This is a genomic window from Streptomyces sp. NPDC107546, assembly GCF_055639175.1.
On record NZ_JBVKBA010000001.1, the window covers coordinates 1 to 114,790 of the forward strand.

The window sequence follows — 114,790 nt, forward strand, 5'->3', positions numbered from 1 at the left end:
GCAGGAACACACCCCCCCCTCCTTTCCTTCCTCTCCTCCCTGTTCTCTTCCGCCCCCCCCTCTCTCCCGGTTTGTGTCTCCCCCCAAAGCCCCGACGACGGCGAGCCGACCTCAGGGCGTGACCTACCGCTTCCGGCGCCCCGAACTACGGTTTCACCGACCGGTAGTACCGCCGCGCGCCATCGTGCAGTTCCAGCGGGTCCGTGTAGATCGCCGTGCGCAGATCCACCAGCTGTGCCGCGTGCACCTGCGCGCCGATCCGGTCGCGGCTGTCGATGACCACGCGGGTCAGCTCGTCGGTCAGGTCGGCGTTCATGTCCTGACGCGTGACCAGGAGGTTGGCGACGGCCACGGTCTGTACGGAGACGCCCTGCTGCGCCTCTGGATAGGCGTCGGCGGGCATCACCGCGGCCCGGTAGTAGCGGGACGCGCCGCCCTGCGCGTGCAGCTTCGCCACCAGGTCGCCGCCGATCGGCACCAGCCGGACCGGGAGGTGCTGCGACAGATCCGTGATCGCTCCGGTGGGCAGCCCGCCCGACCAGAAGAAAGCGTCGATCCGGTGCTGCCTCAGCAGCCCGGGCATCGTCCCGATGCCGTCGGACAGTGGCGTGATGTCCCTCTCGGGGTCCAGCCCGGCCGCCTTCAGCACATGCTCCGCGATCAGCCGCACCCCGGAGCCGCCCGGCCCGACGGCGACCGTGCGGCCCTTCAGGTCCGCCACCGACCGCACGGGGGACGACCGCGGCACCACCAGGTGCACATAGTCGTCGTACAGGCGGGCGCAGCCGCGCAGCCGGCCGGCGCCGGGCCCGTTCTGAAGCCGGTACGTCTCCACCGCGTCGGCCGCCGCGATCGTGAAGTCCACCTGCCCGGTGGCCACCCGGCGCACGTTCTCCTGCGACCCGTCGCTGTTCTGCAGCCGTACGTCCAGCCGCGGCATGTCCCGGGCGATCGTCTGCCGCAGCAGGGTGCCGTACTTCTCGTAGACGCCGCTGGGGGTACCCGTACTGAAGGTGACCGTGCCGCTCGGGGACTCCTCGCCGATCGGCAGCAGCCACCACAGCAGCAGCCCGAGGACCGCGCACGCGACCGCCGAGCCCAGCAGCGCGCGGCGTCTGCCGATACGGGGGAGTGCCTGAAGCATGCGCGCGATCCTGCCAGGCCGCGGCCCCTGTGACCAGGCCGGTACCGACAAGGGGAGGGCCGAGGACGGGTGCCGGCGAACGGTAGGGTCGGCGGATGCGTCCTTCCCCCGCCTCCCTCGTCCGTGAGTTCCACCTCGCCTTCGGTCTCGACGTGCGGTCCGAGCCGACGGAGGTCTCCGCGGAGCTGGCCGCGCACCGCGGTGAGCTGCTCGCCGAGGAGGCGGCGGAGGTCGCCGAGGTGTCCGTCACCGGCCCGCTCGACCGGCTGGCGCACGAGCTGGCCGACCTGGTGTACGTGGCGTACGGGACGGCCCTGGTGCACGGCATCGACCTCGATGCCGTCATCGCCGAGATCCACCGCGCCAACATGACGAAGATCGGCCCGGACGGCACGGTGTCGCGCCGGGCCGACGGCAAGGTCCTTAAGGGCGACCACTACCGCGCCCCTGACGTCTCGGCGGTCCTGCGCCGCCAGGGCTGGTCGCCTGCGGAGCGGTGGGGACAGCACCGCCCGGCGTCCGGCTCTGCGACCGTGGCCGACGACCCCGCCTAGACTGAACCACTGCAAGGACGAGATGACCCCGGTGTGAACAGGAGGCCCACGGTGACGGCAGTCGGCGGTGGTTTCGAGGATCCGTCCGCCGAGGTACTGTCCCAGGCGGCCGCCGCCTTCGGGCTGTTGGCCTCGCCCGCGCGGCTGCACATCGTGTGGGCGCTCGCTCAGGGCGAGAGCGATGTCACCGGACTCGCCGAGCGGGTCGGCGGCGCTCTGCCCGCTGTGAGCCAGCACCTGACGAAGCTCAAGCTCGCCGGACTCGTCGGCTCCCGCCGTGAGGGCCGCCGCCAGGTGTACTTCGTCGACGACGCGGACGTGGTGACCGTGGTGCGCCTCCTGGTCGGCCGGCTGACCGACCGTGCGGCCCCGGCCGATGTGCCGGCACCCCGGCTCCGTGGCCTCTGAGACCGCCGCGGCGCCGACACCCCCTCCCGGCCCGGACCACGGCGCCGGCGGCCCCACGTCCCTTCAGGAGCTGCGCCGCCTGGAGAGCAGTCTGCGCGGGCTCACCGAGGCGGAGGCGGAGGCCCGGCTCGGTGAGGCCGGGGAGAATCTGCTCCCCGAGGCCCGAACGGCCTCCTGGGCCCGGCGCTTCGTCCGCGGACTGCGCGACCCGTTCACAAGTGTGCTGCTCTGCCTGGGCCTGGTCTCGGCGAGCGTCACCGCCTGGGGCACCGCCTGTGTGATCCTCTCCCTCGTCGTGGTCAGCTGCGTCCTGCGCGCCACCGGGGAGCACCGGGCCGACCGCTCCATGGCGGCGCTGCGCGACCTGGTCGCCACCACCGCGACCGTGGTACGCCGACCGGAAGCGGACCGCCCGCCGCTCGAGCGCGAGCTACCGGCCGCCGAACTGGTGCCGGGCGACGTGATCCGGCTCGCGCCCGGCGACCTGGTCCCCGCCGACGTACGGCTGCTGCGCGCGAGCGGGCTGACCGTGCATCAGGGGGCGCTCACCGGCGAGTCGGCGCCGGTCGCCAAGAGCGCGCCCGACGTCCCCGGCGCCTTCGGCGGCGGACTCTTCGCCCAGCCCCATCTCTGCTTCCAGGGCAGCAGCGTGGCCTCCGGCAGCGGCACCGCGCTCGTCCTTCACACGGGCGCCAGGACCCGGTTCGCCCGGGCCCACGGCACGCCCGCCGCGCGCGGGGCGAGCGCCTTCGACCGGTCCGTGCACGGCATCTCCTGGGTGCTGATCCGGTTCATGCTGCTCACCCCGCCGCTGGTCCTCATGGCGGGGGCGGCGCTGCGCGGCCGGGGCCTGCAGACGCTGCCGTTCGCCGTCGCGGTCGCCGTCGGCCTCACTCCCGAGATGCTGCCGGTCATCGTCACCACCTGCCTCGCCCGCGGCGCCTCCCTGCTCGCCCGCAGCCAGGGAGTGATCGTCAAACGCCTGCCGGCACTGCACGACCTCGGCGCCGTCGACGTGCTGTGCCTGGACAAGACCGGCACCCTCACCCAGGACCGACCGGTGGTCGAACGCGCCCTGGACGGGGACGGCAAGGACGCGCCCGAGGTGCTGCGCTGGGCGGCCGTCAGCGCCTGGTGGACCCTCCAGCTCGCCGACCTGCCCGCCCCCGACGCCCTGGACGAGGCGATCCTGGACGCGGCCGACGGCGCCTGGGAGGACTGCGAGGGCGTGGCCGCTCTGCCGTTCGACCCGGACCGCCGGCGCGCCACCGCCGTGGTCCGCGGCGGCCTCGGCAGACACCTCCTCGTCGTCAAGGGCGCCGCCGAGGACGTACTGGAGCGCTGCGCGCTTCAGCCCGCCGAGCGTGAGCGCCTGCTGGCACGGGCCGCGCGCGAGGCCGGCGACGGCCTCAGGGTGCTCGCGGTCGCCACCGCCGACCGCCCCGCTCGCACCCGCCCCTACAGCGCCGCCGACGAACGCGGCCTCACCTTCCGCGGCTTCGTCACCTTCCGGGACGCCCTCGCCCCGACCGCCGCCCGCGCCCTGCGGGACCTCGCCGCCCGCGGCGTCAGCGTGCGGATCCTCACCGGCGACCACCCCGGCACCGCGGTCCGCGTCTGCCGTGACCTCGGCCTCGACCCCGGCCGGGTGCGGACCGCGGGCGCCCCGGACGACGCCGCGGCGACCGTCGTCGCCCGCTGCACCCCCGAGGACAAGGCCCGGATCGTCACCGATCTGCGCGCGGCCGGGCACACCGTCGGCTTCCTCGGCGACGGCGTCAACGACGTGCCCGCGCTGCACGCCGCCGACGTGGGCGTCGCCCCGCGCGACGCCGTCGACGTGGCCCGCGAGAGCGCGGACGTCGTCCTCGCCTACAAGGACCTCACCGCGATCGACCACGCCGTCGCCGCCGGCCGTCACGCCAGCGGCAACATCGCCTCGTATCTGCGCGTCACGCTCTCCTCGAACCTCGGCAACGTCGTCGCGATGCTCGCGGCGGGCCTGCTGCTGCCCTTCCTGCCGATGCTCCCGGCCCAGGTCCTCGCCCAGAACCTGTGCTTCGACGCGGCCCAGCTCGCCTTCGCCTACGACCGCCCCGCGGCTCGGGCACTCGCCCGGCCCACCGTGCTGAGGCCGCGTGACTTCCTTCGCTTCATCACCGGCTTCGGACTGCTCAACGCGGTCGCCGACCTCGCCACCTTCGGCGTCCTGGCGCTCGCGCTGCACGGGCCGGACGCGCTGGACGACGACGCGGTGTTCCACTCGGCGTGGTTCACGGAGAACCTGCTCACCCAGGCCCTGGTGATGCTGCTGCTGAGGTCCGGCCGGCGTGTCGCGGAGGGACGCGCACCGGGCCCGCTCGGACGGGCCGCGGCCGTTCTGGCCGCCGTGGGGCTCTTGCTGCCGCTGTCCCCGCTGGGCTCCGCGCTCGGCCTGACCGCGCTGCCGGTGGCGTACTACCTGCTGCTCGCCGCAGTCCTCGCCCTGTACGCGCTCGCCCTGTGGACGGTCAGAGCGCGCTACGAACGACGGTCCGTCGCGCGGCGCTGACCGGCCGGGCGGGTCCCGTCGGTTTCAGCACGATTCGTCTTCGGCTCGGTTTCGCCGCCGACCGTGGGTTGTACAGTTGCGCAACGTAGCAACCAACATGGCACGGACGAGCGGCGGCAGGCGTCCTCGGCCGAGGCGAGGAAGGGCGGGCGCGTCATGCTCCGTAACGGACTGGAACCCTGGCACCTGCTGATCGTGGCGATCGTCGTCATCGTGCTGTTCGGGTCGAGGAAGCTCCCGGACACCGCCCGGGCGCTGGGCAAGTCGATGCGCATCCTCAAGAGCGAGGCGAAGGCGATGAAGGACGAGAACGCGTCCGCGTCCGCCACGTCCGCGCCCACTCCGGTGGAGCCGACGGCCGTGCGGACCTCCGCGGAGACGGCCACGGAGCGGCCGCCGGCCGCCGCCGGCTGAGGGCGCGCCCGTCAGGGGCTGGCGCTGTCGTAGCCGTAGGCCAGCGGCTCGCTGTTCACTCCGAGCTGGCGCCGGTAGACGTACAGCGCATCCACGCGTACGCCGTCCGCCGGGGACTCGACCCGGCACGGGTACGTCACCTGCAGCACCGAGGGCCGACCGGCGACCTGCATGCGCAGGCCGTCGGCCGGCCCTCCGGCGAGCACCGCCGTCTCCCACTTCGTCGCGACATGAAGATCCATGTCTGAACTTTAGAGTTGCGCAACCGCTGAAGTGTTGTGAGGTGCGCCACTGGCCCGGCGTCGGGCGCTTCGGCGGCTCGCCTGCGATCAGCTGTTGGCGTTGAGAACGGGGTAGTAGCCGTTCGCGTGCCCCGTGGCGGTGGGGTGGTACGACTCCCAGCTCGGCGAGGCCACCAGGGAGTGCAGCCAGCCGTCGCCGGAGCACAGCTCATGGCCCTTGAAGGTGGTGCGCACATCCCCGAAGACGAAGCCGTGGGCGGCGGCCCGGTCGGCGATGACGCCGTCCAGGACGTCCGCGGCCTCGTCGATCTTGCGGTGCTTGGTGTCGCTGAGGCCGACGCAGAAGACGTCGAGGGTGTACATGTGCGGGTAACCCAGCACGACCACCTTGGCGTTGGGCGCCTTGGCGCGGATCGCGTCGTAGGTGGCGTCCAGGCGGGCGGGCAGCGTGTTCCGGGCGTAGCTCTCGGCCTGGTCGACGCGGTTGACGCAGTCGGCGTCCGAGCCGGCCACACAGGTGGTCATGACGTCCGAGAAGCCCGCGTCATTGCCGCCCACGGTGAGCGAGACGAGCCCGGTGCCGGAGTTCAGCGGGCCGAGCTGGCTGCCCGTCACGTCCGTCGTGGCCGCGCCCGAGCAGGAGGTGTCGGCGAACGAGGACGGCGCGTGGGCGTTCTTCCACAGGTAGGGGTAGGCGCTGAAGCTGCGGTGGCAGTCGGCGCTCGAACTGTCGTAGTTACCCGCGCCGTTGCCCGCCGAGTACGAGTCTCCCAGCGCGACGTACGCGGGTCCGGCGGCATGTGCCGGACCGGTGAGTACCAGGCTGAACATGATCGCGAGGCTCAGCGTGGCAAGGGCTGACAGCGACTTGATGCGTCTCACGAAACCTCCCAGAGCGGGAAAGCCGGCTCTCATGTGGTACAGCGGGCAACCACTCATGGGAAGTGTTCATGTCAAGAATTCTCCGTGCATAGGCGTCGCGTTCAGCGTTTGCCGGGGCGTGGGATGCGGGTGCCTGCGTTCTTCCTCTCACTCCTCCTCCACCGGAGCCCCCCGTTCCCGTTGCATACCGGGATCCGTCCGTCACCCGGTGTTCATGCGACGCCGTGCGGAACGTTGGGTTCCGGGAGAAGGCTCCTCGCGTGAGACGTATCGCAGGAATCGTCCTCGCGGTGCTGCTGATCGGCGGCGTCGTGGCAGCCGTCGTGGCGGGCCGTGAGGGACGGGACACGGGCACGGCAACGAAGACCGTGCGAGGCGTGATCGGATCGGAGAAGGCGGACTACTTCGCCGATCCCGCCGTGGTGAAGGCCCTTGCCGCCAAGGGCTACACCGTCAGGACCGAGACGTCCGGCTCCTGGGCCATGGAGGAGATGAACCTCAAGGGCTACGACTTCGCCTTCCCCTCCAGCCAGGCGCCGGCCGACGCGCTGGCCGTCAAGTACCACGCGCGGCAGCCCCTGCCGCGGCCCTTCTACTCGCCCCTGGTGGTCGTCGCGCACCGCAGCGCGGCTCAGGTGCTCGCCGAGAACGGGCTCGCCACCCTCGACCACGACCGCGGCACCCTCCACATGACCGCCTATCTCGACGTCGCGCGGCACGACCGCACCTGGCAGCAGCTCAAGGGTGCCCAGGCGCACGCCGAGCTGACCGGGACCCTCTACATCGCGACCACCGATCCGGAGACCTCCAACTCCGGCGCCCTCTACCTCGCCGCCGCCGGCTACGTGGCCGACGGCGGCCGGGTCGCGGCCGGTGACGCCGACGTCGAGCGCACCGCGCCCCTTCTGCGCAAGCTCATCAGCGTTCAGGGCGCCCAACAACCCAGCACGGACGCCGCGTTCCGCGACTTCGTCAGCGGCGTCGGCAACCCGCTCGTCCTGGTGTACGAGTCCCAGGTGGCGTCCCTGCTGCGCGAGGGCCACGGCGCGGACGACCTCAGCGTCCTGTACCCGGACACCACGGCCAACAGCGACCACACGGTCGTGCCGCTCACCCAGGCGGGACGCGACCTCGGAAAACTCCTCGGCGCCGACCCCGCGTTGCGCGAGCTCGCCGTCCGGCACGGGTTCCGCCCGCAGGGCGACGCCGCCGAGTTCACGGCGGCCACCGCCCCGTACACCTCGTACCTCAACCAGAAGCTGACCGGGATCCGACAGGCGCCCGTGCCGACCTCCGCGGTGCTGCACGAGATGGCGCGCCGGGCCCGGAACCAGGGGGGCCAGACATGACCGGCATCGACAACGACGGTTTCACCCTCACCCCGCCCGAGCCTGTCGCACCCGTGCCGCGCGAGAAGGCCGGCGGGCTCGTACCGCTCGACGACTCCGTCCGCGCGGAGATGGCCCAGAAGGCCGTCGCCTACGTGGACGGGCTCGCCGCCCTCGACGCCCGCTCGCCCGAGTTCGCCGGCAAGGTCGGGGAGATCACCGCTCTCGGCGCGAGCGACATGCGCACCGCCGCCGCCCAGTCCAACCGCATGCTGGAACGCACCCTGCGCAGCCTGCCCGGCAAGGGCGAGGACGCCCGGTCCAGGGTCGGCGGCTCGCTCGTCGAACTGCGGCGCGTGGTCGAGGACCTGGACCCGCGCGACCTGCCGGCGAGCAAGGGGCGGAAGTTCCTCTCCCGTCTCCCCGGCGGCAACAAGCTGTGCGACCACGTCGCCAAGTACGCCTCCGCACAGGGCACTCTGAACAAGATCGTGGGATCCCTGCGCGGCGGTCAGGACGAACTGCGCCGTGACAACGCCGCCCTGCAGACCGAACGCGTCCGCCTGTGGGAGACCATGGGCAAGCTCCAGGAGTACGTCGTGCTCACCGAGGCCCTGGACACGGCCGTCGAGCAGCACATCACCGGCGTCGAGGCGACCGACCCCGCACAGGCCGACACCCTCCGTGCCGACGTGCTCTTCCCCGTCCGCCAGAAGCACCAGGACCTGCTGACCCAGCTCGCGGTGTGCGCGCAGGGCTACCTCGCCATGGACGTCGTACGGCGCAACAACGACGAACTGATCAAGGGCGTCGACCGCGCCGCCACCACCACCGTCTCCGCCCTGCGCATCTCGGTGATGCTGGCCTCCGCCCTCGACAACCAGCGCAAGGTCGTCGACCAGGTGAACGCCCTGCGCGGCACGACGGAGGACCTGATCCGCGGCAACTCCGAGATGCTCGCCACCCAGAGCGGCGAGATCCAGCGCATCGCCGCCGATCCGGCGGTCGGCGCGGAAACGCTCCGCTCGGCCTTCCAGCAGATCTACCGCACCCTCGACGCCATCGACACCTACAAGGTCCAGGCCACCGAGACCATGGCGGCCACCGTGGAGTCGCTGACGGCGGAACTGCAGCAGGCGAGCGCGTATCTGAAGCGGAGCCGGTCGCAGGGGGCGCTGGAGGGAGGGCTCGCATGAGACGGAGACGGCGTACGGCAGTGCTCGCCGGCCTCGTCGTCCTGCTGACGGCGTGCACGGCGCAGAAGCACAGCGTTGAGGGCACCGTCGACGACGGCGCCCCGCAACCCGGCACCCTCCGCATCCTCGCCTCGAGCGAGCTCAGCGACATGACCCCGGTCCTCGACCAGGTCCGCACGTCCACCGGCATCACGGTCCGCCCCACCTACATGGGCACCCTCGACGCCGTCGACCTGCTCGCCAAGGGGAAGGTGGACGGGCGGTACGACGCGCTGTGGCTCTCCTCCGACGACTACCTCCGGCTGCGCCCCGACGCCGCGAAGAAGGTCGTCTCCGAGACGCCGGTCATGTCCAGTCCGGTCGCCATCGGGGTCAAGCCGCAGACGGTGGACGCCCTGCACTGGAAGCCCGACCAGGTGACGTGGTCGCAGATCGAGCAGGCCGTGCGGGACGGCAGGTTGACCTACGGCATGACGGACCCGGCCCGCTCCAACTCGGGCTTCTCCACGCTGATCTCCGTGGCCTCCGGGCTGTCCGGCGCCCAGTCCGCCCTCACCGACACGGACGTCGCCAGGGCCACCCCGCGGCTCAAGGAGTTCTTCAAGGGGCAGAAACTGACATCGGGCTCGTCCGGATGGCTGGCCTCCGCCTACGCCCGCCGAGACGACGTCGACGCCCTGCTCAACTACGAGTCCGTCCTCAAGGGCATCCCGGGCCTGACCGTGATCCGCCCCCGCGACGGCGTCGTCACCGCCGACTATCCGCTCTCCTCCCTGGCGTCGACGAGCCCGGGCACCCGCGAGGACGTCCGCCGCCTCGCCGACGCCCTGCGCACCCCGGCCGTGCAGCGGCTGATCACCGACCGTACGCACCGCCGCCCGGTGGTCGCGTCCGTGACGCCGGCCGCCGGTCTGGACACCGGCAGGCGGCGCGAAATGCCGTTCCCGGGCACCCGTTCCGTCGCCGACCACCTCCTCGACTCCTACGAGAACACGCTGCGCCGGCCTTCCCGGACTGTCTACGTCCTGGACACCTCCGGATCAATGGAGGGCGACCGCCTCACAAGGCTGAAGAAGGCCCTTCTCGGTCTCACCGGCGACTTCCGTGACCGCGAGGAGGTCACGCTGATGCCGTTCGGGTCGGACGTGAAGAACGTGACGACGCATGTCGTCGAGCCCACCGCCCCGCAGCAGGGCCTGGACGCCATCCGCGAGGACACCCGCGCTCTCGACGCCGGCGGCGGCACCGCGATCTACACCTCCCTGGAGAAGGCGTACCGGCAGCTCGGCGACGACCGTGACACCTTCACGTCGATCGTGCTGATGACGGACGGCGAGAACACCACCGGCGCCGAGGCCGGTGACTTCGGCACCTTCCACCGCCGACTGGACGGCCACCAGCGCGACATCCCGGTCTTCCCCATCCTCTTCGGCGACTCCGACCGGGCCGAGCTGCAACACATCGCCGAACTGACCGGCGGCCGCCTCTTCGACGCCCAGAAGGAGTCGCTCGACGGAGCCTTCGAGGAGATCCGTGGCTACCAATAGGCTCATGAGCTACGTCGAGTCCCGAAAGAACCTCACCGGGAGCGCCCTGGGACTCGTCGGCCTCGTCCTGACCTTCACGGGCGTCGCAGGCGCGTACTGGCCCGTCGTGGTCGCCGGTCTCTACGGGGCGGGCGCGCTGATCGCGCCCCCCGAACGCCCGGCGCCGCCCGACTTCCCCGACCCGTCCGCGCAACTGGGCGAACTGCGCGCCGACTTCCAGAAGCTGCGCGGCTACCTGACGGACGTCGAGCTGCCGCCCGCCGCCTCCGGGCGGTTGACCGAGCTCACCGAGCTGCTGGCCGCGCTGCTGGACCCCGGGTGGGCCGCCGAGGTGCTCGCCCAGGACCCCGAGGGCGTGCACACCCTGTCACGGGCCGTGCGGCAGGACGTGCCGGAAGCCGTCGACACGTTCGTGCGAACCCGCTGGTGGAGCCGGCTGGCGCCGGGACAGGAGCCCCCGGAGCGCCACCTGGAACGGCAGCTGGGCCTCCTCCACGACGAGGCGGCCCGGTTGGCCGTGGCCGTGCGCGAGGCCGAGGTGCGGCGGCAGGAGACCCACACCCGGTATCTGGAGGACCGCTCACAGTGAGCTCACGGCTGCCTCCCGGCCGGAAGGGCCGGGTCAGGCGCGTTCGGTGCGGCACCCGCCTCAGGTGCGTCCGCGTCTCAGGCCTGTCGGTGGAGGTGAACTCTGCATCCCGGGGCAAGCAGTGGTGCACTGCGCGGCAACCGGCGGCGCGGCGCCCGCCCTAGCGTGACCGGGTACCCAGCCATGCAACCCGATCCATCCGGAAACGAGGAAGCAACACATGCCGTACATCAACGTGGGCCAGGAGAACTCCACCGCCATCGACCTCTACTACGAGGACCACGGATCCGGACAGCCGGTCGTCCTCATCCACGGATTCCCGCTCGACGGCCACTCCTGGGAGCGGCAGAGCGCCGTGCTGCTCGACGCCGGCTACCGCGTGATCACCTACGACCGCCGCGGTTTCGGGCAGTCCAGCCAGCCGACGACCGGCTACGACTACGACACCTTCGCGGCCGACCTGAACACCGTGCTGGAGACGCTCGACGTGCGGGACGCCGTCCTCGTCGGGTTCTCGATGGGCACCGGTGAGGTCGCCCGGTACGTGTCCACCTACGGTTCCGCCCGGGTCGCCAAGGTCGCCTTCCTGGCCTCGCTGGAGCCCTGCCTGCTCAAGACCGACGACAACCCGGACGGTGTGGCCCCGAAGGAGTTCTTCGACGGCATCGTCGCGGCCGTCAAGGCGGACCGCTACGCCTACTACACGGACTTCTACAAGGACTTCTACAACCTCGACGAGAACCTCGGCACCAGGATCAGCGAGGAGGCCGTCCGCAACAGCTGGAACGTCGCCGCGGGCGGCGGCTTCTTCGCCGCGGCCGCCGCGCCGTCGACCTGGTACACCGACTTCCGGGCCGACATCCCGGCCATCGACGTGCCGGCTCTGATCCTGCACGGCACGGGCGACCGCATTCTGCCCATCGAGGGGACCGCGCGACCGTTCCACAAGGCGCTCCCGTCCGCCGACTACGTCGAGATCGAGGACGCTCCGCACGGCCTGCTGTGGACCCACGCCGAGGAGGTCAACCAGGCCCTCCTCGCCTTCCTGGCGAAGTGACCCGAGGGGAGCCGGGCCGCCGTGACGAGGGCGGCCCGGCTCCCGCATGTCTCCGGCCGGTGTCCGACGCCGCACCTGCGGGGTCGGACGGCGCGCGGCCCACCACGCCGGGCCGGGGAGAGGGCGCTGACGGGCAAGTTCCCCTGCACGCACAGGCACGACGACCGTCCGGCCGGTGCCTACATTTCCGGAACCCAGACAATTGCCGGAACGAAGAGGCCCCCATGCAGTTCGGAATTTTCTCGGTGGGGGACGTCACCCCCGATCCGACCAACGGCCGTACCCCGTCGGAGAACGAGCGCATCAAGGCGATCGTCGCCATCGCGCTGAAGGCGGAGGAGGTCGGTCTGGACGTCTTCGCGACGGGCGAGCACCACAACCCGCCGTTCGTGCCGTCGTCCCCGACCACGATGCTCGGCTACATAGCCGCGCGCACGGAGAAACTGATCCTCTCCACCGCCACGACACTGATCACCACCAACGACCCGGTGAAGATCGCCGAGGACTACGCGATGCTCCAGCACCTGGCCGACGGTCGGGTGGACCTGATGATGGGGCGCGGCAACACCGGCCCGGTGTATCCGTGGTTCGGGCAGGACATCCGGGAGGGCATCAACCTCGCCAAGGAGAACTACGCCCTGCTGCGCCGGCTGTGGCGCGAAGAGGTCGTGGACTGGGAGGGCAAGTTCCGCACGCCGCTGCAGGGCTTCACGTCCACGCCCCGGCCGCTGGACGGCGTACCGCCGTTCGTCTGGCACGGCTCCATCCGCTCCCCGGAGATCGCCGACCAGGCCGCCTTCTACGGCGACGGCTTCTTCCACAACAACATCTTCTGGCCCGCCGACCACACAAGGCGCATGGTCCAGCTCTACCGGCGGCGGTACGCCCACTACGGGCACGGTCGACCCGAGGAGGCCATCGTCGGTCTCGGCGGTCAGGTGTTCATGCGGAAGAACTCCCAGGACGCCGTACGGGAATTCCGCCCCTACTTCGACAACGCGCCGGTCTACGGGCACGGGCCGTCCCTCGAGGACTTCACCGAGCAGACCCCGCTGACGGTGGGCTCTCCCCAGCAGGTCATCGAACGGACGCTGTCCTTCCGTGAGACCGTCGGCGACTACCAGCGGCAGCTGTTCCTGATGGACCACGCGGGACTGCCGCTGAAGACGGTCCTGGAGCAGCTCGACATCCTCGGTGAAGAGGTGGTGCCCGTGCTGCGCAAGGAGTTCGCGATCGGCCGCCCGGCCGACGTGCCGGACGCTCCCACCCACGAGTCCCTGCGTTCCGTCCAGGAGGTGTCCGCCGCATGAAGCTCGTCGCCGTGTCCGCGGGGCTGAGCACCCCGTCGTCCACACGCCTGCTGGCCGACCGTCTCGCCGAGTCGGCCCGCGGGGAACTCGCCGCCCAGGGCCACGAGGTGGAGACGGAGGTGATCGAGCTGCGGGAACTGGCCGTCGCCGTCGCCAACCACCTCGTCACCGGCTTCCCGTCGCCCCAACTGGCCACCGCCGTCGACACGGTGGCGGGCGCCCACGGCCTGATCGCCGTGACCCCCGTGTTCACCGCCTCCTACAGCGGGCTGTTCAAGTCCTTCTTCGACCTGATCGACCCGGACGCCCTCACCGGGACACCGGTCCTGATCGGGGCGACGGGAGGCACGGCCCGCCACTCCCTGGTCCTGGAGCACGCCCTGCGCCCGCTCTTCGCCCATCTGCGCGCCACCGTCGTACCCACCGCGGTGTACGCGGCGTCGGAGGACTGGGGATCCGGCGGTGACGAGTACACCGAGGGTCTGCCCGCGCGGATACGGCGGGCGGCGGGGGAGCTGGCCGCCCTGATGGCCGCCCGCCCGGTAGAGGAGACACCCGAGGACGACATCACCGCGCTCGAACGGCAGCTCTCCGACCTGCGCTTCGACTGAGACCGGTCGGGATGCGGTCCGCGGACGCCGGCGTCCGGTGCTCATCGGTCCGACTGGAGCTTCCCCCGCAGCCGGCCACGGGAGGTTTGAAAGGCTTGAACCATGACGCCAGGCGCACCGCAAGCCGGCGAACAGGGCTTCGCCGGTCATGTGCTCACCACGGCCACGGTGCCTGCCCACCAACGACGGACCTACTGGCGCGAGGCCCTGTCCCGCACCTTCGGCGCCGTGGACATGTCGGTCCCCGACGAGGTGCACTCCGGGACGATCCGCACGGTGCCCCTGGGCCGGGTCCAGGTCACCACGGTGGAGGGCGATCCACTGGAGGTCGTGCGCACGCGGCGGCTCATCGCCCGGGGCGACGAGGACGAGTACGTGGTCGTGAAACAACTGACCAGAGGGGGCGGCCGACTCGAGCAGGACACCCGCGACGTGGCCCTGCGGGCCGGGGAGGTCTTCGTCTACGACATGGCACGCCCGGTCCGGCTCGTTCTCCCCGAGTGCTTCCAGACCAAGTCCCTCGTGGTGCCCCGGAAGGTCCTCGGCCTGAGCGAGTCGGAGCTGCGGCAGATCACGGCGTCTCCCCTCCGCTCCGACACGGCGCTGGGCGGACTGCTGTCCGTCCTGGTGTCCCGGCTCGCGGACACCGTGGGATCGTATCGACCCCACACCGGCGCGTTGCTCGCCCGCAACGTCGTGGACCTGCTGACGGTCCTGACCCACGAACAACTCGGCAGGACCTCGGAGGAGACGCCGAGCGGCGATGCGGCGATGCTGCTGCGGGTCCGGGCGTATATCGGCCGGCATCTCGCCGACCCGGACCTGACTCCCCGCACCATCGCCCGCGCCCATCACATTTCCGTGCGCTACCTGCACAAAATATTCGAGGGCCAGGACGGCACGGTCAGCCGTTGGATCCAGAGCCGCCGACTCGAGGCGTGCCTGCGAGATCTGGGCCACCGGGAGGCCACCGGTCTCACCATCGCCGCGGTGGCACACCGTTGGGGTTTCTCCAGTGCCGCTCACTTCAGCCGGGTGTTCCGGGCCGCTTATGGGATGTCCCCCAGCGAGTGGCGGGACGCTCACCGGCCGGTGTCGCGCGCCTGAGTTCGTGGGCGCCCATCAATCCGGCAAAGTCCGCGTTCGCTTCTTCTTTCTCGGACAACACCTCGTACGTTCTTCGACCAGGCGCACTCCTGGGGGGTTTTAGGTTGTCGCACAGAAACCTCCCCTGAGGAACCGATGATCGGGGTGCGAAATGAGCAAGCCGTTTACGCCGAGAACTGCCGGATGAGGTTCTTCCGTGTACCAATGGGTGCGGCAGCGCAGGCTCGACTCCTGCAGCCCGGCCAGTTCCTCCAGTTCGCCCGCAGCGGCGAGGCGGTGATCTGCGCGCGCTCGGCCGGACCGGTCGCACTTCAGGGCGGCGCGCGTCAGGAGGTGGCCGGACGACCGGGCCCGCATCTTCGGCACCTCTGCTCCGCACCCCGGATCTAGCGGATTCACGCGATGTGCCGACCGACGCCCGTCGGCAGGGTGTCCATAGAGCACACCGGCTGAAGGGCGCAGATCATGTCGACGGATCAATCGACACCGATACCCGTGAGGCAGGTCTCCGGCACCGCCTACAGCACCGATGCGGTGCCCGCCTGCCAAAGACTGGCGTACTGGCGCGCAGCGCTGTCCCAGACCTTCGCCCCGGTTGCCATCGCCGTCCCCGACGAGGTCTGCTCGGGAACCATCCGCACGTCCCGGCTGGGCCATCTGCGGGTCGCCACGGTGGACGGCGATCCCCTGTCGGCGCGGCGGACTCCGCAGCTGATCGCACCGGGCGAAGAGGAGCACCTGGTCGTCAAGCTCCTGGTCAGGGGTGTCGCCGAAGTCCAACAGGACGGCCGCGAGGCGCAGCTGCATCCCGGGCAGATCGTCCTCTGCGACACGGCACGGCCCCTACGGATGGAGTTCCCGCATCCGTTCCAGACGAAATCACTTGTCCTGCCGCGCCGGCTGCTGGGCCTGGAGGAGTCCGACCTGCGACGGCTCACCGCTTCACCCATCCGCCCCGACACGACGGCAGGCTCGCTGCTGGCACCCTTTCTGACCCAGCTCGTCGACAATGCGGCGACGTACCCGCCGGCCACCGGCGCGGCGCTGGCCCGCCACGTCGTCGACCTTCTCACCGTCCTGATCGAAGAGCGACTTCATCAGCAGGCGGGTGACACGCCGAGCGCGGCCCGGATGCTGCTGGCGCGCATCCAGGTGTTCATCGACCGGCACCTCGCCGATCCGGACCTGACGCCGGAGGCCATAGCCCGCGCCCACCAGATCTCCGTCCGCTACCTGCACAAGCTGTTCCAGACCGAGGACGTGACGGTCAGCCGGTGGATCCAGCGCCGCCGGCTGCAGGAGTGCCGACGTGACCTCGCCCGCCGGGACGCGGCGGGCCGGACCATCGCAGCGGTGGCCCGCGGCTGGGGTTTCACCAGCCCCGCCCACTTCAGCCGGGTGTTCCGGGACGTCTACGGGATGTCCCCCGTCGAGTGGCGGGACTCCGTGGCGTGGGCGCCCCGTGTGGTCGGCGTGCCCGCACCGTGATTGCGCCCGGCCCTGCCGGCGCGCTCGCCGACCGAGTGGCCGACGTCACTCGCCCCCTGTGCCGGATGCACTGAGCTGCCGTTTTTGCGATAGTGGGCATTCCGGCTCGTCGTCCGCGCCTGCCGGAGCCGTCGTGACGGAACCGGCAGCCGACGCCGAAGGTGCGGAGGTACCGGTCGGCGTGGAACGGGCCCGGCTTCGGTCGGCGGGTGCGGACTGGGAGGGGCGTGCGTGGCGGGGTCAGGCGGATCGCTGTCCCGAAGCGGTCTGCGCGGCCGAGAGGCAGAGCTCGAAGAGCTGCGGACACTGATCGCCTCGGTGACGCGCACCGGAAGCGGCGCGCTGACCCTGATCCAGGGGGAGCCGGGCATCGGCAAGACCACGCTGCTGCTCGAGGCGGTCGCCACGGCCAGGGCGGCGGGGTTCTCGGCCGGCCTCGGCAAGGCCGATGAACTGCATCACATCGTGCCACTCTCGTCGTTGGCCGCCTGCGTGCTGCACGGCGATGAGCCGCTGCTCTCCGGCGACACCTTCGCCGATCTCGCGCGCCATCATGACCGGCGGATCTGGCTGGTGGAGCGCCTCGCGGAGGCGATCGAGGCCAGAGCCGCCAGCGTGCCGGTGCTGATCGCGCTGGACGATGTGCAGTGGGCCGACCCGCTCAGCCTGTTCGCTCTGAAGCAGCTTCCGGCCCGCCTGCGGACTTCGCCGGTTCTGTGGATGCTGACCGGGCGACAGGTCCCTCCTGGTCCGGCGGAGGAGATCGTCGCCGCCGCGCGGGGCGAACTCCCCACAGTCACCGTGCCGTTGGGCCCGCTGTCCGGTGCGGCCATCGGCCAGCTGGCCGGCGACACACTGGGGGCAGCCGTCGACGAGCGGGTGCGGGAGTTGCTCGACGGAGCCGGCGGGAACCCGTTTCTGGCGGTCGAGATGCTCGCCGGGCTGCGGACCGCCGATGCCTCGGGTGAGTCCGTGCCCCCAGGGCTCGTGGTGGGTGTGCGCGGCAGACTCAGGTCCCTGCGGCCCGAAGCGCTGCGCTTCCTGCAGATGGGAGCGGTGCTGGGGCGCAGATTCGGCTTCGAGGACGCCGCAGCGCTCCACGGCCGACCGTCCGCCACGTTGATCGGGGCGCTCGAGGAGGTGGTGCGCGCCGGTCTCTTGGACGACGACGGCGAGCAACTGGTCTTCCGGCATGATCTGCTGCGCCAGGCGGTCTACGTGGACATCCCGCCGTCGGCCAGGAAGGCTCTGCACCGACAGGCCGCCCACCGCCTCGTCGCCACGGGCCACCAGCCCATCGACGCGGTGTCGCACATCCTCAGGAGCGCACAGCCCGGGGACGAGGAAGCGGTGGCGCTGTTGCGGCGGTCCGCTGACGACGTACTGCCCATCACGCCGGGCCTCGCGGCCGACCTGATGACGCGGGCCCTGGAGTTGGTGCCGGCCACACGGCCGCTGAGGTTCGACGTGGGGGAGCAGGCGATCATGTGCCTGACGCGGGCCGGCAGGAACCGTGCGGCGCTGGCGATCGGCGACCGGCTGCTGGCCGGCCGCCCGCCCCTGGAGGCCTTCGGCCGGCTGCAGGCGGCCCTCGGCGGGACGCTGTGGAACCTGGATCTCGCCGAGGAGCTGCGCCGCCGGGCCGAAACGGCCCTCGCCGTGGGGGGCGCCGCCCCGCAGGTGGAGGCCAGGCTGGCCGCCCTGCGTGCGCTGGCCCTGTCCCGGGGCCATGATCTCGGCGGAGCGCGTGAGGCCGGCGAGAACGCGCTGCGTGCGGCCATCGCGATCGGTGACCGGGACGCGCACGTCCTGTCCCTGTTCGGGCTCGGCGAGATCGCTCTCAACGCGGGTGAGAACGCCGTCGCACTGGAGCGCTTCACCGCGCTCAGAGCCGTGGACTCCGCGTTCCTTCCCGAGGAGATCGTGGCGTACCAGCACCTGGACGACTACGGCTGCGGTGAACGGCTGCTTCTGCGGGCCGCGGACGATGCCGGGTCGTCCCGTGAGGCCATGCTGCTGTGGGCGCAGGCCCAGCAGCATCTGGGCCTCGGCAGGCTCGACGACGCCGAGGCCGACTTCGTGACCATGGAGCGTCTGGAGGACGACGTACAGGTCCTCGTCCAGCAGGTGAACGCCCGCGTGATCCGCTCCCGGATCGCCCTGCTGCGCGGCGACCGGGACGCGGCGCGGCAGCACCTGGCGGCGGCGCGGGAAAGACTGGCGGTCAAGCCGAACCCGGGCAACACGGCCGCGGTGCGCTTCCTGGAAGCGGTCCTCGCCGATGACGACGGGGACGTGGGACTCGCCGTCGACAAGATCCGTCAGGTGCAGCAGGAAGGTCCCTTCATGCGCTGGCGGCTGCTGCGCACCTGGGTCGACTCCGCTGTACGCATGGCCCTGCGAGGCGCGGACCACGGGCTCGCCGAGGATCTGGCGGCTCAGGCCGAAGCCCACGCCGAGCGCAATCCGGCCGTGCCCACCGCCACGGGTGTCGCGGCGCAGGCCCTCGGGCTCCTGAAAAACGATCTCCCCCTGCTGGAACGTTCCGTCGACCTGCTCAAGGCAAGCCCTCGCCCGCTGGTGCGGGCCGCCGCCTGCGCCGACCTCGGAAAGGCACTGCTGGCAGCGGGCCGGAAACCGCAGGCAGTGGCCGTACTGACCCAGGCCCATGCCGCGTTCGCAGCGACGGGCGCGCATGCCGCGGCGGCACGCGTACAGCGCGATCTCACGGGTGCGGGGGCCCCAAGCCGCAGGGCGGCGAGCAGGCAGCGGCCTGTCCGGGGATGGGAGGCGCTGACGGCCTCGGAGAAGAAGGTCGCGCGCCTGATCGCCGAGGGCCACACCAACCGGTCGGCCGCCGACCTGCTCGTCGTCTCCCCGCACACGGTCAACACTCATCTGACGTCCGTCTTCCGGAAGCTGTCGGTCAACTCCCGGGTCCAACTCGCCAACATGGTGATGGCCTTGCGCGACGACTAGAGACGACCGGGCACGACTGGAGACGAGTGGAAGCGACGGGGCACGACCGGAGACGACCGGGCACGACCGGAGGCGCCCGGAGCGGGCCTGTTGGTACGTTCACGCGATGCCCGCGCCGTCCGAACGCGCTTGGCTGGGGCCAGACTCACTCGGAGGCCACCGACGTGCACGCACACCCTCCCGCACCGCCGACCGTCGTGCTCGTGCACGATGCGTTCACCGACGCCTCGTCCTGGGCGGGGGTCATCAGCCTCCTCCACGCCGCCGGACTGACCGTGCGCGCCCTGGCGAACCCGCTGCGCGGCCTGTCGGAGGACGCCGCGTACGTCCGGAGCGCGGTGCGCCACATCGAGGTGCCGGTCGTGCTCGTCGGCCACGGCTACGGTGGCGCGGTCATCACCGAGGCCGCCACCGACGCCGACAACACCGTCGCGTTGTGCTACGTCGCGGCGTTCGGGCTCGACGCCGGAGAGTGCCTCCTCGACATCACCGGCCGCTTCGACCCCATGCCGTCGAGGGACGCCACCTCGACCGCCGCTTTCCCCGCCCGGCTCGGCGCGGAGAGCGAGCTGTACATCCGCAGGGAACGGTTCCCGCAGGTGTACGCCGCGGACCTGCCGCCCCGCGTCACCCGCGTGCTGTCCGTGACGCAACGCCCGATCGCCCGCAGCGCCCTGACCGGCAGGTCGGGCCCGCCGGCATGGGCCTCCAAGCCGTCCTGGTACGCCATCGCGGCAGCCGACCGGATGCTCAACCCCACCGCTCAGCGCTTCATGGCACAGCGCATGGCGGCGACCGAATACTTACTGGACGCCTCGCACGCCGCGGTGCTCTCACAGCCCCGCGCCGTCGCGGCGATGATCCGGGAAGCCGCGGGACACAGCACTGATCGCGGCGACGGCTGAGAGCCTCGGCATACCTTCTGATCAGTTGAATGAGGTAATGTCCCTGCTCGAACGGGAAGTCGCCGGAATGGACCTTCTCCTCGGCGACGCGGCGGCCTGACTTTCGCCCGCACGCTCACGCCGGCCGAGTCGTCGGGGGTGCCTGGTTCCGCCTTCGCCTTCGAGACCGAAACTCCGGCGACCGCTGTCAGTCGGAAGGCACCACCATGGTTTCACCCGCCAGACCCTCGGCACGGCGGATCACCGCCCTTTTGGGAACTGTCGCTCTCGCTCTGGCTGCCACCGGGTGCACCGGCGGATCCGGATCCCGGTCCGCCACGGACAAGGTGACCTCCATCACCGCGCTCGACTATTACACCGACCCGACCGAGCACGCCCAATGGGGCGAGCGCCTCACCGCCTGTGGCAAGACGGCCGGCGTAGCGGTCGAGCACAGAAGCGTTCCGGGGGCCTCGCTCGTCCCGAACGTGCTGCGGCAGGCGTCGTCGCGGACCCTTCCCGACCTGTTGATGCTGGACAACCCCGACCTGCAGCAGATCGCGCAGACCGGCGCGCTGACACCCCTGGACCGGTACGGCATCGACTCCGGCGGCTTCGCCAAGGGCATCCTCTCGGCGGGCACCTACGAGGGGAAGGTGTACGGACTGGCGCCCACCGTCAGCACGATCGCCCTCTTCTACAACAAGGACATGCTCGCAGAGGCCGGTGTCGCGGTGCCGACGACCTGGGACGAGCTGAAGGCTGCGGGGGCAAAGCTGACCCGCCCGGGACGCTACGGCATGGCGGTCGACGCGAACGCCACCTTCGAGGGCGCCTGGCAGTTCCTGCCCTTCCTGTGGTCCAACGGCGGGGACGAGAGGCGACTGGACACCCCGCAGGCCGCGCAGGCACTGCAGCTGTGGGTCGACCTGGTGAAGAGCGGAGCCATGTCGAAGTCCGTACTGAACTGGACCCAGGCCGATGTCCACGATCAGTTCGTCGCCGGCAAGGCGGCCATGATGGTCAACGGCCCCTGGCGGATCTCCGAGCTGAACAAGGCCGAGAACCTGCACTGGGGTGTGGTCCCCCTCCCCGTCCGCCAGAAGGGGCAGACCCTTGTCACCCCGCTCGGCGGTGAGGTGTGGACGGTCCCGCAGACCGCGTCCAAGGCGCGGCAGCAGAAGGCCGCCCGGGTACTCGCCTGCCTGAACGACTCCGCGAACATGCTGGCCCTGGCCCAGCAGTACTTCACCGTGCCCTCCCGCCCCGCGGTGGCGTCCCGCTACGCCGGGCAGGTCCCGTCGATGGCCGCCTTCGTCGACAGCGTCGAGAAGGCCCGAGCCCGTACCGGCGAACTCGGCGTCAAGTGGCCCAAGGCGGCGACCGGGATCTACACCGCCATCCAGGCCGCCCTGACCGGCGAGCAGACACCGCAGGAAGCGCTCCGGCATGCGCAGCAGATCGCGACCGGTTCCTGACGAGGACGAGGCCGCGCGCGGCAGGGCCCGGGCTGCGGCCCGGGCCGGCTTCTGGGAACCGGTCGCCCAGTGGATGTACATCGTGCCCGCGGTGGCGTACCTGCTGCTGTTCTTCGGCTACCCGGTCGTCAAGAACGTCGTGATGAGCTTCCAGCACTACACGACCGCGACCTTCTACACCGGTGCAGCGCCGTTCGCGGGGCTGCGGAACTACGCGACGATCCTGTCCTCGGACCTGTTCTCGGCGGACTTGCTGACGACGGTCCTGTTCACCGTCGGCTCGATAGCCGGGCAGTTCTTGGTCGGTCTGGCCCTCGCCCTGTTCTTCCAGCGCCGGTTCCCGCTCGGCGGCGTACTGCGGTCGCTGTTGCTGCTGCCGTGGCTGCTGCCGCTGGTCGTCTCCGGAACGACGTGGAGGTGGATGCTCGACACCGACGACGGAGTCGTCAACAGGGCGCTGCGCGACCTCCACCTCCTGTCGTCCGGCATACCCTGGCTCACGGGCACCTCGCAGGCGCTCCTGTCGGTGATCCTCATCAACATCTGGGTGGGCATACCGTTCAACACCGCGATCCTGTACGGCGGCCTGCAGGACATCCCCGCGCATCTGTACGAGGCGGCAAAGCTGGACGGAGCCGGTCCGGTGGCGTCGTTCCGCCATGTCACCTGGCCACTGCTGCGCCCCGTGGCCGACGTCGTGCTGGTGCTGGGCGTGGTCTACACGGTCAAGGTGCTGGACCTCATCCTCATCGTGACCGGTGGAGGACCGGCCGACGCCACCCAGACCCTCGCCACCCGGTCCTACGAACTGTCCTTCCAGCAGTTCGAGTTCGGGCGCGGCGCCGCGATGAGCAACGTACTCGTCGCCGTCTCGCTCCTCTTCGCCTTCGTCCATCTGCGCGTCCACCGGCGCGTCCAGCACGCCTGACAGGGGGTCCCGTGAAGCGCGCACCGAGCCGTGGCCTGGTGTCCACCATCGTCGGGATCGTCCTGCTCGCGGTGATGCTGTTTCCCGTCTACTGGATGGTGAACGCCTCGCTGCAGCCGGCGGGCAACCCACTGCGGGGAGGCTGGTTCCCCCTCCACCCGGACCTCGGCGGATACGCCACGGCACTGCGCGATCAGGGACGCAACCTCGTCACCAGTCTCGTCGTGGCCCTCGGCAGCGTGGCGTTCAGCCTCGCGCTCGCCGCGCCGGCGGCCTACGCGCTGGCCCACCTCCCCGTCCGGGGAATCAACCTCGTGCTCTTCGGCGTCCTGATCACACAGATGGTGCCGGGCATCGCCGTGGCCAACGCGCTCTACAGCGCGTACAACGACCTGGGACTGCTCAACTCCTCCCTCGGACTGGTCCTCGCCGACTCCACCGCCGGGGTCCCCTTCGCGATCATCATCCTGCGTTCGTTCATGCAGGGCATCCCCAGGGAGATCATCGAGGCCGCGCGCGTGGACGGCGCCGGGAGGCTGCGCACCTTCCGCTCCGTGGTGCTCCCGCTGAGCACCAACGCGCTGATCACCGCGGCGCTCTTCACCTTCCTCTTCGCCTGGAGCGACTTCCTCTTCGCCCTCACACTGACCACCACGGAGACCGTGCGGCCGATCACCCTCGGCATCTACGAGTACATCGGCGCGCACACGAACCAGTGGAACGCCATCATGGCCACCGCGGTCCTGGCATCCGCCCCGGCGGCCGTGCTGCTCGTCATCGCCCAGCGCCACATCGCCGCCGGCGCCACGAGCGGGGCCGTCAAGTGAGGGACGGTCCCGTCTCGCTCGCCGGCGATCTCCGACCCGAGTCACCGACCGCCATCACGTCGGCCGCGTCCGCCTTCGGCTTCCGTCAGCCGCGCCGCCGCCACCCGGCCGAGCCGAACTCCCCCGGTCCGCCGGCCGAGGAAGGCTGCACCGCGGAGATCGCCGACAGCCAGGTCCGCTGGTGGGAGGCCATCGCCTCCGGCGGCGGGCTGCCTGCTGCCCTCTGGATCTCCGCCATGCACTGCTCCTCAGGCGTGGCCTCAGTGGTCTCGGGGTCTCATGCCACCGCGTTCAACAGGTCGGCCAGCACATCGGGCCGTTCCAGGGCAATGAAGTGGCCGGCCTTCGGCACCTGCGTGAAGTCGGCGGCCGGCAGCAGTTTCTTGTCGGCTTCCCGGTCCGATGGCCGGGACCAGTCCTTCTCTCCGTAGACGAGGTGGACGGGTGCCTTGACCTCGGGATAGCGCGAGCGGGCGGCGATGAGGCCGGGCAGGTTCTGGTACACGGCCCGGGCAACGGTCGGGTAGCCGGGGCGGCTGCCCACATGGAGGAGCTCGTCCACGTAGTCCTCACGCAGTGCGCTCTTGTCGCCGAGGCCGCCCTGCAGGATCTTGCCGAGGGCGGCCTTGGGCTCCACCCCGGCGATCACCGGGCCCACTCCCGGAGTGAGGACACCGCTGACCACCACACGGGCCAGGAGACCGGACCGGGCGATTCCACCGCGGAAGTCGTACGTGTTCACCGCGACGACGCGCCGTACCCGCTCCGGCAGATCGGCCGCGGTGGTCAGGGCGAGCACCGCCCCCATGGACTCGCCGACCAACGTCACGTCCTGGAGGTCCAGTTCGGTGAGGAGCCGCTTGACGCCCGCGCGCATCGCCGGTTCGTCGTACGACGCACCGGGCACGATCTCGGAGTAGCCCATCCCCGGCAGATCGAGGGCGTACACGGTGTACCGGTGCGAGATCAACGGGATGAGGAGACGGAAGTGCTCGGCCTGCGTGCGCACGGTGTGCAGCAGGACCACGGGAGCACCGCTGCCCGCCTTGAGGTAGCGCAGCGTTCCCTCGCGGCTGTGGCGTCCCGCGCGCGGCGCGATGGTGTGGCTGGTGGTCCCCGGAACGTGAATCGTGGGACGTGACCCCTGGCTGGGCATCTCGCCGGCTCCCGGTCCTACTTCGCCAGCTGGGCGTACAGCCCAGCCAGGTCACCCGCCAGGCCCGCCTTCACCTGTCGCGAGATGTCGTCGGCGAGCACCTCGTACGCTCCCGTCTCGACGCCGTCGAGGGCGAGTGCGGCGACGTCACGGGGGTCGGACTTGGGGGCGTCGACATCCGCCGTCAGGCCCGTGTCCACGTATCCCACGTGCAGTCCGGTGACCGCGATGCCGCGCGGCTGAAGCTCCAGGCGCAGGGAGTTGGTCTGCGACCACAGGGCGGCCTTGGAGGCACTGTAGGAGCCGCCGAGGGCCAGCCAGGAGAGCACGGAGTGCACGTTGAGGATGTGGCCGCCGCCGTTGCGCTCGATGAGGGGCACGAAGGCCCGGGTGACCAGGAGCGGGCCGTAGAAGTTGGTCTCGAACTCCCGGCGTACGTCGTCGACCGGGGAGTCGAGGAAGGACGCGCCGACCGCGGCACCGGCGTTGTTGATCAGTACGGTGACGTCTTGCGCCTGTGCGGCGGCCGCCGCCACGGAAGCCGGGTCGGTGACCTCCAGTGCCACTGGGACAGCGTCGGGATGCGTCACGCCGCGCGGGTCGCGGGCCGTGGCGTAGACCTTGCCGGCGCCGCGCGCGTACAGCTCTTCCACCAGTGCCTTGCCTATGCCCCGGCTGCCGCCGGTGACGAAGACGTTTGCGCCCTTCAAAGCGGTCATGACTGCCTCCACAGAATGGAAAACCGATCGGTTTCCATCAAGGTAAACCGATTGGTTTCCAGGCGCAAGCTCAAGGAGGGGGCCGGCCGCGTGGGGTCTACGTCGCCATGGAGGTGGAACCGATCGATTTACGGTGGTGAAACTGATCGGTTTCTCGCCGTGGAGGCGAGTCTTGAACCCGACTCGCCAGGAGCATCGGATGACTGCAGCGCGCGGCCAGGTCGACCATGCCCTCGGTAACACCCGCAACGACATGGGGCCACTGCGCGTACACCGCCCGCTGTGGCCCCGGTGTGTGTCGCCCTGCAGGGACGGCCGGGCGCGCACACCGTCATGGCCCGGCGACGGACTTTCCCGCGGGCCGTCGCCGAGCCTCTGTCCGGACACTCTCTGGAAACCGATCGGTTTTCATTTCGCCCGTTTCCGGTTAATCTCGCCGTATGACCACCGAAGTGAAGGCAAGTCCCCGAGAGCGGCTGCTGGAGGCGGCGGCCACGCTCACCTACCGAGAGGGTGTCGGCATCGGCATCGAGGCGCTGTGCAGGGCGGCGGGGGTGTCGAAGCGCTCCATGTACCAGCTGTTCGAGAGCAAGGACGAACTGCTGGCAGCAAGCCTGAAGGAGCGCGCCTCTGCCTACGTGGCGACCCTCCTCCCCGCGGCGGACGACGTCCGTTCACCCCGTGAGCGGATTCTGTACGTCTTCGAGCAGGTGGAATCACAGGCGGGTGCACCCGAGTTCCGCGGTTGCCGGTATCTGGCGGTACAGATCGAGCTCAAGGATCAGAGGCATCCTGCGAGCCGGGTGGCCCACGAGGTCAAGGAGAACCTGACGGCCTTCTTCCGTTCCGAGGCCGAGAAAGGTGGCGCAAGCGATCCCGACCTGCTGGCCCGGCAGCTCAGCCTGGTCTTCGACGGCGCCAGTGCCCGCGCGGGAATCCGAGCCGACAAACTGACGGGGCTCATCGCGCCCACGGTGACCGCCCTGCTCGACGCAGCGGCCATGCGCTGACGCATCACCTTCCCAGAACCTCCTTACGGCCCGGTGCTCGGCCTCGTCAGCGTCACCGGCGACCGTGGAAAGGCGTCGTCCAGGCCGCTGTCCGCTCGCAGGCCCAGCGTCAGCCTCTCCTGGTGGCATACGGGCCGTCTCCGCAGGTGGAGGCAGGTCATGTCGGCCGCTGTTGCCAGGAACCGATAAAGGGGGTTCCTGCGACCGCCTACCCTTGACGCATGACCAGCAGCAGCGACCGGAGCCCCGCAGTGGACGTTCACGCACCCAAGAGCTATGAGATCCGCACCTACGGGTGCCAGATGAACGTCCACGATTCCGAGCGATTGGCCGGGCTGCTCGAAGAGGCCGGGTACGTGCGCGCGCCCGAGGGGGCCGACGGCGACGCGGACGTGGTCGTCTTCAACACCTGCGCCGTGAGGGAGAACGCCGACAACCGGCTCTACGGCAACCTCGGCCGCCTCGCGCCGAAGAAGGCCGTCCGGCCCGGCATGCAGATCGCCGTCGGCGGCTGCCTGGCGCAGAAGGACCGCGACACCATCGTGAAGAAGGCGCCCTGGGTGGACGTCGTCTTCGGTACGCACAACATCGGCAAGCTGCCCGTTCTGCTGGAGCGCGCCCGCGTGCAGCAGGAGGCGCAGGTCGAGATCGCCGAGTCGCTGGAGGCGTTCCCGTCGACGCTTCCGACGCGGCGCGAGAGCGCGTACGCGGCCTGGGTGTCGATCTCCGTCGGCTGCAACAACACCTGCACCTTCTGTATCGTCCCGGCGCTGCGCGGCAAGGAGAAGGACCGCCGCCCCGGCGACATCCTCGCTGAGGTGGAGGCCCTGGTCGCCGAGGGTGTCTCCGAGATCACGCTGCTAGGGCAGAACGTGAACGCCTACGGCTCCGACATCGGCGACCGGGAGGCCTTCAGCAAGCTGCTGCGTGCCTGCGGGAAGATCGACGGCCTGGAGCGCGTCCGCTTCACCTCCCCGCACCCGCGCGACTTCACCGACGACGTCATCGCGGCCATGGCCGAGACGCCGAACGTGATGCCGCAGCTGCACATGCCGCTGCAGTCCGGCTCGGACGCCGTGTTGAAGGCGATGCGCCGGTCCTACCGCCAGGAGCGCTACCTGGGGATCATCGAGAAGGTGCGCGCCGCCATCCCGCACGCCGCGATCACCACCGACATCATCGTCGGCTTCCCCGGGGAGACCGAGGAGGACTTCGAGCAGACGCTGCACGTGGTGCGCGAGGCGCGGTTCGCGCAGGCGTTCACCTTCCAGTACTCCAAGCGGCCCGGCACCCCGGCCGCCGAGATGGAGAACCAGATCCCCAAGGAGGTCGTCCAGGCGCGCTACGAGCGGCTCGTCGCCCTCCAGGAGGACATCTCCTGGGAGGAGAACAAGAAGCAGGTCGGCCGCACCCTGGAGCTGATGGTCGCCGAGGGTGAGGGGCGCAAGGACGGTGCCACCCACCGGCTGTCCGGCCGCGCCCCCGACAACCGCCTGGTCCACTTCACCAAGCCGGAGCAGGAGGTGCGCCCGGGTGACGTGGTGACCGTCGAGGTGACCTACGCCGCCCCGCACCACCTCCTCGCCGAGGGGTCCGTCCTCGACGTGCGCCGCACGCGGGCGGGCGACGCGTGGGCGAAGCGGAACGCGGCGGAGGCGGCCAAGCCGGCCGGAGTGATGCTGGGTCTGCCGAAGATCGGCGCGCCCGCGCCGCTGCCGGTGGCCACCGCCGGCGCCTGCGGCTGCGACTGACGCAGCCGTCACCGCCGTACGCGGCGCCACCGTCACCGCCGTACGCGGCGCCACCGTCACCGCCGTACGCAGCCTCCGGCCCGGTTAGGCTGCGGATCATGCTTGTCGCCGCCGCCGTCTGCCCCTGTCCGCCCCTGCTCGTGCCCGAGGTCGCCGCGGGTGCGGCGCCCGAACTGGACGGCGCCCGTGCCGCCTGCAAGGACGCGCTGGGTGTGCTCGCCGCCGCCCGTCCCGACCGGCTCGTGGTCGTCGGGCCCGCTGGGGAGGGCGAGGAGGGCACCTACGCGGAGGGCGCGCGGGGGTCGTTCCGGGGCTTCGGCGTGGACGTCGACGTGCGGCTGGGCGCGGGCGGCACGGCTCAGGAGCGTGAGCTTCCGCCGTCGCTCGCGGTCGCCGCGTGGCTGCTGGAGCGCACGCGCTGGGCCTGCGCGCCGGTAGAGGGGCTGGGAGTGCCGGAACTCCTCGCCCCGGAGCGGTGCGCCGAGGTCGGAGCCGGGCTCGCCGCCCAGGCCGAGCGTACGGCCCTGCTCATCATGGGCGACGCCAGTGCGTGCCGCTCGGTGAAGGCACCGGGCTACCTGGACGAGCGCGCGGCCGACTTCGACGCGGAGGTCGCGCAGGCGCTGGGGGCGGCGGACGTGACGGCCCTGAGGTCCCTTGACCCGGCCCTGGCCCACGAACTGCAGGCCCGCGGCCGGGCACCCTGGCAGATCCTCGCGGGCGCGGCGGAAGGCGTACGCCTGTACGGCAGCCTGCTGTACGACGAGGCGCCGTACGGCGTGGGGTACGTGGTGGCCGCCTGGTCGTAGCGGTCCCGTGAGTGCGGCCGCCGGGCTCGGGAGGCCTTTGCCGGGGTACCGCGACACGGCGGACGGCCGGGAGGCCGTGGCCCCGCGGCCGTCCGCCGATGGGTGACGCGCTGTCCGGAGCGTGTTCAGGACGCCGAAGGCGGCTGTGGTGTCTCCGGGGGCGCCGCTTCGCCGGTCGACGGGCCGGTGTCCCGGTGGGCGAGGCGCTCCACCGCGTGCTTCGCCTTGTCCGTGCCCGTGTGGATCTTGTCGCTGTACTTGCCCTTGGTCCGTTCGTCGATCACCTTCGCGGCCTTGTCGAGACCGCGGTCGACCTTGTCCTCGTGCTGCTGCGCGAGGCCCGAGACCCTGGCTTTCAGGTTGTCCACGAGGCCCATGGTCCACCTTCCCTGGCTCTTCCCTGGCTCAAGCGGTTACGTACGGGCGCCCTCGTCGGCCTCGTCGTCGGCGGCCTTCTCGGCGGACTTTTGCTTCGGGATCCCGACCCCGTCGTCGGCGGCGGCCTCCGCGCTCTTCTGCGGCGCTCCCTCCGGCTTCCCGTCGGACTCGGCCGCGCCCGCGTCCTTCACCTCGTCCGTCGCCCCCGCCTCGGCACCCTCGACCGCCTGTGCGGACTCCGCCTCGGCCGACCGGCCCTCCTCCGTCGTCCTCGGCCTGCGGAGAAGCCGTGCAAAAACGCCCATATCAACTCCATACGTTACTCGCGCGGGCGAAATACCGCGTAGCCCGGTGTGTCCCATTGCGTCGCCCCAGGTCACCCGTTCTCGAACCGGTGACCGGAACCACGCAACAGGCAACGACCCCCCGATCGGGGCGTCACGTAACTCGTTCGAGGCGGGGTCCGGAGGTTTGCGAGACTGTTGCGGTGAGTAGTGCAGCCCCCGCACCGCGGGTCATCGCCGTCGTCGGTCCGACCGCGGCCGGAAAGTCCGATCTGGGAGTATTCCTGGCCCAGCAGCTCGGCGGGGAGGTCGTCAACGCCGACTCCATGCAGCTCTACCGGGGGATGGACATCGGCACCGCCAAGCTGACGCCCGAGGAGCGCGGCGGTGTCCCGCACCACCTGCTGGACGTCTGGGACGTGACGGTCACGGCGTCCGTCGCCGAGTACCAGCGCCTCGCCCGCGCCCGTATCGACGCGCTGCTCGCCGAGGGCCGCTGGCCCGTCCTGGTGGGCGGCTCGGGGCTGTACGTGCGCGGCGCGGTCGACAACCTGGAGTTCCCCGGCACCGACCCCGAGGTGCGCGCCCGGCTCGAGGAGGAGCTCGCCCTGCGCGGCTCCGGAGCACTCCACGCGCGCCTGGCGGCCACCGACCCGGAGGCCGCCCGGGCGATCCTGCCCGGCAACGGCCGCCGGATCGTCCGGGCCCTGGAGGTCATCGAGATCACCGGCCGGCCCTTCACCGCCAACCTGCCGGGTCACGACTCGGTCTACGACACCGTCCAGATCGGCGTCGACGTCAGCCGGCCCGAGCTGGACGAGCGGATCGCGCGCCGGGTCGACCGGATGTGGGAGGCGGGGCTCGTGGACGAGGTACGGGCGCTGGAGGCGCGGGGCCTGCGCGAGGGCCGTACGGCGTCGCGCGCGCTCGGATATCAGCAGGTGCTCACGGCGCTCGCGGGGGAGTGCACGCTGGAAGAGGCGCGCGCCGAGACCGTACGCGCCACCAAGCGCTTCGCGCGCCGTCAGGACTCCTGGTTCCGCCGTGACCCGCGGGTGCACTGGCTCAGCGGTGCCGCGGACGACCTCGGGGAACTTCCGCACCTCGCGCTGGCGTTGATCGAACGACCGGTTACAGCCTGATCACGTGATGGCATCGGGACGCTCCGGCCGTCATCCGGGCCTCATGCGACATGCCATCATCGAGCTTCGATCGACCGAGTGAGTCCGAGTTGGGAGGGCGCGTGGCGATGGAGGCCGGCCCTCGCGACACCGCACAAGGCGCGCAGCACGGGACCGCGCAGGACGAGGACCCAAGGCTCAGTTCCGACGGTCCCGACGAGCAGCTCCCGGGCGGTGTGACCGCCGACGGGCCGGACATGGACGAGCTGTCCACCGGGCCCGAGGTCGAGGTCGAGCTGCGCCCGCAGCGTCGGCTGCGGATCTGGCAGCTCGCCCCCATCGTGGGGCTGGCCGCGGTCGGCTCCCTGATGTTCGCCTTCCCGCTGGCGTTCGAGTTCGGCGACGGCGGTGCCGTGGTCGCCATGCTCGGACTGCTGATCTGCTCGTGCGCGGCCGGCTGGGGCATGATGGCCGCGCGACGCGTCGGTCACACCTGGCCCGGCCTGCCGCAGCGCGGCTCCGGACGGCGCCCGGACTGGCGTGTCGTCCTCGGGTACGCCGCGGTGGTCGTCGCGGTCGTCGCACTGGCCGTGTGGCGCGTGGCCCGGCTGCGCTGACCGCCCTCGCCGGACGCGACTGGCGCCGCTGCCCTACCGACCTCGCCGTACACCGCTGTCGTACCCACCCCGTACGATCGAGGAATGAGCACGCGGATCGCCTTCCTCAAGGGTCACGGCACGGAGAACGACTTCGTGATCATCCCGGACCCCGAGAACGTCATCGACCTGCCCCCGGCCGCCGTCGCCGCCCTGTGCGACCGCCGCGCGGGCATCGGCGGCGACGGTCTGCTGCACGTCGTGCGCTCCGCCGCGCACCCCGAGGCCGAGGAGATGGCCGGGGAGGCGGAGTGGTTCATGGACTACCGCAACAGCGACGGCTCGGTCGCGGAGATGTGCGGCAACGGCGTACGGGTGTTCGCGCGCCACCTCCAGCGCGCCGGTCACGTGACCGAGGGCGATCTCGCGATCGCCACACGCGGGGGTGTCAAGACCGTCCACCTCGCGAAGGACGGCGATGTCACCGTCGGCATGGGCCGGGCCGTCCTGCCCGCGGGGGAGGTCACGGTCAGTGTCGGCGAGCGCAGTTGGCCCGCGCGCAACGTGAACATGGGCAACCCGCACGCGGTCGCCTTCGTCGACGACCTCGCGCACGCAGGGAACCTGTTCACCCCGCCCCCCTTCAGCCCGGCCTCCGCCTACCCGGACGGGGTGAACGTCGAGTTCGTGGTCGACCGCGCTCCTCGCCACGTCGCGATGCGCGTCCACGAGCGCGGCTCCGGGGAGACCCGCTCGTGCGGCACGGGCGCGTGCGCGGTGGCCGTCGCCACGGCCCGCCGCGACGGCACGGACCCGGCCGTGACGGGCACCCCCGTGACGTACACCGTGGACGTCCCGGGCGGCACCCTGGTGATCACCGAGCGCCCGGACGGCGAGATCGAGATGACCGGCCCGGCGGTGATCGTCGCCGAGGGCGAGATCGACGCCGAGTGGCTCCGGACCGCGGCCCGCTGACGCGCGCGGCTCGACGACGTCGTCGCGCGGGCTGAAGTCCCCGGGCGAACGGGTGGGAGGAGTCTCCCCCCCGGCTCCTGCGGCTGCCCGAACTCGAGCCATGGTGCGGCCCTTTGAGGGGGCGAACGGACGGCGCGCCGAAGCACGGCGTGGCACGCGGGCGGTGACGTGGCGCACCGCACGGTGGCCGAAAAGGGCGCTCGGCCTTGCCGCCGTACGGCTCGGGATCACAGCCCCAGCCGCTTCCCGTGCTCCGATCCCCAGCTCCGGGCCGGTGGAAACGCCGGAATCCATGGCCGGAGCGAATTCCCCTGGCGGAAACGCGTAAACCTTCAGGACATCGCTCGAATGGGTGATCCGTTTCACGCTCGGCGAGAGCCGGTCGGGCAGGCGTGGTGGGCTCGATAGCATCAAGCACCGGCCGGGACGGGGAACCGTCGCGAGCCCCTGCGCCGCGAACGCCAGCAGGCACTCCGTCCGCCGGTCGACGCAGCCGGAGGTGCCCAATGAGTGCGGAGGCCACGAACCCTGCCGACCCCGCCCCTGCAACGCCCGGGGTCCACCGAAGGAAGAGCCGCGCCCGGCTCGACCTGCGCCGGCTGGGCCGGGCCGCGCTGCTCGGCCCCGCCACCCGCGACCGGTTGCCCGACGCGATCGGCCACGTCGTCGAGGCCCACCGCGCCCACCACCCCGACGCGGACCTCGAACCGCTGCGCCGGGCCTACCTGTTGGCCGAGTCCTCGCACCGGGGACAGATGCGCAAGAGCGGCGAGCCGTACATCACGCACCCCCTTGCCGTGACGCTGATCCTCGCCGAACTGGGTGCCGAGACCACGACCTTGACGGCCTCCCTGCTCCACGACACCGTCGAGGACACCGATGTGACGCTCGAGCAGGTGCGCGAGGAGTTCGGCGAGGAGGTGCGCTACCTCGTCGACGGTGTCACCAAGCTGGAGAAGGTCGACTACGGAGCGGCCGCCGAGCCCGAGACCTTCCGCAAGATGCTCGTCGCCGCCGGCAACGACGTCCGCGTGATGTCGATCAAACTCGCCGACCGGCTGCACAACATGCGCACGCTCGGCGTGATGCGGCGGGAGAAGCAGGAACGCATCGCCAGGGTCACCCGGGACGTGCTCATCCCGCTCGCCGAGCGCCTCGGCGTCCAGGCGCTCAAGACCGAACTCGAGGACCTCGTCTTCGCGGTCCTGCACCCCGAGGAGTACGAGCACACCAGGGAACTCATCGCCGAGAACACGGCGCACGGCGACGATCCGCTCGCCGAGACGGCCGACCAGGTGCGCACGGTGCTGCGCGAGGCCGGGATTCCGGCCGAAGTCCTCATCCGGCCACGGCACTTCGTCTCCGTCCACCGCGTCTCCCGCAAGCGGGGCCGGTTGCGCGGCGCGGACTTCGGGCGCCTGCTGGTGCTCGTGAACGAGGACGCCGACTGCTACGCGGTCCTCGGGGAACTGCACACCTGTATGACCCCGGTGGTCTCGGAGTTCAAGGACTTCATCGCCGTCCCCAAGTTCAACCTGTACCAGTCGCTGCACACCGCGGTCACGCGGGCGGGCGGCGAGGTCGCCGAAGTCCTCATCCGCACCCACCAGATGCACAAGGTCGCCGAGGCCGGAGTGATCGCGCTCGGCAACCCCTACGCCCCCGCCTCCGACGATCCGGCCGACGGCGAGCGCGCCGACCCCACCCGGCCCGGCTGGCTCTCCCGGCTGCTTCAGTGGCAGCAGGCGGCGCCGGACACCGACACCTTCTGGTCTTCGCTGCGCGAGGACCTCGCCCAGGACCGGGAGATCACCGTGTTCCGCCCCGACGGGGGCGCGCTGGGGCTTCCGGAAGGCGCCAGTTGTGTGGACGCGGCCTACGCACAGTACGGGGATGACGCGCACGCCTGTATCGGCGCCCGGGTCAACGGCCGGCTGGCGACGCTGAGCACAGTCCTGAAGGACGGCGACACCGTGCAGCTCCTCATGGGCCAGGACCCGGCCTCGGAGCCGTCCCGGGAGTGGCTGGAGCACGCCCACACGCCGGCCGCGCGGATCGCGATCCAGCGATGGCTGGCGGCGCATCCGGTGTCCGCCGAGACCCCCGGTGGCGCGTCGGCGCCGGACGCCCGGGACCCGCTGGACGGCGCCGACGCGCACGCCACCGGCCTCGGGACCGCCGCACGCCCGCCGGCGCTGCCGGCGCGCCCCACCACGGACGCGCCCGGCGTGCGCGCCGCCAACGCCGTCGTGGACCTGCCCGGCGCTTCCGTGCGGCTCGCGGGCTGCTGTACGCCGGTGCCGCCGGACGAGGTCACCGGCTTCGCCGTGCGCGGGGGCGTGGTGACCGTGCACCGCGTCGAGTGCGCCGGAGTGGAGCGCATGAAGAACGCCGGGCGCGAGGAGGTCGGTGTGCGCTGGGGGGACACCACCGAGTGCCGGGTCACGCTCGTCGCGGAGTCCTTCGGCCGCCCGCACCTGCTGGCGGACCTCACCGAGGCCATCGCTCTGGAAGGCGTCGCCATCGTCTCGGCCACGGTCGAGCCCCCGAGCCAGCAACGCGTACGCCACACGTACACGCTCCAGCTCCCGGACGCCTCCCATCTGCCGTCCCTGATGAGAGCGATGCGGAACGTGCCGGGGGTGTACGACGTGAGCAGAGCCCAGCACCCTGCGACGACCGTGCACTGACGCCGACGACGACCGTCCTGACGCTGTCGCAGGGGTTGCCTGTCCGGGCCGTCGAGCCTCCCCCGTACCGCCTCCGCCGGACGTTCCCGTTCGGCCGCCGCCGGACCCGCCAGGCGGCCCTCACCCGATCAGCCGTCCCCCCGGCTGAACCCGTTCGGGTGGGACCGATGCGCGTCGGACACGTCCGCGGAGTGCGCGCTGATAGCGGTGTTCCATGCCGCTCAGCCTTCGTTCCGTCACGCCACGTGTCCGCCGTGCCCAGGCGGCCCTGCTCGCCTGTGCCGTCTCCGGCTGTCTGATCGCCGCGAGCGCCCCTTCGCCCGCAGACCCCCTCGGCGTCGGCGACCGGCTCTACCCCACGCTCGGCAACCCCGGATACGACGTCCGGTCGTACGACCTCTCCTTCACCTACACCGGCGACAACAGCAAGCCGCTCGCCGCCGTCACCACCATCAACGCCCGCACCACCCAGCGGCTGGAGCGCGTCAACCTCGACTTCGCGCACGGCGCGGTCGAGTCCGTCGACGTCAACGGCCTGCCTGCGGACTTCGCCGGCGCGGGGGAGGACCTGGTGATCACGCCGGGCGTCCCGCTCCCCAAGGGCAGCCTGCTGCGCATCACCGTGCGGCACACCAGCGACCCCGTCTCCGCCAAGGACCGGCAGGGCGGCTGGGTGCGCACCGACGACGGGCTCGCCATGGCCAACCAGGCGGACGCCGCCCACCTGGTCTTTCCGTGCAACGACCACCCGTCCGACAAGGCGGTGTTCACGATCCACGTGACCGCGCCGGACGACTACACGGCCGTGGCGAACGGTGTCCCGGTGAGCACGCGGCGAAGCGGGAGAACCACCACCTGGACCTACCGCACCCGACACCCCATGGCCACGGAACTCGCCCAGGTGTCCATCGGCCGCACCGCCGTCCTGCACCGCACGGGGCCACACGGCCTCCCCGTCCGCGACGTGGTCCCGGCCGAGGACCGGGCGGAGCTCGAACCCTGGCTGGAGAAGACGCCCGACCAGATCGCCTGGCTGGAGAAGAAGGTCGGCCCGTACCCCTTCGAGACCTACGGGGTGTTGATCGCCCGGGCCAAGACCGGCTTCGAGCTCGAGACGCAGACGCTGTCCCTCTTCGAGAAACACGTGTTCACCGAGCCCGCCTTCCCCGCGTGGTACATCCAGTCGATCATGGTGCACGAGTTGTCCCACCAGTGGTTCGGCGACAGCGTCACCCCGCGCACCTGGTCCGACCTGTGGCTCAACGAGGGACACGCCACCTGGTACGAGGCCCTGTACGCGGACGAGACGGCGCACCGGTCCCTGGAGACTCGGATGAAGGCCGCGTACGGACTCTCCGACGGCTGGCGCGCCTCCGGCGGCCCGCCCGCCGCGCCCAAGCCCCCGAAACCCGGCCAGAAGATCAGCATCTTCCGGCCCAACGTCTACGACGGAGCCGCCCTGGTGCTGTACGCCCTGCGCCAGGAGATCGGTGCCACCGCCTTCCAGCGCCTGGAGCGGGCCTGGGTGGCCCTGCACCACGACTCCACGGCGACCACGGCCGACTTCGCACGCCTGGCGTCCGACACCGCCGGACGCGATCTGAGCGCCTTCTTCCAGGGGTGGCTCTACGGCGAGAAGACCCCGCCCATGCCCGGCCACCCGGACTGGAAGAGCGAGCCCGCCGAGAGCGCCAAAGGCACCGAACAAGTCGGATGACGGGACGGGCCGTGCCGTGGGACCATCATCAGGTCGGCGGCGCGGCCCCCTCGGGGCGGGTGACCGGGAATCCTCCGGGGCACTCGAGCGTTGTGACAGGTGACGACGTCTGTGACGGGCCCTCCACGGCCGCCACTCCGTCACCGCAACCGGATTCCCATCGACGTAAGGACCCAATGACCTCCTCTTCTTCCCCTTCCCAGGACACCAAGCGCCTCGCGCACGCCTACGCCGAAGGTCTTCGGGCCGATGCCCTGATGGAAGAGGACGTCGCCTGGAGCCACGAGATCGACGGAGAGCGGGACGGCGACCAGTTCGACCGCTCCGAGCGCGCGGCCCTGCGCCGTGTCGCGGGCCTGTCCACCGAGCTCGAGGACGTCACCGAGGTCGAGTACCGGCAGCTGCGCCTGGAGCGCGTCGTGCTCGTCGGGGTGTGGACGTCGGGGACCGTGCAGGACGCGGAGAACTCCCTCGCCGAGCTGGCCGCCCTCGCGGAGACCGCGGGTGCGCTCGTGCTCGACGGTGTGATCCAGCGCCGTGACACGCCCGACGCGGCCACCTACATCGGCTCCGGCAAGGCGAACGAGCTGCGCGACGTCGTCCTCGAGACGGGAGCGGACACCGTCATCTGCGACGGTGAGCTGAGCCCGGCCCAGCTGATCCACCTCGAGGACATCGTCAAGGTCAAGGTCATCGACCGTACGGCCCTGATCCTGGACATCTTCGCCCAGCACGCGAAGTCCCGCGAGGGCAAGGCGCAGGTCGCGCTCGCCCAGATGCAGTACATGCTGCCGAGGCTGCGCGGCTGGGGTCAGTCGCTGTCCCGGCAGATGGGCGGCGGCAGCGGCGGCCTCGCGACCCGCGGCCCCGGTGAGACCAAGATCGAGACGGACCGGCGGCGGATCCGCGAGAAGATGGCGAAGATGCGCCGGGAGATCGCGGAGATGAAGACCGGCCGCGAGATCAAGCGCCAGGAGCGCAGGCGCCACAAGGTGCCCTCGGTCGCCATCGCGGGCTACACCAACGCCGGCAAGTCCTCCCTGCTCAACCGCCTCACCGGCGCGGGCGTCCTGGTCGAGAACGCGCTGTTCGCGACCCTCGACCCGACCGTGCGCCGGGCGCAGACCCCGAGCGGGCGGCTGTACACGCTGGCGGACACCGTCGGTTTCGTACGGCACCTGCCGCACCACCTGGTAGAGGCGTTCCGCTCCACGATGGAGGAGGTCGGCGACTCCGACCTGATCCTGCACGTGGTCGACGGATCGCACCCGAACCCGGAGGAGCAGCTGGCCGCCGTGCGCGAAGTGATCACGGACGTCGGCGCCACCGACGTACCCGAGATCGTCGTGATCAACAAGGCGGACGCGGCGGACCCGCTGGTGCTTCAGCGGCTGCTGCGGATCGAGAAGCGCGCCATCGCGGTCTCGGCCCGCACCGGCCAGGGCATCGAGGAACTGCTCGCGCTCATCGACGACGACCTGCCGAGGCCGTCGGTCGAGATCGAGGCCCTGGTGCCCTACACGCACGGCCGGCTGGTCGCGCGCGCCCACTCCGAGGGCGAGGTGATCTCCGAGGAGCACACCCCGGAGGGCACCGTGCTCAAGGCCCGGGTGCACGAGGAGCTGGCGGCGGAACTGGCGCCGTACGCCCCGGCTCCCGCGCTCTGATCCACTGCGCAAAGGTTCGAAGCCCGCTCCCTGTGACAGGGAGCGGGCTTCGCTTTCTTCACGGGTCTCCGGGGACGAACGACGGCGAGGCGGGGCGCGTCACTGGTCCGCGAACTTCCTGCTGACCCCCTCGTAGACCCCCTTGGCCACCGTGCCCAGTCGCGGCCCGGCCAACCAGCCAGAGGTCACCGGGCCGATGGAGGTGTTGGAGACCAGGGCGGGCTTGCCGTGCGCGCCCGTCTCCACCCAGCCGCCGCCGGACGCACCGCCCGTCATGGTGCAGCCGATGCGGTACATCGTCGGGTCCGTCCGCCCGAGCGACAGCCGGCCCGGCTTGTCCTGGCACCGGTACAGCTTCTGGCCGTCGTACGGAGGCGCGGCCGGGTAGCCGGTCGCGGTGATGCTGTCGACCTTCGGAACGGCCGGCGCGTCGAAGCTCACCGGGAGTGCCGAACCGACGGTCTCCTCCAGGGACTTGCCGCCGTTGCCCTGCTCCGGCGTCACATGGATGACGGCGAAGTCGTACGACGCGCCCTGGCCGCCCGTCTCGCCGCCCTGCTCGATCCACTGCTCGGAGGTCTGCGCCCAGTCACCCCACCAGACACCGTACGGGGCGATCTCCTGCCGCGTCGTGTTCCTCAACCCGGCCGCCGTCAGTCCGGAGTTGTTGTACGCCGGTACGAACGCGATGTTGCGGTACCAGCCGCCGTTCCTGCCCGCGTGCACGCAGTGGCCCGCCGTCCACACGAGGTTGGACTTCCCGGGGTGCGCGGGGTCCTCCACCACGGTCGCCGAGCAGACCATCGTGCCCTTGGGGGAGTCGAAGAACACCTTTCCCGCCGTGGGCGCGTTGTCGTGGTACGCAGGCGGCACCGCCTGCGCCTTCACCGGCGCCGGGGTCGGGTCCGTGACGCCCTGGTCGCTCGAGAGGTCGCCCGCGTCGACCTTCTTGGCAGGGTCATTGGCCTTGCGCATCCGGTCCGGGTTCCACAGACCCTTGATGATCGGGTTGATGAAATCGTCGGCCTCGCGCAGCCAGTCGTCCTTGTTCCAGTTCTTCCAGGCGCCGTTCTTCCACTTGTCGATGTCGATCCCGTGCTGCTTGAGCTTCTGCTTGATGTCGCCCGGGATCTTGATCTTGCCGTCGCCCGTGGAGGACGCGGACGCACTCGCCCCCGCGTGCGCGTCGCCGCCCGAGTCGCACGCGGTCGCGGTCAGCGCCAGCGCCACGGCGAGGCCGACCGCCGCCGGCACCGGGGAGAGTCTGCGGCGCGCACCGCCTTCCGAGCGGACGGCGAAGAGCGGTCGTATCGGTCGCATGGTGGAACTCCCCCTGGAAGGAACGGTGTCGGGCAGTGGCGTACCGCCGAGGACGACGGTGGGCAACGGATGATCGTCCGCCTCCGCTGAACGGCATCACACACTATGCGTCCGCTGTGGGGGAGTTCCCACGGAACGGCAACGGTTCGGCCACAGCCGTCTGATCCGGCCGATCGTCCCGAATCCAACGATCTTCCGCCCGCCCGCTTCCCCGCGCCGATCGGGTCGTTGGTAGGTGCGGGGGCCTGCCGTCCCGGCCCGGCCCCCGACCATCGCCTCTGAACAGCGGGAGGAACTGACGTCGTGACCGTGACGGAGACTGCGGTGGTGCCGGTGGAGGGCGCGTCGGAGGGGCGTACGGGAGCCGAGCAGGGGAGCGAGGAAGCTTCAGGAGCCGAGCGTGTGCGCGGGGCGCACGAAGGCATTCTGCGGCGGCAGTCGGCGCGCGAGTCCGCGGCGCGCACCTACGCGCGCGCCCTGCCGATCGTGCCCGTGCGGGCGCGAGGGCTCACCATCGAGGGCGCCGACGGGCGCCGCTACCTGGACTGTCTCTCCGGCGCCGGCACGCTGGCCCTCGGCCACAACCACCCGGTGGTCCTGGAGGCGATCCGGAAGGTCCTCGACTCGGGTGCGCCGCTGCACGTCCTGGATCTGGCCACGCCAGTGAAGGACGCCTTCACCACGGAGCTGTTCCGCACCCTGCCGCCCGCCCTCGCCGATCGCGCGCGCGTGCAGTTCTGCGGACCGGCCGGGACGGACGCCGTCGAGGCGGCACTGAAACTGGTGCGCACGGCCACCGGGCGAAAGGGCATCCTGGCCTTCACCGGCGCCTACCACGGCATGACCGCGGGGGCGCTCGAGGCGTCCGGGGGCGCGGGCGACGTCCGCGTCACCCGTCTGCCGTTCCCCCAGGACTACCGCTGCCCGTTCGGGGTCGCTGGCGAGCGCGGCGCCGAACTGTCCGCCCGCTGGACGGAGTCCCTCCTCGACGACACCAAGTCGGGGGTGCCGCTGCCCGCCGGGATGATCCTGGAACCGGTCCAGGGCGAGGGCGGGGTGCACCCGGCGCCGGACGCGTGGCTGCGCCGTATGCGGGGAATCACCGAGGCCCGGGCCATCCCGCTGATCGCGGACGAGGTGCAGACGGGCGTGGGCCGCACCGGACGCTTCTGGGCGGTCGAACACAGCGGGGTGGTGCCCGATGTGATGGTCCTGTCCAAGGCGATCGGCGGCAGCCTGCCGCTCGCCGTCGTCGTCTACCGCGACGACCTCGACGTGTGGAAACCCGGCGCCCACGCCGGCACGTTCCGCGGCAACCAGCTCGCCATGGCCGCCGGCACCGCGACCCTCGCGTACGTCCGTGAGAACCGCCTCGCAGAGCGCGCGGCCATGCTCGGCGCCCGCATGCTGGACCGACTCCGGGGCCTCGCCGCCGAGTTCCCGTGCGTCGGGGACGTACGCGGCCGGGGGCTGATGATCGGCATCGAGCTGGTGAACCCCGAGTCCGCATCCGACCCGGCGCTCCCGGACTCCCCGGACTCCCCGGCCTCCCTGCCCGGGGGCACCGGACCACGCCCCGCAGCGCCCGCGCTGGCCGCCGCAGTGCAGCGGGAGTGCCTGCGGCGTGGTCTGATCGTGGAGCTGGGCGGGCGGCACGCGAGCGTGATCCGCCTGCTGCCGCCGCTGACGATCACCGACGAGCAGACGGACGCGGTCCTGGACCGGCTCGCCGACGCGGTGGCCGCGGTGGCCGCAAGGCCGGTGGTCCATCCCTGAGCCCGCCCGCCCTGCCCCTCGCCGGCACGAGGACCGGGCCGACGGCCCGGCACGACCTCGGTGGACCCATGCGACCTTCACCGGCCCCGGGGTCACCGCTCCCGCACCGCACCCGCTCCCACACCGACCGGCCCGTCGCCGTACGAGCTGGAACGACCTCACGAGGTACGCCCTTGAACGCCACCCCCACCCACGCCACCCCCACCCACGACGGCCCCACCCACGACGGCCCCACCCACGACGGCCCCGCCCACGACGGTCCCGCCCACGACGGTCCCGCCCACGACGGCCCCGCCCACGACGGCCCCGCCCACGACAGCGACCTCCCCGCCTCCGACGGTCACGGCCCCGCCCCCACGCGGGGCGCCGACCACGCGCAGACCGCCGTGCCCCCGGGATCCCACACGCCCCCGGGATCCCACACGCTGCCTGCACAGCAGCCGACAACACCGGAGGCCGACGAGCCGCGCGGCACCGCCGCGGACCCTCTGGACCACCCCGACCCGCACACGGCGGCCCAGGCCGCGACCGTGGAGAACCTGCTGCGCTGCTGGGTCCGCGAGAACGACCTCCCCGCTCCCGCCGACAACACGCTGCGCATCCCGCTCCTCGCCGCCGGCACCGCCCTGCTCGTCCAGGTCCACCACTGGTCCCCCACCGGCTGGCACCGCTTCGGTCTGCCCCGTCTGGCCGGCGCCCCGGAGCAGGCCTCGCCCGTGGACGCGGTGACGGTGGCGGCACTGCTGGCACGGGAGACGGCGGGGGCCGTGGCCGCACAGGCCCCCGCCCCCGCCCCGGGCCCCGCCGCGGCCGCACCGGCCCCGGAGCCGGGCGCCGTGCCGAACCTCGTCACCGACCTGCTGGCCCGGGTCGCCGACTCCGCACGCCGCACCGCCACCTTCCTCACCGACCGCCGCGAGCGTCCCGTGGACGGCGCCGACCTCTTCCTCTCCGCCGAACAGGCCCTGCTGCTCGGACATCCGACGCACCCCACGGCCAAGAGCCGTGAGGGCCTCTCGGACACCGAGGCCCGGCTCTACTCACCCGAGCTGCGGGGCTCCTTCCCGCTGCACTGGTTCGCGGTCGCGCCGTCGGTGCGCGCGGCCGACTCGGCATGGACGGAAGGCGGCCGGCCCGTGTCCGCCGACCTGCTCACCGAACGGCTCGCCGGCCCGGACCTCCCGCTGCCCCCGGGCTTCACCGCACTGCCGCTGCACCCCTGGCAGGCGCGCGAGATCCGGCACCGCGCCGAGGTGGCAGCCCTGCTGGACGCCGGACTGCTCCGGGACCTCGGCCCCCACGGCACGTCCTGGCACCCCACCTCCTCCGTCCGCACCGTCCACCGCTCGGGCGCCCCCGCGATGCTCAAGCTGTCGCTGGGCCTGCGCATCACCAACTCCCGGCGGGAGAACCTCCGCAAGGAACTCGACCGGGGCGTCGAGGTGCACCGCCTGCTGCGCGGCGGCCTCGGCAAGCAGTGGCGCGCAGCGCACCCCGGCTTCGACATCGTCCGCGACCCGGCCTGGGTCGCCGTCGACGACCAGGACGGCAACCCCCTGGCCGGACTTGACGTGGTGATCCGCCACAACCCCTTCGCCCCGGCGGTCGACGCCTCCTGCGTCGCCGGACTCGTCTCGCCCAGGCCCCGCCCGCACCCCGACGGACAGCGGCGCCCCACCATGTGCTCCCGGCTCGCCGAGATCGTCACCCGTCTCGCCGGGCGCACCGGCCGCTCGCGCGGGGCCGTCGCCACCGAGTGGTTCCTGCGCTACCTCCACCACGTGGTCCGCCCGGTGCTCTGGCTGGACAGCGAGGCCGGCGTCGCCCTGGAGGCACACCAGCAGAACACCGTGCTCCTGCTCGACGCGGAGGGCTGGCCCGACGGCGGACGCTACCGCGACAACCAGGGCTACTACTTCCGCGCGTCCCGCCGCGCCGAACTCGACGCACGGCTGCCCGGGATCGGCGAGCACAGCGACACGTTCGTCTCCGACGAGGTCACCGACGAACGCTTCGCCTACTACCTCGGCATCAACAACGTGTTCGGTCTCGTCGGCGCGTTCGGCTCCCAAGGCCTCGCCGACGAGCGGCTGTTGCTCGCCGCCTTCCGCCGCTTCCTCGCCGACGCCGCCACCGGTCCGGACCGGCTGCGCACGTCACTGCCGGTCCTTCTGCTCGACTCACCCGTCCTCAAGTGCAAGGCCAATCTGCTGACCCGGCTGCACGGCCTCGACGAACTCGTCGGCCCGGTGGACACCCAGTCCGTCTACGTCACCATCACCAACCCGCTCCATCACTGACCTGGCCGTCACACACCGCCCTGATCCCCGAGGAACATGACCCGTCCCGTCTTCCGAGAGGAGCGTCGCCGTGTCTCCCACCGACGCGAGCACCGACACCGGCACCGCCTCCGTGGAGCCCGTCACCACCCCGGGCCCCGGAGCCGGCGCTCCATCCGGCACCGGCCCGAACTCCGGCTCCGACTGCGAGGAAACCCTCGATCTACGGCTGCCCGGGGAGTTCCTGGCGCTCCGCGTCCAGCAGGAGCCGGGCACGTCGGCCCTTCCGCCGGACGACGACCTCCTCGACCATGTCGCCGACTGGGGCGCCACGACCACGCCGGTGGGTGTCTTCCACCTCGTGCCGGTCCACCTCGGCCGCGATCTCCCGCTGATCGTGCGCTGGATGAACGACCCCGCCGTGGCGGTCTTCTGGGAACTCGCCGGAGATGCCTCGGTCACCGAGCGGCACCTGTACGCCCAACTGGCCGGCGACGGACGCAGTGTCCCCTGCCTCGGCGTGCTGGACGGCACTCCCATGAGCTACTGGGAGATCTATCGTGCGGACCTCGACCCCCTGGCCCGCAACTACCCCGCCCGTCCCCACGACACCGGAATCCACCTCCTCATCGGCGGCGTCGCCGACCGCGGGCGCGGCCTCGGCTCCGCACTGCTCCGCTGCGTCGCCGACCTCGTCCTCGACCGGCGTCCCTCCTGCGCGCGGGTCGTCGCCGAACCCGACCTGCGCAACACGCCCTCCATCGCCGCGTTCCTGAGAGCCGGCTTCCGGTTCTCCGCCGAAGTCGACCTGCCCGACAAGCGGGCCGCCCTCATGGTCCGGGACCGGGCCCTACGCCATCTGCTCTAGCGTCCTCCACCAGCTTCATCACTGTGCGTAACGAGCTTGTCCCGCATCACACCACCCCGGCACCCCCGCACCACCACATGAGCCTTCCATGCGCCGAGGGATGCAGCGCCCGTTTGTCAGTGCCGCACCGTAGGGTGGTCGCGCTATGACAAAGCCCTCACTCCCCGAACTCCTCCATGCAGCCGTCACAGCCGTCGGCGGCACGGAGCGCCCCGGCCAGGTGGCCATGGCCCAGGCCGTCGCGGAGGCGATCGACGACGGCTCCCATCTGCTGGTCCAGGCCGGCACCGGCACCGGAAAGTCGCTGGGCTATCTGGTGCCGGCGCTCGCGCACGGGGAGCGCGTGGTCGTGGCGACCGCCACCCTGGCGCTGCAGCGGCAGCTCGTCGAGCGGGACCTGCCGCGCACGGTGGAGGCGCTCCACCCGCTGCTGCGTCGCCGCCCGGAGTTCGCCATGCTGAAGGGCCGGTCGAACTACTTGTGCCTGCACCGCCTGCACGAGGGAGTGCCGCAGGACGAGGAGGACGGCCTCTTCGACCAGTTCGAGGCCGCGGCGCCCACCAGCAAGCTGGGCCAGGACCTGTTGCGGCTGCGCGACTGGTCCGAGGAGACGGAGAGCGGCGACCGCGACGACCTCACCCCGGGCGTCTCCGACCGCGCCTGGGCCCAGGTGTCGGTGTCGTCCCGGGAGTGCCTGGGCGCCTCGAAGTGCGCGTACGGCGCCGAGTGCTTCGCAGAGACGGCCCGTGAGCGGGCCAAGCTCGCCGAGGTCGTCGTCACCAACCACGCGCTGCTCGCGATCGACGCCATCGAGGGTGCCCCGGTCCTCCCGCAGCACGAGGTGCTGATCGTCGACGAGGCCCACGAGCTGGTCTCCCGGGTGACGGGCGTGGCCACCGGAGAGCTCACCTCCGGCCAGGTCAACCGTGCGGTGCGCCGCGCGGCGAAACTCGTCAACGAGAAGGCCGCCGACCAGCTCCAGACGGCAGCCGAGGGCTTCGAGCGGCTGATGGAGCTGGCCCTGCCCGGCCGTCTGGAGGAGATCCCGGAGGACCTCGCGTACGCACTGATGGCGCTGCGCGACGCCTGCCGCACGGTGATCTCCGCGATCGGCGCGACCCGCGACAAGTCCGTCCAGGACGAGGACGCGGTGCGCAAGCAGGCACTGGCCTCCGTGGAGAGCGTGCACGACGTGGCGGAGCGGATCACCAACGGCTCCGAGTGGGACGTCGTCTGGTACGAGCGTCATGACCGCTTCGGCGCCTCTGTGCGCGTCGCCCCCATGTCTGTGTCGGGGCTGCTGCGGGAGAAGCTGTTCGCGGACCGCTCGGTCGTCCTCACCTCCGCCACGCTGAAGCTGGGCGGCGACTTCAACGGCGTCGGGGCATCACTGGGCCTGGCCCCCGAGGGCACGGAGGGCGACGACGTGCCGAAGTGGAAGGGCGTGGATGTCGGATCCCCGTTCGACTATCCGAAGCAGGGCATCCTGTATGTCGCGAAGCACCTGTCACGCCCCGCCCGGGACGGCGAGCGTGCGGACATGCTGGACGAGCTGACGGAGCTGATCCAGGCGGCCGGCGGCCGCACCCTGGGCCTGTTCTCATCGATGCGGGCCGCGCAGCTCGCCGCGGAGGAGCTGCGCACCCGTATCCCCGAGTTGCCGATCCTTCTCCAGGGCGAGGAAACCCTCGTGGAGCTGATCAAGAACTTCGCGGCGGACCCGAGGACGTGCCTCTTCGGCACACTGTCGCTCTGGCAGGGCGTCGACGTCCCCGGCCCCAGCTGCCAACTGGTGGTCATGGACAAGATCCCCTTCCCGCGGCCCGACGACCCGCTGATGAGTGCCCGCCAGAAGGCCGTCGAGGAGGCCGGGGGCAACGGGTTCATGGCCGTCGCGGCCACGCACGCCGCGCTGTTGATGGCACAGGGCGCCGGCCGGCTCGTACGGGCGTCCGGTGACAGAGGTGTGGTCGCCGTCCTGGACCAGCGGCTCGCCACGGCCCGCTACGGCGGCTATCTGAAGGCGTCCCTGCCCGACTTCTGGTACACGACGGACCGCAACCAGGTCCGGAAGTCCCTGGCGGCGATCGACGCGGCGGCGAAGGCCCAGGGCGCGTAGCTCCCCGTCCGCATGTGCCCGCCCTCCGCGCCGGCGGGGGGCCGAGGCCACGCGCCGGCGTGGTCGCGGGGAGGGAAGAGCGCGGTCCGCGGCGGTGCACTGGCCGGGAAGGAGGGCGGTGTGCCCGGCCGCGGACAGCATGGGGCCCCGGAACCGGCGCAGGGGTCCCGGGGCCCGGATCAGGGGCGGGCGTCCGTGCGCCCGCCGCGGAGGGTCACACCCGCCGCAGTACCGCCACCACCTTGCCGAGGATCGTCGCCTCGTCGCCCGGGATCGGCTGGTACGCGGAGTTGTGCGGCAGCAGCCAGACGTGGCCGTCCTCGCGCTTGAAGCGCTTCACGGTGGCTTCGCCGTCGAGCATCGCGGCGACGATGTCACCGTTCTCCGCGACCGGCTGGCGGCGGACCGTGACCCAGTCGCCGTCACAGATCGCGGCCTCGATCATGGAGTCGCCGACGACCTTCAGGACGAAGAGCTCACCGTCACCGACGAGCTGCCTCGGGAGCGGGAAGACGTCCTCGACCGACTCCTCGGCGAGGATGGGGCCGCCGGCCGCGATCCGGCCGACCAGGGGGACGTACGACGCGGCGGGCTTGCCCGCGGTGTCGGTGGGCTGCACGGAGGACGCCTGGTCGGAGCCGCGCACCTCGTACGCGCGCGGACGGTGCGGGTCGCGGCGCAGGAAACCCTTGCGCTCCAGTGCCATCAGCTGGTGCGCGACCGAGGAGGTGCTGGAGAGGCCGACGGCCTGGCCGATCTCCCGCATCGACGGCGGGTAGCCGCGCCGCTGTACCGAGTCCCGGATGACCTCGATCACCCGGCGCTGCCGCTCGGTGAGCCCGGAGCTGTCCGCCCGGATGCCTGGAGGCCGGCCGGGCAGGGACCTCTTGGGCCCCTCGGGGTTCGTGGCTTCGTTCACGGCATGCACCGGCTCGGGTCGGCCCTGGGGGCGGTCCTGGGCAGTGATGGTGGCACTGTCTGCGGTGGTGGTCACGTCGTCGGCCCCTCTCGATGGTCTCCCGTGCAGCACAACGGTAGTTGCTTTCGAAAGGTTGCGCCAAACACACGTTCGAGTGAAAAACCGGGAATTGCCTGACGTGATCAGGACTCCAGGTGTATTGAGCGGACGCTGCTTCCGGCAGGCGGAAGTACCCGCTGCTGTACTGTTCACCACCGGGGCGAGGGCCTTGTGGGCCGCCACGGACGGCGCCCAGTCTGCCATCCGATGCGCCGCGGACCGTGGACCGGCCCCGCTTCTCCATGTGGCGTCCACCGTATCCGCGCATGGCCCGAACGGGTATGGCCGCGCGGCACATGCCGACACGCCCGTGGCGCGCGTGTCGTCGCCGAATGTATGAGCCAATCGCTACATGTAGTGGTTGGATTGCAGTAGTGACCCACAAGTTGTGGTCCCCCCGGTCTTCGCGGTCACCGAGATCGCCTATGCTTGGGGCTGCTTCGTGGGGCCAATGAGACCCATGAGGTCTATGCGTCGTGCTGAAAAGGAGGGATGGAGCCATGCACTGCCCCTTCTGCAGGCACCCCGACAGCCGCGTCGTCGACAGCCGTACGACCGATGACGGCACGTCCATCCGCAGGCGCCGCCAGTGCCCCGACTGCTCCCGTCGTTTCACGACCGTGGAGACCTGTTCGCTGATGGTGGTCAAGCGGTCCGGAGTCACCGAGCCCTTCAGTCGTACCAAGGTCATCAACGGCGTGCGCAAGGCATGTCAGGGGCGGCCTGTCACCGAGGACGCACTCGCCCAGCTCGGCCAGCGGGTCGAGGAGGCCGTGCGGGCCACCGGGAGCGCCGAGCTGACCACCCACGACGTGGGCCTGGCCATACTCGGCCCCTTGCAGGAGCTCGACCTCGTCGCCTACCTGCGGTTCGCGTCCGTTTACCGGGCGTTCGACTCGCTGGAGGACTTCGAGGCCGCCATCGCGGAACTCAGGCAGCAGCGGGAGCGCACCGCCGTGGACGAGGACGACCACGAGATCACCGACGCGGAGCGCCAGAGAACCGACCGCGGGTCCGGAGGGGCGGCCGACGCCCTCCTGCCCGCCACCGCCGCCGACTGACGGGCGGGCCGACCCGGTCGGGTCGGCCCCGTCGGCGGCGCACACAGACCCGTCACGCGCGCCCGCAGGACGCGCGTGACAAGCAGACACAACACCGTGCCATGGGAAGAAAAGGGCACTTCAGGGCGTTTTTGCCCGATACAGGGAGGCGGCATGACAGAGACGGCGAGCGGTCCGGCACGAGGTTCCCGAGCGAAGGGCGCCAAGGCGACCAAGGGGCTGCGTATCGAGCGCATCCACACGACCCCCGGCGTGCACCCGTACGACGAGGTCGAGTGGGCGCGCCGTGACGTCGTCATGACCAACTGGCGCGACGGCTCGGTCAACTTCGAGCAGCGTGGCGTCGAGTTCCCCGAGTTCTGGTCGGTGAACGCGGTCAACATCGTCACCAGCAAGTACTTCCGCGGTGCCGTCGGCACCCCCCAGCGCGAGACCAGCCTCAGGCAGCTGATCGACCGCATCGTGAAGACCTACCGGAAGGCCGGTGAGGACCACAAGTACTTCGCCTCGCCCGCCGACGCGGAGATCTTCGAGCACGAACTGGCGTACGCCCTCCTGCACCAGATCTTCAGCTTCAACAGCCCCGTCTGGTTCAACGTAGGCACGGCCCAGCCCCAGCAGGTCTCCGCCTGCTTCATCCTGTCCGTCGACGACTCCATGGAGTCGATCCTCGACTGGTACAAGGAAGAGGGCATGATCTTCAAGGGCGGCTCCGGCGCCGGCCTGAACCTCTCCCGCATCCGCTCCTCCAAGGAACTGCTCTCCTCCGGCGGCAACGCCTCCGGCCCGGTCTCCTTCATGCGCGGTGCCGACGCCTCCGCGGGGACGATCAAGTCGGGCGGTGCCACCCGCCGCGCCGCCAAGATGGTCATCCTGGACGTCGACCACCCGGACGTCGAGGACTTCATCGAGACCAAGGTGAAGGAGGAGGAGAAGATCCGCGCCCTGCGTGACGCGGGCTTCGACATGGACCTCGGCGGCGAGGACATCACCTCCGTCCAGTACCAGAACGCCAACAACTCGGTCCGCGTCAACGACACCTTCATGAAGGCCGTCGAGAACGGCGAGAAGTTCGGCCTGCGCGCCCGCATGACCGGTGAGGTCATCGAGGAGGTCGACGCCAAGACCCTCTTCCGCAAGATGGCCGAGGCCGCCTGGGCCTGCGCCGACCCGGGCATCCAGTACGACGACACGATCAACCACTGGCACACGTGCCCGGAGTCCGGCCGCATCAACGGCTCGAACCCGTGCAGCGAGTACATGCACCTGGACAACACGTCCTGCAACCTCGCCTCGCTGAACCTGATGAAGTTCCTGAAGGACGACGGCAAGGGCAACCAGTCCTTCGACGTCGAGCGCTTCTCGAAGGTCGTCGAGCTGGTCATCACCGCGATGGACATCTCGATCTGCTTCGCGGACTTCCCGACCCAGAAGATCGGCGAGAACACCCGCGCCTTCCGCCAGCTCGGCATCGGCTACGCCAACCTGGGCGCCCTGCTCATGGCAACCGGCCACGCCTACGACTCCGACGGCGGCCGAGCCCTCGCCGGTGCCATCACCTCCCTGATGACCGGCACCGCCTACCGCCGCTCCGCCGAACTCGCCGCGGTCGTCGGCCCGTACGACGGCTACGCCCGCAACGAGCAGGCGCACCTGCGCGTCATGAAGCAGCACTCCGACGCCAACGCCACCGCCGTCCGCATGGACGACCTGGACACCCCGGTGTGGGCCGCGGCCACCGAGGCCTGGCAGGACGTGCTGCGGATCGGCGAGAAGAACGGATTCCGCAACTCCCAGGCCTCCGTCCTCGCCCCGACCGGCACCATCGGTCTGGCCATGGGCTGCGACACCACCGGTGTCGAGCCCGACCTGGCGCTGGTCAAGTTCAAGAAGCTGGTCGGCGGCGGCTCGATGCAGATCGTCAACGGCACCGTGCCGCAGGCGCTGCGCCGCCTCGGCTACCAGGAGGAGCAGATCGAGGCGATCGTCGCCCACATCGCCGAGCACGGCAATGTGATCGACGCGCCGGGCCTCAAGCCGGAGCACTACGAGGTCTTCGACTGCGCCATGGGCGAGCGCGCCATCTCCCCGATGGGCCACGTCCGCATGATGGCCGCGATCCAGCCGTGGATCTCCGGCGCCATCTCCAAGACGGTCAACATGCCGGAGTCGGCGACCGTCGAGGAGGTCGAGGAGATCTACTTCGAGGCCTGGAAGATGGGCATCAAGGCGCTCGCGATCTACCGCGACAACTGCAAGGTCGGCCAGCCCCTCTCCGCCAAGAAGAAGGAGACCGCCGAGAAGCCGGCCCAGCAGCCCGCCGCGGAGCCGACGGTCGAGAAGGTCGTCGAGTACCGCCCGGTCCGCAAGCGCCTCCCGAAGGGCCGTCCCGGCATCACCACCTCCTTCACCGTCGGCGGCGCCGAGGGCTACATGACCGCCAACTCCTACCCGGACGACGGTCTCGGCGAGGTCTTCCTGAAGATGTCCAAGCAGGGCTCCACCCTCGCGGGCATGATGGACGCCTTCTCCATCGCCGTCTCGGTGGGCCTGCAGTACGGCGTGCCGCTGGAGACGTACGTCTCGAAGTTCACCAACATGCGCTTCGAGCCGGCCGGTATGACGGACGACCCTGACGTGCGGATGGCGCAGTCGATCGTCGACTACATCTTCCGCCGTCTGGCGCTGGACTTCCTTCCCTTCGAGACCCGCTCGGCGCTCGGCATCCACTCCGCCGAGGAGCGTCAGCGCCACCTGGAGACCGGCTCCTACGAGCCGATCGACGACGAGGAGGTCGACGTCGAGGGCCTGGCCCAGTCGGCCCCGCGCGCCCAGGAGCTGAAGGCGGTGGCCACGCCGAGGACGGAGTCCGCCGCGGCCAAGCCGGCCCCGAAGCAGGCGCACACCAGCGCCGAGCTGGTGGAGATGCAGCTGGGCATCCAGGCGGACGCCCCGCTGTGCTTCTCCTGCGGCACCAAGATGCAGCGGGCGGGCTCGTGCTACATCTGCGAGGGCTGCGGCTCGACGAGCGGCTGCAGCTGACCTGCACCCGAAGGGCGGCACGACCACCGGTCGTGCCGCCCTTCGGCGTGACGGGCCCTAGGAGAGCGGCCGGCCCATGACGCGGGCGAAGCCCTCCGGATCCGTGTCGAAGCCGTGGACGCCCGGGTGGAACGTCCACTCCCCGGAGGAGTCGCGCACGAACTCCGCCACCCTCGCCGCCGTGGCGCCGAGGACGCCCCCGAAGTCGTCCTGGGCGAGCACGGTGTAGTCCTCACGGACCCGCAGCGCCGGGTTCAGGACGTCGACGAACGTCCTGCGTCCGGCTCGCTGCTGGATGGCGACGCCGACCACCACGCGCGCGTACCGGCCGTCGAGCCGGTACAGCTCCACGGTCATGACCTCGTCCCAGCCGAAGCCCTTGCCGTCCAGGCTGTCGCGGTTGAGGTAGATCGTGCCGTCGGGGGAGCGGCTGTCGAAGTGCACCACATAGGCGGGGGCCCCATAGGGATCATCCGCCAAATAGGTCGCGGCCACGATGTCGAGGTCGGTGGGCGGTTGGTCGGAGGGACTCGGGTCCCACTTCACCGCCAGTTCGACCTTGCGGATGCCCTTGTTGAGACCGGTCATCTCCCATTCCCTCCCCGTTGTCAACTGCCCTTGCGGGAACTCCCGTTCCATGAGGGCCAGTTGTCCATTGTGCCTCGCGCGCGGGGCGCTCGCTCGGGTGCACTGCGCGGGAGCGTGACCAACGCCACGCAAGCTGGCCTTACGATGGCGCGGTGCTGGTCAAGTGGATTCGCTGCACCGTGGTCGACCGCCGCGGTTTCGAACGGGGGCAGCGAAAGTGGGCGGGGCTTCTGGGGGAGCCGGGCTTCCGGGGACAGGGCGGGGGTTTCAGCCGGGTCAGGCCCGGCGTGGCGCACATCTTCGCGTTCTGGGAGAGCCGCGCCTTCTACGACTCCTTCATGGCGCGCTCGCACGACCGGCTGGCCGCCGCGCAGGCGGGCACGTTCAAGGATCAGCAGGTCCGGCTCTTCGACCACCGCTTCGATGTGAAGACGGGCTTCGAGCCGCGCTTCACCGACGCCGACCTGGTGCGTGTCGCGCACTGCCGGGTCCACGAGGAGCGCGCCGAGCACTTCGCGCTGATGCAGGAGAAGGTCTGGAACCCGGCCATGGCGGGCTCCCCCGGCATGATCCGCGGCCTCTTCGGCGAGGCGCCGGGCCATGAGTTCGTGATCCTTTCCATGTGGCAGTCGGCGGCGGAGCACGGCAAGTACCGGGAGGAGCGCGTGGAGCGGCTCGCGCTGCGGGCACAGACGGAGGCGGACATCGCGGCGCTCACCGGGGACATCGTGGAGCTGGAGCCGACGTGGACGGTCTGACGACCACCGTTCCGAAACCGGACGGACCTCTGGGTGTGGCTCCGGTGTGACCTGTGCCTTATGGAGGCCCTCCACTGCCCGTTCGCCCGTCACTCGATCTAGGGTTTTGGCATGGCACGACCACGGCGCATCGTCCTTGTCCGACACGGCGAGTCGGTGGGGAACGCCGATGACTCCGTGTACGAGCGTGAGCCCGACCACGCTCTGCCGCTCACCGAGAGGGGTTGGCGACAGGCGGAGGAGACGGGCAAGCGGCTGCGGGAGGTCTTCGGCAGGGAACGCGTCAGCGTGTACGTCTCCCCCTACCGCCGTACCCATGAGACGCTCCGCGCCTTCCACCTCGACCCCGATCTCGTGCGTGTGCGCGAGGAGCCCCGGCTGCGCGAGCAGGACTGGGGGAACTGGCAGGACCGCGAGGACGTACGGCTGCAGAAGGCGTACCGCGACGCCTACGGGCACTTCTTCTACCGCTTCGCGCAGGGCGAGTCCGGCGCCGACGTGTACGACCGGGTGGGCGGCTTCCTGGAGAGCCTGTTCCGCAGCTTCGAGGAGCCCGACCACCCGCCGAACGTGCTCCTGGTGACCCACGGGCTCGCCATGCGGCTCTTCTGCATGCGCTGGTTCCACTGGACGGTCGCGGAATTCGAGTCGCTGTCCAACCCCGGGAACGGCGAGACGCGCATGCTCCTGCTGCAGGAGAACGGCAAGTACAGGCTCGACCGGCCCTTCGACCGCTGGCGCGACCCGGATCCGTACTGGGTCACCGGTTAGAGTGGCAGGGCGATGACCTCTGACTTCTCTCCGCTCGGGCGCCTGGAACGCGCGCTCGCCTGTCTGCGCGGACTCGCGGTGGGGGACGCGCTGGGCTCACGGTTCTTCGTGCCCGCGAACTATCCGCTCCTCCAGCGCCGCGAGCTGCCGCCGGGCGTGTGGCAGTGGACGGACGACACCGAGATGGCCTGTTCGGTGGTGACCGTGCTGGCCACGCACCAGCGCATCGACCAGGACGAGCTGGCCCGCTCCTTCGCCGAGCACCACGACTTCGACCGCGGCTACGGGCCGGCGGTGGGCCGCCTGCTGAGGCTCGTCCGGGAGGGCGGCGACTGGCGCGAGCTGGCGGCGGCGCTCTTCAAGGGGCAGGGATCGTGGGGCAACGGCGCGGCGATGCGGATCGCGCCGCTGGGCGCCTGGTACGCCGACGACCCGGAACAGGCGACCCACCAGGCGGAGATCTCGGCGTACACGACACACCAGCACCGCGAGGCCGTGGCCGGTGCCATGGCCGTGGCCGCGGCGGCCGCCCTCGCCGCGGATCCGGCGGGGCCGCCGAGCGCCGAGGCCCTGCTCGACGGGGTGATCGCGCTGGTACCGAGGAGCGCCGTCGCGGCGGGGCTGCGGCGGGCGCGGGACATGCTGGACTACGGCGACGCGACGACGGTCGCGGCCGTGCTCGGTTGCGGGCGGCGTACGACGGCGCACGACACGGTGCCGTTCGCGCTGTGGTCGGCCGCGCGCGCCCTCGGTGACTACCCGAGGGCGTTCTGGACCACCGCCCAGGTGGGCGGGGACATGGACACGACGTGCGCGATCGTCGGCGGTGTGGTGGCCTCCGGGAAGGCGGGGGCGCCGCCGGGGGAGTGGCTGCAGCGAACGGAACGGCTGCCGGAGTGGGCGCCGTCGCTTTCGTAGCCGACGGGGACCGCTGAGCGGAACCCCGTCAGTGGGGTCGGCCGGCTGCCCGCCGACAGCAGCATCTTGCTCCCTCGCCGCCGCCCCGGTCGCTTCCGGCCGGCGTTGTCCTCCGGTCGCTCAGCGGAGGACGACGCCGGTGGGGGCATCATTCAGCCTGCGGCGGGGCCTGCCGTACCCGCCAGGGCCTCCAGGTCGCTCTTGCGTACCCGGATGACCACCGCGGCCGTGAGCAGAGCCAGGATCGCCATCGCGGCGGCCGGCACGAAGGCCGTCGAGATGCCGTGGGCGAGCACCTCGTTCCCCCACGGAGCCGGCAACCGGTGCGTCTTGGCGAACTCCGCCTTCTGCTCCGCCGTACCGTTCGCCAGGAACTTCGGCAGTTGCCTGCCCGCCTCGTCCCTGCTCGCCGTCCCGAACACCGTGGTCAGGATCGACAGACCGAGCGAACCGCCCACCTGCTGGGTGACGTTGAGCAGACCGGAGGCCGCCCCCGCCTCATGCTGGGCGACACCCGAGACCGCGGTGAGCGTCAGCGTCACGAAGTTCAGGCCCATCCCGAAGCCGAACACCAGCATGGGACCGAGCACACCGCCCGCGTACGAGCTGTCGGGCGTGATCAACGTCTGCCAGCCGAGCCCGATCGTCACGAGCGTCGCGCCCACCACCATGAACGGCTTGGGGCCGAGCACCGGCAGGAACCGCTGCGACAGGCCGGCGCCGATCACGATCGCCACCGTCACCGGCAGGAAGGCCACGCCCGCCGAGATCGGCGTGTACCCCAGCACGTTCTGCACGAAGAGCACGATGTAGAAGAACATGCCGAACATCGCCGCGGCCAGGCTCAGCATGATCACGTACGTGCCCGACCGGTTGCGGTCGGCGAACATCCGCAGCGGCGTGATCGGCTCCCTGGCCCGCCTCTCGATGAGGGCGAACGCCAGCAGCAGCACCACGGCCGCAGCGAAGGACCCGATCGTGACGCTGTCCCGCCAGCCGTCCTCGGAGGCGCGGATGAAGCCGTACACCAGCGACGCCATGCCCGCCGTCGAGGCGAGGGCGCCCGCGATGTCGAAGCGGCCCGGATGGCGTTCGGACTCGCCTATGTACATGGGTGTGAGCACGGCGATCAGCACGCCGATGGGCACGTTGACGAAGAGGACCCACCGCCAGTCGAGCCACTCCGTGAGCATGCCGCCGGTCAGCAGGCCGATCGCACCGCCACCGGCCGAGACGGCGGCGAAGACTCCGAACGCCCGGTTGCGCTCCGGGCCTTCGGCGAACGTGGTGGTGATCAGCGCCAGTGAGGTGGGCGACGCGATCGCGCCACCCACGCCCTGCAGGGCGCGCGCGGCCAGCAACTGCCAGGGCTCCTGGGCGAGTCCGCCGAGCAGCGAGGCGAAGGTGAACAGCAGGATGCCCGTCATGAACACCCGGCGCCGGCCGAGGATGTCACCGGCCCGCCCGCCGAGAAGCAGCAGGCCACCGAAGGTGAGCGTGTAGGCGCTGACGACCCACGTCAGGTCGGTCGTGCTGAACTTCAGCGCGTCCTGAATGTGCGGGAGCGCGATGTTCACAATCGTCGCGTCGAGTACCACCATGAGTTGGCAGGCCGCGATGACGGTGAGCGCGATGCCGGGACGCCCCTCCCGGCGGGCGGCTTTCGGCTTCTGGTCCTCGATCAAAGGAGAGGTTGTCACGATGGGTCCCCCACGAATGCGTTAGTGAACGATCGCGTTCACTTTCCCTGCCACACGGTAGTGAGTCCCCGTCAGTGAACGCAAGCGTTCACTGACTTCGTTGCCGTGCTGCGCAGCCCAACTGCTCGCCTATCCTCGGAATCCCCGCTTCCGCTGCTCAACGGAGAACACAGATGGGTACTTCGTCCTGGACGGCCGCCTCTTCCCGGCCGGCCTCGCTCCGCCGGCGTGGTGCCGTGCTCGAACGCGCGATCCTCGACGCCGCGCTCGAGCAGCTGAGCACGGTCGGCTGGAAGGGCCTGACGATGGAGGGCGTCGCCGCCGGTGCGCAGACCGGCAAGGCGGCGGTCTACCGTCGCTGGCCGTCCAAGGAGGACCTCGTCGCGGACGCGCTCCAGGCCGGACTGCCGCGTTTCGACGAGGCGCCCGACCTCGGGACCCTGCGGGAGGACCTGCTGGCCCTGTGCCGGCAGGCGCGCGACGCCATGTACTCGCGCCCTGGATTCGCCCTTCGCTCTGTCATTCACGAATGCGACACTCTGGAGGCCGAACGCTTCCAGGGTGTGATCTACGAGGGCGTCATCGAGCCGAGCGTCAGGTTGCTGCGTCAGGTCATCACGCATGGAATCGAGCGAGGAGAAGTGCGACCCGATGCCGCGAACGGATATGTCTTCGACGTCATGCCAGCGATGATGATGTACCGCACAAAAATTAGCGCGTGCGAATGGAGCGATCAAGAGATCCAAGAGATGATCGACCGGCTGATGATCCCGCTGTTGCGTCCGGCAGGGGACTGATCCGGCTCCCGGGGCGTCGCGACGGCCCGGCCGGGGCGGCGCTTTCGCCGTCCTTCCGGGCGGCCGCCGACGCGTGGCCCGTCGCCCGGGGAAACCGGGGTGTCGCACGGCGATCCCGGCGGCGTACGCTAAGGGCGCCATGCCGTACGAACCACCTACTCACACCGTCGAGCGCTCCCTGCGCGCAACGACCGGAGCGAAGGTCATCGCCGGTGTCGACGAGGTGGGGCGCGGTGCGTGGGCCGGTCCCGTCACCGTCTGCGCGGCGGTCACGGGTCTGCGCCGACCGCCCGAGGGCCTCACCGACTCCAAGCTGCTGACCGTCAAGCGGCGCACCCGACTCGCCGAGCTGCTGCAGACGTGGGTCACGGCCTACGCCCTCGGTCACGCCTCCCCCGAGGAGATCGACGACCTCGGGATGACGGCGGCCCTGCGGCTCGCCGCGGTACGTGCCCTGGAGGCGCTGCCCGTCCGCCCCGACGCTGTCATCCTCGACGGGAAGTACGACTACCTGGGCGCGCCCTGGAAGGTCCGTACGGTGATCAAGGGCGACCGGTCGTGCGTGGCGGTCGCGGCGGCCTCGGTGATAGCCAAGGTTCACCGCGACAAAATGATGGCCGAACTGGGTATCGACCATGCAGACTTCGGTTTTGCGGCCAACGCCGGTTATCCGTCACCGGTGCACAAGGCCGCACTGGAGGAACGGGGCCCCACCCCGTACCACCGCTTGTCGTGGGCGTATCTTGATGCGCTGCCCCAGTGGCGGCACCTCAAGAAGGTCCGCAGCTGGGCGGACGGAAGCGTTCCGGAAATCGAGGGCCAGCTCGGCTTCGACTTCTGACCGGTTCCGGTCGCACTGACGTGCCACCCGCCGACGCCGGTCGCTTCGGCGTTTGATAAAAATCAGCTCATGCCTCTCATTCCCGAGGAGCCTCAGATTCACGAGAGTGCCCAGGGTCCCCGCGCCACTTCGGCCGGCGGCCGTACCGCGCCGACCCCCCGTCCCGTACCGGGCCCCCGCCCCGCGGCCCCTGCCCGCCCCGGACGTCCGGGGCCCATCCGGCCGATGCCTGCTCAGCGCACCCCGCGCGAGCCGGTCAAGCCCGGACCGTCCGCTTCCGCCTCCACTCCGCAGATCCAGCTGATCCCGGCCTCGGTCGAGGGTGCGCTGGATGCCGCCGAGGAAGCCGTCGACCTGCTGCTGGAGTCCGGTCGCGCCCCTGGCGACGTGCTGGTGATCACCACCGGCGAGCCGCACCCGTGGGCCGCGCACGAACTGTCCTTCGGTGAGGCCGCCTACTGGGCGCAGCACGACGCCGGTGACGACGTCTTCTACGCCGACGCCTCGGTGGCCTCCCGCGCCGCCACCCGACCGGTGGTCGTGGTCGCCGTCAACGGCGGTGCCGACGCCACTGTGGCCGCCACGCTTCCGCTGGCGCTCAGCCGGTCCGGTGCCCTGCTGATCGTCTGCGGTGACCCGAAGCAGATCGACTCGGTGCTGGGCGCGGGCGTCTGAGCGGCCCGGCCCGGTCGGCTCGCGTCCCGCCTTTCGCGCGCGGACCGAGTCGGGTAGCCGGTTCGGGCTTCGGCCGCCGCGGCCGAAGCGTGCAGCGCCGACGGCACCGGAACGGCGCTGTCTTTCGCCATGCCCTTCTGCGGTCGGGTTGCCGGTGTGGGGGTCAGGGACACACATCGGTTGTGGTCGACGCATGTCGCTAGACAGCGACGCACGTCGGTAGGAAGCGACGCACGTCGGTGGCAATGACGCACGTCTGTAGGCAACTGACGACAGTGACGCACGTCGGTGGGCAAAGACGAACGTCGGTGGGCATCGACGCACGTCGGTGGCCAATGACGATGTCGGTGGAAAGCGCCGCCGTACCGGCCGGCGGTGCCGCTGTACAGACGGCCGGTCGTCGGGTCACTGGTGTGGGCGACTTCCGTGCTCTTCCGGTGTGCGGCCCGTTCGCGGGCGGTGTGCCGCGATCGGCCGCCGCCTCCAGGCGAGGACTCACGGGCTGGTGGTGCGGTGGCATCCCGCCGTGGTACGTCGCCGCTCCCGGCGGTGCTGCGACGGTGCCGTGCCGCTCAGCGGGCGGCGGCCCGGCGCAGCAGGTCCGAGGAAGCGCCCCCGGTGCGAGGCTGGTGCAGCGGCATGCCCGCCGGATCGAACTCCTCGGGCGTCGACTCCGCGTTGGGGCGGCGGCCCCCGCGATCCTCACCGAGAACCTGCCAGCCATCGCGCGTCAGTGTGATGTACGCACCACAGCGCAGCCCGTGCAACGTGCACGCGTCGCGCAGGCCCCACATCCACGCGCCGTCCTCCTCCGTCCACCGTGTGTCGCCCTCACGGCAGTAGAGCAGCACCGCCGTCCGCACCGGCGTCCGGCGCCGCAGGTCGTGGGGGATGACCCGGCGCAACTGGGCCAGCAGCGCGTTACGGAACACCCACCCGTCCGCCGGGGCGGGACGCCGGGTGAACGACGCGCTCGCGCACAGTCGTTCCTCCGGATCCAGGACGGCCACCACGGCCGTGGAGAGGCGTGGCCGGTGCCGGGCGTGCAGCCCGCTGACGACGTCGCGGGGGTTGCGCAGCAGGGGAATCTCGGCGGCCGCCCACTCCGCCGGCTCGAGCAGTCGGGCCACGGGATGGGCGGAAGCGGCGGACGGGTCGGCGGAATCTGCCAGGGATGCCGCCGAGGGCGGAGTGAATCCGAAGGTCACGATCCTCCCTTCGGCTGACGCGCCCACAGTGCGGGCGGGGTGGGACTGAGGGGGCGCACACCGCGGCAGAGCCCTGCCGGATCACGGACGAGCCGTGCGGGGAGCGGACCTCAATTCTTCCCGTCGAACTGGGTTGCGGCAACGAGCAATTGGGGCCGCCGACCGGTTTTTGGTGATGTGTGGCCTATATCCCCTCTACTTCATCCCCTCTACTTCTCTGCCCAGTGTGTTCCCAGCGAAGGGGCGGGTCACTCCTGCACGCGAGGACCAGCGGCAACACCCTCTCCGCCCCGGCGAGCGCCTTTCAGTGCGTCGTCCGTGGACCGTTCGCGAGTCGCTGGTCACGCTGGGTGAAGTGGCCGATTGTCAGTGCCATCGGGTTGCATGGGGACATGGACGAACTCGAGCTCCGCGCTGAAGCCGACGCCATCCTCGCCGAGCTCGTCGGCGACCCGGGGGGCTCGGCTCGGTTGCGGGAGGACCAGTGGCAGGCGGTGGCGGCTCTGGTGCGGGAGCGCAGGCGTGCCCTGGTGGTGCAGCGCACTGGCTGGGGCAAGTCGGCGGTGTACTTCGTCGCCACCGCGCTGCTGCGCCGGCGCGGCTCCGGCCCGACGGTGATCGTCTCGCCGCTGCTGGCGCTGATGCGCAACCAGGTGGAGTCGGCGGCGCGGGCCGGTATCCGGGCGCGCACCATCAACTCGGCCAACCTGGAGGAGTGGGACACCATTCACGAGGAGATCGAGCGCGGCGAGACCGACGTTCTCCTCGTGAGCCCGGAGCGTCTCAATTCTGTGGATTTCCGCGATCAGGTCCTCCCCAAGCTCGCCGCCACGACCGGTCTGCTGGTGGTCGACGAGGCGCACTGCATCTCCGACTGGGGGCATGACTTCCGGCCGGACTACCGCCGCTTGCGGGCGATGCTCGCTGACCTTGCCCCCGGCGTGCCGGTGCTGGCCACCACGGCGACCGCGAACGCGCGGGTCACCGCGGACGTGGCCGAGCAGTTGGGCACCGGCACTGGTGAGGCCCTGGTGCTGCGCGGCCCGCTCGAGAGGGAGAGCCTGAGGCTGGGTGTGGTCGAGCTGCCGGACGCCGCGCACCGCCTGGCCTGGCTGGCCGAGCATCTGGACGAGCTGCCGGGCTCCGGCATCATCTACACGCTGACGGTGGCCGCGGCCGAGGAGGCGACCGCCTTCCTGCGGCAGCGCGGCTTCCGGGTGGCCTCCTACACGGGGCGCACGGAGAACGCCGACCGGCTGCAGGCCGAGGCCGACCTGCTGGAGAACCGGGTCAAGGCGCTGGTGGCGACGTCGGCGCTGGGCATGGGCTTCGACAAGCCGGACCTGGGCTTCGTGGTGCACCTCGGCTCGCCGTCCTCGCCCATCGCCTACTACCAGCAGGTGGGGCGTGCGGGGCGCGGTGTGGCCCACGCCGATGTGCTGCTGCTGCCGGGCAAGGAGGACGAGGCCATCTGGCGCTACTTCGCCGATACCGCCTTCCCGCCCGAGGCGCAGGTCCGACAGACCCTCTCCGCCCTCGCCGGTGCGGGGCGGCCGCTGTCCGTGCCGGTCCTGGAGGCGTCGGTGGATCTACGGCGCAGCCGGCTGGAGACGATGCTGAAGGTGCTCGACGTGGACGGGGCGGTCAAGCGGGTGAAGGGCGGCTGGGTCTCCACCGGCGAGCAGTGGGTCTACGACTCCGAGCGGTACGCCCGGGTGGCGCGGCAGCGGGCTGCCGAGCAGCAGGCCATGCGCGATTACGTGAGCACGTCCCAGTGCCGGATGGAGTTCCTGCGCCGGCAGCTGGACGACGAGGGGGCGGCCCCGTGCGGGCGCTGCGACAACTGCGCAGGGCCCTGGGCCGATTCCGCTGTTTCGGCCGAGACGTTGACAGGGGCGGCCAAGGAATTGGACCGCCCCGGGGTGGAGGTCGAGCCGCGCCGCATGTGGCCGACGGGGATGCCCGCACTGGGCATCGACCTCAAGGGGCGCATCCCGGCCACCGAGCAGTGCTCCACCGGACGTGCCCTGGGGCGGCTCTCGGACATCGGCTGGGGCAACCGTCTGCGCCCTCTGCTGGCGGAGAACGCGCCCGACGGGCCGGTCCCCGACGACGTCCTGCGGGCGGCCGTGGCGGTCCTCGCCGACTGGGCGCGCTCTCCGGGCGGCTGGGCGCCGGATGCCCCGGACGCCTCTGCCCGGCCGGTGGGAGTCGTCGCCGTGCCGTCCCGGAGCCGCCCGCAACTGGTGGGTTCCCTCGCCCAGGGCATCGCGGACATCGGCCGCCTCCCCTTCCTGGGCGCCCTGACCTACACCGGGCCGAGTGGCGCGCACGCGGCACGCCGCAGCAACTCGGCCCAGCGGCTCAGGGCGCTGTTCGGCGCCTTGACCGTCCCTGAGGAGCTTGCCGCTGCCCTGGTCGGCTCTCCCGGACCCGTCCTGCTCGTGGACGACTACACGGACTCCGGCTGGACCCTCGCAGTCGCTGCCCGCCTCCTGCGCCGGGCAGGCAGCGAACAGGTCCTTCCATTGGTCCTCGCTGTCGCAGGCTGAGCTTCCCCCGGCCCGCGTCCGCTTCCCGGCTGCGACCGGTTGCAGCACGCTCAGCTTCCGGCGGCGTCTGCTTCAACGTGCCTGACGAAGAGTGAACCGAAGCGCACCGCGCGCGCCTGCTTCGTGCCGGCGGCGCGTCGAAGCGCACCACGGTACTTCGGGCACCACGGTACTTCGGTACGGACGCGATGCGTCCGCGCGTTGCCCGAGCCCGGCTCCCTGCCGACTGCTCCTGCACACGACTTGCCGACGCCTTGACGATTCGTTCCGCGTACGTTCAGCCAGCCGTCTGCGTCTGGGTTGTGTGTCGTCCCTAGGGTCCCTTCGGACTCGAAAGAAGGGACCCATGGGCAGACTCCTCGCAGTCCGGGCTCGCGGCATCACCAAGTGTTTCGGTGACGTCGTCGCACTCGACGGCATCGACCTGGATGTGACACAGGGTCAGATCCACGGCCTCGTCGGACCGAACGGCGCCGGCAAGACGACATTGCTCGGCCTCCTGCTGGGCCTGGCCGTCGCCGACAGCGGCCGCCTCGAGATCCTGGGTACGGCGGTCGGGCGGGCGTTCGCCGCTCCCGACGGTGTTGCCGGCTTCGTGGACGGGCCCGGTCTCTACCCCTCGCTCACGGCCCGGCAGAACCTCGCCGCACTGGCCGCACTCCGCGGCCACGACGCCCGGACGACCGCGATCGACGACGTACTCGACCAGGTCGGACTCACCGATGTCGCCGACGACCGGGCCCGCGGCTTCTCCCTCGGCATGCGCCAGCGGCTCGGGCTCGCCGCCGCCCTGCTCACCAAGCCCCGGCTGCTGGTGCTCGACGAACCTTCCAACGGCCTGGACCCGGCGGGCAAGAGACACGTACACCGTGTCCTCACCCACCTCGCGGCGGACGGAACCAGCGTCGTGCTCTCGAGCCACCGCATGGACGACCTGGAGGCACTGTGCTCCGAGGTCACCATCATCGCCACCGGACGGGTCGTCTTCTCCGGCCCGCTGGGCAAGCTGGCCGCCGAGAACCGTGAACTCGACTACCGGTTGCGGACCTCCGACCCGCGGGCCGCCCGCCGACTGGCTGCCGACACCGCCGGGATACGGGTCGTCGACGACGCCGGGGCACCGCACGACGAGGAGCTGCTCGTGGTGCGCGCGCTGGTGCCCGCCCTCGACGAACTGGTGGTGGGGCTCGTGCACGCGGGCGTCGCGGTGCGCGAGCTCGCCCCCTTGGTGTCGCCGCTCGAAGCGGCGTTCCTCGCCCTCACCGAGCAGCAGGAGGCCGCCCGATGACCGCGACCGTCGTCGATGACAACGTCGTCGTCGCCCGTGCTCCCCGCGTCTCGGTGGCGCGCGGCTACCGCTTCGAGCTCGTCAAGCTGGTCTCGCAGTGGCGGGTCCGCTTGCTGGTCCTCGCCTGCTGGACCGTGCCGGCGCTCTTCGTCGCCGGGGTGAGCCGGCAGAGCACGCTCCCCGCCGACACCCTCTTCGGTCGCTGGATGCACGCCACCGGGTGGGCCGGGCCGCTGGTGATGCTCGGCTTCGCGGGCACCTGGGCGCTGCCGCTGCTGACCTCGGTGGTCGCCGGCGACGTGTTCGCCTCCGAGGACCGGCTCGGCACCTGGCGCCACCTGCTCGTGGCCGTCCGGTCGCCCAGGCGGATCTTCGCGGCGAAGGCACTGGCCAGCCTCACCGTCATCCTGCTGCTCGTGGCCGGGCTGGCCTGTTCCAGCACGGTCGGCGGGATCGTGGCGGTCGGCAACCAGCCGCTGGTCGGCCTCGACGGCCACCTGCTCGCGCCGGGGGACGCCGCGGGCAAGGTCCTGCTCGCCTGGGTCTGCGCCCTCGCCCCGACCCTGGCCCTCGCCGCGATCGGACTGCTCGGGTCGGTCGCCCTGGGCCGGTCGCCGATGGGGCTGCTGTTGCCCCCGGTCGTCGCGCTCGCGATGCAGGTCGCCCAGATGCTGCCGCTGCCCGTCGCCGTGCGCCTCGCCCTGCCCGGCTACGCCTTCATCTCCTGGAACGGTCTGTTCACCAGCCCGGCGCAGGTCGGTCCACTCCTGATCGGCATCGTGGTCAGCCTGTTGTGGGCGGTGCTCGCGACAGGGCTGGCGTACTTGCTCTTCCTGCGGCGCGACTTCACCAACCCGGCCTACGACGGTTCCGGGCGCCGCGCGGTCACCACCGGGCTCCTGCCGCTGGTCGGACTGACCGCCCTCACCGTCGCGGCGGTCGCCGTGGGGACCCCGTCGACGGGCTCCGGGATCGAGCAGGACAAGGTCCAGCGGTCGGTGGCCACGGCGTTCGCCCACCTCTACCGCATGCAGACCGAGCAGCTCCACCGCCCAGCCGTCACCGAGGCGCAGTTGAAGGCCACGGCGGCGTGCAACAAGGGCGACGGCCAGGTCGCCCCGCAAGGGGCGGGCAACGACTGGCGTTGCGTCGTCACCTGGCATCTCCCCGGCGTCGCGGCCGCAGGGACGGCCATCTACCAACTTGACGTCGCCTCAGACGGGCGGTTCGTGGCCGACGGCGACGGACCGAAGGAAGTGAACGGCTACTTCCTGGTCCGTACCCCCACCGGGGACGCCCCGAACCCCCTATGGCAGTTCGACGGCAACGTCGAGCTGCTCGACACCTCCTCGAAGGGATAGTTCCATGCAGGTAACACGACAGCGTCGAATCATCGAGAAGGAGCAGATCAGCCTTTTCGGTAGACGTGTCGGCCGCCGGACTGTGCTGGTGACGTCGGGCATCGCTGTCGCCCTCGCCGTCACGGGCACGGCTGTTGCCCAGACGCACCAGTTCGGCACCCAGCAGGTCGGCCAGGTCACCGCCAACGGCCAGGTCGTATCCGCCGACCAGTACATCGCCCCGTACGGCAGCCGCACCGTCATCAACGACGGCAAGATCATGTCGTCGTCGGTCAGCCCGGACGGCAGCCACCTCGCGGCCGCGATCGCCGACGGTGACGCGGCGCTGGTCATCATGGACCTCAAGACCGGGCAGGTGAAGCAGAAGGTCGGCAGCAACAAGGCGGACGACCTGCGCATCAGCAGCGGCTCCGTCGGCCAGGAGGGCCCGACGTACTCGCCCGACGGCTCGCAGCTGTGGCTGGGCCAGAGCGACGGCTACACCAAGTTCACCGTGAACGCGGACGGCACCCTCTCCAACCCGACGACCATCTCCATACCGGCCGACGGCTCCAAGCACGCGCTGGTGGGCGCGGCGGTGTTCTCGGCCGACGGCTCGACCGTGTACTCCGCGGTGAACGGCCAGAACCGGGTGGTCGCCATCGACGCGGCGACCGGGACCATCAAGCAGAGCTGGGCCGTGGGCAACGCCCCCCGTGGCATCGCCCTGGTCGGCAACAAGCTCTACGTCAGCAACGAGGGCGGCCGTCCGGCCAAGGCCGGCGACACCACGATGAACTCCTACGGCACGCAGGTGCCGGCCAACCCGAACACCGGTGCCTCCACCACCGGCACGGTCAGCGTCATCAACCTGGCGAACCCGTCCGCCGCCGTCGGGAGCATCGACGTCGGTCTGCACCCGACCGCGGTGTACGCCAAGAAGGGGGCGGTGTTCGTCACCAACACCACCGACAACAACGTGTCGGTCATCAACACCGCCAACGACAAGGTCGTGCAGACCATCGCCACCCAGCCGTGGCCGGAGGCGTCGGTCGGCTACGAGCCCAACGCGGTGACGCTCACCGACGACGGTCACCTGCTGGTGACGCTCGGCCGCGCCAACGCGGTCGCTGTCTACCGCTACACCGCCCCGCAGCAGCCGGCCGGTTTCGTCGGACTCCTCCCGACCGACTACTTCCCCTCGGAGATCACCACGGTCGGCAAGAAGGTCGTCGTCTCCAACACCCGTGGCATCGACGCCCGCCGCCCCACGACCAACGTCGGGCACGGCACCCACGACACGACGTCGAGCCTGACGCAGTTCACGTTGCCGGACGACAGCGTCATCAGGTCCGAGACGGCCAAGGTCTTCAAGCAGAACGGCTGGACCGCCGGCTCGGTCAAGCTCGCCAAGGGCAAGAGCAACGCGCAGCCGGTGCCGGTCCCGACGCGGCTCGGCGCCCCCTCGACGATCAAGCACGTCTTCCTGCTCGTCAAGGAGAACCGGACCTACGACCAGGTCTTCGGTGACATCGCGAAGGGCAACGGCGACTCGTCGCTCACGCAGTTCGGCGAGAACGTGACACCGAACCAGCACGCTCTTGCCCAGCAGTTCGGGCTGTACGACAACTTCTACGACGTCGGCACGAACTCCGCCGAGGGCCACAACTGGCTGATGCAGTCCGACAACCCGGAGTACACCGAGTCCTCGGCCGGTGAGTACACGCGCAGCTACGACACCGAGGACGACGTTCTCGGCCACCAGAAGTCCGGGTTCATCTGGACCGGTGCGCAGGCGGCCGGCAAGTCCGTCAAGGACTACGGCGAGTTCCAGTCGATCGAGAGCAAGCCGGCCGGCGCGACCTGGCAGAACCTGTACTGCGACGCCAAGAACATGGAGGCGACCGGGCAGAAGACCGCCTACCCCATTCAGACGGGTTCGGCGATCCCGTCGCTCAACAAGGTGTCGGTGCCCGGCTTCCCGCTGTTCGACCTCAACGTCCCGGACGTCTACAAGGAACAGATCTGGAAGCAGGACTTCGAGAAGAACGGTCCGGCGAACCTGAACATGTTCTGGTTCTCCAACGACCACACCGGTGGTCCGGCGAGCCCGGCCGCCGAGGTCGCGGACAACGACCTCGCGGTCGGCAAGATGGTCGACGAGATCACGCACAGCAAGTACTGGAAGGACTCGGCGATATTCGTCGTCGAGGACGACTCGCAGGCCGGCCTCGACCACGTCGACGGCCACCGTGCCCCGGTCCAGGTCATCAGCCCCTATGCCCAGCACGGCAGGGTCGACAACCACTACTACTCGCAGATCACGATGATCCGCACCATCGAGCAGATCCTCGGGATCCACCCGATGAACCAGATGGACAGCGCGGCCACCCCGATGTTCGGAGCCTTCACACCGAAGCCGGACTACACGCCGTTCAAGGCGCAGCCCAACCGGACCTCGCTGACCCTCGGCCTGAGCACCCAGCCCTCCTGTGGCTCGGACACCCCGGCGCCGCAGGACGCCAAGGCGGCGCCCGCGCAGACGTCCGTGACGGTTCCGGCGGCCGAGCAGAAGGTCGCGGCGCAGTGGAAGGCCTGGGAGTCGCACCAGCGGCTGACCGGTACGAAGGCGGTGCCCGACTTCGCGAACCCCGAGCAGATGAACCGTCTCACGTGGTACGAGACGCACAACTGGTCCAAGCCGTACCCCGGTGACAGCAAGATCTACGCGCCGAACGAGGTGCCGGGCGCCTACATCCCGTCGTCGGAGTCCGACGGCTGACGTAGCTGTTCGCATCGAGGGGCCCCGGGTCGGCGTCACCGCCGACCCGGGGCCCGCGCCTTCCCTCGGACCCTGCGCGTCGGCAGCGGCATGGGGGCCGCCCTCGGCCGTGGCGGGGGCGCTCGGGCCGGTGGCGGCCGCGGTCCGCGGGTCGTGTGCCGCGATGTGCGGGGCTGCGTCCGTCGTCGGGCGCAGGTGTTCGTCGGTCATGGCGTCCAGGCAACCCGATCGGTCGGACATCGTGCGAGCGAGTCCCGGCTGCCTGTGGACAACTCCTGGCGTGCCCATGGTCATGGTTGTCCACAGGCCAAGCGGAGTTCCAAGATCCGCGAGATGGTCGCGGCATGACGAACCACGACGAAGCGGCCGGCCCCTCCGGCATCGGAGACATGCACGGATCCGCACACCACAGCGGCGAGCCCACCGCCTACGCAGGACACGGCCGCTCGACGGGAGGCCCGGGCGAAACACAGGTCACGCTGCGCACCCCGGCCGAGCTGGCAGACGCCCTGCCGTACCTGCTCGGGTACCGCCCGGAGGACAGCATCGTGCTGGTGGCACTGCACGACCGGGACGGGCGGGGGAGGTTCGGCGGGCGCGCACGGCTCGGCATCCCCACCCAGCCCGGCGACTGGCCGTCCGCGGCACAGCAGTTGGCGCGCGGCCTGGTGACCGGCAGCGAGCGCAGAGGTGCCCGGCCGGAAAGCATGGTCGCCTACCTGGTCCAGGAACCGTCGAGCGGGGAGACCGGACGCGATGTGATGGAGCGCCTCCGGCCGCTGGCCCAGTCGCTGCGCACGGCGTGCGGCAGCCTCGACGCGCCCGTGGTGGAGGCCCTTTGCCTCTCCGACGGCCGCTTCTGGTCGTACGTGTGCCCAAGCCCCGGCTGCTGTCCTTCCGAGGGGCAGCCGCTGGGCATGCCCGGCACCTCCGTCCTGGCCGCCGCCGCGACCTACGCGGGCCTTCAGGTACGCGGCACGCTCAAGGAGTTCCGGGCGAGGCTCAGTCCCTGGGAGACGTCGGCCGCGCTCGATCAGGAAGCCGCGCTGGACGCCGCGAGCATGGCGCTCGTCCGGAGAATCCTGGACGACGACACCCGCGACGGGGCCGCCGCCGAGACACTCGCCCTCGCCGAGCGGGTCATGGCCCGGCTCGCGGAGGCCCCGCCGGTGTCCGCAGCCCCGGCGGCGGACCGGCGCGACGACGAGCTGCTCGGGCACGACGAGGCCGCGGCCCTGATCGTCGGCCTCCAGGACCGCATGACCCGCGACCGCGCGGCGGAGTGGATGGAGGGCGCGGAGGCCGCCGTGGCGCTGCGGCTGTGGCGCGCCCTGGCCCGTCGCTGTGTCGGCGCGTACGGCGAGCACGCCGCGGCGCCGCTGACGCTCGCCGGATGGGTGGCCTGGTCGACCGGCGACGAACTGGAGGCCCGTGAAGCCCTGGCCATGGCACTGGGCGCGGACCCGGACTACCTCTTCGCCCGCCTCCTGCACCAGGCCTGCAACGAGGGCCTCGACCCGGAGACCGTCCGCCGCTGCCTGCGTGCGGAACGGACCGGCCGCGAAGGGGAGCAGGGGGCGCCGCCCGCCATGATGCCGGATGACACGACCGAGCTCCCGGCCGGTGCCGTGCCCCCGGCCGCGACCGGGGCGCCCACCCCGCAGCAGCCCACCCGTGCCCCTGCCACTCCCCGGCCAAGGCGCAGGGTCCGCCCGGCGAGCGGCGGCAGCCGGCCGACCCGTGGTCCCGCCGAGGGGGTCAGGGCCCGTCGGCGGCGTCCCGCCGACATCCCGCCCGGTGGCGAGGGACAGCGGGCGGCGGAGGAGGCGACCAGCCGGTCCGGTTCCCGTCGCCGTCCCGGCCGGTGTACGGAGGAGGGCGGCACATGAGCACGTCCTGCCTCGCGGTGTACCGCCGTTCGGTCGGCTTCCCTCCCACGGGCGTGACCCCGGGCAGGCGCGATCCGTTCACCTGAGTGGCGGAACCCGTGCTCGGGTCGCGCCGCCGCATCGCTCACGACCCTCTCCGGGGCCGCCCACCCGGCTCCGGGCGCACCCCAGGCGTACCGAGCGCAGAGAAAGTCGCCTCATGCCCCTGCCCGCACCGTTCTCCGCCCCCGACGGCAACCGGCGTCCCCGCCACGGCCCCTCGGAGCCCCGGCCTTCGCGGGGCGCCCCACCGGCCGTGTCGTGGATGCCGGCCGGCACACCGGCTCCCGCCCCACCCGTCGACCGGCCCCAGACCGGCCCTGCGCCCCTGCCCGCTGCGCCGCGCCGAGTCGCCGACCTGCCGCCCGCCCACACCGCGCTGATCTGCGTCGCCCTACCCGGCCTTGTGATCTCCACGGATCAGGGGCAGCTGACGGGACAGGGCCTGGAGGGGTTCTACCGAGCGGGCCGGCGCGTGCTCTCCCGCTGTCAGGTGCGGGTGGCCGGGAGGGAGCCGCTTCCCGTGCAGGCCCGCATGGTCGCGGCCGACCGGGCCCGCTTCGTGGGGACGGTGCATGCGTCCCCCGACGCGGGACCGGATCCGGACGTCGTCGTGGAGCGCGTTCGGTTCGCCGACGGCACGGAGCGGATCACCCTGCACAGCGCGGCCCCGCGCGCGCTGCGGCTGCCGGTGGAGGTGGCCCTCGGCACGGACCTCGCGGAACTGGGGGAGATCGCCTCGGGCAGCACCGGACCAGAACTCCCTGCCACCGTCCATGCCTCCGGGCTGCGCTGGTCCTGTCACAAGGGCGACTGCGCGGTCACGGCCGCACCGCCCCCCACGGACGCCCTCGCCTCGGCGGGGCTCCTGCGCTGGGAGCTGGAACTGCCGCCCGGCGGGACGCGGAGCGTGGAGCTGCGGCTGCGGCCGGACGGCGCGGCCCCGGTCAGAGCGGTGGGACACGGGGCGGCGAGCCCGCTCGCACAGGCCCGGGCCACCGGGGACGACCCCCGAGTCCAGCCGCTGCTGGACACCTGTGTCGAGGACCTCAGGGCCCTGCTGCTCCGGGACCCCGCGCACCCTTCCGACATCCAGCTGGCGGCCGGAGCGCCGTGGCGCTGCGGCCCGGCGCCCGCGGAGTCCCTGGCGGCGGCCCGGATGACGCTGCCGCTCGGCACCCGGCTGGCCGCAGGCACGCTGCGGATCCTCGCCCGTACCCAGATCGGCGGCCCGGGCCTGCGGTCGGGCATGATCCCGGGGCCGCGCCGGGACGCTGGCGTGCATCTGCCACCGGGCTGCACGGGCACCGAGGCCACCCTGCTGTTCCCCGTGCTCCTCGCGGAAGCGTGGCGCTGGGGGCTTCCCGAGCGTGAGACGGAGGAGCTGCTGCCGGCGGCCGAGCACTGTCTGCGGTGGCTGCGCACCACCGTCGGTGACGGCGTCTACCTCCCCGACCCGCAGCCGGCCGGGCCGCTGCGCTGCGAGACCCAGGCGTACGCCCACCGCGCCGCGGTGGTCGGCGCCGACCTGCTCGACGCATGGGAGCGACCGGGCGGGGCGGAGCTGCGCGAATGGGCCGGGGAGCTGCGCGACGCGTTCTGCGAGGACTTCTGGATCGAGGACCGGTCGGGGGGCAGACCGGCGGCCGCTCGCACCCGCGACGGACGCCTCGTACCGCACCTCGGCGCGGGCGCCGCCCACCTCCTCGACACCGGGCTGCTCGGCTGCGGCACCCTGGCGTCCGGCCTGCTGGACAAGGTGCGCACCGAGCAGCTCGCGCGGTTGCTGGGCGGCCCCGCCATGGACTCGGGCTGGGGACTGCGCGGCCTGGCGGCCAGGGAGGCGGCGTACAACCCGTTCGGACACCGTGGGGGAGCGGTGCGCGTCCAGGAGACGGCGGTCGCCGTCGCGGGACTGGCCGCCGCCGGGTACGAGAAGGAGGCGGGCGGCCTGCTCGGGGGGATGCTGGCAGCGGCCGAGGCGTTCGGACACCGGCTGCCCGAGATGTTCGCAGGCGAGCCACGGGCGGAAGGCAGCGCGCCGCTGCCGCATCCGGCGGCCTGCAGGCCCGCCGCCACGGCGGCCGCCGCCGGGGTGCTGCTGCTCACCGCGCTCGCCGGAATCCGTCCCGACGCGCCCGCCGGGACGGTGACCCTGTGTCCGGTCCGCAGCGCCCCGCTGGGTGAGGTCGTCCTGACCGGACTGAGGCTGGCCGGTGCACCCTTCTCCGTGCGCGTGGGCCGGCTCGGGCTCGCCATGGTGGAGGAGGCCGCCGACGGGCTGCAGCTGGGGGTGTGACCTCGGATGACGTGGTGCGGCAGCACGGAGGACGGCTGTCGATGAGATCTGTATCGGACAGAAGTGGATCAGCCGTCGAAGCGGTCGCGGAAGGGAGTGTTTATCGTCAGGCAGACGACTATGATCGCGGCATGCCCTACGACCCGTCAGCCTTCCCGCCCTTCGCCGTCACCGTGGATCTGGTCGTGCTGACCGTACGCCGTCACGCCCTGTGTGCGCTGGCGGTGCGCAGGGGTGAGCCGCCCTTCCAGGGCCGGTGGGCGCTGCCGGGCGGCTTCGTCCGGGCTGACGAGGACCTGTCGCAGGCCGCCGCACGCGAGCTGGCCGAGGAGACGGGACTGCGGGCCCACGACCCGTCCGTACCGGTTCACGACAACGGCGCCCACCTTGAGCAACTGGCCACGTACGGCGACCCGAAGCGTGACCCGCGGATGAGGGTGGTGAGCGTCGCCCATCTCGCGCTCGCCCCCGACCTGCCCGCGCCCCGGGCCGGCGGTGACGCCAGCAACGTCCGCTGGGCGCCGGTCGAGGAGCTGCTCCAGCAAGGCGGGTACGGCCGCGCCGGTGAACCGGTGGCTCCGCTCGCGTTCGATCACGCGCAGATCCTCGCGGACGGCGTCGAGCGCGCCCGATCCAAGATCGAGTACTCCTCGCTGGCCACTGCCTTCTGCCCTCCCGAGTTCACCGTCGGTGAGCTGCGCAGGGTCTACGAGGCCGTGTGGGGCGTGGCGCTCGACCCGCGCAACTTCCACCGCAAGGTGACCGGTACGCCCGGCTTCCTCGTCCCCACGGGCGGCACGACGACCCGGCAGGGCGGCCGCCCCGCACAGCTCTTCCGGGCGGGCGGCGCCACGCTGCTCAACCCGCCGATGCTGCGTCCTGAGGTCTGACCGGCGGCATCACGGGGGCGCGACCCCCAGGGGCGGCTGCCGGAAGCCGGCCGTTGTCGGTGAGTTCCCGGCGCCGTCGGCGTCGGTCGTGGACCTCCGGTCGCCGACGTCAGCTCCGGACATATGTCCGATCACGTTATATCTGATCAAAGTGAGAGCCTGTCCGTCCGCAAGGTTCCCGAAAAAATGGGCATATCGCGCTATCTTGCTTCGAGTGATCCAGGCGATCGGATTGACCAGCACCCCCCGCAAGGACCTTCCGCCCGCCGTCGACGACGTGTCCTTCGAGGCCCACGCGGGCCACGTCACCGCGCTTCTGGGATCCTCGGGTGCGGGCAAGACGACGGCGCTCAGGCTCATGCTCGAACTTCGATCGGGCCGCGGCATCACCTACTTCCGGGGCCGTCCGCTGCACCGCATCGCCCACCCCGCCCGTGAGGTGGGCGTGCTGCTCGGCGACGTCCCCGGTCATCCCGCGCGCACGGTCCGCGGACAACTGCGCATGCTGTGCTCGGCCGCGGGAGTGCCGGCCCGGCGCGCCGACGAGGTCCTCGACGCGGTCGGACTCGTCGGCCTGCGCAACGAGCGCCTGGGCAACCTCTCGCGTGGCATGGACCGCCGCCTGGGCCTCGCCTGCGCCCTGCTCGCCGACCCGCACGCGCTGGTCCTCGACGACCCCGCGGGCGGGCTCTCCGCCCGTGAGGGGCGCTGGCTGCACGGTGCACTGCGCGCGCACGCCGCCCAGGGCGGCACCGTCCTGTTCACCACGGCCGACCCGAAGGAGGCGGCGCGCACCGCCGATCACGTCGTCACCCTCGACCAGGGCCGTCTCGTCGCCGACCAGCCGGCCGCCGACTTCGCCCGTACCCGGCTGCGGCCCCGCGTGGCCGTCCGCAGCCCGCACGCCGCCCGCCTCGGCGTCCTGCTGGCCAAGGAGGCACGGACCGCGCAGCGTTCGGTGGAGATCGTCCAGGAGGGCGGCAACCGGCTGTCGGTGTACGGCAGTACGTGTGCCGACATCGGCGAAACCGCCTTCCGGCACGGCATCCTCGTCCACCAACTCGCCGACGAGATCGGTGACATGGGGCCGACCGCCGGTGCCGAGGCCGCTCCGGGCCCGTCCGCCGGGGCACCCGAACCGGGCGACCTGCCCCCATTGTCGCCGCCCGTCGACGTCCGGTCCGTCCCGAGCCCCCTGCGCCCGCTGCGCTACGAACTGCGCCGCGCGGCCGGGATCGGCATCGGCTACGCCACCGCGGCCGCCGTCCTCGTCACCTCGGTCCTGCTCTCCATCCTCCTCGCCCGGGCCGGGCACACTCCCCAGCGCCGCCTGCTGGCCGCCTGGCCGCAACAGCTCCCGTTGCCGCCCGCGGCGCTCGGCGCCGGACTGCTGGGTGCCCACGCCTTCGGCGATGAGTTCCGACATCCCGCCCTGGCGGCGGCCCGCGGGACCGTCCCGCGCCGTCTGGGGCTGCTCGCCGCCAAACTCCTCGTCGCCGGGGCCACGGCGCTGGCGCTGGCCGTCCTGGCCGCCGTGTGCGACCTGGTGTCGCTCCACCTCCTCTACGGGCGGGAGGTAGCCCAGGTTCCCGCCGACCGGCTTCCGCTCGTGGCGAGTTGGTGCGGGCTGGTCGCGGGATGCGCCTGGGCCGGTGTGCTGGCCGCCGGTCTCTTCCGGTCCACGACCGCCGGGCTCGCCGCCGTCCTCGCGGTGCCTGTCGTCGTCGTACCCCTGGTCGAGAAGGCGCTGGCCGGGCCGTCCGTGCGGACCGCGACGGGCCTCGCCGAGCGGATGCCCGCCCTGATGCTGCTGCGGTGGCCCTTCGGCGGGGACAGGTACCTGGCCGCGGCGGCCCGCATGGTCGCCCAACCCGTGGGCGGGGCACTGACCTTGTCCCTGACCGCCCTGCTGTGTGCCTACCTGATCACAACCCTGCGCAGCAGAGCCCGATGAAACAGTGCGTGTCGATCCGGTCCCCCTGTGTCGCAACTCCCCTGAAAAGCGCCCATTTCTTTCCGATAAGGCGTCAATTGCGACGCCGTGAGCGATCACCCTTTCGTGTGCTTTTCACCAAAGACCTCAAGGGAGTTGGAGAGGGCGCCGACAAAGGATCCGTGAGTACCCTTGCGCACACCATGATGACCGCCGCCCGCTCAGCAGACTCCGGCCTGGCCGGACCGGGCGAACTCGACCGCTACCCCTACGCCGCGGCGCCCGCCGCCGACCGCGTCGGCGCCCCCTCGTGGGAGGGCGGGGAGCCGGACCTGGGGCGCGTCGGTCGGCGCCCCGCGGGCAGCCGCGGGCGCGGACTGCACGGCCAACTCGTCCAGCAGCTGGGCCAGATGATCGTCTCCGGGGACCTGGGTGCCGACCGCCCGCTGGTGCCCGAGGAGATCGGGCAGCGTTTCGAGGTCTCCCGGACCGTCGTCCGTGAATCGCTGCGCGTCCTGGAGGCCAAGGGCCTGGTCAGTGCGCGCCCGAACGTCGGAACACGCGTACGCCCCGTCAGCGATTGGAACCTCCTGGATCCGGACATCATCGAATGGCGTGCCTTCGGGCCGCAGCGCGACGACCAGCGCCGCGAGCTGAGCGAGCTGCGCTGGACCATCGAGCCGCTCGCCGCGCGCCTCGCCGCCGGGCACGGGCGCGAGGAGGTGCAGCAGAGGCTCGGCGACATGGTCGAGATCATGGGCCACGCCATGGGGCAGGGCGACTCCCTGACCTTCTCGCGCGCCGACGCGGAGTTCCACTCGCTGCTCATCCAGGTCGCCGGCAACCGCATGCTGGAGCACCTCTCGGGGATCGTCTCGGCCGCCCTCCAGGTCTCCGGCGGCCCGGTCACCGGGTGCGACCGCCCGAACGACGCGGCCCTGTCGCAGCACGCCCGCATCGTCGACGCGCTCGCCGCGGGTGACGGCGCGGCCGCCGAGGGCGCCATGCGGCAACTGCTCACCGTCCACCCCGAGGTGGAGCGCGTGGTGCCCGCGCCGCGCGAGCACTGACCGCACACCGTCGGCGATGCGAACAGGGGGGTGGGCGGCACCCGGCCCGCACGGCCGGTGGCCGCGGAGTGCCGTACGCCTGCCGTCGGACTCCGTCGGATCCTCCCGGGACCCGGCGGAGCCCGACGGAGACCGGCGCCCCGCCCCCGTGCCGGAGTGACACAGTCGTCGGGGATCCGGTGCCGGTCATGGGGTGACCCGGTGGCGACCGCGGGTCTCGGGCCGGCGACGGATTCCCGGGTATCGGATACGGATTCCCTGTGTCAGACGCGGCTTCCGGGATACGCGGTGGTGTGAAGCAGTCGACGGCCGAGCGTCGGCAGTGGCATCGGGCGATCACGTCTGCCCGCATCTGGACGTTTTTGAGCGGTTACGGGGTGTGATCCGGGCCACGTAGATTGGACGTAACGCTCTGCGGGGCTGCGCGATGACCTAAGAGGTGACAGCCGAGGAGGGAATACGGACGTCGTTCGCGGCGCTGTGCATCTTCCCGGCCCCCGCCCGCGCCGTCGGCCCATCCCCAAGCCGGCGGTCGGCTCCTGTCCGTTGTGGACGGGGCCGGAAGCCGTTTTCCAACGTTCCGAGAGGTTGTTCGTGTCGGCCAGCACATCCCGTACGCTCCCGCCGGAGATCGCCGAGTCCGTCTCTGTCATGGCTCTCATTGAGCGGGGAAAGGCTGAGGGGCAGATCGCCGGCGACGATGTGCGTCGGGCCTTCGAAGCTGACCAGATTCCGGCCACTCAGTGGAAGAACGTACTGCGCAGCCTCAACCAGATCCTCGAGGAAGAGGGTGTGACGCTGATGGTCAGTGCCGCAGAGCCCAAGCGCACCCGCAAGAGCGTCGCAGCGAAGAGTCCGGCCAAGCGCACCGCGACCAAGGCCGTCCCGGCGAAGACGGTGACCACCAAGAAGGACACCGCCCCCGCCGCCCCGGAGGTGCCGGTCGCCGACGATCCGGCTGAGGACGCGCCCGTCAAGAAGACTGCGGCCAAGAAGGCGGCGGCAGCGAAGAAGACGGTCGCGAAGAAGACCGTCGCCAAGAAGACGACCGCCAAGAAGACGACCGCCGCCAAGAAGGACGACGCCGAGCTGCTCGACGAGGACGTCATCGAGGAGACCCCCGTCAAGGCCGGCGAGGAGCCCGAGGGCGCGGAGAGCGCCGGCTTCGTGCTCTCCGACGAGGACGAGGACGACGCGCCCGCGCAGCAGGTCGCCGCGGCCGGCGCCACCGCCGACCCGGTCAAGGACTACCTGAAGCAGATCGGCAAGGTCCCCCTGCTCAACGCCGAGCAGGAGGTCGAGCTCGCCAAGCGCATCGAGGCCGGCCTCTTCGCCGAGGACAAGCTGGCCAACGCCGACAAGCTCGCCCCCAAGCTCAAGCGTGAGCTGGAGATCATCGCCGAGGACGGCCGCCGCGCCAAGAACCACCTCCTGGAGGCCAACCTCCGTCTGGTGGTCTCTCTGGCCAAGCGCTACACCGGGCGCGGCATGCTCTTCCTGGACCTCATCCAGGAGGGCAACCTCGGTCTGATCCGCGCGGTCGAGAAGTTCGACTACACCAAGGGCTACAAGTTCTCCACGTACGCCACCTGGTGGATCCGTCAGGCGATCACCCGGGCCATGGCCGACCAGGCCCGCACCATCCGTATCCCGGTGCACATGGTCGAGGTCATCAACAAGCTCGCACGCGTGCAGCGCCAGATGCTCCAGGACCTGGGCCGTGAGCCCACCCCGGAGGAGCTGGCCAAGGAGCTCGACATGACCCCGGAGAAGGTCATCGAGGTCCAGAAGTACGGCCGCGAGCCGATCTCGCTGCACACCCCGCTGGGCGAGGACGGCGACAGCGAGTTCGGCGACCTCATCGAGGACTCCGAGGCGGTCGTCCCGGCCGACGCGGTCAGCTTCACGCTGCTGCAGGAGCAGCTGCACTCCGTGCTCGACACGCTGTCCGAGCGCGAGGCGGGCGTCGTCTCCATGCGTTTCGGTCTCACCGACGGTCAGCCGAAGACCCTCGACGAGATCGGCAAGGTGTACGGCGTCACCCGTGAGCGCATCCGCCAGATCGAGTCCAAGACGATGTCGAAGCTGCGTCACCCGTCGCGCTCCCAGGTGCTGCGCGACTACCTCGACTAGCCCTCGGCCGTACGTCATCAGGGGCCGTCTCCTACGGGAGGTGGCCCCTTTGCGTGTGCGGGATGCGGCGAGCTGAATCACTGTGGGTGTTCTACGACCATCCGACAGTGAGGAGAGCGCATGCCTCGCCCCTACGTCCGATCCCTGGCGCTGGCGGCCGCAGCAGCCCTGATACAGCTGACGGCACCGGCGCCGGCGACGGCAGACAGCGTTGTCATCGGAGGGTTTCCGGTCGACATCTCCCAGAGCCCGTGGACGGTCGCCCTGTCCAGTCGTGACCGGTTCGGAGGTACCCGGGCGGGGCAGTTCTGCGGAGGCGTGGTGGTGGACCGCTCCACGGTCCTGACCGCCGCCCACTGTCTGAGCGCGGCCGTCCTTGGAGCACCGCCCGGGCGGGTGCGGGATCTGAAGGTGATCGCGGACCGTACGGACCTCACGTCCAGCCAGGGCGAGGAGATCCCCGTGACCTCAACATGGGTCAATCCGCAGTACAACAGCTACACGAACACCGGGGACTTCGGTGTGGTCACCCTGGCCACCCCGCTTCCCGCCAGCTCGGTCCTCCCCATGGCTCCCGCGGGGGATCCGGCCTATACGCCGGGCACGTCGGCGACGGTGTACGGCTGGGGGGACGTCACGGGGAATGCCACCTACACGAGCACCCTGCGGGCCGCCAGCCTCCAGGTCCTGACGGATGCGACCTGTGAGCGGGCGTACCCCGGAGGTCTGGACGGCAGATACGTCGCGTCCTCCATGCTGTGTGCCGGGGCGCCCGAAGGCGGCCATGACGCCTGTCAGGGGGACAGCGGAGGGCCGCTGGTCGCCAATGGGCGCCTGATCGGCGTGGTGTCCTGGGGGAGCGGCTGCGGGCAGCCGGGGCGACCTGGTGTCTACACGCGGGTCTCGGAGGCCGTCAAGGCGCTGGGGGGCGGGCACTGAGGGCGGCGCCGCCGGGCGCCGCCTCGCGCCGCGGGAAAGGGCACATCCGTGCGGGCTGTCGCCGGCACGGAGTGTGCGGTCGGTGTGCGTCACGCGGGCGCCGGCCCTGGGCGTCCTACGAGTGCGGGCGGCCACTCCCCGGATGGGGTGGCCGCCCGTTCACCGGCGGCGCTGCCGGTGTCGGCTCGTCGTGGACCCGAAGGGTCAGCGTTCCTCTTCGGACGCGTTCGCGGGAACGGAGGTGAGTCGTTCCGTCTCGTCCTGTATCTCAGCGGCGATCTTCTTGAGTTCCGGCTCGAACTTGCGGCCGTGGTGGGCGCAGAAGAGCAGTTCTCCGCCGCTCAGGAGGACGACGCGCAGGTACGCCTGGGCGCCGCAACGGTCGCAGCGGTCAGCGGCCGTCAGCGGGCTCGCGTGTGTCAGAACAGTAGTCACGTCGCCTCTTCTCTAGCTCGACGAGCTGTCGTACCAGGGTCAACATCCAACCAGGCCGAAAACGTTCCCGCTCGCGGCTTCCCCTCGAAAAAATCTTTCCGAGCCGGCTGTCTGCTGCCGGTTGGCGGCGAATGTGCCGTATTACGTCTCTTGTGTCGTACGGGTTCGCGCTGTGTGTCGGTTGTCCGTCCTCCCGGCGGGTTGCCGGTTGTGGATGAGGACGTGCCCCGAGGCTAAATGGTTCATGCCTCGAAGGGAACGTGATATGTACTTCACCCCCAACGAGGGATCGAACGTCCGTACGACTCTGGACTACTCTTAGGTGCCGACGAGGGTTGCGTTACAACGGCTCTACCAGGCCTCGGTACCCTCGGACCGGCGACCGAAGCCGGCCCTCACCCCAGGGGGTCCCATCTGAAATTCAGCGAGGAGCGAACCGCGTGACCGCCGAGACGTCCGTGCCGTCCACAGCGCTGCTGACCGGAGCAGACCGGGACGGTTCCAACTACACCGCGCGGCACCTGCTCGTCCTCGAAGGCCTCGAGGCCGTGCGCAAGCGCCCGGGCATGTACATCGGCTCCACCGACAGCCGGGGCCTGATGCACTGCCTCTGGGAGATCATCGACAACTCTGTCGACGAGGCCCTGGGCGGCTACTGCGACCACATCGAGGTGATCCTGCACGACGACGCCTCGGTGGAGGTGCGGGACAACGGCCGGGGCATCCCGGTCGACGTCGAGCCCAAGACCCGCCTGTCCGGCGTCGAGGTCGTGATGACCAAGCTGCACGCGGGCGGCAAGTTCGGCGGCGGCTCCTACGCGGCGTCCGGCGGCCTGCACGGCGTCGGCGCCTCTGTGGTGAACGCCCTCTCCGCGCGCCTGGACGTCGAGGTCGACCGTGCCGGTCACACGCACGCGATCAGCTTCCGGCGCGGTGTGCCGGGCGTCTTCGCCGCCGACGGCCCGGACGCGAAGTTCGAGGCCAAGAGCGGCCTGCACAAGACCAAGAAGATCCCCAAGACCCGCACCGGCACGCGCGTGCGCTACTGGGCCGACCGCCAGATCTTCCTCAAGGACGCCAAGCTCTCCCTGGAGACGCTGCACCAGCGCGCCCGCCAGACGGCGTTCCTGGTGCCCGGCCTCACCATTGTCGTGCGTGACGAGTACGGGCTCGGCGAGGGCGGCAGCAAGGGCGAGGAGTCCTTCCGCTTCGACGGCGGGATCAGCGAGTTCTGCGAGTACCTGGCGAGCGACAAGCCGGTCTGCGACGTCCTCCGCTTCTCCGGACAGGGCACCTTCAAGGAGACGGTCCCCGTCCTGGACGACCACGGCCAGATGACGCCCACCGAGGTCACCCGGGAGCTCGGCGTCGACGTCGCGCTGCGCTGGGGCACCGGTTACGACACGACGCTCAGGTCGTTCGTGAACATCATCGCCACCCCCAAGGGCGGCACCCATGTCGCCGGCTTCGAGCAGGCCGTCACCAGGACCATGAACGAGGTCCTGCGCGCCAAGAAGCTGCTGCGCGTCGCCGAGGACGACATCGTCAAGGACGACGCGCTCGAGGGGCTCACCGCGGTTGTCACGGTGCGCCTTGCCGAACCGCAGTTCGAGGGGCAGACCAAGGAGGTCCTCGGCACCTCCGCGGCGCGCCGCATCGTGACGAACGTGGTCTCCAAGGAGCTCAAGGCGTTCCTGACCTCCACGAAGCGTGATGCCGCCCAGCAGGCCAGGGTCGTCCTGGAGAAGGCCGTCGCCGCCGCCCGCACCCGTATCGCGGCGCGGCAGCACAAGGACGCCCAGCGCCGCAAGACGGCCCTGGAGTCCTCTTCGCTGCCCGCCAAGCTCGCCGACTGCCGCAGCGACGACGTCGACCGCAGCGAGCTGTTCATCGTCGAGGGCGACTCCGCGCTCGGCACGGCGAAGCTCGCGCGGAACTCCGAGTTCCAGGCGCTGCTGCCGATCCGCGGCAAGATCCTCAACGTCCAGAAGTCGTCCGTGACGGACATGCTGAAGAACGCCGAGTGCGGTGCGATCATCCAGGTCATAGGAGCCGGCTCTGGCCGCACGTTCGACCTCGACGCGGCCCGCTACGGCAAGATCATCATGATGACCGACGCCGACGTGGACGGTTCCCACATCCGCACCCTGCTCCTGACGCTGTTCCACCGCTACATGCGGCCCATGGTCGAGGCAGGCCGGGTGTTCGCCGCGGTGCCGCCGCTGCACCGCATCGAGCTGATCCAGCCGAAGAAGGGCCAGGACAGGTACGTCTACACGTACTCCGACCGCGAGCTGCGCGACAAGCTCCTGGAGTTCCAGAGCAAGGGCATCCGGTACAAGGACTCCATCCAGCGCTACAAGGGCCTCGGCGAGATGGACGCCGATCAGCTGGCCGAGACGACGATGGACCCGCGCCACCGCACGCTGCGACGGATCAACCTCTCCGACCTGGAAGCCGCCGAACAGGTCTTCGACCTCCTGATGGGCAACGACGTGGCACCGCGCAAGGAGTTCATCTCCAGCTCGGCGGCGACACTGGACAGGTCCCGCATCGACGCGTAGCCGCTGCGCCGGCCGGGGCAGCGGTGCCCGGGGGCCGGGAGGAGGCGCCTCGGCGTGCCTCCCGGCCGTATGCGGCTTGCTGACCGTGTTCGCGGGCTCTCCACCCCTGGGTGGAGCCGAGGCAGGCCCGAGATCCACCCACGTTCCACCCCGGCTCCGATCCACCGCCCCACCGGCTTCCGTAGCGTCGAAGGCGTCGACGGCACCCGCCGCGACAACGCCCTTCCTCGCCCACGGAGGCCACGATGTCCGGGCCCACCGACGCCCTGCTGATCACCGCCGCAGTCGTCCTGATCCTCGTGCGTCAGTTCCGAGCGCGCCGGATCTCGGCCGACCGGCGCTGGTGGGTCATCCCTGCCGTCCTGGCCTTCCTGGCCGTGCGCGAGCCCGGCGTGCTCGACCCCCAGCATCACGCCGAGTCCGCCCTCCTCGTCGGGGCCGAGCTGCTCATCGGGCTGGCCACGGGCGCCGGCTGGGCCTGGACGACCCGCATATGGACCGAGCCGGACGGCACGGTCTGGAGCCGCGGCACCAAGGCCGGCGTCGCGGTGTGGATCGTCGGCATCGGCCTGCGCGTCGGCCTCTTCGGCATCGGCGCGGCCCTCGGCGTCCACCAGAACAGCTCGGCCCTGTTCCTCGCCCTCGCCGCCACCCTTCTGGTGCGCAGCGGGATCCTGGTCTGGCGGTCGCGTTCCGTGTCCACCGCTCAGCTGCGGGGCCCGGCATGCGGTGACCGCGTGACCTCGCCCTTGAGGAAGGAGTCCGTGTGACGGAGTACGCGTGGACACGCTGGCCCTCCCAGGAGGCCCTGTCCCGCGCCGGCGTCTCCGCCGCCCGGCGCGGACTCGCCCGGATCGCACGGCTCGTCGCCCTCGGCATGCTCCTGTGGACGACGTTCACGGACGGCAGCCTGCGTTCGTGGGGCATCGCCGTGGCCGCGTTCGGAGTCCTGGTGTGCGCGGCAGGGGCGTGGGCTTTCTTCCGGGCCACCTTCCACCACCGGCTGTTGCCCTCGGTCGCCCTGCTCGTGGCGCTGCTCGCAATGGGTGCGACGGCGTACGTGGCGGACCTGCGCGTCGCCGCCATGGTTCTGTGGTGCGGCTGTGCCATCGGAGCCCTGGAGCGGCTGCCCCTCGCAGCCGCCGCGCCCGCCGCCGGCCTCGGTCTGGGGGCGTACGCGGCGGTCACCGACGACGCCTGGCTGACCACGGCGGTCACCGTCGTCGGGATCGCGCTCGCCGGCTATGTCCTGCGCCTCGACGCCGAGGCGCGCGGCAGCGCCCTGCGGCTGCTCGCCCACGAGAGGGCCGCGCGGGCGGCCGAGGCCGAGTCGGCGGCCCTGGCGGAGCGCGCGCGGATCGCACGGGAGATCCACGACGTACTGGCGCACAGCCTCTCGGCGCAGCTGGTGCATCTGGAGGCGGCCCGGCTGCTGATCGAGGCGGGGGCAGAACGCGAGACGATCCTGGAACGGGTCGTGGCGGCGCGGGGGATGGCCCGGGACGGGCTTGCCGAGACCCGGCAGGCGCTCTCCGCGCTGCGCGGAGAGATGTCCCCGCTCGAGGACTTCCTCAGCGAGCTCGTCTCCGCGTCGGACGGTGCCGACATCACCTTCTCGGGTGAGCGTCGGCCGCTGCCCGCCGAGGCCTCCCAGGCTGTCCGCAGGGTCGCTCAGGAGGCCCTGACCAACGTCCGCAAGCACGCTCCGGGCGCCAAGGTGCGCATACGGCTCGAGTACGCCGAGCACCAAGTCACGCTGGACGTCCGCGATTCGGGCGGTTCGCCGGGCGGGCTGGCCGGGTCGGGGGCCGGGTACGGTCTGCTGGGCATGCGGGAGCGTGCCGAGCTGCTGGGCGGCTCGCTGCAGGCAGGGCCCGGTGAGAAGGGATTCGTGGTGACGTTGAAGGTGCCCGTATGACGGAGGAGGAGAGCGCGAAGCCCGCCCGGGTGGTGGTGGCGGACGATCAGACGGTGGTGCGCGAGGGCATCGTGATGCTGCTCGGTCTGCTGCCCGGGATCGAGGTCGTCGGCGCCGCCGGGGACGGTGAGGAGGCGGTCCGGCTCGTCGCCGAGCTCGCCCCGGACGTGGTGCTGATGGACCTGCGCATGCCGCGCTGCGACGGCGTGGAGGCGACGCGGCGCATCCGCGCCGAGCACCCCGGAACCCAGGTCGTCGTGCTCACCACCTTCGGGGACGACGAGTCGCTGTTCCCGGCCCTCAGAGCCGGGGCGCGCGGCTATCTCACCAAGGACGCGGGCGGGGACGAGATCGTACGGGCCGTGCGGAGCGTGCTGTCCGGGGAGGCGGGGCTGTCGCCGAGCATCCAGCGGCGCCTGCTGGAGCGGCTGGCGGAGCCGGAGCCGGTGGCGGCCGCCCGGGCGCCGGACGGGCTCACCGCACGGGAGACCGAGGTGCTCGTACTGATCGCCGAAGGGCTGACCAACCCGGAGATCGCGCGCAGACTGCATGTTTCGACGGCCACCGTGAAGACCCACATCAACAATCTCTTCGCCAAGACAGGGCTCAAGGACCGTGCGCGGGCGGTGCGTTACGCGTATGCGACGGGGCTGGTCCGACCCCCGTCGCGGTGAGTCACCTGATGGGGTGAAGCGCGGAGGGAAGAAGGTCTGCGATCTTCCGGCTCTGTCCATGCTTGGGCATGAGGTCAAACCATGATCGTTCCCGCGGAGGCGGGGATGGTCCCGAGAGTTCGGTCGAGAAGTACCACGGCGGTGATCCGGCCTCGGCGAGCGCGGGAGCGGCCGGGCGGGCGGAGTACGACGACCCCTGGTACGACGCGCTCGCGTCCGGCTGGGGCGAGCTGGACGGGACGGGCGCCCCGGCCCCGGTCGTGCCCTCCGCACGCCGGGAGGACGAAGGCGCCGACCGCGTCGCCGACGTCTATCTGCAGGTGCGGCGCAGCGCGGCGTTCCGGGAGGTGCGCAGCCGGTACCGGAGGTTCGTGGTTCCAGGTCTCGTGGTCTTCTTCACCTGGTACGTGGGCTATGTGGTGACCGCCCAGACGGCACCGGGGTTGATGGCGCGACCGGTGGCGGGAGCCGTGAACGTGGCGATGCTGGCGGGGCTCGGGCAGTTCCTGACGACGTTCCTGTTCACGTGGGCGTACGCCCGGCACGCACGGTTGCGCAGGGACCGCGCCGCGCTCGATCTGCGCTGGGACACCCAGGAGTTGACACGGCCGCTCAGGGGTGGCGAGCGGTGAGCGGTCACCACCAGACGCCGGCGCTGCTGCTGTTCGGCGTGTTCGTCGCGATCACCCTGGCGATCACCACCTGGGTGAGCCGTGACCGGCACGGGTCGGCGGAGGAGTTCTACGCCGGCGGGCGGCTGTTCTCTCCGATGGAGAATGGTTTTGCCATCGCGGGCGACTACATGTCGGCAGCCTCCTTCCTGGGCGTGACGGGGCTCATCGCACTCTTCGGCTACGACGGGATTCTGTACGTGGTGGGCTTCCTCGTCGCCTGGCTGGTGGTGCTCTTCTTCGTCGCCGAACTGGTGCGCAACTGCGGGCGGTTCACGCTCGCCGACGTCGTCGCGGCACGAATGAGCGAGCGGCGGGTGCGGATCGCGGTGGGGTCGTCCTCCGTGACGGTGTCCGTGCTCTACCTGGTGGCACAGATGGTGGGTGCGGGCAGCCTCGTCGCGCTGCTCTTCGGGGGGACGAGCACGGCTGCGCGCGCCTGGACGGTGGTCGTCGTCGGCGCGCTCATGGTGATCTACGTGGCACTCGGCGGAATGCGGGCCACCACCTGGATCCAGATCGTCAAGGCGGTCCTGCTGCTCGGCGGTACGGTCGCGCTGACGGCTGCGCTGCTGGTGCGGTTCCACGGGGACGTCGACGCGTTGCTGCGCACGGCGGCGGAGCGGAGCGGGCACGGGGACGCCTTCCTCGCCCCCGGGCTGAAGTACGGCGGTGACTGGACCGCCCGGATCGACTTCGTCAGCCTGGGCCTGGCGCTGGTGCTGGGCACGGCCGGGCTGCCGCACATCCTTTCCCGCTTCTACACCGTGCCGACCGCGCGTGCCGCCCGCCGTTCGGTCGTCTGGTCGGTCGGGCTCATCGGCGGTTTCTACCTGATGACGATCGTGCTGGGTTTCGGCGCGGCCGCCGTCGTCGGGCCGGACGCCGTGCGCGCGTCGAACGAGGCCGGGAACACGGCGGTGCCGCTGCTGGCGCAGCGACTGGGCGGCGGTGCGGACACCACCGGGGGGACGGTGTTGTTCGCCATGGTCGCCGCGATCGCCTTCGCCACGATCCTCGCCGTCGTCGCCGGGATCACCCTCGCCGCCTCGGCCGCCGTCGCCCACGACCTCTATCCCTCACTGCGGCGCCGTAGCAGCAAGGCCCACAGCGAGGTGGCGGTGGCGCGAGCCGCCGCCGTCGGTATCGGCGTGGTCGCGATCGCCCTCGGCCTGCTGGTCCGCGACCTCAACGTGGCGTTCCTGGTGGGGCTCGCCTTCGCGGTCTCGGCGTCGGCGAATCTGCCGGTGCTGATGTACACGCTCTTCTGGCGCGGCTTCACCGCGCGCGGAGCCGTCTGGGCGGTCTACGGCGGACTCGTGCCCGCACTGGGGCTCGTGCTGCTGTCCCCGGTAGTCTCGGGAAGCCCCGGATCGCTGTTCCCGGCCGTGGACTTCCAGTACTTCCCGCTGCAGAACCCCGGCCTCGTCTCCATCCCGCTCGGCTTCCTCGCGGGCTGGCTCGGCACGGTCACCTCGCCTGAGGCGCCGGACGAGGCCAAGTACGCGGAGACCGAGGTGCGGTCGCTGACGGGCGCCGGCGCGGTGTGACAGATGGTCGCCCCGCCGACGTACGGGCGCGGCGGGGCGCCCTTTCACGTTTTAAGGCGCCACCCACGCGTACCGGTGCTCGGGCCGCCCCGTGTCGCCGTACTTCAGGGACAGCCGCAGTCGGCCCGCCTGTTCCAGGTGCCGCAGATAACGCTGGGCGGTGGAGCGGCTCAGGCCCGTCCTGGCCGCCACCTCGTGCGCGGAGAGCGCCTGGCCGGCCCGGTGCAGCACCTCGCAGATGAGGTCCGTCGTCGGTTCGGAGTGGCCGCTGGGCAGTCTCGGCGACGAGACCGCGGGTGTGGTCCGCAGGGCGCCGAAGATCCGGTCCACCTGCTCCTGGCCGGCCACGCCCCGGCCGCCGACGCGGTCGACGGTGCGGCGCAGGGCGGCGTAGGAGTCGAGGCGGGTGCGCAGGGCCGCGAAGGTGAACGGTTTGACCAGGTAGTGCAGGGCGCCCAGACGCATGGCGGCCTGGACGGTCGCCACGTCGCCGGCAGCGGTGATCATGATGACGTCGGTGCCGTGACCGCGCTCGCGCATGCGGTGGACCAGTTCGAGCCCCGTCTGGTCGGGCAGGTAGTGGTCGAGCAGCACCAGGTCGATCGGGGCGCGTTCCACCGCGGCGAGCGCCTGGGCAGCGCTGTGCGCGCGGGCGGCGACCCGGAAACCGGGAACCTTTCCCACGTACTTGGCGTTGATCTCGGCGACACGGAAGTCGTCGTCCACGACCAGGACGTCAATCATCGGGCCTCTTTCTCCCAAGGCCATGCGGGCGTTACGCCCGTGTTTCGGCTCCGCAGTTGTAGCGCGAGCAAAATGAGCACAACAGACTCTTGCAAGCAGAAGTCGAGGTTGCGCCCAGAAGACTCCTGCCGTGGCCCGCGCCACACCTACCGTCCCGGGCCATGAGCGCACAGACCAGCCCCGCCATCGAGCTACGGGGCGCGAGCAAGACCTTCCGGACCCCGTCAGGCGGTCTGCACACGGCCGTCAGGGACCTGGACCTGACCGTCGGGCGCGGCGAGTTCGTCGCCGTCGTCGGCCCCACCGGATGCGGCAAGTCGACGACCCTGACCCTGGTCAGCGGCCTGGAGGAGCCCACCGAGGGCGAGGTCCTGGTCGCCGGCGAGCCGGTCTCGGGAGTCGGCGACAAGGTCGGTTTCGTCTTCCAGCAGGACGCCACGTTCCCCTGGCGCACGGTCCTGTCCAACGTCATGGCGGGTCCGCGCTTCCGGGGCGTGTCCAAGGCGGAGGCCAGGCAGAAGGCCCGTGAGTGGCTGGCCCGGGTGGGGCTCGCGGCCTTCGAGGACCGCTACCCGCACCAGCTCTCCGGCGGCCAGCGCAAGCGTGTCGCCCTCGCCGCCACCTTCGTCAACGACCCCGAGATCCTGCTGATGGACGAGCCGTTCTCGGCGCTCGACGTGCAGACCCGGGCGCTGATGTCGGACGAGTTGCTGGAGTTGTGGGAGGGCACGGGCGCCTCCGTCGTCTTCGTCACCCACGACCTGGAGGAGTCGATCGCGCTGGCCGACAAGGTCGTCGTGATGACCGCAGGACCCGCCACCGTGAAGCAGGTCTTCGACATCGACCTGCCCCGGCCGCGCAAGGTGGAGTCGGTGCGCCTCGAGCCGCGGTTCATCGAGATCTACCGCGAGATCTGGGAGTCCCTGGGTGAAGAGGTCCGCATCACGCGCGAGAGGGGTGCCGCCCATGTCGCCTGAGGTCATCTCCGCGCCCGCTCCCGTCGACACGCCCAAACCCGACCGAGCTCATTCACGCGCGCGTGCGGCCCGCAGACGCAAGGCCGTCGTCCTGCTCGTCCGCGTGCTGCTCCTGGTCGCCGTGCTCGGCCTCTGGGAGGTGCTCTCCCGGGGCAAGGTCATCGACCCGTTCAACTTCTCGATGCCGTCGAAGATCTGGGACCAGATCTCCACCTGGGTGATGCACGGCACCGCGCAGGGAGCGCTCGGCGAACAGATCTGGGTCACGCTCCACGAGGCGCTGCTCGGCTGGATCATCGGCGTGATCGCCGGTGTCGTCTTCGGTATCGCGCTGGGCCGGATCGCCTTCCTCGCCGATGTCCTCGGTCCCTACATCAAGGTGCTCAACTCCATTCCCAGGATCGTCCTCGCCCCGATCTTCGTGATCTGGTTCGGGCTCGGACCGTCCTCCAAGGTCGCCTCCGCCGTCGTCCTGGTCTTCTTCCCGGTCTTCTTCAACGCCTTCCAGGGTGCCCGCGAGGTCGACCGCAACCTCGTCGCCAACGCCCGCATCCTGGGCGCCAGTGACCGCAGGGTGACACTCCAGGTCGTCATCCCGTCGGCCACCTCGTGGATCTTCACCAGCCTCCACGTCAGCTTCGGCTTCGCGCTCATCGGCGCCATCGTCGGCGAGTACATCGGCGCGACGAAGGGCATCGGCCTGCTCGTCGCCCAGTCCCAGGGCACCTTCAACGCGGCCGGTGTCTACGCCGCGATGGTCATCCTCGCGGTCGTCGCGCTGGTGGCCGAGGGGCTGCTCACCTTCGCCGAGCGCCGCATCTTCCGCTGGAAGCCGTCGGACTCCGGGCACTGACCTGTCCCGAAGGCCCCGGTCAACACCCCCCTCATCGCCTGCAGTTTCCTCCCGCACCGCCCTCTCACAAGGACGTGAACCACCATGCGCAAGTCCGCCAGAATCGCCGCCCTCGCCGCGGCCGGCCTGCTCGCCGTCACCTCGCTCACCGCCTGCGCCAACGACGCGGCCACCACCGCCTCGTCGGACTCCGGCAGCAAGGGCGACGGCAAGGGCGAGAAGGTCAAGATCATGGTGGGTGGCCTGGACAAGGTCATCTACCTGCCCGCCATGCTCACCCAGCGGCTCGGCTACTTCGACGTCGAGGGTCTCGACGTGGAACTGCTGAGCGAGCCGGCCGGCGTGCAGGCCGAGACCGCCCTCGTCTCCGGCCAGGTCCAGGGTGCCGTCGGCTTCTACGACCACACGCTCGACCTGCAGACCAAGGGCAAGAACGTCGAGTCCGTGGTGCAGTTCTCGCACGCGCCCGGCGAGGTGGAGATCGTCTCCGACAAGCGCGCCAAGGACATCACCTCGCCCAAGGACTTCAAGGGCAGGAAGCTCGGCATCACCGGCCTCGGCTCCTCGACCGACTTCCTCACCAAGTACCTCGCGGTCAAGAACGGTGTACAGGTCAGCGAGTTCAGCCCGGTCGCCGTCGGCGCCGGTCCGACGTTCATCTCCGCCCTCCAGCAGGGCTCCATCGACGCCGGCATGACCACGGACCCGACCGTCGCCACGGTCCTGCAGAAGAACCTCGGCCAGGTGCTCGTCGACATGCGGACACCGCAGGGGTCGCAGGAGGCACTGGGCGGCCCGTACCCGTCATCGAGCCTGTACATGCAGACCGACTGGGTCAACAGTCACAAGGACACCGTCCAGAAGCTCGCCAACGCGTTCGTCAAGACCCTCAAGTGGATGTCCACACACTCCGCGAACGAGATCGCCGCCAAGATGCCGGCCGACTACTCGCAGGGCAACAAGACGCTCTACGCGAGCGCCATCAAAAGCACGCTCCCGATGTTCACCAAGGACGGCGTGATGCCCGAGGACGGCCCACAGACCGTCGAGAAGGTCCTCAAGGCGTTCAACCCCAACATCAAGAACGCCACGATCGACCTCGGCAAGACGTACACCACGGAGTTCGTGAAGAAGGCCACGGGCTGAGCCCGACGGCCGTGCCTCAGGCGCGGGTCGCCCACACGTAGCGGTGTTCTGGGCGGCCCGCGTCGCCGTATTTCAGGGTCAGCGTGGCCCGTCCCGTGCGCTCCAGGAGCTTCAAGTAGCGCTGGGCGGTCTGGCGGCTCAGCCCGGTCCGCTCGGCGATCTCCTGGGCGGACAGCGGCCCCGGTGCGTCCACCAGGGCACGGCGTACCAGCTCCGCCGTCGTCGCCGAGTGCCCCTTGGGCAGCCCCGGCTCCGAACCCGCCGACAGAGCGCCGAAGATCCGGTCGACCTCCGCCTGCTCGGCCTCACCACCGCCGTCGAGGGTGCGCCGCAGTTCGGCGTACGCCTCCAGCTTGGCGCGCAGGCCCGCGAAGGCGAACGGCTTGACCAGGTACTGGAGCGCGCCGTGCCGCATCGCGGCCTGGACGGTCTGGATGTCACGGGCCGCCGTCACCATGATCACATCCGTCTGATGGCCGCGTCGGCGCATCTCCTGCACGACCGCGAGCCCGGTCTCGTCGGGCAGGTAGTGGTCCATCAGCACCAAGTCGAGGTGGGGCAGCGTCTCCATCTGCCGCAGCGCGTCGGCCGCGTTGTGCGCCTGGCCGGCCACCCGGAAGCCGGCGACCTTCTCCACATACGCGGCGTTCACCCGGGCGACCCGGGGGTCGTCGTCCACGACCAGTACGTCGATCGGCCGGGTCATCGCGACTCCTCCTCGGGGATCGGGGCAGGTGTGTCCGGGGCCGGCGCCCTGTCCGCCGGTGTCCGATGCGCGGGGACGAGGACCCCGCGGTCTGCGGCGGCCGGTTCCGGTCCCTCGAGCGCCTCGGGGAGGACGACGACGAACTCCGCGCCTCCTCCGTCCGCCTCGGTCACCCGGGCGCTGCCTCCCTGGCGTTCGGCGAGCCGGCGCACCAGGGACAGCCCGATGCCGCGCTTGCCGTGCGCCGGGGGCTGCTTGGTGGACCACCCGTCCGTGAAGACCAGCTCCCGCCGCTCGGCGGGTATTCCGGGACCTGTGTCGCGCACCCTGAGGACCGCCGTGCGCCCCTCCGCGCGCAGCTCGACCTCCACGCGCGCGTGCGGAGTGCCCGCGACGGCGTCGAGTGCGTTGTCGACCAGGTTCCCGACGATCGTGACCAGACCTCTGGGATCGATCAACCGGTCCGGCAGCAGTGTCCGGTCCGCGATCCACAGGGCCACCCCGCGCTCGCCGGCGACCGTGGCCTTGCCCACCAGCAGGGCCGCGAGCAGCGGATCGTGGATCTTTTCGGTGACCTGTTCCGCCGTGGCCCTGTGGTCGCCCACGACCTCGCCGACGAACTCCACGGCGTCCTCGTACATGTCCAGTTCCAGCAGTCCCAGAAGTGTGTGCATGCGGTTGGCGTGCTCGTGGTCCTGTGCGCGCAGGGCGTCGATCAGACCGCGTGTGGAGTCCAGTTCGCGGCCCAGCTGCTCCAGCTCGGTGCGGTCCCGCAGGGTGGCGACGGCGCCTCCGTCGTCGGTGGGCATGCGGTTGGCGACGAGGACCCGGTGCCCGCGCACGGTGAGCAGGTCGGTGCCCGTGACCCGTCCGGCCAGCACATCGGTCGTACGGCCCTCGCCGAGCGCGTCGTCGAGGGAGCGACCGACGACCTCGTCACCTATGCCCAGCAGGCGCTGCGCCTCGTCGTTGACCAGACGCACCCGCCCCTCGCGGTCCAGGGCGACGACGCCCTCCCTGATGCCGTGCAGCATCGCCTCGCGCTCGGCGAGCAGTGCGGAGATGTCCGAGAAGGCGAGGTCACGGGTCTGCCGCTGAACCCTGCGCGAGATCAGATAGGCGGCCAGCGCACCGATCGCCAGGGCCGCGCCCGCGTACGCGAACAGCTCCGGGATCGCGTGGATCAGCCGGGCCCGGACGCTGTCGTACTCGATGCCCACGGAGACCGCCCCGATGATCTGGCCGTGGGCGTCCCGCAGCGGCACCTTGCCGCGGGCCGAGCGGCCCAGGGTGCCGCTGTCGATCTGCATGATCTCCCTGCCGGCCAGGGCCTCGCTCGGGTCGGTGGAGACGATCTTGCCGATCTGCCAGGTGTCCGGGTGCGACCAGCGCACGCCCCTTGTGTTCATCACCACGACGTACTCGGCGTGGCTGGCCTTGCGGATGCGTTCGGCCTCCGCCTGCACGGGCCCGTCGGGTGACGGCCGCGTCGTTCGCAGATCCCTGGCGATCTGCGGCTGGGCCGCCGTGGTCTGCGCGATCGCCAGGGCCCGGCGCATCGCCTGGTCGTCCAGCAGACGGCTGAGCGGCGCCAGGAACAGCCCGGTGGCGAGCACGGCCACGCCCGCGGCGATCGCCACCTGCATCAGCAGGACCTGCGAGAACATCCGCCGCGGCAGACCGAGACGCAGTCGTCGTGCAGGGGCAGAGGGGCTCATGGGTACGACGGTACGGGGACGGGCGCGCCGTGCCGTAGGGGTGTGGCGTGGATCTCCTGTGCGGTGCGGGTGCCGCCCGTCACGGGGAGCCGCCCTCGTCCCGCGCGGAGCCCGCGCCTCAGCAGTGCGCCGGGTGGACGGTGACCGCGGTGCGCAGCTCGCGCACCGACACCACGTCCATCCGCGCCGGGGAACCCAGCACCGAGCCGCAGCTCTCCGGGCGCGGCGGCAGCGAGGCGCCCTGGGCCACGACGACGCGCCACAGGCGGCCGTCGGTGTGGGCGACGGTGACCTTCCAACGGGGCGCCGCGCCGTCGGTGCGCAGGACCGTCAGCGCTCCCGCCGCGTACTCCTGGGCCGCCGTGCGCACCGCGAGCTCCGCGGCCTGCGCGGGCCGCTCCCAGGCGGAGCTGCCGCGGCATCTCTCGACCACGACCCGCCCTTCGCGCACGGCCTGGAGGACCTCCTTGACGTGGGCGGCCTGGGCCCGCCCGTACGCGTATCCGAACGGCAGGACGAGCACTGTGGGGGAGAAGCGGTGGCCGCCGAGGTGGGTGACCTCCCAGACGCCGCGGACGCCGGAGGCGGACAGCTCGGCCGCGAGGGGACGGCCGAGGAGTGCGCAGCAGCGGTCGCGCCTGCCGTTGGTGCAGACGAAGGCGAGCGGGTCGCCGCTGTGCGGCCGTCCCTGGAGGACCGAGTCGAAGCTGCGCGGGTCGCCTGTGCCGAGGGCGGCGAAGTCCAGGTCGAGCAGCCGCTCCGGCGCGGAGGTCGTGGCAGCGTGCAGCCAGACGTTTCCGGGCACGGTGTGCGCCACGTAGACCTGCCGTTCGGCGGGCGTGCCGCAGTCGGCGTGCCGCCCGGGGCGGCGAATGAGCGCGATCCGTACGCCGGTGCACTCAGCGGCCGCTTCCAGGGCGCGGCCGAGCGCCCGGCCCAGGTGGCTGGAGGTGAGCGCCTTGGGACCCCAAGGGCCGGGCTGTTCCAGGAGCAGCCAGGTCCTCGCGGTCGCCGCGGTACCCGCGAGGGGCTCGTCGAGGTCCCGGGACGCGGTCGTGCACGTACTCACAGAGGTGAGCCTAACCTGACTTGGCGAGCGGTGAGCGCCGGGCCCACCTTCACGGCACGGGTGATCGCATCGACGGGCGCGGAGGTGGCGGCGGCCATGGTCGGTGCCGTCGGCGCCCCGTCCGCCACGGCGATGCGCCGCGCCGCGCCCTGGACACCCTCATGGAGCTCTGCGGCCTCCCGCGCGCGAGGTTCACTCCGACCTTCGCGACGGCCGAGTGGTCGGCTGGAGCGCCGACGTGGTGGAACACGCGGAGGACCGGGAGATCATCCGACCGGCGGTCCGGTGCGTGGGCCCGGAACCGCCGGTGGCGGTGTCGGCGGCGGCATGGGGGCCGGAGAACCGTCGGGCCTCGACGCCGCTCGCGTCGAGGCCACGGGGGGGGGAGGGCGGATGAGTGCCCGTCACTCATGCATCGGGGATGTCCGCCTTCGCGTGGAGCAGTGTTTCGCGGCTGATGACGACGATCCGTTCGTAGTCTGCCCGTGAGGCGTCGGGCGGCAGCTCCGCGTCAAGAGCATCCGTGGCCTCTGTGCCGATGACGGCGAAGTTGCCGTCGCTCAGCTCGAAGATGTCGGGGCAGCTCTGCCCCGAGACGCTGCCGCGCTCCCGGGGCGAGGCGCCGACTCGACGCACGATCTTCAAGTCCGTTCCTAGCCTGGTCGAGGGACGGGCCGAGGGGTGCGTGGGACGCTGCACGGGCTGATGGCCTCCTTCGTCCGGATAGCTCATGAGGGGGCCCGGAAGAACTCATGAGTGGCCGCCGGCCCTCGTGGGAAAGGCAGCCCTGCACAGGGGATGCGAAGCTTGCGGGGTGTTTCACCGCATCAGACTCGGGGAAGAGTACAGCCCGCGCCAGCCACGCGTCTTCCCATCCATGCCGTGAGTTGACGCCGTCACTCCTCTGGCAGTTCTCCCACCACCCACCACTGTTCCCCGTCCTCCTGCTCCCGCACCAGGGCGTCCATGTCGCGGACCAGGTCGTCCATCAACGTGCCCAGCCTGGCTTCCTCGGACGAGCCGGGCAGGCTCTCGCGATGGCGGCGCGTGGCCGCCCAGTACTCGCGGAAGATGTCGTTGCGGCAGATCATCCGAAGGTGCCCGTACAGCTCGTTGAGGCTCAGCGCCCCGATTCGGTGGTAGTACAGAGCGTTGATGTAGAGGGCGTTGGCGAAGAGGTACTGGCGCTGCTTGTCCGGTGGGACGTCGGTGTCGTACGTGTGCAGGACGGCAGCCAGCGCGGGGTCGTCCATGGCCTTGCACAGCAACTCGAAGTGGAGCCGGTGTTGCTCCACGAGCGCTGCGCGTTTGCGCTGGCGCGAGCCCCAACCGGTGATGGCGCCGAAGGCGGCTGCCAACTTCGCCCTGGAGAGGGAGCCAAGCCCCCGTATGCCGGAGCTCTGTGTGACCATGTCAACCCCCGAATCAGGCGACCGTCCGCCGGTCGTCGGGTGCGGGTCGACTGGTGGGGACCGGCGAGCGATGGGCGGCGCGCTTGCCGTCTCCCAGGGTGCCGAGCGGCTCTGATCGGCCGGGAGGCGGAGAGGAGGCGCACGGAGGGAAGCGAGGGTCGCACGCTCCTGCGCCATGCCCAACGTCTGCCCCGCAAGCGGTGCTAACAATCGTTCACTTCGCGAGGTTTCCCCGCACTCGTATCCTGGGTCGGCATTCAATCCTCGTACGAGAGCCGACCCGTTGCGGTGTTGAGCCGGTCCGCGAGCCGTCCCCGTACGGCCGCCGGTCCGCACGCCGGCGGGCGCACGGGTGTGAAAAGGGGCGCACAGTGACCCAGTCGTCGAGTCCACAGCAGATACCGGTCGTCGTACTCGCCGGATTTCTGGGCTCCGGCAAGACCACCCTGCTCAACCACCTCCTCCACCACAGCGGGGGCAGCCGCATCGGGGCCGTCGTCAACGACTTCGGGGCCATCGAGATCGACGCGATGGCCGTCGCCGGAGCGCTCGGGGACTCCACCGTCTCCCTCGGCAACGGATGCCTGTGCTGCGCCGTCGACGCGAGCGAACTCGACGTCTACCTCGACCGTCTGGCCCAGCCCTCCGCCGGCATCGACGTCATCGTCATCGAGGCCAGCGGACTCGCCGAACCGCGGGAACTGGTCCGCATGGTGCTGGCCAGCGAGCAGCCGCGCGTCGTCTACGGCGGACTCGTCGAGGTCGTCGACGCCGTCGAGTTCGACGCCACCCGCGAGAGGCATCCCGAACTCGACCGCCATCTCGCCCTCGCCGACCTCGTCGTCGTCAACAAGACCGACCGGGCCGAGGACAGCGAGCGGGTCCTGCGGCTGGTGCGCTCGCTCGCCGACCGTGCCGCCGTCGTCCCGGCCGCCTACGGTCACATCGACCCGGAGTTCCTCTTCGACTGCCGGCCGGCCGAGGAACGCGTCGGGCAGTTGTCCTTCGACGACATCCCCCGACAGGACGAGCACGGGCACGACGATGCGCACCACGCCCATCTGCACACCGCGTACGACAGCCTGTCCTTCCGCTCCGACGTGCCCATGAACCCCCGCCGGCTGCTGGACTTCCTCGACAGCCGCCCCGAGGGCCTGTACCGGATCAAGGGGTACGTCGACTTCGGCCCGGCGGATGCGCACAACCGGTACGCCGTGCACGCCGTGGGACGGTTCCTGCGGTTCCACCCGGAGCCGTGGGGGACCGGCGACGAGCGGCTCACCCAGCTCGTCCTCATCGGGTCGGGCATCGACACCGCCGCCCTCGACAAGGAACTCCAGGCGTGCACGGACGACGCCCCGCACGCCGACGAACACAGCATGTGGGGCGTCCTCCGCTACGTCCAGGACAAGGAGGCCGAGGGCCCTCAGGACCCCGGCGACCTCGAGGGATGACCTACACCGGTCCCGCCACCGCCGCCACCGTCTTCGGCAGCGACACGCCCGAGCCGTCGCGCCGCGGGTCGATCTCGGGCAGCTCGGCCGGCGTGCCGTTCTTCTGCGCCGCCCGAGCCGGGGTAGCGCCCGCCCACGCGAACGACAGGCAGTCCTCGCCCTTCAGGAACCGCTGGCAGCGCACGCCACCCGTGGCGCGGCCCTTGCGCGGGTACTGGTCGAACGGCGTCATCTTGGCCGTGGTCTGCACCGAGTCGTCCAGCGTGCCGCGCGAGCCGGCGACCGTGAAGACCACCGCGTCGACCGCCGGGTCCACCGCCGTGAACGAGATCACCTTGGCGCCCTCGGTCAGCTTGATGCCCGCCATGCCGCCCGCCGGACGGCCCTGCGGGCGGACCTGGGAGGCGGGGTAGCGCAGCAGTTGGGCGTCGTCCGTGATGAAGACCAGGTCCTCCTCGCCCGTGCGCAGCTCGACCGCGCCGACGATCCGGTCGCCCTCCCTGAGCGTGATGACCTCCAACTCCTCCCTGTTCGCCGGGTAGTCGGGGACCACGCGCTTGACCACGCCCTGTTCCGTGCCGAGCGCGAGTCCCTGGGAGGACTCGTCCAGCGTCGTCAGGCACACCACCGTCTCGTTCTCCGTCAGGGAGACGAACTCCGAGACCGGCGCACCCCCGGACAGGCTCGCCCGCGTCGCCGTCTCCGGCAGCTGCGGAAGGTCGATCACGTTCACCCGCAGCAGCCGGCCGGCGGACGTCACCACGCCCACCTCACCGCGCGCCGTCGCCGGGACGACCGAGACGATCACATCGTGCTTGGCACGCCTGCCGTCGGCGTCCTCCGCGAACGGGTCGTTGTTGGCCGTACGCGCCAGCAGGCCCGTCGACGACAGCAGCACCCGGCACGGGGCGTCCTCGACCTGCAGCGGCACCGTCGGGGCGGGGGCACCGGAGGACTCCAGCAGTACCGTGCGCCGGTCGGTGCCGAACTTCTTGGCCACCGCGGCCAGTTCGTCGGAGACCAGCTTGCGCAGCTCCGCGTCCGACTCCAGGATCCGGGTCAGCTCCTCGATCTCGGTGTTGAGCCGGTCCTTCTCCGCCTCCAGTTCGATGCGGTCGTACTTCGTCAGACGGCGCAGCGGCGTGTCGAGGATGTACTGCGTCTGGATCTCGCTCAGCGAGAAGCGCTCCATCAGGCGCTCCTTGGCCTGCGCGGAGTTGTCGCTGGAGCGGATCAGACGGATGACCTCGTCGATGTCCACGAGCGCGGTCAGCAGGCCCTCGACCAGGTGCAGACGGTCACGCTTCTTGCCGCGGCGGAACTCCGAGCGGCGGCGGACCACGTCGAAGCGGTGGTCCAGGTAGACCTCGAGGAGCTCCTTGAGGCCCAGCGTCAGCGGCTGGCCGTCGACCAGGGCCACGTTGTTGATGCCGAAGGACTCCTCCATCGGCGTCAGCTTGTAGAGCTGCTCCAGGACCGCCTCCGGCACGAAGCCGTTCTTGATCTCGATGACCAGGCGCAGGCCGTGCGCCCGGTCGGTGAGGTCCTTGACGTCGGCGATGCCCTGGAGCTTCTTCGAACCCACCAGGTCCTTGATCTTGGCGATCACCTTCTCCGGGCCGATCGTGAAGGGCAGCTCGGTGACGACGAGGCCCTTGCGGCGCGCCGTCACGTTCTCCACGGAGACCGTGGCCCGGATCCTGAAGGTGCCGCGGCCCGTCTCGTACGCGTCGCGGATCCCGGGCAGCCCCACGATCCGGCCGCCGGTGGGCAGGTCCGGGCCCGGGACGTGCTTCATCAGCGCGTCCAGGTCCGCGTTCGGATACCTGATCAGATGGCGGGCGGCCGCGATCACCTCACGCAGGTTGTGCGGCGGCATGTTGGTCGCCATGCCGACCGCGATGCCCGACGAGCCGTTCACCAGCAGGTTCGGGAAGGCGGCGGGCAGGGCCACCGGCTCCTGCTCCTGGCCGTCGTAGTTGGGCGCGAAGTCGACCGTGTCCTCGTCGATCGACTCGGTCATCAGACTCGTGGCCTCGGCCATGCGGCACTCGGTGTACCGCATGGCGGCCGGCGGGTCGTCGTTGCCCAGCGAGCCGAAGTTGCCGTGGCCGTCGACCAGCGGCACGCGCATCGAGAACGGCTGGGCCATGCGCACCAGGGCGTCGTAGATCGACGCGTCGCCGTGCGGGTGCAACTTACCCATGACCTCGCCGACGACGCGGGCGCACTTCACATAGCCGCGGTCGGGGCGCAGGCCCATCTCGTTCATCTGGTAGACGATCCGCCGGTGCACCGGCTTGAGGCCGTCCCGGGCGTCCGGCAAGGCCCTTGAGTAGATGACCGAGTACGCGTACTCGAGGAAGGAGCCCTGCATCTCGTCCACGACGTCGATGTCGAGGATCCTCTCCTCGTACGAGTCGTCGGGTGGCGGGGTCTTCGTGCTGCGGCGGGCCATCGCTGCCGGCTCCTTCACCGTCTGTGCTGGGCATGGAAACGAATCTGACGCCGACCATTGTGGACCGCCGCACCGACAACGGGGACCGGGGCCCTTCCGCGGGGCCGGTGAACCGGCCCGACGGCGATCACGACCGTCCCGCCTCCGACGCGTCAACGGTGAGCGTCCCCCACCCCACGTAATCATGGTCTCGCTCTCGGCGTACGCCGCCCGGGAACTTCGCCACCGGTCGGCACGCTTGCATACAGTGACAGCACCGGCAGGAAACCGCGGGTTTTCCGCGACAGCTTCCGCGATCGAAGGGACGTACATGCCCATGGGTCACACGGCCACAGCCGAGGCAGGCTCCGGGGGCCTGACAGCGACCGAGCACCGCCTGGCCAACGGTCTGCGCGTGGTGCTCTCCGAGGACCACCTGACCCCGGTCGCGGCGGTGTGCCTCTGGTACGACGTCGGCTCCCGGCACGAGGTTCAGGGGCGCACGGGTCTCGCCCACCTCTTCGAGCATCTGATGTTCCAGGGCTCCGCCCAGGTCAAGGGCAACGGCCACTTCGAGCTGGTGCAGGGAGCGGGTGGCTCGCTCAACGGCACCACCAGCTTCGAGCGCACCAACTACTTCGAGACCATGCCCGCCCACCAGCTGGAGCTCGCCCTCTGGCTGGAGGCCGACCGCATGGGCTCCCTGCTCGCCGCGCTCGACGACGAGTCCATGGAGAACCAGCGGGACGTCGTGAAGAACGAGCGCCGCCAGCGTTACGACAACGTCCCCTACGGCACCGCCTTCGAGAGGCTGACCGCGCTCGCCTACCCGGAGGGCCACCCTTACCACCACACGCCGATCGGGTCGATGGCCGACCTGGACGCGGCGACCCTGGAGGACGCGCGCGCGTTCTTCCGCACCTACTACGCGCCGAACAACGCGGTGCTGTCCGTCGTCGGCGACATCGACCCCCAGCAGACCCTCGCCTGGGTCGAGAAGTACTTCGGGTCCATCCCGTCCCACGACGGCAAGCCCGAGCCGCGCGACGGCTCGCTGCCCGAGACCATCGGCGAGCAGCTGCGCGAGGTCGTCGAGGAGGAGGTTCCGGCGCGCGCCCTGATGGCCGCCTACCGGCTGCCGCACGACGGTACGCGCGCGTGCGACGCGGCCGACCTGGCGCTCACGATCCTCGGCGGCGGCGAGTCCTCCCGCCTGTACAACCGGCTCGTGCGTCGTGACCGCACCGCCGTCGCCGCCGGGTTCGGCCTGCTACGGCTCGCCGGTGCGCCTTCGCTCGGGTGGCTGGACGTGAAGACCTCCGGTGACGTCGAGGTGCCCGTCATCGAGGCCGCCATCGACGAGGAACTCGCCCGGTTCGCCGAGCGGGGCCCGACGGCCGAGGAAATGGAGCGCGCCCAGGCCCAGTTGGAGCGCGAGTGGCTGGACCGGCTCGGCACGGTCGCGGGCCGCGCCGACGAACTGTGCCGGTACGCCGTGCTGTTCGGCGACCCCCAGCTCGCCCTGACCGCCGTCAAGCGCGTGCTCGAGGTCACCGCCGAGGAGGTGCAGGAGATCGCCCAGGCCCGCCTGCGCCCCGACAACCGCGCGGTGCTCGTGTACGAACCGGTCGGGGCCGAGGCCGAGACCCCGGAAGCAGCCGAGACCACCGACGAGACCGAGGAGTCGGCGAAGTGAGCGAGCTCGCGACCATGGAGTTCCACCCGCAGCCCCAGCCCGGCGAGGCCCGGCCCTGGGCGTTCCCGGCGCCCGAGCGCGGCACGCTCGACAACGGCCTGACCGTGCTGCGCTGTCACCGTCCCGGCCAGCAGGTCGTCGCCGTCGAGGTGCTCCTCGGCGCCCCCCTGGACGCCGAGCCGGCCGGCCTCGACGGTGTCGCCACGATCATGGCGCGCGCCTTCTCCGAGGGCACCGACAAGCACTCCGCCGAGGAGTTCGCCGCCGAGCTGGAGCGCTGCGGCGCCACCCTCGACTCGCACGCCGACCACCCCGGCGTCCGCCTGTCCCTGGAGGTTCCGGTCTCCCGCCTCCCCAAGGCGCTCGGACTGCTCGCCGACGCACTGAGGTCGCCGGCATTCGCGGACAGTGAGGTGGAGCGCCTGGTCCGCAACCGCCTCGACGAGATCCCGCACGAGATGGCCAACCCGGCCCGCCGCGCCGCCAAGGAGCTCTCCAAGGAGCTGTTCCCGGCGTCCTCGCGCATGTCACGCCCGCGTCAGGGCACCGAGGAGACGGTCGCGACCATCGACGCCGCGGCCGTCCGTGCCTTCTACGAGCGGTATGTGCGCCCCGCGACGTCCACCGCGGTCGTGGTCGGCGACCTCACCGGGATCGATCTCGACGAGCTCCTCGGCGACACCCTCGGCGCCTGGGCGGGGGAGCCCGTCAAGCCGCGCCCGGTGCCCCCGGTGACCGCCGACGACACCGGCCGCGTGATCATCGTGGACCGTCCGGGCGCCGTCCAGACGCAGCTGCTCATCGGCCGTGTCGGGCCCGACCGTCACGACCGCGTGTGGCCCGCCCAGGTGCTCGGCACGTACTGCCTCGGCGGCACCCTCACCTCCCGCCTGGACCGCGTCCTGCGCGAGGAGAAGGGCTACACCTACGGGGTGCGGGCCTTCGGGCAGGTGCTGCGCTCCGCGCCCGACGGCACGGGCGCCGCGATGCTCGCCATCAGCGGCTCCGTCGACACGCCGAACACCGGCCCGGCGCTCGACGACCTGTGGAAGGTGCTGCGCACCCTCGCCGCCGAGGGCCTGACGGACGCCGAGCGCGACGTCGCCGTACAGAACCTGGTGGGGGTGGCACCGCTGAAGTTCGAGACGGCGGCGGCCGTCGCGAGCACGCTCGCCGACCAGGTCGAGCAGCACCTGCCGGACGACTACCAGTCGACGCTGTATCAGCAGCTGGCCGCCACGGGCACGGTGGAGGCCACCGCGGCGGTGGTGAACGCCTTCCCCGTGGACCGTCTGGTCACCGTGCTGGTGGGCGACGCCGCGCAGATCAAGGAGCCCGTCGAGGCGCTCGGCATCGGCGAAGTGAGCGTCGTCGCCGCCGAGTAGAGCGCACCGTACGCGCGCGTGCGCCGCGCCTCTCCCGGGGCCCTGGTGACTTTCCGTGTCACCAGGGCCCCACCCGTTGGCGAGTTTGTCCGTATTGCCACAGAGGTTGCCTCTCTGCCCTGTGGGATGCGCTACAAACCCCCTCCTGCGTTTGCTGATTGAAAGACGGTCCCCTTAGCGTCATTCGGGCTGTCCGTCAGGCAGTGCGCCGCACCCGCGGCACCGGACAGTCATCGCCGAGTCCCCGTACGGCGCGAGCCAGGGGAGCCGGGGACCCAAAACCACAGTCCCTGGGGTGAATCGGGCGCGAGCCCGTAGGAGACCTTCCTGCTCCGAACCCGTCAGCTAACCCGGTAGGCGAGAGGGAAGGAAAGGACCAGCCACTTCATGGCGTTCACCTGCGCCACCGGGAAGCACCGTCGCCCGAGCCGTGTGAAGCGTACGACTGCGAACGCCGTCGGCGTGGCAGCGCTCACCGCCACCGGTGTCATCGGCACCCTCGCCGCCCCGGCCCTCGCCGCCGGCGCCCCCGTCGAGCAGACCGGGCTGCTCCAGGCCGTCACCCTCGGTGACTCGGTCGCCGAGAAGATCGACGCACAGGCCGCCGCCCAGAAGCAGGCCGCCGAACAGAAGCAGGCCGAGGAGGCCGCGCGCAGGAAGGCCGCCGAGAAGGCCCGCCAGGAGCGCGAGGCCAAGGAGCGGGCCGCGCGCGAGGCCGAGCGCAGGCGTCTCAACATGTTCGTGCCGCCGATCTCCGACTCCTTCGTGTCCACCGGTTACAAGACCGGCGGCTCCCTGTGGTCCTCCGGCTCCCACACGGGCATCGACTTCCACGCCGCCACGGGCACGCCCGTGCACGCCGTCGGCGCCGGTACCGTCGTCCAGACAGGCTGGGGCGGCGCGTACGGCAACCAGATCGTCATCAGGATGAACGACGGTACCTACACCCAGTACGGCCACCTGTCGTCCATCGGCGTCTCCGTGGGGCAGCGGGTCACCCCCGGCCAGCAGATAGCCCTCTCCGGGTCCACCGGCAACACCACGGGGCCGCACCTGCACTTCGAGGCCCGTACCACTCCGGAGTACGGCTCGGACATCGACCCCGTCGCCTACCTGCGCTCGCACGGCGTGAACGTCTGACGGCCGGCGCCCGCGACCCGCGCGCCCGCACCCGACGGCCCCGGCTGATCAGCCGGGGCCGTCGTCGGCTTTCGAACGTTGCGTGTCCAAAAAATATCCCTGGATTCCGACCCGCCGTCGGAAATTCCGGCCCGCTGCAATAGAGTCGGTTGAACACACGTCAATCGCGTGCGTTTCACGGGGATTAAGGCGGAGGTCGGTCATGCGTATTCCGGCGCACTCGGTCTGCACGGCGATCCGTGATGACATCGTCGCGGGTGTCTACGAGCGCGGCAGCCGGCTCACCGAGGAAGTCCTCGCGCGCCGCTACGGCGTCTCCCGCGTCCCCGTGCGCGAGGCGTTGCGCACCCTGGAGGCCGAGGGCTTCGTCGTCACCCGCCGGCACGCGGGCGCGTGCGTGGCGGAACCCACCGAGCAGGAGGCCGCCGACCTGCTGGAGATGCGGATGCTGCTGGAGCCGCTCGGGGCCGCGCGGGCCGCGCAGCGGCGTACCGAGGCCCACCTCAAGGTGCTGCGCGGCCTGGTCCGACTGGGCCAGGAGCGGGCCAGGAGGGGCCAGAGCGAGGATCTGCGCTCCCTGGGCGGCTGGTTCCACGAGACGCTGGCGCAGGCCTGCGGGAGCCCCGCGCTTACCTCGACGCTGGCCCAGCTGCGGCACAAGATCACATGGATGTACGCGGTCGACGCGCCGGTCAGCCCCGTGGAGTCCTGGGCCGAGCACGGCGGCATCGTGGACGCCGTCGCGCGCGGGGACGGCGAGCGGGCGCGGGCGATCACCGCGCTGCACGCGGAACGCTCCACGGCCGCGCACCGGCTCCGCTTTCCCGGCGGGACGGACCACGCGGACCGTGTGAGGACTTCGCAACACCACGTAAACATGTCGGCGCTCCGGCATTAACACGAGCACCGTATACAAAGAGGAATATCCGGTTGAAGCCCTGTTTTCGGCTGTCTGTTTTTCGCGTGCGTCCATAAATTAGACGTGCGCCGTTTCGGTGTGCCCTGTGCGACTTTATTCGTGCCGAGGGGCAACACCGTGCGCCGATTTATTGCGTGCTCCGTTCCTCGCCGTTCCCTGCCCCGGGACCGCATTCCTCGCCGGCCTCGCCGTCTTTCGACGGGAGCTTGCCCGGCACGACAAAAGCCGCGCCGCCATGACGGCGGCGCGGCTGAAGCAGGGTGCTGCTGCCCGAAGGGTCAGACGGTCTCGGGGAGTTCCTCGAGGCCCTCGGCGACCAGCTTGGCCAGGCGGTCGAGCGCGGCGTCCGCGCCCTCCGCGTCGGAGGCCAGGACGATCTCCTCGCCGCCCTGGGCGCCGAGGCCCAGAACCGCCAGCATGGATGCGGCGTTGACGGGGTTGCCGCCCGCCTTGGCGATCGTCACCGGAATGCCGGAGGCCGTGGCTGCCCGGACGAAGATGGAGGCGGGGCGGGCGTGGAGACCCTCGGCCCAGCCGACGTTGACGCGGCGCTCAGCCATGTGTTGCTGCCCTTCAGGTGTATCAGGGTTGTCTAGACCAGTGTTCCATAGGTGAAGCGTGCCCGGAAGGGCACCGTCCGTCCTCGGCGGGCCGGGACCGATCCCCTCAGCCTGCCTCGCGCCGCCTGCGGACGCGAGCCTTACTCTGGGGCCCATGCAGACCACGTCGGACCGGCACGAGTACCCCGCCCACTGGGAGGCCGACGTGGTGCTGCGCGACGGCGGCACCGCGCGCATCAGGCCCATCACCGTCGATGACGCCGAGCGCCTCGTCAGCTTCTACGAGCAGGTCTCGGACGAGTCGAAGTACTACCGCTTCTTCGCGCCGTACCCGCGCCTGTCCGCCAAGGACGTCCACCGCTTCACGCACCACGACTTTGTGGACAGGGTGGGACTCGCGGCCACGGTCGGCGGCGAGTTCATCGCAACCGTACGCTATGACCGCATCGGTACCGACGGCCTGCCCGCCTCCGCGCCCGCCGACGAGGCCGAGGTCGCCTTCCTCGTGCAGGACGCGCACCAGGGGCGCGGCGTCGCCTCCGCCCTCCTCGAACACATCGCGGCGGTGGCCAGGGAGCGAGGCATCCGCCGGTTCGCCGCCGAGGTGCTGCCCGCCAACACCAGGATGATCAAGGTGTTCACGGACGCCGGGTACCAGCAGAAGCGCAGCTTCGAGGACGGTGTCGTACGCCTGGAGTTCGATCTGGAGCCCACCGACCGGTCGCTGGCCGTCCAGCGCGCCCGGGAACAGCGGGCCGAGGCGCGGTCCGTGCAGCGGCTGCTCGCACCCGGGGCGGTCGCCGTGATCGGCGCCGGCCGCACGCCCGGGGGAGTGGGCCGCAGCGTTCTCGACCACCTCAGGTACGGCGGGTACACCGGCCGCCTGTACGCGGTGAACCGGGCGTTCGCCGCGGACCGCAAGGAGCTCGAGGGCATCCCCGCCCACCGCTCGGTCCGCGACATCTCCGAGCCGGTCGACGTCGCCGTGGTGGCCGTGCCCGCCGAGCACGTCCCCGAGGTCGTCACCGAGTGCGGCGAGCACGGGGTGCAGGGGCTCGTGGTGGTCTCCGCCGGCTACGCCGAGAGTGGGCCCGAGGGGCGGGAGCGGCAGCGGGAGCTGGTGCGGCAGGCGCGGTCGTACGGCATGCGGATCATCGGGCCGAACGCCTTCGGGATCATCAACACCTCGCCGCAGGTCCGGCTCAACGCCTCCCTCGCCCCCCAGATGCCCCGCCCCGGGCGCATAGGACTGTTCGCCCAGTCTGGCGCCATCGGGATCGCCCTGCTGTCACGGCTGCACCGGCGCGGCGGAGGTGTGACCGGCGTCACGGGTGTCTCGACCTTCGTCTCCTCCGGGAACCGGGCGGACGTGTCCGGCAACGACGTCCTCCAGTACTGGTACGACGACCCTGACACCGACGTCGCCCTGATGTATCTGGAGACCATCGGCAACCCCCGCAAGTTCAACCGGCTCGCGCGGCGCACGGCGGCGTCCAAGCCACTCGTGGTGGTGCAGGGCGCGCGGCACGGGGGCGCGCCCCAGGGGCACGCGGTCCGGGCCACACGCCTGCCGCACGCCACGGTGTCCGCGCTGCTGCGGCAGGCCGGCGTGATCCGGGTGGACACGATCACGGAGCTGGTGGACGCGGGCCTGCTGCTGGCCCGCCAGCCGCTGCCCGCGGGGCCCAGGGTGGCGATCCTCGGGAACTCCGAGTCGCTGGGGCTGCTGACGTACGACGCGTGCCTCACGGAGGGCCTGCGGCCCTCGCCGCCGCTCGATCTCACGACGGAGGCGTCGGCCGAGGACTTTCACCGGGCGCTGGTCGGCGCGCTGGCCGACGACTCCTGTGATGCCGTTGTCGTGACGGCGATACCGGCGGTGGGGGAGACGTCGCCCAGGGACGCGGAGTTGGCCGAGGCGTTGAGGTCGGCCGCCGCGGCGGCTCCCGCGAAGCCCGTGCTGGTGGTGCACGTGGAGCTGGGCGGGCTGGCAGAGGCCCTGTCTGCCGCCGCGAGTACGGGTCCGAAGGCCGGCACCGCGGGACGACTGCACACCGAGGTCGCGGACGCGGTACCGCCGCCCGCGGCCGAGGCGCCACCAAACTCCCGCCTCATCCCCGCCTACCCCGCCGCCGAGCGCGCGGTCCGGGCCCTCGCCGAAGCCGTCAAGTACGCGCAGTGGCGGCGGGAGGCCGCCGAGCCCGGCAAGGTGCCCGAGTTCGACGACATCGACGAGAAGGGCGCCGCCCAGCTGATCGACGGCCTGCTCGCGCGCGGCCAGGGGCTCACACTCGGCACGGACGACACCTGTGACCTGCTGGCGCGCTACGGCATCCACGTCCGCCGGGCGCTGCCCGCTCCGACCCCGGAGGCCGCTCTCGAGGCCGCCCGCGCGATCGGCTACCCGGTGGCCCTCAAGGCCACCGCCCCGCACCTGCGCCACCGCGCCGACCTGGGCGGCGTACGCCTCGACCTGGCGGACGAGGAGCAACTGCGGCGGGCGTACGCCGAGTTGACGTCCCTGTTCGGCAAGCCGGAGGAACTGCGGCCGGTCGTGCAGGGCATGGCGCCACGTGGCGTCGACACCTTCGTACGGACCGTCATCGATCCCGCGGCCGGGGCCGTCCTGTCGTTCGGGCTCGCCGGGGCCGCCTCCCAGCTGCTCGACGACATGGCGCACCGACTGATTCCGGTCACCGACCGCGACGCCACCTCCCTGGTCCGGTCGATCCGGACGGCCCCGCTCCTGTTCGGCTGGCGCGGCTCCGATCCCGTGGACACGCCCGCCCTCGAAGAGCTGATGCTGCGCGTGTCACGGCTGGTCGACGACCATCCGGAGGTCGTCGCGGTCACCCTGGAGCCCGTCGTGGTCGCCCCGCGCGGCCTCAGCGTGCTCGGCGCCACCGTCCGGCTGGCGCCCCCACCCGCCCGGGACGACCTCGGCCCGCGCAGGCTCCCGGTGTACTGAGCGGCGGCGAGCGGTGCCTCGCAGTCAGTGCGCCCCCGTAGGATGGACGGCATGGCCAAGACCAGTACGACGACCCAGGGGCTGCGCACGGCGATCGAGCGCAGCGGCTACTACCCGGCGCTCGTGGCCGAGGCGGTGGAAGCCGCGGTGGGCGGCGAGCCCATCCGGTCGTACCTGGTCCACCAGGAGACCACCTTCGACGCCAACGAGGTGCGTCGGCACGTGACCGTGCTGGTCCTCACCGGCACCCGCTTCATCGTCAGTCACACCGACGAACAGGCCGCGGACGACACCTCCCCGACGCCGTACGCGACGACCTCCACGGAATCCGTGAAGCTCGGCCGGATCGCCTCGGTCGTTCTCAGCCGCGTCGTCGCCAACCCGGAGTCGTACACACCGGGCACGCTGCCCCGCGAGGTCGTCCTGACCATCGGCTGGGGCGCCGTCTCCCGTATCGACCTGGAGCCCGCCGCCTGCGGCGACCCCAACTGCGAGGCCGACCACGGCTACACGGGCAGCTCGACGGCGGACGACCTGAGCCTGCGCGTCAGCGAGGCCGGGGACGGCCCGGAGACGGTGCGCCAGGCGCTCGCCTTCGCGCAGGCCCTCTCCGAGGCGACCGCGGACGACTCCCGCTGATGGCACTCCCCGCCTGGGCCGACCACCCGGAGCCGCTGGCCCTCGGCTCCGCGCCCGTCCCCGAGTACGGCTCGGGCTCGCTCGCCGATCTCCTGCCCACCCTGGCGGCGGGCATGGGGGTGCCCGGCCGGAATGCCGCCATACCGGAGCTGGCCGCGGCCGACCGCAACTGCGTCTTCCTGATCGACGGGCTTGGCTGGGAGCAGCTGAAGGCGCACCCCGACGAGGCGCCCTTCATGACCTCGCTCCTGGCGTCCTCCCGCGGCGGTACCGGGCGGCCCATCACCGCCGGCTACCCGGCGACCACGGCGACCTCGCTGGCCTCCGTCGGCACCGGCCTGCCTCCGGGCGCGCACGGCCTGCCCGGCTACACGGTGCGCAACCCGGACACCGGTGAGCTGATGAACCAGCTGCGCTGGCAGCCGTGGACCGCGCCGCAGGTCTGGCAGCCGTACCCCACCGTCTTCCAGCTGGCCCACGACGCCGGTGTGCACACCGCGCAGGTGTCCTCCCCTGCGTTCGAGAAAACCCCGCTGACGAAGGTCGCGCTCAGTGGCGGAACGTTCCACGGGAAGCTGACCGGTGAGGACCGCATGGACCTGGCTGCCGAGCAACTGGCCGCCGGGGAGCGTTCCTTGGTGTACACGTACTACTCCGAGCTGGACGGCGCCGGCCATCGATTCGGCGTCGAATCCGACGCCTGGCGCGGCCAGCTCATGTACGTCGACCGGCTGGTCCAGCGCCTGGCCGAGCAGCTGCCGCCACGCACCGCCCTTTACGTGACCGCCGACCACGGCATGATCGACATCCCGTTCGACGAGCAGCACCGCATCGACTTCGACGAGGACTGGGAGCTGCGCGCCGGAGTCGCCCTGCTCGGCGGCGAGGGGCGCGCACGGCACGTCTACGCGCTGCCGGGCGCCGAGAACGACGTCCTGACCTGCTGGCGCGAGGTCCTCGGTGAGCAGTTCTGGGTGGCCTCGCGGGACGAGGCGATCGCGGCGGGCTGGTTCGGCCCGCACATCGACGACCGCGTGTACGCGCGCATCGGTGACGTGGTCGCGGCGGCCCGTGACGACGTGCTGATCATCGCCTCCGAGCGGGAGCCGAAGGAATCGGCCATGGTCGGCAACCACGGCTCGATGACGGCCGTGGAGCAGCTGGTGCCCCTGCTGGAGGTGCGCACCTGACCGCCACCCGGGGGTGGCGCGTGCCCGCGCCCCCCGTACGCTCCTGAAGATCCCCCCATGCCCTCCGACCCGCCCGAAAGGCCCCCATCACCCATGCCCGAGCTGGTGTTCTTCTCCGGAACCATGGACTGCGGGAAGTCGACACTGGCTCTCCAGATCGAACACAACCGCTCCGCGCGCGGCCTCGTGGGCATGATCTTCACCCGTGACGACCGGGCCGGCGAGGGCAAGCTCTCCTCCCGCCTCGGGCTGGTCACCGACGCGGTGGAGGTGGGCGACGGACAGGACCTGTACGCCCACGTCGTCGACCACCTCTCCCAGGGCGGGCGAGCGGACTACGTGATCGCGGACGAGGCGCAGTTCCTGGCGCCGGAGCAGATAGACCAGCTGGCCCGCGTGGTCGACGACCTCGGTGTCGACGTCTACGCCTTCGGCATCACGACCGATTTCCGCACCAAGCTCTTCCCCGGCTCGCAGCGCCTGGTGGAGCTGGCCGACCGGGTCGAGGTCCTCCAGGTGGAGGCGCTGTGCTGGTGCGGCGCCCGCGCGACGCACAACGCCCGCACGGTGGGCGGTGAGATGGTGGTCGAGGGCGCCCAGGTCGTCGTGGGCGACGTGACCCAGTCGGCGGACGAGATCGGTTACGAGGTGCTGTGCCGCCGCCACCACCGGCGCCGTATGACGGCGGCCGCCGCACGCGCGGCGGCCCTCTCCCCGGACGTCCTGCCGGTGCCGTCCATCTGACGCCCCGGCGATTCACCCTTCAGGGGCCGGCTCGGTCGAGCGGGCTCACCACCGAGAACGTCGCGCCCTCCGGGTCCGCGACCGTGACCATACGGCCCAGGGCGGTGCTGCGAGCCGGACTCACGACGTGTCCGCCCAGCTCGATGACCCGCTCGGCGGCCGCGTCGGCGTCCTCGACCTGGAAGTGCGTCATCCAGTGCGGGCCCCGGTCGCGGGGCAGGGCGTGTCCGACGCCGTGGATGCCGGCGACCGGACGGCCCTCCACGAGCAGGGTGCGGTAGTCGGAGCCGACGGCGGCCGCCGGCTGCTCCTCGTAGCCGAAGACCGTCCGGTAGAAAGGGGCGACGCTCGCCGTGTCGTAGGTGAGCATCTCGTTCCAGGCAGGAGTGCCGGGGACGCCCGTCAGGCCCGTGCCGAGGTGTTCGGCCGCCTGACAGATGCCGAACACCGCGCCCATCGGGTCGCAGGCGATCGCCAGGCGCCCCGCCTCGGCGGCGTCCAGCGGGCCGACCCCGACCGTGCCGCCGCAGCTGCGGACCGTCTCGGCGGTCGCGTCCACGTCGTCCGAGCCGAGGTACGGCGTCCAGGCGATCGGGAGATGGCGGTCCGGCGGCAGCTGGCCGATGCCCGCCACCTCGTAGCCGTGCAGCACGGCCCGCACATAGGGCCCGAGTTGTTGCGGTCCCGGGCGGAACTCCCAGCCGAACAGCGCCCGGTAGAACTCCTGCGTCGCGGCCATCCCGTGCACCATCAGACTCACCCAGCACGGTGCGCCGGGCGCCGGCCTCTCGTGCGCCGTGCCGGTCAGGCCCGCCGTCCCCGGTGCCTCGATCATCGTCACTCTCTCCTCGGCCCTTCGTGGTGGCCGTTCAGATTCCGCTCGCCTGCACCTGTGCCGGGTGGGCGCAGGTGCACGGTCCGTGCCGATGGTCGCACCACCGGTCGCACCACGGGCTCCGGCCGCGCCGTGCGCTGCAGCGCCTTCCGGCCCCAGGAGGCTCGATGGGACGGTGTCGTGCCTCGCGGTTCGATCGCCGTGTGCGGTCATCGGCTTTACGGCATGTGTCCGATCCCGTACAGCGGGTGATCGGACCTGTCCGGCGGACCAGAGTAGTCGGACCTGGGCGAGAAGGCCACCCCGTGCGCGAGGATGGTGGCCATGAAGGCCATCATCTCCGCATCCGAACTCGCGAGCGAACTGGCGGGAGCGCGGCCGCCGACGCTCCTGGACATCCGTTGGCAGCTGAGCACCGCGACGGCGGCCGGCGCCGCTCCCTTCGACGGCCGTGCCGAGTACGCGGCCGGGCACATTCCGGGGGCCGTCTTCGTCGACCTGGACACCGATCTCGCGGATCCGCCGGGGCCGGCCGGTCGGCATCCGCTGCCCGACATCGAGCGTTTCGGTGCGGCGACGCGGGCCGCCGGCGTCTTTTCGGACCGGCCGGTGGTGGTGTACGACGGCGGGCAGGGCTGGGCCGCCGCACGCGCGTGGTGGCTGCTGCGCTTCATGGGTCACCCGGACGTGCGGGTGCTCGACGGCGGTCTGCCCGCCTGGGAGGGGCCCCTTGCCTCCGGGAGCGAAACGGCGCCCGAGCCGGGCGACTTCCGGCCCGCGCCGGGCGCGCTGCCGCTGCTCGACGCGGACGGCGCGGCGGCGCTCGCCCGGACGGGGCTGCTCCTGGACGCGCGGGCCGGTGAGCGCTACCGGGGCGAGGTCGAGCCGATCGACCCGGTGGGCGGGCACATTCCGGGCGCGGTGTCGGCGCCGACGGTGCAGAACCTGACCGAAACCGGCCACTTCCTGCCTCAGGAGGAACTCGCCGAGCGGTTCAAGGCGCTCGGGGTCACCGAGGGCGCCGAGGTCGGCGTGTACTGCGGTTCGGGCGTGTCCGCGGCCCAGCAGGTGCTGGCGCTGACGCTCGCGGGCATCCCGGCCGCGCTGTACGTGGGGTCGTGGTCGGAGTGGTCGTCGGACGGCAACCGCCCCGTGGCGGTGGGCCCCGACCCGCAGTGAGCGCGACGGTGGGGTGTACGCCACCTCGACGTACACCCCACCCGTCAGAGCCTGTGTTCCGGTCCGGCTACTCCTGCTTCTTGCGGCGCGTACCGAACACGATTTCGTCCCAGCTCGGAACCGCCGCTCTGCGGCCCGGGCGGACACCGTCCGCCTCGGCCTGGCGGTCCGTCGCGCCGATCAGCCGGTCGCGGTGGCTGCCGACCGTGCGCGGCATGAGAACGTCCGCGTACGCGGATCCGGCCGAGGCCGAGGCCGCGGGAGGCTCCTCCGCCTCGGGTTCCTGGACGGGCTCCTCCGGCTCCTCGGCGGGGCGCTCGGGCACCACCAGGTCGCCGCGGAAGCTCGGCACCGCCTCCAGGAGGCTGGTGAGCGAGTCCCGCTCGCCGGTGCTCTCTTCCGGCGGCTCGGTCGCCTGCGAAGGCAGTGCGGGACGGTCCGTCTGCCGGTCCGGGGCGCGGTCGAGCCGGCCCTCGCGGGGCAGACGTGCGATCCGCGGCACGAAGGGGTAGCTCGGCTCGGGCGCCGCGAGGTCGTCGGACTCGCCGATCAGCGCGCGCGCCTCGTCGTCGACGGCCTGGACGAGCCGGCGGGGTGGGTCGTAGGTCCAGGTCGCCGAGTGCGGTTCGCCCGCCACTCGGTAGACCAGGATCACCTCCCAGGTGCCGTCGTCACGGCGCCAGGAGTCCCACTGGACGGTGTCCTTCTCGGCGCCGCGCAGCAGCAGCCGCTCCTGGACGGCCTCGCCGAGTTGGGGGCCGGTGTTCTCGCCCGGCCGGCGCACGGGTGTCTTGCGGGCCCGCTCGGCCATGAAGGCACGCTCGGCCAGCACGGGACCCTCGAAGCGGCGCACGCGGTCGACGGGGATACCGGCGAGCTGGGCGACCTCCTCCGCGGAGGCACCGGCACGTATCCGGGCCTGGATGTCGCGGGGGCGGAGATGGCTCTCCACCTCGATCTCGATCTGGCCGAGGCGGGGACGATCGCCACGCACGGCCGCGCGGAGCCGTTCGTCGATCGGAAGCGTGTACTCCGTGCTGTCCGCAGCCTTCAGCACCAGCCGTGTGCCGTCATTGGAGACGGCCACGACACGCAGTTCGGGCATGGGGACCTCCCGGGTGGTGCCTGCCGACGTCACGTGCGTCGCTGCTTCCGCTAGTCGAGTGTGGCCTGCCCGGGTGCAGCCTGCCACAACCTTGCCGAGTTGCCCGGCGTGTCGGGCGCGGGCCCTGGATCGCCGTTATGGCACGGTTACCTATTCGCAACGCAAAGTGACCAACTCTGTCACCCTGTGCAACTAGCCCCCTCCCGGCGGTCCAGTAAGGCCCCGGACACCCTGGCGGGAGACCGGACCCAGGGCTCGCAACAGTACTCCATTCGGGCCACGCGCGTGGATCGGCACGCCGCCCAAGTTCTGGCAAGGGGTACGAGTTGGCCGTCCGGTGCGCCGTTTTCGTGGCCCGCAAACGTGGCGTACTTCATCCGACCGGCAGAAACGGAACGATTCGCTTCGGGCGTCGTCGCCTCTCCGAGCGTCCCTCAACTCGCGTGCTTCGGCCGGGCGAAGCCTCTAGTGCTGTGGCCGGAAAGGTTCACCGGCTCGCGACGCCCGGCACGGCACCTCGCCGCGTTGTCGCATCGCCCGAGTACATCCGGTACGCGGGCGACGCTCCGCCGTGCGACGCACCGCACCGGACGCTGCGAGCTTTCCGGCAAACCTTTCCGGCCACAGCACTAGTCCCCCAGCACCCGGCGCAGATGGTCGTTGCCGAAGCGCCGGTCCGGGTCGAGGCGGTCCCTCAGTGCGGTGAACTCGCCGAAGCGCGGGTAGGCCTTGGCCAGGTACTCCGCGTCGCGTGTGTGCACCTTGCCCCAGTGCGGGCGCCCCTCGTGAGCCGTGAAGATGCGCTCGGCGGC

The 114,790-nt window shown here is 71.2% G+C and carries 94 protein-coding genes, 1 pseudogene and 1 riboswitch (1 of these 96 cut by a window edge); of the genes and pseudogenes, 70 read left to right on the forward strand and 25 right to left on the reverse strand.

Features of this window, described 5'->3' with window-relative positions; all coding sequences use genetic code 11:
* Window positions 1–145 precede the first annotated feature (145 nt).
* Window positions 146–1,144, reverse strand: coding sequence for a TAXI family TRAP transporter solute-binding subunit (locus ACZ7L1_RS00005; protein WP_471432896.1), 999 nt, complete (start codon window positions 1,142–1,144; stop codon window positions 146–148).
* Between the two features lie 95 nt (window positions 1,145–1,239).
* Here ACZ7L1_RS00005 and ACZ7L1_RS00010 point away from each other — a divergent pair, with 95 nt between their 5' ends.
* From ACZ7L1_RS00010 to tatA, 4 genes are all read left to right on the forward strand, one after another.
* The gene (locus ACZ7L1_RS00010) at window positions 1,240–1,698 is read left to right on the forward strand and encodes a pyrophosphohydrolase domain-containing protein (protein ID WP_471432897.1); all 459 of its coding nucleotides are present in this window, start codon (window positions 1,240–1,242) and stop codon (window positions 1,696–1,698) included.
* Between the two features lie 51 nt (window positions 1,699–1,749).
* The gene (locus ACZ7L1_RS00015; protein ID WP_200418561.1) at window positions 1,750–2,106 is read left to right on the forward strand and encodes an ArsR/SmtB family transcription factor; all 357 of its coding nucleotides are present in this window, start codon (window positions 1,750–1,752) and stop codon (window positions 2,104–2,106) included.
* Window positions 2,075–4,657, forward strand: a complete 2,583-nt coding sequence (gene mgtA / locus ACZ7L1_RS00020) for a magnesium-translocating P-type ATPase (RefSeq protein ID WP_471432898.1) — start codon at window positions 2,075–2,077, stop codon at window positions 4,655–4,657. Before ACZ7L1_RS00015 ends, mgtA begins: the two co-directional genes overlap by 32 nt.
* Window positions 4,658–4,813: 156 nt before the next feature.
* Window positions 4,814–5,071, forward strand: a complete 258-nt coding sequence (gene tatA / locus ACZ7L1_RS00025; RefSeq protein WP_471432899.1) for a Sec-independent protein translocase subunit TatA — start codon at window positions 4,814–4,816, stop codon at window positions 5,069–5,071.
* Between the two features lie 11 nt (window positions 5,072–5,082).
* Here tatA and ACZ7L1_RS00030 read toward each other — a convergent pair whose 3' ends face one another.
* A complete protein-coding gene (locus tag ACZ7L1_RS00030) occupies window positions 5,083–5,313 on the reverse strand; it encodes a hypothetical protein (RefSeq protein ID WP_471432900.1) in 231 nt (76 codons plus the stop codon).
* A gap of 87 nt (window positions 5,314–5,400) precedes the next feature.
* The gene (locus ACZ7L1_RS00035; protein ID WP_471432901.1) at window positions 5,401–6,195 is read right to left on the reverse strand and encodes an SGNH/GDSL hydrolase family protein; all 795 of its coding nucleotides are present in this window, start codon (window positions 6,193–6,195) and stop codon (window positions 5,401–5,403) included.
* A gap of 260 nt (window positions 6,196–6,455) precedes the next feature.
* On the opposite strand from ACZ7L1_RS00035, the gene ACZ7L1_RS00040 reads away from it, so the two are divergent.
* The 14 genes from ACZ7L1_RS00040 (at window position 6,456) to ACZ7L1_RS00105 (ending at window position 23,524) form a co-directional block, all read left to right on the forward strand.
* A complete protein-coding gene (locus ACZ7L1_RS00040; protein WP_471432902.1) occupies window positions 6,456–7,544 on the forward strand; it encodes a hypothetical protein in 1,089 nt (362 codons plus the stop codon).
* The gene (locus tag ACZ7L1_RS00045) at window positions 7,541–8,719 is read left to right on the forward strand and encodes a toxic anion resistance protein (protein WP_471432903.1); all 1,179 of its coding nucleotides are present in this window, start codon (window positions 7,541–7,543) and stop codon (window positions 8,717–8,719) included. The genes ACZ7L1_RS00040 and ACZ7L1_RS00045 overlap by 4 nt, the downstream gene beginning before the upstream one ends.
* Window positions 8,716–10,266, forward strand: a complete 1,551-nt coding sequence (locus ACZ7L1_RS00050) for a substrate-binding and vWA domain-containing protein (protein WP_471432904.1) — start codon at window positions 8,716–8,718, stop codon at window positions 10,264–10,266. The genes ACZ7L1_RS00045 and ACZ7L1_RS00050 overlap by 4 nt, the downstream gene beginning before the upstream one ends.
* A 4-nt stretch (window positions 10,267–10,270) precedes the next feature.
* Window positions 10,271–10,855 carry a hypothetical protein gene (locus ACZ7L1_RS00055; RefSeq protein WP_471432905.1) on the forward strand — a complete coding sequence of 195 codons (585 nt, stop codon included), beginning with the start codon at window positions 10,271–10,273 and terminating at the stop codon, window positions 10,853–10,855.
* 220 nt (window positions 10,856–11,075) lie between these two features.
* Window positions 11,076–11,912, forward strand: a complete 837-nt coding sequence (locus tag ACZ7L1_RS00060) for an alpha/beta fold hydrolase (protein WP_471432906.1) — start codon at window positions 11,076–11,078, stop codon at window positions 11,910–11,912.
* Window positions 11,913–12,136: 224 nt separating this feature from the next.
* The gene (locus ACZ7L1_RS00065) at window positions 12,137–13,222 is read left to right on the forward strand and encodes an LLM class flavin-dependent oxidoreductase (RefSeq protein ID WP_471432907.1); all 1,086 of its coding nucleotides are present in this window, start codon (window positions 12,137–12,139) and stop codon (window positions 13,220–13,222) included.
* The gene (locus ACZ7L1_RS00070; protein WP_471432908.1) at window positions 13,219–13,833 is read left to right on the forward strand and encodes an FMN reductase; all 615 of its coding nucleotides are present in this window, start codon (window positions 13,219–13,221) and stop codon (window positions 13,831–13,833) included. Before ACZ7L1_RS00065 ends, ACZ7L1_RS00070 begins: the two co-directional genes overlap by 4 nt.
* A gap of 102 nt (window positions 13,834–13,935) precedes the next feature.
* The gene (locus ACZ7L1_RS00075) at window positions 13,936–14,940 is read left to right on the forward strand and encodes a helix-turn-helix domain-containing protein (RefSeq protein WP_471432909.1); all 1,005 of its coding nucleotides are present in this window, start codon (window positions 13,936–13,938) and stop codon (window positions 14,938–14,940) included.
* A 495-nt stretch (window positions 14,941–15,435) separates the two neighbouring features.
* Window positions 15,436–16,428 (forward strand): AraC-like ligand-binding domain-containing protein, encoded by a 993-nt coding sequence (locus tag ACZ7L1_RS00080; protein WP_471432910.1) that lies wholly within the window; start codon window positions 15,436–15,438, stop codon window positions 16,426–16,428.
* Window positions 16,429–16,659: 231 nt separating this feature from the next.
* Entirely contained in the window at window positions 16,660–19,407 is a 2,748-nt protein-coding gene (locus tag ACZ7L1_RS00085) for a helix-turn-helix transcriptional regulator (protein ID WP_471432911.1), read from the forward strand.
* A gap of 203 nt (window positions 19,408–19,610) precedes the next feature.
* Window positions 19,611–20,312: an alpha/beta hydrolase gene (locus ACZ7L1_RS00090; RefSeq protein ID WP_471432912.1), complete on the forward strand. Its 702-nt coding sequence runs from the start codon at window positions 19,611–19,613 to the stop codon at window positions 20,310–20,312.
* 326 nt (window positions 20,313–20,638) lie between these two features.
* Window positions 20,639–21,769 (forward strand): sugar ABC transporter substrate-binding protein, encoded by a 1,131-nt coding sequence (locus ACZ7L1_RS00095; protein ID WP_471432913.1) that lies wholly within the window; start codon window positions 20,639–20,641, stop codon window positions 21,767–21,769.
* Window positions 21,741–22,697 (forward strand): carbohydrate ABC transporter permease, encoded by a 957-nt coding sequence (locus ACZ7L1_RS00100; protein ID WP_471432914.1) that lies wholly within the window; start codon window positions 21,741–21,743, stop codon window positions 22,695–22,697. Before ACZ7L1_RS00095 ends, ACZ7L1_RS00100 begins: the two co-directional genes overlap by 29 nt.
* An 11-nt stretch (window positions 22,698–22,708) precedes the next feature.
* Window positions 22,709–23,524, forward strand: a complete 816-nt coding sequence (locus tag ACZ7L1_RS00105; protein WP_471432915.1) for a carbohydrate ABC transporter permease — start codon at window positions 22,709–22,711, stop codon at window positions 23,522–23,524.
* 85 nt (window positions 23,525–23,609) lie between these two features.
* On the opposite strand, the gene ACZ7L1_RS00110 is transcribed toward ACZ7L1_RS00105, so the two are convergent.
* From ACZ7L1_RS00110 to ACZ7L1_RS00120, 3 genes are read right to left on the reverse strand one after another with little or no spacing between them, the layout of a single operon-like run.
* Window positions 23,610–23,762: a hypothetical protein gene (locus ACZ7L1_RS00110; RefSeq protein WP_471432916.1), complete on the reverse strand. Its 153-nt coding sequence runs from the start codon at window positions 23,760–23,762 to the stop codon at window positions 23,610–23,612.
* Between the two features lie 39 nt (window positions 23,763–23,801).
* Entirely contained in the window at window positions 23,802–24,680 is an 879-nt protein-coding gene (locus tag ACZ7L1_RS00115; protein WP_471432917.1) for an alpha/beta fold hydrolase, read from the reverse strand.
* 17 nt (window positions 24,681–24,697) lie between these two features.
* Window positions 24,698–25,399, reverse strand: coding sequence for an SDR family oxidoreductase (locus ACZ7L1_RS00120; RefSeq protein ID WP_471432918.1), 702 nt, complete (start codon window positions 25,397–25,399; stop codon window positions 24,698–24,700).
* Window positions 25,400–25,839: 440 nt separating this feature from the next.
* On the opposite strand from ACZ7L1_RS00120, the gene ACZ7L1_RS00125 reads away from it, so the two are divergent.
* The 3 genes from ACZ7L1_RS00125 to ACZ7L1_RS00135 all read left to right on the forward strand — a co-directional run bounded on the left by ACZ7L1_RS00125 (window position 25,840) and on the right by ACZ7L1_RS00135 (window position 28,969).
* The gene (locus ACZ7L1_RS00125) at window positions 25,840–26,409 is read left to right on the forward strand and encodes a TetR/AcrR family transcriptional regulator (RefSeq protein WP_471432919.1); all 570 of its coding nucleotides are present in this window, start codon (window positions 25,840–25,842) and stop codon (window positions 26,407–26,409) included.
* Between the two features lie 221 nt (window positions 26,410–26,630).
* Window positions 26,631–28,160, forward strand: a complete 1,530-nt coding sequence (gene miaB, locus ACZ7L1_RS00130) for a tRNA (N6-isopentenyl adenosine(37)-C2)-methylthiotransferase MiaB (protein ID WP_471432920.1) — start codon at window positions 26,631–26,633, stop codon at window positions 28,158–28,160.
* Window positions 28,161–28,258: 98 nt separating this feature from the next.
* Complete coding sequence (locus ACZ7L1_RS00135) at window positions 28,259–28,969, forward strand: class III extradiol dioxygenase subunit B-like domain-containing protein (protein WP_471432921.1); 711 nt, start codon at window positions 28,259–28,261, stop codon at window positions 28,967–28,969.
* A 125-nt stretch (window positions 28,970–29,094) separates the two neighbouring features.
* Here ACZ7L1_RS00135 and ACZ7L1_RS00140 read toward each other — a convergent pair whose 3' ends face one another.
* Together ACZ7L1_RS00140 and ACZ7L1_RS00145 are read right to left on the reverse strand one after the other, a co-directional pair.
* A complete protein-coding gene (locus ACZ7L1_RS00140; protein ID WP_471432922.1) occupies window positions 29,095–29,346 on the reverse strand; it encodes an antitoxin in 252 nt (83 codons plus the stop codon).
* Window positions 29,347–29,382: 36 nt separating this feature from the next.
* Complete coding sequence (locus tag ACZ7L1_RS00145; RefSeq protein ID WP_471432923.1) at window positions 29,383–29,652, reverse strand: hypothetical protein; 270 nt, start codon at window positions 29,650–29,652, stop codon at window positions 29,383–29,385.
* A 182-nt stretch (window positions 29,653–29,834) separates the two neighbouring features.
* Here ACZ7L1_RS00145 and miaA point away from each other — a divergent pair, with 182 nt between their 5' ends.
* The 6 genes from miaA (at window position 29,835) to hflX (ending at window position 38,397) form a co-directional block, all read left to right on the forward strand.
* Complete coding sequence (gene miaA, locus ACZ7L1_RS00150) at window positions 29,835–30,773, forward strand: tRNA (adenosine(37)-N6)-dimethylallyltransferase MiaA (protein ID WP_471432924.1); 939 nt, start codon at window positions 29,835–29,837, stop codon at window positions 30,771–30,773.
* 107 nt (window positions 30,774–30,880) lie between these two features.
* Complete coding sequence (locus tag ACZ7L1_RS00155) at window positions 30,881–31,369, forward strand: hypothetical protein (protein WP_471433503.1); 489 nt, start codon at window positions 30,881–30,883, stop codon at window positions 31,367–31,369.
* An 84-nt stretch (window positions 31,370–31,453) separates the two neighbouring features.
* Window positions 31,454–32,323: a diaminopimelate epimerase gene (dapF, locus tag ACZ7L1_RS00160; protein WP_471432925.1), complete on the forward strand. Its 870-nt coding sequence runs from the start codon at window positions 31,454–31,456 to the stop codon at window positions 32,321–32,323.
* Between the two features lie 506 nt (window positions 32,324–32,829).
* On the forward strand, window positions 32,830–35,013 hold the full coding sequence (locus ACZ7L1_RS00165) for a RelA/SpoT family protein (protein ID WP_471432926.1): 2,184 nt from the start codon (window positions 32,830–32,832) through the stop codon (window positions 35,011–35,013).
* Window positions 35,014–35,227: 214 nt separating this feature from the next.
* Window positions 35,228–36,730: a M1 family metallopeptidase gene (locus tag ACZ7L1_RS00170; RefSeq protein WP_471432927.1), complete on the forward strand. Its 1,503-nt coding sequence runs from the start codon at window positions 35,228–35,230 to the stop codon at window positions 36,728–36,730.
* 176 nt (window positions 36,731–36,906) lie between these two features.
* Window positions 36,907–38,397 carry a GTPase HflX gene (gene hflX / locus ACZ7L1_RS00175; protein ID WP_471432928.1) on the forward strand — a complete coding sequence of 497 codons (1,491 nt, stop codon included), beginning with the start codon at window positions 36,907–36,909 and terminating at the stop codon, window positions 38,395–38,397.
* A 99-nt stretch (window positions 38,398–38,496) separates the two neighbouring features.
* Here hflX and ACZ7L1_RS00180 read toward each other — a convergent pair whose 3' ends face one another.
* On the reverse strand, window positions 38,497–39,717 hold the full coding sequence (locus ACZ7L1_RS00180; RefSeq protein ID WP_471432929.1) for a trypsin-like serine peptidase: 1,221 nt from the start codon (window positions 39,715–39,717) through the stop codon (window positions 38,497–38,499).
* Window positions 39,718–40,119: 402 nt separating this feature from the next.
* Here ACZ7L1_RS00180 and ACZ7L1_RS00185 point away from each other — a divergent pair, with 402 nt between their 5' ends.
* The 4 genes from ACZ7L1_RS00185 (at window position 40,120) to ACZ7L1_RS00200 (ending at window position 46,759) form a co-directional block, all read left to right on the forward strand.
* Window positions 40,120–41,493, forward strand: a complete 1,374-nt coding sequence (locus ACZ7L1_RS00185) for a diaminobutyrate--2-oxoglutarate transaminase family protein (RefSeq protein WP_471433505.1) — start codon at window positions 40,120–40,122, stop codon at window positions 41,491–41,493.
* A gap of 425 nt (window positions 41,494–41,918) precedes the next feature.
* Complete coding sequence (locus ACZ7L1_RS00190) at window positions 41,919–43,793, forward strand: IucA/IucC family protein (protein ID WP_471433507.1); 1,875 nt, start codon at window positions 41,919–41,921, stop codon at window positions 43,791–43,793.
* A 70-nt stretch (window positions 43,794–43,863) separates the two neighbouring features.
* Window positions 43,864–44,640, forward strand: a complete 777-nt coding sequence (locus ACZ7L1_RS00195) for a GNAT family N-acetyltransferase (RefSeq protein WP_471432930.1) — start codon at window positions 43,864–43,866, stop codon at window positions 44,638–44,640.
* Window positions 44,641–44,785: 145 nt separating this feature from the next.
* A complete protein-coding gene (locus tag ACZ7L1_RS00200; RefSeq protein WP_471432931.1) occupies window positions 44,786–46,759 on the forward strand; it encodes an ATP-dependent DNA helicase in 1,974 nt (657 codons plus the stop codon).
* A 214-nt stretch (window positions 46,760–46,973) separates the two neighbouring features.
* Here the strand turns inward: ACZ7L1_RS00200 and lexA are convergent, their stop codons facing one another.
* Window positions 46,974–47,753, reverse strand: a complete 780-nt coding sequence (lexA, locus tag ACZ7L1_RS00205; protein WP_471432932.1) for a transcriptional repressor LexA — start codon at window positions 47,751–47,753, stop codon at window positions 46,974–46,976.
* A 524-nt stretch (window positions 47,754–48,277) separates the two neighbouring features.
* Between lexA and nrdR the strand changes: the two genes are divergently transcribed.
* Both nrdR and ACZ7L1_RS00215 read left to right on the forward strand, forming a co-directional pair.
* Window positions 48,278–48,838, forward strand: coding sequence for a transcriptional regulator NrdR (gene nrdR / locus ACZ7L1_RS00210; RefSeq protein ID WP_471432933.1), 561 nt, complete (start codon window positions 48,278–48,280; stop codon window positions 48,836–48,838).
* A 153-nt stretch (window positions 48,839–48,991) separates the two neighbouring features.
* Window positions 48,992–51,880, forward strand: coding sequence for a vitamin B12-dependent ribonucleotide reductase (locus tag ACZ7L1_RS00215; protein WP_471432934.1), 2,889 nt, complete (start codon window positions 48,992–48,994; stop codon window positions 51,878–51,880).
* A gap of 57 nt (window positions 51,881–51,937) precedes the next feature.
* On the opposite strand, the gene ACZ7L1_RS00220 is transcribed toward ACZ7L1_RS00215, so the two are convergent.
* The gene (locus ACZ7L1_RS00220) at window positions 51,938–52,468 is read right to left on the reverse strand and encodes a TerD family protein (RefSeq protein ID WP_471432935.1); all 531 of its coding nucleotides are present in this window, start codon (window positions 52,466–52,468) and stop codon (window positions 51,938–51,940) included.
* 152 nt (window positions 52,469–52,620) lie between these two features.
* Between ACZ7L1_RS00220 and ACZ7L1_RS00225 the strand changes: the two genes are divergently transcribed.
* The 3 genes from ACZ7L1_RS00225 (at window position 52,621) to ACZ7L1_RS00235 (ending at window position 54,915) form a co-directional block, all read left to right on the forward strand.
* Window positions 52,621–53,226 carry a YdbC family protein gene (locus tag ACZ7L1_RS00225; RefSeq protein ID WP_471432936.1) on the forward strand — a complete coding sequence of 202 codons (606 nt, stop codon included), beginning with the start codon at window positions 52,621–52,623 and terminating at the stop codon, window positions 53,224–53,226.
* A 111-nt stretch (window positions 53,227–53,337) separates the two neighbouring features.
* Complete coding sequence (locus ACZ7L1_RS00230; protein ID WP_384610427.1) at window positions 53,338–53,997, forward strand: histidine phosphatase family protein; 660 nt, start codon at window positions 53,338–53,340, stop codon at window positions 53,995–53,997.
* A 12-nt stretch (window positions 53,998–54,009) separates the two neighbouring features.
* On the forward strand, window positions 54,010–54,915 hold the full coding sequence (locus ACZ7L1_RS00235; RefSeq protein WP_471432937.1) for an ADP-ribosylglycohydrolase family protein: 906 nt from the start codon (window positions 54,010–54,012) through the stop codon (window positions 54,913–54,915).
* Between the two features lie 152 nt (window positions 54,916–55,067).
* Here ACZ7L1_RS00235 and ACZ7L1_RS00240 read toward each other — a convergent pair whose 3' ends face one another.
* Window positions 55,068–56,615 carry an MFS transporter gene (locus ACZ7L1_RS00240; protein WP_471432938.1) on the reverse strand — a complete coding sequence of 516 codons (1,548 nt, stop codon included), beginning with the start codon at window positions 56,613–56,615 and terminating at the stop codon, window positions 55,068–55,070.
* Between the two features lie 173 nt (window positions 56,616–56,788).
* On the opposite strand from ACZ7L1_RS00240, the gene ACZ7L1_RS00245 reads away from it, so the two are divergent.
* From ACZ7L1_RS00245 to ACZ7L1_RS00255, 3 genes are all read left to right on the forward strand, one after another.
* On the forward strand, window positions 56,789–57,412 hold the full coding sequence (locus ACZ7L1_RS00245; protein WP_471432939.1) for a TetR/AcrR family transcriptional regulator: 624 nt from the start codon (window positions 56,789–56,791) through the stop codon (window positions 57,410–57,412).
* A 139-nt stretch (window positions 57,413–57,551) separates the two neighbouring features.
* On the forward strand, window positions 57,552–58,253 hold the full coding sequence (locus tag ACZ7L1_RS00250) for a ribonuclease HII (protein ID WP_471432940.1): 702 nt from the start codon (window positions 57,552–57,554) through the stop codon (window positions 58,251–58,253).
* Between the two features lie 69 nt (window positions 58,254–58,322).
* A complete protein-coding gene (locus ACZ7L1_RS00255; RefSeq protein ID WP_471432941.1) occupies window positions 58,323–58,928 on the forward strand; it encodes a hypothetical protein in 606 nt (201 codons plus the stop codon).
* A gap of 572 nt (window positions 58,929–59,500) precedes the next feature.
* Here the strand turns inward: ACZ7L1_RS00255 and ACZ7L1_RS00260 are convergent.
* Window positions 59,501–60,136, reverse strand: coding sequence for a hypothetical protein (locus tag ACZ7L1_RS00260; RefSeq protein ID WP_471432942.1), 636 nt, complete (start codon window positions 60,134–60,136; stop codon window positions 59,501–59,503).
* Between the two features lie 392 nt (window positions 60,137–60,528).
* Here ACZ7L1_RS00260 and ACZ7L1_RS00265 point away from each other — a divergent pair, with 392 nt between their 5' ends.
* From ACZ7L1_RS00265 to ACZ7L1_RS00315, 11 genes are all read left to right on the forward strand, one after another.
* Window positions 60,529–62,688, forward strand: a complete 2,160-nt coding sequence (locus tag ACZ7L1_RS00265; protein WP_471432943.1) for a RecQ family ATP-dependent DNA helicase — start codon at window positions 60,529–60,531, stop codon at window positions 62,686–62,688.
* A 346-nt stretch (window positions 62,689–63,034) separates the two neighbouring features.
* A complete protein-coding gene (locus ACZ7L1_RS00270; protein ID WP_471432944.1) occupies window positions 63,035–63,976 on the forward strand; it encodes an ABC transporter ATP-binding protein in 942 nt (313 codons plus the stop codon).
* The gene (locus ACZ7L1_RS00275) at window positions 63,973–65,337 is read left to right on the forward strand and encodes an ABC transporter permease (protein WP_471432945.1); all 1,365 of its coding nucleotides are present in this window, start codon (window positions 63,973–63,975) and stop codon (window positions 65,335–65,337) included. Before ACZ7L1_RS00270 ends, ACZ7L1_RS00275 begins: the two co-directional genes overlap by 4 nt.
* 4 nt (window positions 65,338–65,341) lie before the next feature.
* Window positions 65,342–68,098 (forward strand): bifunctional YncE family protein/alkaline phosphatase family protein, encoded by a 2,757-nt coding sequence (locus ACZ7L1_RS00280; protein ID WP_471432946.1) that lies wholly within the window; start codon window positions 65,342–65,344, stop codon window positions 68,096–68,098.
* Window positions 68,099–68,442: 344 nt separating this feature from the next.
* The gene (locus ACZ7L1_RS00285) at window positions 68,443–69,987 is read left to right on the forward strand and encodes a DUF4192 domain-containing protein (RefSeq protein WP_471432947.1); all 1,545 of its coding nucleotides are present in this window, start codon (window positions 68,443–68,445) and stop codon (window positions 69,985–69,987) included.
* Between the two features lie 199 nt (window positions 69,988–70,186).
* On the forward strand, window positions 70,187–72,325 hold the full coding sequence (locus tag ACZ7L1_RS00290; protein ID WP_471432948.1) for a glycogen debranching N-terminal domain-containing protein: 2,139 nt from the start codon (window positions 70,187–70,189) through the stop codon (window positions 72,323–72,325).
* 131 nt (window positions 72,326–72,456) lie between these two features.
* Window positions 72,457–73,215 carry an NUDIX hydrolase gene (locus ACZ7L1_RS00295; RefSeq protein WP_471432949.1) on the forward strand — a complete coding sequence of 253 codons (759 nt, stop codon included), beginning with the start codon at window positions 72,457–72,459 and terminating at the stop codon, window positions 73,213–73,215.
* Between the two features lie 214 nt (window positions 73,216–73,429).
* Window positions 73,430–75,169: an ABC transporter ATP-binding protein gene (locus tag ACZ7L1_RS00300; protein WP_471433509.1), complete on the forward strand. Its 1,740-nt coding sequence runs from the start codon at window positions 73,430–73,432 to the stop codon at window positions 75,167–75,169.
* A 161-nt stretch (window positions 75,170–75,330) separates the two neighbouring features.
* The gene (locus tag ACZ7L1_RS00305; protein WP_471432950.1) at window positions 75,331–76,218 is read left to right on the forward strand and encodes a FadR/GntR family transcriptional regulator; all 888 of its coding nucleotides are present in this window, start codon (window positions 75,331–75,333) and stop codon (window positions 76,216–76,218) included.
* Between the two features lie 594 nt (window positions 76,219–76,812).
* A complete protein-coding gene (locus tag ACZ7L1_RS00310) occupies window positions 76,813–78,351 on the forward strand; it encodes an RNA polymerase sigma factor (protein WP_471432951.1) in 1,539 nt (512 codons plus the stop codon).
* A 120-nt stretch (window positions 78,352–78,471) separates the two neighbouring features.
* Window positions 78,472–79,290 carry a serine protease gene (locus tag ACZ7L1_RS00315; RefSeq protein WP_471432952.1) on the forward strand — a complete coding sequence of 273 codons (819 nt, stop codon included), beginning with the start codon at window positions 78,472–78,474 and terminating at the stop codon, window positions 79,288–79,290.
* A 204-nt stretch (window positions 79,291–79,494) separates the two neighbouring features.
* Here the strand turns inward: ACZ7L1_RS00315 and ACZ7L1_RS00320 are convergent, their stop codons facing one another.
* Complete coding sequence (locus ACZ7L1_RS00320; protein WP_388991601.1) at window positions 79,495–79,725, reverse strand: DUF7455 domain-containing protein; 231 nt, start codon at window positions 79,723–79,725, stop codon at window positions 79,495–79,497.
* Between the two features lie 440 nt (window positions 79,726–80,165).
* On the opposite strand from ACZ7L1_RS00320, the gene ACZ7L1_RS00325 reads away from it, so the two are divergent.
* From ACZ7L1_RS00325 to ACZ7L1_RS00350, 6 genes are all read left to right on the forward strand, one after another.
* Window positions 80,166–82,289: a DNA gyrase/topoisomerase IV subunit B gene (locus ACZ7L1_RS00325; protein ID WP_471432953.1), complete on the forward strand. Its 2,124-nt coding sequence runs from the start codon at window positions 80,166–80,168 to the stop codon at window positions 82,287–82,289.
* Window positions 82,290–82,534: 245 nt separating this feature from the next.
* Window positions 82,535–83,059: a DUF1453 domain-containing protein gene (locus ACZ7L1_RS00330; RefSeq protein ID WP_471432954.1), complete on the forward strand. Its 525-nt coding sequence runs from the start codon at window positions 82,535–82,537 to the stop codon at window positions 83,057–83,059.
* On the forward strand, window positions 83,056–84,207 hold the full coding sequence (locus ACZ7L1_RS00335) for a sensor histidine kinase (protein WP_471432955.1): 1,152 nt from the start codon (window positions 83,056–83,058) through the stop codon (window positions 84,205–84,207). Before ACZ7L1_RS00330 ends, ACZ7L1_RS00335 begins: the two co-directional genes overlap by 4 nt.
* Window positions 84,204–84,881 carry a response regulator transcription factor gene (locus tag ACZ7L1_RS00340; RefSeq protein ID WP_471432956.1) on the forward strand — a complete coding sequence of 226 codons (678 nt, stop codon included), beginning with the start codon at window positions 84,204–84,206 and terminating at the stop codon, window positions 84,879–84,881. The genes ACZ7L1_RS00335 and ACZ7L1_RS00340 overlap by 4 nt, the downstream gene beginning before the upstream one ends.
* 68 nt (window positions 84,882–84,949) lie before the next feature.
* The gene (locus tag ACZ7L1_RS00345; RefSeq protein ID WP_471432957.1) at window positions 84,950–85,513 is read left to right on the forward strand and encodes a DUF485 domain-containing protein; all 564 of its coding nucleotides are present in this window, start codon (window positions 84,950–84,952) and stop codon (window positions 85,511–85,513) included.
* Complete coding sequence (locus tag ACZ7L1_RS00350) at window positions 85,510–87,102, forward strand: solute symporter family protein (RefSeq protein ID WP_471432958.1); 1,593 nt, start codon at window positions 85,510–85,512, stop codon at window positions 87,100–87,102. The genes ACZ7L1_RS00345 and ACZ7L1_RS00350 overlap by 4 nt, the downstream gene beginning before the upstream one ends.
* A 51-nt stretch (window positions 87,103–87,153) precedes the next feature.
* On the opposite strand, the gene ACZ7L1_RS00355 is transcribed toward ACZ7L1_RS00350, so the two are convergent.
* Window positions 87,154–87,846, reverse strand: a complete 693-nt coding sequence (locus ACZ7L1_RS00355) for a response regulator (protein ID WP_471432959.1) — start codon at window positions 87,844–87,846, stop codon at window positions 87,154–87,156.
* Window positions 87,847–88,007: 161 nt separating this feature from the next.
* Between ACZ7L1_RS00355 and ACZ7L1_RS00360 the strand changes: the two genes are divergently transcribed.
* From ACZ7L1_RS00360 to ACZ7L1_RS00370, 3 genes are all read left to right on the forward strand, one after another.
* Window positions 88,008–88,823 carry an ABC transporter ATP-binding protein gene (locus tag ACZ7L1_RS00360; protein ID WP_471432960.1) on the forward strand — a complete coding sequence of 272 codons (816 nt, stop codon included), beginning with the start codon at window positions 88,008–88,010 and terminating at the stop codon, window positions 88,821–88,823.
* Window positions 88,813–89,676 carry an ABC transporter permease gene (locus ACZ7L1_RS00365; RefSeq protein ID WP_471432961.1) on the forward strand — a complete coding sequence of 288 codons (864 nt, stop codon included), beginning with the start codon at window positions 88,813–88,815 and terminating at the stop codon, window positions 89,674–89,676. Before ACZ7L1_RS00360 ends, ACZ7L1_RS00365 begins: the two co-directional genes overlap by 11 nt.
* 84 nt (window positions 89,677–89,760) lie before the next feature.
* Complete coding sequence (locus ACZ7L1_RS00370; RefSeq protein WP_471432962.1) at window positions 89,761–90,822, forward strand: ABC transporter substrate-binding protein; 1,062 nt, start codon at window positions 89,761–89,763, stop codon at window positions 90,820–90,822.
* A gap of 16 nt (window positions 90,823–90,838) precedes the next feature.
* Here the strand turns inward: ACZ7L1_RS00370 and ACZ7L1_RS00375 are convergent, their stop codons facing one another.
* The 3 genes from ACZ7L1_RS00375 to ACZ7L1_RS00385 form a co-directional block, all read right to left on the reverse strand.
* Window positions 90,839–91,528, reverse strand: a complete 690-nt coding sequence (locus ACZ7L1_RS00375) for a response regulator (protein WP_471432963.1) — start codon at window positions 91,526–91,528, stop codon at window positions 90,839–90,841.
* Window positions 91,525–93,246, reverse strand: coding sequence for an ATP-binding protein (locus tag ACZ7L1_RS00380; RefSeq protein ID WP_471432964.1), 1,722 nt, complete (start codon window positions 93,244–93,246; stop codon window positions 91,525–91,527). The genes ACZ7L1_RS00375 and ACZ7L1_RS00380 overlap by 4 nt, the downstream gene beginning before the upstream one ends.
* A gap of 118 nt (window positions 93,247–93,364) precedes the next feature.
* Window positions 93,365–94,315: a sucrase ferredoxin gene (locus ACZ7L1_RS00385; RefSeq protein ID WP_471432965.1), complete on the reverse strand. Its 951-nt coding sequence runs from the start codon at window positions 94,313–94,315 to the stop codon at window positions 93,365–93,367.
* A 45-nt stretch (window positions 94,316–94,360) separates the two neighbouring features.
* Here ACZ7L1_RS00385 and ACZ7L1_RS00390 point away from each other — a divergent pair.
* A pseudogene (locus ACZ7L1_RS00390) lies at window positions 94,361–94,643 on the forward strand (citrate/2-methylcitrate synthase); the annotation flags it as partial.
* 80 nt (window positions 94,644–94,723) lie between these two features.
* Here the strand turns inward: ACZ7L1_RS00390 and ACZ7L1_RS00395 are convergent.
* Together ACZ7L1_RS00395 and ACZ7L1_RS00400 are read right to left on the reverse strand one after the other, a co-directional pair.
* On the reverse strand, window positions 94,724–94,960 hold the full coding sequence (locus ACZ7L1_RS00395) for a hypothetical protein (RefSeq protein ID WP_200418499.1): 237 nt from the start codon (window positions 94,958–94,960) through the stop codon (window positions 94,724–94,726).
* 251 nt (window positions 94,961–95,211) lie between these two features.
* A complete protein-coding gene (locus ACZ7L1_RS00400; protein ID WP_471432966.1) occupies window positions 95,212–95,727 on the reverse strand; it encodes a DUF6082 family protein in 516 nt (171 codons plus the stop codon).
* A 371-nt stretch (window positions 95,728–96,098) separates the two neighbouring features.
* Here ACZ7L1_RS00400 and ACZ7L1_RS00405 point away from each other — a divergent pair, with 371 nt between their 5' ends.
* Complete coding sequence (locus ACZ7L1_RS00405; RefSeq protein ID WP_471432967.1) at window positions 96,099–97,181, forward strand: CobW family GTP-binding protein; 1,083 nt, start codon at window positions 96,099–96,101, stop codon at window positions 97,179–97,181.
* A gap of 1 nt (window position 97,182) precedes the next feature.
* Here ACZ7L1_RS00405 and ACZ7L1_RS00410 read toward each other — a convergent pair whose 3' ends face one another.
* Window positions 97,183–99,639 carry a DNA gyrase/topoisomerase IV subunit A gene (locus tag ACZ7L1_RS00410; RefSeq protein WP_471432968.1) on the reverse strand — a complete coding sequence of 819 codons (2,457 nt, stop codon included), beginning with the start codon at window positions 99,637–99,639 and terminating at the stop codon, window positions 97,183–97,185.
* Between the two features lie 310 nt (window positions 99,640–99,949).
* Between ACZ7L1_RS00410 and ACZ7L1_RS00415 the strand changes: the two genes are divergently transcribed.
* The 4 genes from ACZ7L1_RS00415 (at window position 99,950) to ACZ7L1_RS00430 (ending at window position 104,737) form a co-directional block, all read left to right on the forward strand.
* Window positions 99,950–101,314, forward strand: a complete 1,365-nt coding sequence (locus tag ACZ7L1_RS00415) for a M16 family metallopeptidase (protein WP_471432969.1) — start codon at window positions 99,950–99,952, stop codon at window positions 101,312–101,314.
* Window positions 101,311–102,699 (forward strand): M16 family metallopeptidase, encoded by a 1,389-nt coding sequence (locus ACZ7L1_RS00420; protein WP_471432970.1) that lies wholly within the window; start codon window positions 101,311–101,313, stop codon window positions 102,697–102,699. The genes ACZ7L1_RS00415 and ACZ7L1_RS00420 overlap by 4 nt, the downstream gene beginning before the upstream one ends.
* A 224-nt stretch (window positions 102,700–102,923) precedes the next feature.
* A riboswitch (cyclic di-AMP (ydaO/yuaA leader) is annotated at window positions 102,924–103,074 on the forward strand.
* Between the two features lie 12 nt (window positions 103,075–103,086).
* Window positions 103,087–103,839, forward strand: coding sequence for a M23 family metallopeptidase (locus ACZ7L1_RS00425; RefSeq protein WP_471432971.1), 753 nt, complete (start codon window positions 103,087–103,089; stop codon window positions 103,837–103,839).
* Window positions 103,840–104,041: 202 nt separating this feature from the next.
* Window positions 104,042–104,737, forward strand: a complete 696-nt coding sequence (locus tag ACZ7L1_RS00430; RefSeq protein ID WP_471432972.1) for a GntR family transcriptional regulator — start codon at window positions 104,042–104,044, stop codon at window positions 104,735–104,737.
* Window positions 104,738–105,036: 299 nt separating this feature from the next.
* On the opposite strand, the gene ACZ7L1_RS00435 is transcribed toward ACZ7L1_RS00430, so the two are convergent.
* The gene (locus ACZ7L1_RS00435) at window positions 105,037–105,318 is read right to left on the reverse strand and encodes an HPr family phosphocarrier protein (protein WP_234513693.1); all 282 of its coding nucleotides are present in this window, start codon (window positions 105,316–105,318) and stop codon (window positions 105,037–105,039) included.
* A 154-nt stretch (window positions 105,319–105,472) separates the two neighbouring features.
* Between ACZ7L1_RS00435 and ACZ7L1_RS00440 the strand changes: the two genes are divergently transcribed.
* The 4 genes from ACZ7L1_RS00440 (at window position 105,473) to ACZ7L1_RS00455 (ending at window position 110,859) form a co-directional block, all read left to right on the forward strand.
* Complete coding sequence (locus ACZ7L1_RS00440; protein ID WP_471432973.1) at window positions 105,473–108,286, forward strand: bifunctional acetate--CoA ligase family protein/GNAT family N-acetyltransferase; 2,814 nt, start codon at window positions 105,473–105,475, stop codon at window positions 108,284–108,286.
* Window positions 108,287–108,337: 51 nt separating this feature from the next.
* Complete coding sequence (locus ACZ7L1_RS00445; protein WP_471432974.1) at window positions 108,338–108,925, forward strand: DUF5998 family protein; 588 nt, start codon at window positions 108,338–108,340, stop codon at window positions 108,923–108,925.
* Window positions 108,925–110,115 carry an alkaline phosphatase family protein gene (locus tag ACZ7L1_RS00450; RefSeq protein ID WP_471432975.1) on the forward strand — a complete coding sequence of 397 codons (1,191 nt, stop codon included), beginning with the start codon at window positions 108,925–108,927 and terminating at the stop codon, window positions 110,113–110,115. The genes ACZ7L1_RS00445 and ACZ7L1_RS00450 overlap by 1 nt, the downstream gene beginning before the upstream one ends.
* A gap of 93 nt (window positions 110,116–110,208) precedes the next feature.
* Window positions 110,209–110,859 (forward strand): thymidine kinase, encoded by a 651-nt coding sequence (locus tag ACZ7L1_RS00455; RefSeq protein WP_471432976.1) that lies wholly within the window; start codon window positions 110,209–110,211, stop codon window positions 110,857–110,859.
* Window positions 110,860–110,878: 19 nt separating this feature from the next.
* Here the strand turns inward: ACZ7L1_RS00455 and ACZ7L1_RS00460 are convergent, their stop codons facing one another.
* Window positions 110,879–111,694, reverse strand: a complete 816-nt coding sequence (locus tag ACZ7L1_RS00460; RefSeq protein WP_471432977.1) for a VOC family protein — start codon at window positions 111,692–111,694, stop codon at window positions 110,879–110,881.
* 324 nt (window positions 111,695–112,018) lie between these two features.
* Between ACZ7L1_RS00460 and ACZ7L1_RS00465 the strand changes: the two genes are divergently transcribed.
* Complete coding sequence (locus ACZ7L1_RS00465) at window positions 112,019–112,873, forward strand: sulfurtransferase (RefSeq protein WP_471432978.1); 855 nt, start codon at window positions 112,019–112,021, stop codon at window positions 112,871–112,873.
* A gap of 67 nt (window positions 112,874–112,940) precedes the next feature.
* On the opposite strand, the gene sepH is transcribed toward ACZ7L1_RS00465, so the two are convergent.
* Window positions 112,941–113,978 (reverse strand): septation protein SepH, encoded by a 1,038-nt coding sequence (gene sepH, locus ACZ7L1_RS00470; protein ID WP_471432979.1) that lies wholly within the window; start codon window positions 113,976–113,978, stop codon window positions 112,941–112,943.
* A 629-nt stretch (window positions 113,979–114,607) separates the two neighbouring features.
* Window positions 114,608–114,790, reverse strand: the end of a protein-coding gene (locus ACZ7L1_RS00475; protein ID WP_471432980.1) for a D-arabinono-1,4-lactone oxidase. The gene runs 1,137 nt beyond the window's last position; 183 of the gene's 1,320 nt are visible here — the last part of the coding sequence; its start codon lies off the right edge, out of view; it ends in the stop codon at window positions 114,608–114,610.

Excerpts from the sequence above, each read along its gene's own strand:
- ACZ7L1_RS00005 (WP_471432896.1), bottom strand. The coding sequence starts at position 1,144 with ATGCTTCAGGCACTCCCCCGTATCGGCAGACGCCGCGCGCTGCTGGGC.
- ACZ7L1_RS00010 (WP_471432897.1), top strand. The coding sequence starts at position 1,240 with ATGCGTCCTTCCCCCGCCTCCCTCGTCCGTGAGTTCCACCTCGCCTTC.
- mgtA (WP_471432898.1), top strand. The coding sequence starts at position 2,075 with ATGTGCCGGCACCCCGGCTCCGTGGCCTCTGAGACCGCCGCGGCGCCG.
- tatA (WP_471432899.1), top strand. The coding sequence starts at position 4,814 with ATGCTCCGTAACGGACTGGAACCCTGGCACCTGCTGATCGTGGCGATC.
- ACZ7L1_RS00030 (WP_471432900.1), bottom strand. The coding sequence starts at position 5,313 with ATGGATCTTCATGTCGCGACGAAGTGGGAGACGGCGGTGCTCGCCGGA.
- ACZ7L1_RS00045 (WP_471432903.1), top strand. The coding sequence starts at position 7,541 with ATGACCGGCATCGACAACGACGGTTTCACCCTCACCCCGCCCGAGCCT.
- ACZ7L1_RS00050 (WP_471432904.1), top strand. The coding sequence starts at position 8,716 with ATGAGACGGAGACGGCGTACGGCAGTGCTCGCCGGCCTCGTCGTCCTG.
- ACZ7L1_RS00055 (WP_471432905.1), top strand. The coding sequence starts at position 10,271 with ATGAGCTACGTCGAGTCCCGAAAGAACCTCACCGGGAGCGCCCTGGGA.
- ACZ7L1_RS00060 (WP_471432906.1), top strand. The coding sequence starts at position 11,076 with ATGCCGTACATCAACGTGGGCCAGGAGAACTCCACCGCCATCGACCTC.
- ACZ7L1_RS00065 (WP_471432907.1), top strand. The coding sequence starts at position 12,137 with ATGCAGTTCGGAATTTTCTCGGTGGGGGACGTCACCCCCGATCCGACC.
- ACZ7L1_RS00070 (WP_471432908.1), top strand. The coding sequence starts at position 13,219 with ATGAAGCTCGTCGCCGTGTCCGCGGGGCTGAGCACCCCGTCGTCCACA.
- ACZ7L1_RS00075 (WP_471432909.1), top strand. The coding sequence starts at position 13,936 with ATGACGCCAGGCGCACCGCAAGCCGGCGAACAGGGCTTCGCCGGTCAT.
- ACZ7L1_RS00100 (WP_471432914.1), top strand. The coding sequence starts at position 21,741 with ATGCGCAGCAGATCGCGACCGGTTCCTGACGAGGACGAGGCCGCGCGC.
- ACZ7L1_RS00110 (WP_471432916.1), bottom strand. The coding sequence starts at position 23,762 with ATGGCGGAGATCCAGAGGGCAGCAGGCAGCCCGCCGCCGGAGGCGATG.
- ACZ7L1_RS00115 (WP_471432917.1), bottom strand. The coding sequence starts at position 24,680 with ATGCCCAGCCAGGGGTCACGTCCCACGATTCACGTTCCGGGGACCACC.
- ACZ7L1_RS00120 (WP_471432918.1), bottom strand. The coding sequence starts at position 25,399 with ATGACCGCTTTGAAGGGCGCAAACGTCTTCGTCACCGGCGGCAGCCGG.
- ACZ7L1_RS00125 (WP_471432919.1), top strand. The coding sequence starts at position 25,840 with ATGACCACCGAAGTGAAGGCAAGTCCCCGAGAGCGGCTGCTGGAGGCG.
- miaB (WP_471432920.1), top strand. The coding sequence starts at position 26,631 with ATGACCAGCAGCAGCGACCGGAGCCCCGCAGTGGACGTTCACGCACCC.
- ACZ7L1_RS00135 (WP_471432921.1), top strand. The coding sequence starts at position 28,259 with ATGCTTGTCGCCGCCGCCGTCTGCCCCTGTCCGCCCCTGCTCGTGCCC.
- ACZ7L1_RS00140 (WP_471432922.1), bottom strand. The coding sequence starts at position 29,346 with ATGGGCCTCGTGGACAACCTGAAAGCCAGGGTCTCGGGCCTCGCGCAG.
- ACZ7L1_RS00145 (WP_471432923.1), bottom strand. The coding sequence starts at position 29,652 with ATGGGCGTTTTTGCACGGCTTCTCCGCAGGCCGAGGACGACGGAGGAG.
- ACZ7L1_RS00155 (WP_471433503.1), top strand. The coding sequence starts at position 30,881 with ATGGAGGCCGGCCCTCGCGACACCGCACAAGGCGCGCAGCACGGGACC.
- dapF (WP_471432925.1), top strand. The coding sequence starts at position 31,454 with ATGAGCACGCGGATCGCCTTCCTCAAGGGTCACGGCACGGAGAACGAC.
- ACZ7L1_RS00165 (WP_471432926.1), top strand. The coding sequence starts at position 32,830 with ATGAGTGCGGAGGCCACGAACCCTGCCGACCCCGCCCCTGCAACGCCC.
- ACZ7L1_RS00170 (WP_471432927.1), top strand. The coding sequence starts at position 35,228 with ATGCCGCTCAGCCTTCGTTCCGTCACGCCACGTGTCCGCCGTGCCCAG.
- hflX (WP_471432928.1), top strand. The coding sequence starts at position 36,907 with ATGACCTCCTCTTCTTCCCCTTCCCAGGACACCAAGCGCCTCGCGCAC.
- ACZ7L1_RS00180 (WP_471432929.1), bottom strand. The coding sequence starts at position 39,717 with ATGCGACCGATACGACCGCTCTTCGCCGTCCGCTCGGAAGGCGGTGCG.
- ACZ7L1_RS00200 (WP_471432931.1), top strand. The coding sequence starts at position 44,786 with ATGACAAAGCCCTCACTCCCCGAACTCCTCCATGCAGCCGTCACAGCC.
- nrdR (WP_471432933.1), top strand. The coding sequence starts at position 48,278 with ATGCACTGCCCCTTCTGCAGGCACCCCGACAGCCGCGTCGTCGACAGC.
- ACZ7L1_RS00215 (WP_471432934.1), top strand. The coding sequence starts at position 48,992 with ATGACAGAGACGGCGAGCGGTCCGGCACGAGGTTCCCGAGCGAAGGGC.
- ACZ7L1_RS00220 (WP_471432935.1), bottom strand. The coding sequence starts at position 52,468 with ATGACCGGTCTCAACAAGGGCATCCGCAAGGTCGAACTGGCGGTGAAG.
- ACZ7L1_RS00230 (WP_384610427.1), top strand. The coding sequence starts at position 53,338 with ATGGCACGACCACGGCGCATCGTCCTTGTCCGACACGGCGAGTCGGTG.
- ACZ7L1_RS00235 (WP_471432937.1), top strand. The coding sequence starts at position 54,010 with ATGACCTCTGACTTCTCTCCGCTCGGGCGCCTGGAACGCGCGCTCGCC.
- ACZ7L1_RS00245 (WP_471432939.1), top strand. The coding sequence starts at position 56,789 with ATGGGTACTTCGTCCTGGACGGCCGCCTCTTCCCGGCCGGCCTCGCTC.
- ACZ7L1_RS00250 (WP_471432940.1), top strand. The coding sequence starts at position 57,552 with ATGCCGTACGAACCACCTACTCACACCGTCGAGCGCTCCCTGCGCGCA.
- ACZ7L1_RS00255 (WP_471432941.1), top strand. The coding sequence starts at position 58,323 with ATGCCTCTCATTCCCGAGGAGCCTCAGATTCACGAGAGTGCCCAGGGT.
- ACZ7L1_RS00265 (WP_471432943.1), top strand. The coding sequence starts at position 60,529 with ATGGACGAACTCGAGCTCCGCGCTGAAGCCGACGCCATCCTCGCCGAG.
- ACZ7L1_RS00270 (WP_471432944.1), top strand. The coding sequence starts at position 63,035 with ATGGGCAGACTCCTCGCAGTCCGGGCTCGCGGCATCACCAAGTGTTTC.
- ACZ7L1_RS00275 (WP_471432945.1), top strand. The coding sequence starts at position 63,973 with ATGACCGCGACCGTCGTCGATGACAACGTCGTCGTCGCCCGTGCTCCC.
- ACZ7L1_RS00280 (WP_471432946.1), top strand. The coding sequence starts at position 65,342 with ATGCAGGTAACACGACAGCGTCGAATCATCGAGAAGGAGCAGATCAGC.
- ACZ7L1_RS00285 (WP_471432947.1), top strand. The coding sequence starts at position 68,443 with ATGACGAACCACGACGAAGCGGCCGGCCCCTCCGGCATCGGAGACATG.
- ACZ7L1_RS00290 (WP_471432948.1), top strand. The coding sequence starts at position 70,187 with ATGCCCCTGCCCGCACCGTTCTCCGCCCCCGACGGCAACCGGCGTCCC.
- ACZ7L1_RS00295 (WP_471432949.1), top strand. The coding sequence starts at position 72,457 with ATGCCCTACGACCCGTCAGCCTTCCCGCCCTTCGCCGTCACCGTGGAT.
- ACZ7L1_RS00315 (WP_471432952.1), top strand. The coding sequence starts at position 78,472 with ATGCCTCGCCCCTACGTCCGATCCCTGGCGCTGGCGGCCGCAGCAGCC.
- ACZ7L1_RS00330 (WP_471432954.1), top strand. The coding sequence starts at position 82,535 with ATGTCCGGGCCCACCGACGCCCTGCTGATCACCGCCGCAGTCGTCCTG.
- ACZ7L1_RS00340 (WP_471432956.1), top strand. The coding sequence starts at position 84,204 with ATGACGGAGGAGGAGAGCGCGAAGCCCGCCCGGGTGGTGGTGGCGGAC.
- ACZ7L1_RS00345 (WP_471432957.1), top strand. The coding sequence starts at position 84,950 with ATGAGGTCAAACCATGATCGTTCCCGCGGAGGCGGGGATGGTCCCGAG.
- ACZ7L1_RS00355 (WP_471432959.1), bottom strand. The coding sequence starts at position 87,846 with ATGATTGACGTCCTGGTCGTGGACGACGACTTCCGTGTCGCCGAGATC.
- ACZ7L1_RS00360 (WP_471432960.1), top strand. The coding sequence starts at position 88,008 with ATGAGCGCACAGACCAGCCCCGCCATCGAGCTACGGGGCGCGAGCAAG.
- ACZ7L1_RS00365 (WP_471432961.1), top strand. The coding sequence starts at position 88,813 with ATGTCGCCTGAGGTCATCTCCGCGCCCGCTCCCGTCGACACGCCCAAA.
- ACZ7L1_RS00370 (WP_471432962.1), top strand. The coding sequence starts at position 89,761 with ATGCGCAAGTCCGCCAGAATCGCCGCCCTCGCCGCGGCCGGCCTGCTC.
- ACZ7L1_RS00375 (WP_471432963.1), bottom strand. The coding sequence starts at position 91,528 with ATGACCCGGCCGATCGACGTACTGGTCGTGGACGACGACCCCCGGGTC.
- ACZ7L1_RS00380 (WP_471432964.1), bottom strand. The coding sequence starts at position 93,246 with ATGAGCCCCTCTGCCCCTGCACGACGACTGCGTCTCGGTCTGCCGCGG.
- ACZ7L1_RS00400 (WP_471432966.1), bottom strand. The coding sequence starts at position 95,727 with ATGGTCACACAGAGCTCCGGCATACGGGGGCTTGGCTCCCTCTCCAGG.
- ACZ7L1_RS00410 (WP_471432968.1), bottom strand. The coding sequence starts at position 99,639 with ATGGCCCGCCGCAGCACGAAGACCCCGCCACCCGACGACTCGTACGAG.
- ACZ7L1_RS00415 (WP_471432969.1), top strand. The coding sequence starts at position 99,950 with ATGCCCATGGGTCACACGGCCACAGCCGAGGCAGGCTCCGGGGGCCTG.
- ACZ7L1_RS00425 (WP_471432971.1), top strand. The coding sequence starts at position 103,087 with ATGGCGTTCACCTGCGCCACCGGGAAGCACCGTCGCCCGAGCCGTGTG.
- ACZ7L1_RS00430 (WP_471432972.1), top strand. The coding sequence starts at position 104,042 with ATGCGTATTCCGGCGCACTCGGTCTGCACGGCGATCCGTGATGACATC.
- ACZ7L1_RS00435 (WP_234513693.1), bottom strand. The coding sequence starts at position 105,318 with ATGGCTGAGCGCCGCGTCAACGTCGGCTGGGCCGAGGGTCTCCACGCC.
- ACZ7L1_RS00440 (WP_471432973.1), top strand. The coding sequence starts at position 105,473 with ATGCAGACCACGTCGGACCGGCACGAGTACCCCGCCCACTGGGAGGCC.
- ACZ7L1_RS00445 (WP_471432974.1), top strand. The coding sequence starts at position 108,338 with ATGGCCAAGACCAGTACGACGACCCAGGGGCTGCGCACGGCGATCGAG.
- ACZ7L1_RS00450 (WP_471432975.1), top strand. The coding sequence starts at position 108,925 with ATGGCACTCCCCGCCTGGGCCGACCACCCGGAGCCGCTGGCCCTCGGC.
- ACZ7L1_RS00455 (WP_471432976.1), top strand. The coding sequence starts at position 110,209 with ATGCCCGAGCTGGTGTTCTTCTCCGGAACCATGGACTGCGGGAAGTCG.
- ACZ7L1_RS00460 (WP_471432977.1), bottom strand. The coding sequence starts at position 111,694 with ATGATCGAGGCACCGGGGACGGCGGGCCTGACCGGCACGGCGCACGAG.
- ACZ7L1_RS00465 (WP_471432978.1), top strand. The coding sequence starts at position 112,019 with ATGAAGGCCATCATCTCCGCATCCGAACTCGCGAGCGAACTGGCGGGA.
- sepH (WP_471432979.1), bottom strand. The coding sequence starts at position 113,978 with ATGCCCGAACTGCGTGTCGTGGCCGTCTCCAATGACGGCACACGGCTG.